Consider the following 114,466-nt stretch of genomic DNA (forward strand, 5'->3'; position numbering starts at 1 on the left):
ATGCTGTCATAGCGGCTACCGCGCAATGATTTGGCCTGTTCTACGTAGTACGGAGAAATCTGTTTGAGCAGCGGCACCCCAAGGCGGTAGGTCATGGCCAGCTCGACCTTGTCCTGGGTTTCGCCCACATTATCCAGTTTGTGTAAGGCTTTGACCGTGACCAACGGGACCGGCGTATAGTTGAGCCCCACCTGCATAGCGCTAGGATCGGTTTGTTTGTTGCCATTGCCTAGCAGATCGACGCTGGCGCCGCGATACTGTTCAAAGCTGAGCGAGGCCCCAAGCTGGTGGTAAAACGGCAGATAACCTTGAGTGGTAATGTCGTAGCCACGCGCCGGACGGCCGAGAAAGACGGCATTATTTGCCTGTGGTGAAAATGATGATAGCGGGTGGTAATAGTTGGCCGATAAGCGTAGATAGTCACCCCAGGCTTCTGCACCGATGCTGCCGCGGTTGCGCTGATTCTGGAAATCACTGTCGAGTACGGAGTTGTAGCCCAGCAGCCAATCCCCCACCACCCAGCGCTGCCCCAGACCAAAATTACCCTGTGAACCGTTAGCCTTTTGCAGATAACCCACCTGGCTGTAGGTCAACAAACCATCCACGTCATAGAGCGGGCTGAACAACTGACCGCTGCTGCCGGTAAAATCCCCTTCAGGTGTGACAGCAAGCGACAATTTAGCGGTGCCAAGTGGCGAAAGCAGCTCCTCGGTCTCCTGCTGTAAGACCGAGCTGGCCTGGTTGGTCAGGTAATCTTTGGTATCGGCGCGCGCCCGCTCGCTGGATATCTGGTTAAGATTCTGCTCTGCCAGCTTTTTCGCCCGCGTAGCCCACTCTTTTTCTTTTTCGGCATCGTTGACGCCAGCGCTGCCCAGATCCGGCAGTTCTTGCGCCGGGGATGCTTGCGCCTTGACCTCACTGACCACAGCCGCAGGCTTTTCTACCGGGGTCACGGCCGCAGGCACTTTAGCCGCGATATCAGCCGCATTTGCCACCGCCGGTGGAGCAATAACCTGGGTTTCTGCTGGAGGCGCTACTGTCTGAGCTTCTGCTACCGCCGCCTTTGGTACTACCGTCTGGGTTTCTACTGTTGCAGTCGGTGGCGCTTTAGCCAGATCGTCAATCACGCTCGTCCCAACCGAGGGTGCTTCCACCGTAACCTCAGCTTCACTTTTTACTGCAGCGGGTGCCTCAGCCTGGGCATCAGCCACGCCAGCCACTGCCGGGGGAGCTTCCGCCTGGGCGTTAAACATTATCACCGGTAGAGCTAATAACCCGAGTAAGCGCGTGCTGGATAACAACTGTGACATCTTTTGCTGAATAACCTTGGTCATAACCACGTTTGCCCTTCGTCTTCCTTGCCGCATGGCAAACTTACCTCGTTGACACTACCGTTCCGGCAGGAAGAAAAAACCTGCCGCACAGCATAATGCAACCTGAAGCCATAGGGTAAGCGATCGGCAAAAAGAAGCCATCGGAAAAAGCTGTAATCGAGGATTTCAACCAGAGGGTATTACCCGCGATAAAAAAGACGTCCGAACAGCACATTCCACCATTGGGGCAAACGTGCTGCACGGACGCCTGTTGAAATTCGTCGCGGATAGTCAACGTTTCCGCGTTAAAGATAAAGCAGCTTGTATGCCACTTTGCCAAGCTACAGATTTTAGAGTGTTATTGCCGTGCGATCTGTAATCCACCCCTCACTATTGCACAGTGATATGGCGCGTTTTGCACCATTCCAGCGCAATACAACTTCAGATCTGATAGTCGATAACCTGTTCCAACTGATCGGAGAACACTTTCTCTTTAATGTCCGTGAGCGACAAGGTGGGATTACATAGCTGGATAAACTGCCAGGTATAGTTACGTTGTAACTGACCGCGTTTCAGGCCCAACCAGACGGTATTAGGCTCAAACAAATGTTCGGCATTGAGGCTCACCAGCCCTCGATCGCGCTCTTTTTCAAACGACATATCCGCCAGAATGCCCACACCCAGCCCCAACTCAACATAGGTTTTGATGACGTCAGAATCCTGGGCACTTAACGCGATATCCGGCGTCAGCCCTGCGGCTTTGAATGCCGCATCCAGCCGTGAGCGCCCGGTGATCCCCTGCCGGTAGGTAATCAACGGTAACGTACTGAGCATTTCTAACGTGACCAGCGGCTGGCGTGTCAACTCGTGGCCTTCCGGAACCAGGATCGCATGGTTCCAGCGGTAATAGGGAAAAGCAGCCAATGACTCTTCGCTCATCAGGCGTTCACTGGCGATGCCGATATCCGCTTCGCCGCAGGCCAGCATAGCGGCAATCTCCTCCGGGCTCCCCTGATTAAGCACCACGCGTACCTGCGGATACAGCGCCCGAAACTCCTTAATCACCCCCGGTAGGCTGTAGCGGGCCTGGGTATGGGTGGTGGCAATATGGAGTTGGCCCGCGTCTTTACTGCTGAACACATCGGCCAGACGGCGGATATTATTGGCATCATTGAGGATGCGTTCCGCGACCACCAACAGCTCTTTGCCCGGTTCGGTCATGCCTAATAACCGTTTGCCACGGCGGATAAATATCTCAATCCCCAGTTCCTCTTCCAGCTCGCGAATATGACGGCTAACCCCAGACTGTGAGGTAAATAACGCATTCGCGACGTCAGTCAGGTTGTAGTTGCAACGCGCTGACTCACGGATAATTTTTAATTGCTGAAAATTCATTCCGTCCTCTTCTCTCCCCAAAACCGTTAACAATATTGATACGGAGTCTGGGCAAACAGAACAAATAAGGAATAGTCTTTACTTATAGCTTTTAATGCTAAGTGCATTTTTTATCATTAAAAATTCACCACCGCTTTTCTTTAGATTTTAAATGGCTTTAAAATTAATGAGATAAATAACCACCTTGATATTGTGGCTAAATGATTTATGCAGCAAAAAGTTATTACCTAGAGGGATAAGATATATCAACGCGAAGGTTGTTGAAGCATTTGGGGGCGCGCAATACCACGCCCCGACGGTAACTGAAGGTTAGGCCGTGGCTTCGCCACCTATTGGCCCCGAGGTGTTCTGTTGCAGCCACTGGCGGACATAGCCGACCAGATCGCCGATGCAGTCATCCTTCATGCCGTGATTTTTCAGCTCGTTGTCCAAGGCAAACAGATACTGCGCATTGGTGCCCAACGGGCCGCTGGCGCTGGCGATCAGCGGAGCGATCACCTGATGGCTGGTATCCGCTTCAAATAGCGGATGCTGCGGGTTCATCACAAACACCAAGGCGGTGACGATGCTGCCGTCTTCCAGCGTCAGGTCACACCAGGTTGGCAGATAGCAACCGGTGATCATCTCACGCTTCCACAGGAGTTCCAGCTCTTCACGTAGCTTATCTTCCGGCAGGCGGAAGGCCAGACCGGTGGTTTGCCCCCCTTCCTGTAGAGCAAGCATGCGCCCTGGCTGATGCAGCGTGCCCCGTCCGGCGGTCAAACGCAGGCAAAATGCCCGATGCCAGCCTTGCAGCGTCGCCGGGCGCACCTCTTCGGATTCAAATACCGGGTTCCACATCAGTGAACCATAGCCGAAAACCCATACTGGGCTATTATCCGGCCGCCTGGAGAGTGTACATGTCAGTGAGGCCGAGCGCTGTTCCGGCGTCAGCAACAGCGACTCTTCGATCGTGCCGAATGCCGTTTTGCAGTCTGCTTTTTGCAGAAAATCTCGAGTTAACACCTAATACAACCTCCTGGGAATAGGATTGCCCTAAACCCTTCGCCACTGTGTATGCAATTTCTTTTTTGGGATTCGGGGCGTATTTATTTCCACCGCCCCGATGCATTAATGACCATATTCTTTTCTGACCTTTCAATCAAGTTTCCAGGCATATTTAATGTGAAAAAGTATTTGTACCCAGAAGCAATAATAATTATAGACGTAAAACTTTACTCTTCCCCTGCGTTTTGTTAACAGAGCTCAGCGTTTTAACCGTAAAAAAATACAATCCGGGCGGATCACGCCGCTTGGCCTGATGTGCCACGCCAATCAGCAAACAATTCTCATTATCAAATGGCATGATATACTGCCTGCAGAATGATAAAGGAGAACCCCGTGACAACCGAAACCCCTCGCAGCCGCGCACCCTATTTGATCGAAGTTGCCCGTTTACGCGACATCACGCCGCACCTGCGCCGTATCACCTTCAGCGCGCCAGACCTGCGTTTTTACCCTGCTGAAGCCGCCGCCGCACATATCAAGGTGTTCTTACCGCTCGTAGGCCAAACCCAGCCAGACCTGCCCACGCTCACCGAGAAGGGCCCGGTGTGGGCCGCCGATGCCGTGCGCCCGCTAATTCGCACCTACTCTATTCGAGCCGTCCGCCCGCAACAGGGTGAAATTGATATTGAGTTTGCCCTGCACGACCATAGCGGGCCAGCGGTGAACTTTGCACGCCAGGCCAAGCCGGGGGATAAAATTGGTATCAGCAACCCTGGCGGCCCCAAACCAATGTTGCCAGCGGCCGACTTCTACTGCCTGGCTGGCGATCCTTCTTCATTACCGGCCATCGCCGCACTGCTGGAAAACTTGCCAGCACATAGCGAAGGCCACGCGTTTATCCGCGTCGATACCCCTGCGGACGTTATCGATCTGCAAAAACCTGCCGGTGTAGAACTAAGCTGGATCATTGGCGGCACGGAGAAAACGGCCGATCTCATCACGCAATTCTGCGCCTTGCCACTGTCGCAAAGCGGCACCCAGTACTGGCTGGCAGGTGAGGACCGCCTGGTGGTCGAACTGCGTCGTTACCTGCGCCGGGAGCGCCAATGTGAGCGTAATCAGCTTTATGCCGTACCTTACTGGCGTGAAGGGCTAAATGAAGAGGGTTACCACCAGAAAAGGCACGATATCATGGATAACATTGACTCCTGAACGCCATTATCTGCCTTATTTACCGTGAAAAATGCCAGTTAAAACCCTTTTATAGGCGTTTAACATAGAACACCTGGATTTTTACGTAAAAGTAAGTAAAAAAAACCGCATCGTATGCGGTTTTTTTGTTACTCTTATCACATAAAGCAAAGTTTTGCTTTCTAAAAACCAAACACAACATCACATTATTACTCGGCGTCATGCGCAGAGTGTATCCTATTATTATTAACAACTTTCTGGATACGCTGACCCTATCTGCAGGTGAACAGCGATGACGGGCCACGCAGTTTGAGAAGGAGATGTACCGTAATGAAGTCGCACAACGATCCTGGCCGATCCAAATCTCGCCACACAGAGTATTCCCTGATTTTCCCTATCGCCGCGTTGGTTGTGCTCAACCTGTGGAGCGGTACCAGCAGTTTCCCACTGATTGTGGCCATCAACATTATTGCCCTGGTCGGTATCCTCAGCAGTGCTTTCAGCGTGGTACGCCATGCAGACGTCCTGGCCCACCGCCTGGGCGAACCCTACGGCTCGCTGATCCTCAGCCTGTCGGTAGTGATCCTGGAAGTGAGCCTGATTTCGGCACTGATGGCAACCGGCGACGCGGCCCCGGCCCTGATGCGTGACACACTGTATTCAATTATCATGATTGTCACTGCCGGATTGGTTGGGGTTGCCCTGCTGCTCGGCGGGCGCAAGTTTGCTACCCAGTACGTTAACCTTGGCGGTATCAAACAATACCTGATGGCGATCCTCCCACTGGCGGTGATCGTGCTGGTGTTGCCAAGCGCCTTGCCTGGTGGCAACTTCAGCGTGGGCCAGTCACTGCTGGTTGCGGCCATCTCGGCGGCAATGTACGGCGTGTTCCTGCTGATCCAGACCAAAACCCACCAGAGCCTGTTTGTTTATGAACACGAAGATGACGATGGCGACCCGCACCACGGTAAACCCTCGTCGCACAGCAGCCTGTGGCATGCCGCCTGGTTGATCGTGCACCTGGTCGCGGTCATTGCCGTAACCAAATTCAACGCCAACCCGCTTGAAGGCTTGCTTACCAAGCTGAACGCACCAACCCAGTTCACCGGTTTCCTGGTTGCGTTGCTGATCCTGTCCCCGGAAGGGCTGGGTGCTCTGCGCGCGGTGTTGAACAATCAGGTGCAGCGCGCCATGAACCTGTTCTTCGGCTCGGTGCTGGCGACCATTTCACTGACGGTGCCAGCGGTAACGATTATTGCCACCCTGACTGGCCAGACGCTAATCTTCGGCCTGCAAGCACCGCATATGGTAGTGATGCTGACGGTGTTGATCTTGTGCCATATCTCGTTCTCTACCGGCAGAACCAACGTGTTAAACGGCACCGCGCACCTGGCACTGTTTGCCGCTTATATGATGACGATATTTGCCTGATAGCGGGTGGTTACAAAACATCAACGGGGCGCATTATTTGCGCCCCGTTCTATTTATAGTGCAAAGAAAATCAGTGCTGCAATCCCGCCAAACAGCAGCCATTTGATAATGTAATAGCCCGTCTTGTTCCAGGCTTTTAATCGCTTGCCAACCTTACGCACGGCATAGATATATTTGAACAGCCGATTGACGCCGCCGGTACGATCGCCCTCTTCATTCGGTGCTGTCGCAGCACTCATCAAATTACGTCCCAACCAGTGATTCACCGCCTGCGCCCAACGGTAACGCATCGGCCGCTCGATGTCGCAAAATAGGATCAGGCGGTTTTCCCCGCTCTGGTTTTCGGCATAGTGCAGATAGGTTTCATCGAACATCACCCCTTCACCATCGCGCCAACTGTAGCGTTCGCCATCCACTTCGATAAAGCAGCGGTCGTCATTCGGGGTGATCAACCCCAGGTGATAACGCAACGAACCGGCATAAGGGTCGCGGTGGCGTGGCAAGCGGCTGCCATGGGGTAATTCGGCAAACATCGCGGCCTTCACCGAAGGCAGGCTACGCAACAGCGCAGTGGTTTGCGGGCATAACGCCATTGCCGAAGGATGGTTATCCTCATACCACTTCAGGTAAAAGCGCTTCCAGCCGGTTTTGAAGAAGGAGTTGAATCCGGCGTCGTTAAATTTATCCGACGCCTTGATTTGCTGGATCTCCATCAGTTGCTGCCCTTCTTCCCGAATGGTCTGCCAGTTGTCACGCAGGATAATGAGATCGGGGAACTGCTCCGGTTGCAGGTAAGGCGTGGTCGGCACCCGTGAGAACAGGTACATAAACACGTTCAGCGGGGCGGTAAAGGTGGAATGGTCGGAAAGCTGACGCCAAAAGGGATAGCGAACACGGCCACGATAATGAATGTAAATAACGCACAAAATCAATAAGATAAGAATGATATATTTCATGATAACTTCAGAGCCCCAAAATACAACCATCAGTATGCAAGCACAGCACACAACCCAACGATTCCTTTAGCTCCGTTAAGATTGGTTTAACGGCCGCAAGACACCAATAATTAACGTTATTGAAACCAAAATTCTATACAAAAAGCCACAAAAACTTACACAAAGCTTAAACGAGAATGGGATTTACGCTAGGGAAAAATGGAGGTCGACGTCTTGCTCTGGTCATCGAGACCGCCCCCACTCACAGGGTTGAGGGATCCCCAGAAAAATTGAGACGAGAAGCTGGCGATTCTTCCCCTTAAATTTCGGTTTATCTATTGTTAGCGCCGTTTTCTCAAACTCAAGCTACCAGATAAACCATCAATAAGACCTCGCCTCATCCCGTTTTCATTGTTTTTTAATCATCCTCCCCTTCATCAGGTAAATAAGGAAGATAATCATAATCAGGCCAGACATGGCATTAACAACCCACCACCCACGTTCATTAATCATAAACATACCAACAGAGAAAGAAGCAACGAGATTACATAAATACGTCATTGATGAATTTAGTCCCTGTACCTTATGCTTTACTTCCGGTAGCGAGCATCTATTAATTAAAAATGTGCCACCGCTGAACATAAAACTCCAGCCAATACCAACGGCAATCAGCGAAATCAAGTAACCCATTGACGCATCAAGACAGAGTGCAACTAAAACACCCACCAGAAATAACAAAGCCCCTAACGCAATTAAATTAAACGTGCTTAACTTACTCAAAATAAACGGCAATAGTAATGCCGGTGCATACATGGCAAAAAAATGCCACTGTAAAACAACAGCACTTTGATTTATATCAAAATGAGCGTGATGCATGGCTAACGGTGCAGAGTTCATTAATAATGTCATTACAGCGAAACCTAACGCACAACTTAGCGTCCCAATGATAAAATCATTAGATCTAATCGTATGACGATAGAGATTACTCCCTGTATCAGAGTCGCTTGAGCTCTTTCCTTTAACAACCATCTCTGATTTTGGCAAAATTATAAACATTTGCGTCAGCAGCGTTAATACAAATACGGAAGCTGATATTAAAAACGTTCCAAGAAAAACATGATTACTAAACTGGTATGCACCTTGAGTTGCAAGAAATGGCCCTAACACGCCCCCAAGTATACCGCCACCAATGATAAACGAAGTGCATCGTTTTTTCATACTTTCACTGTCAAATACTTCAGCAGCCGCAAACCGGTAATATTGATTAAATACTGTCGCGCCGCCAATAATGAATGTAGAAAATACAAACAACGCGAAGGAGTGATAAAAAATAGCCGCTATAGCTAATATACTCCCAGCCAACCCAATTAAACTACCAATAGCAAATGCGGTTCTTCTCCCATACCTGCTCATTAAGAATGACGCATAGTAGACCATTAGCGCAGCCCCCAGAACAGTAGCAGTCACCGGTAGCGTTGTTAAATAGCTTACGGGCGACAGCATATTACCAGCCAATGTAGAGGTTAGCGTCAGCAACGAAATTATAGAACCAGTAAGCCCCTGTCCCAAAAAAAGCGCGGTCAATGTGATATATTCCTTATTCATAACAACCTCCTCCCGTTAGATTACTCATAAAATAACTTTGACCTTAACACAGACAAGTAAACCTCTTTAGTATCATTACTGTAAAAAAAAGGTTGCCCTCTAAACCTTAGCCAATCAAAGGCACTTTCTTGTGATAGGTAAACTTTTTTCACACCAGCTAATTGCAAAATCTCAAACTTTGTCCTGAATGAAATCGTGCCATCTGAAATAACCGCACAAACATGCTAATCCAATCAGTCGATGTGAACTCGATATTTGTGTCTTTTTTTGCTCCGCATTTATTTTCATCGTCATTCCTTATCGGCTCGTTGCAACCTTATTATTAGACCTCTTACCAACAAGAGTTACTGTAAAGCAATAGCTCACATAAAATTAACAATCAGTGCCTATAATTTAACCATTTTTGTGATTTTGATCAATTTTCGACCACCCAATAACAACAGAAAGCTTCGCGGATGCGAAACAACACCATGGGTACAGGTCGCTAAAAAAGAAGAACCCCACCTAAACAGTGGGGTTAGTTAGCAATCTGAAGGCCACCGAAGTGGCCTTTGGAAAACTATCAGACAAATTAATCGTAAGCATTAAGCGTGCGTTGGCACAAGGCAGAGCGCACACAGTCCTGTTTGTCGAAACGAATAATGCCGACCATCTCGTCCTCTTCGAAGCGCTCCAGCGCGTCGCTAAGGCCGGATTTCACACCGCGTGGCAAATCGCACTGGGTAATATCGCCGTTCACGATCACCGTGACGTTCTCACCCAGGCGGGTCAAAAACATCTTCATCTGGCTGGCCGTCACGTTCTGGGCCTCGTCCAGGATGACTACCGCATTTTCGAAGGTACGCCCGCGCATATAGGCGAAAGGCGCGATCTCTACCTTGCCAATTTCCGGGCGCAGGCAGTATTGCAAGAACGACGATCCTAAACGGCGTAGCAGAATGTCATACACCGGCCGGAAATAAGGGGCGAACTTCTCAGAGATATCCCCCGGCAAAAAGCCGAGATCTTCATCCGCCTGCAGAACCGGACGAGTGACGATAATCCGATCCACCTCTTTATGTATCAGGGCTTCAGCTGCCTTGGCAGCACTGATGAAGGTTTTACCGCAACCTGCCTCACCAGTGGCAAATATCAACAGCTTGTTTTCTATGGCTGATAAGTAATGACCTTGAGCTTCGGTTCTAGCCTCGATGGTAGAAGTATCCCGGCTGTCACGTGCCATGCCGATAGATTCCACACCACCCATTTGTACCAGCGAGGTCACGCTTTCTTCTTCACGCTGGCGATGACTACGAGCGTCACGACGAATGACGCGTTTGGCTTCACGACGTGCTTTGATCACTGCTTTCTGTCTTCCCATAGTGGCACCTTACAGTTTGTTTCACCTACCGCAGGGCAGCAAACACCGAGCGATTATGTTACACACGTATTAGGTTGTGGCCCCCTTTAAAGCCATAGAATGACGTAAACACCTAGCCGCCAAAAGGCGCGGCTCTTTTTCACAGAACAACGAGGTTGGTACAAAACAGGAGTGTGTGTCAGCCGGATTAATGCGAAAGGAAAGCCAAGAGTCGGTCAGAAATTGAGAGTCGTAGAGAGAGCCCTCGTTACAACGAGAAATCAGGGAAGGTATGTTATTTGTTGTTTGTAGCCCAACCAAGGACTTTACCATTAGCGATCCCCGCAGTGATATTTACAGCACTAAGCTGTGCACCGTGTGAAAACTACCGCCAGATGATTACAGTATAATGACATTCAACCGCGCCGCGTTGCTAAAATGTAAAAAAATTATTATTTTTTGTTTTAACCCGCTGCAACACCACTATATCAAAGCGAAAACGACTTGGCATTAAATTATTTTATCGTTAAATATCAATGTATTGATTTTAATCCCGGTGAATAACATTTAGGTTTCCGGATTAAAAATTGAGCATATAAAAAAGCGCAACCTTTGCGCTGCGCTTCTCTGTTATGCTGAAAAACTTAGCTGTTCAAGCCTGCAGCAAGCCGCTGGCCAAATAATCGCCACTCGTCTTGACGCCCGGTAGCACAAAGAAATAGCCGCCACCGATAGGTTTAACGTATTCCTCCAGCGCTTCACCGTTCAAGCGTTTCTGCACCGTCAGGAAACCCTGCTCCAAGTCAGCCTGGTAACAGACAAACAGCAGGCCCATCTCCAGTTGCCCCGAATTGGAAACGCCCAACGAATAACTGTAGCCACGGCGCAGCATCAGGCTGCTCTGGGTTTGCGGTGTGCGCGGGTTGGCCAGCCGAATATGGGCATCCATGCGGATCAGCTTACCTTCCGGGTCTTTGGCATAGTCCGGTTCATCATGCTCGTGCTTCATCCCCAACGGCGCACCGCTGTGTTTTTCACGGCCAAAGATGGTTTGCTGCTCCTGCAACGGCGTCCGATCCCAAAATTCGACGTGGAAACGAATAATACGCGCGGCCTGATAGCTACCGCCAACGGCCCAGGCAGGTTCCCCCGCCTTATCACCGACCCACACCACCTGATCCATCAACGGCTTATCGCTGGTTTTTGGGTTGGCGGTGCCGTCTTTGAAGCCCAGCAGGTTAATCGGCGTCTCTTTGCCCCGGCTGCGGGCCGAGTGAGCCGAGATAAAACCTTCCCGCTTCCAGCGCACGCTGAGCAAGTCTGGCGAATGCTTGATGATATCGCGCAGCGCGTGGATCACCGTTTCATTGGTATTGGCACAGATTTGCAGCACCAGGTCACCATGACACAGGGCAGCATCAAGTGAATCGTTGGGGAAACGCGTCATGGTTTGCAGGTGCAGCGGTTTCTGCGCCTGTAAGCCAAAGCGCTCATCAAACAGCGAGGTGCCAACGGAAACGGTGATGGTCAGATTATCGGGGTAGATCTCTGGCCCCATAATGCCCGAATCCAACGGTGGCAGCTTGGGATCGACCTCCGGAGCCTTACCGCCGCTGGTGAGGAAAGCGATACGGCTGGTCAACAGGCGAAATAGCCGTTCAAGATCCTGCTTGTTGGTCGCCAACACGTCGAAAGCCACCAGCATCATGGCCGCTTGCTGCGGCGTCAAAATACCGGCTTGGTGCTGGCCGTAGAACGGTTGTTTTTGCCAGCGTTCGTCCTGCGAGGTAGCCAGTGGCTCTTCTGCTGCCCGCGCCAGGGATGGCCCCGCCAACGCCAGAGCACCGCCCATCATGCCCAAACCCTGCAACAACCGCCTACGCGATGGCGAAGCGGCCTGCTCATCTTGAGGAAACGGCCCGTTATGCGGGCCGGTCTTGTTGTTCATCATGCTCAGCCTTAATCCAGACCCAGCACGCCACGCAGCTGTGACAGGTCTTCTGCCAGCGTAGTGATCGGCCCTTTCATCGCATTACGATCCGCGGTGGTCAGCTTCTCGTAAGACTCGTAACCCTCTGCGGTCTTGTATTTAGCCAGGATGATGTCGACGGTTTTAAAGTTGGCGTCGATCTTGGCCAGCAGTGGCTGGTTGGCCTTTTCCAACAGCGGACGCAACAGGTTGACAATCTTCTGGGCGCCATCAACGTTGGCCTGGAAATCCCACAGGTCGGTACGGCTGTAGCGATCCTCTTCACCGCTGATCTTGCTGGCCGCCACTTCTTCAATCAGGCCAGCAGCGCCACCCACCACTTTACTTGGCGGGAAGGTCAGTTCACCGATGCGTTTTTGCAATTCCAGCGTGTCTTTGTACAGACCATCGGCATACTCATTCATGCCCTTGGTGGTGTTATCGGCAAACAGCGCTTTCTCCAGACGGTGGAAGCCGGTGAATTTCGGATCTTCGGCTTTTTTCTCATAGTCGTCTTCACGGGCGTCGATGCTGCCGTCCAGATCGGAGAACAGCTCGGCAATCGGTTCGATACGCTCGTAGTGCTGACGGGTTGGCGCATAAAGCTTGCGGGCCTGGGCCACATCACCGGCTTTGATCGCATCGGTGAACAGCTTGGTCTGCTTGACCAGCCCTTCAACTTCCTTGGTGACATAGACTTTATATTCGGCAATCGGGCCAACCAGATCCATCACATTCGGTTTGCCATCAGCTACCGCACCCGCAGCCGTGACGACAAGCTTGCCTTTCGGGTTGCTCAACAGCCCACAGGTCATGTCGTATTCACCCGGCTCGAGGTTTGCCGTCATTTTCTGGGTGAAACCTGGCGCGATATTTTCACGCTCTTCCACCACCATCACGCCTTTGAGGATTTCCCACTCCAGGTTCTTCTGGCTGGTGTTATGCACCACAAACTGGGTTTTACCGGCGGGCAGGGTCAACTGCATCGGCTCACACTGTTTGTCGTTTACGGTCACCAAAACTCGAGGGATATCCGCCGCCAGCGCGTTGAGGCTCAGCGCGAAAGCAGGAACGGCCAGTAATGCGGCATGCAATGCCTTGCGGCGAAATAACGGAGTAGACATACGGGATTCCCTAGTAAATTAGTGATGTGTCTTGCGTTGCGCCGGGATCGCAGAGGATTCCGTACGCTGCGGCAGGAAAAAGAAAATCAGAGCAGGGATCAGATACAGGAAATAGACCGCCACTTCGCTGACCGATGGCGCTTCCTGATAGCCGAACACTCCCTCTAACAGGGTGCCCAGCAGTGAATGCGTGGATAGCTGGTTGCTGAGATCGAACGCGATGTCCTGGAAGTGGTTCCACAATCCAGCCTCGTGAAAGGCACGGATCGCCCCGGCGGCCAGGCCCGCAGCCACGAACAGAATAAACAGGCTGGTCCATTTGAAGAACTTGGCCAGGTGCAGTTTGATACCGCCCCAATAGATCAGCATGCCCACCACGATGGCGCACGCCAGCCCGAGCATCGCACCGATGGGCGCGGCAATGCCCACATCCTGCTGAAACGCAGCCAACAGAAAGAACACCGACTCCAGCCCCTCACGGGCAACGGCAAAAAACACCATCGCCACCAACGCCCACCCTTGCCTTTTACTCGAATTGAGGGCGTTATCGATCGCCCCTTCAAGATGCACCTTCACCGAGCGGGAAACCTTGCGCATCCAGAACACCATATAGGTCAGGATGCACACCGCCACCACCGCTACCAGCCCTTCGAACAGCTCTTGCTGTTTTTGCGGAAACTCGCCGGTGGTTTCATTGATGAAGATACCTAGCGCCAGGCACAGAGCAACGGCGACGATTACCCCAATCCATACCACACCAAGCCATTGACCGCGTTGAGTCCGCTTCAGATAGCTGGCGATCAAACTGACGATCAGCGCAGCCTCCAGCCCCTCACGGAACATGATAAGGAAAGGAACAAACATAGAATATTAACCCCTGAAAAGGCGTTTGTAGTCAGCCGCTGGCGCTGAGTAACCAGGCTGCGGCAATGTAAAGAAAAGTAAACCAGAACGATAGTGATTATCATTCTACTGAAAAGAAAAACAAGAGGCGGAAGTGTGATTTTTATTAATCAAATGTCGCTAGTTGTTACAGCTTGATGAGAGTCGTGAGGAGGAAAGCAGATCTCTCCCCGATTGACGGGGAGAGATTAAGGCGGATTTAGACCGTTTTGAACTCGGCTTCTGCCAGATCAAAACGTTTGGTGATAGTTGCCGAAGGCTGGCGGCCCATCAGGCTAACCACCACGATGGCGATACAGCCAAACACAAAGCCTGGAATGATTTCATACAGATCCAGCCAGGCGTACTGCTTCCAGACGATCACGGTGATCGCCCCAACCAGCATACCGGCCAGTGCGCCGTTACGGGTCATACGCGACCACAGTACCGAGATCAGCACCACCGGGCCAAATGCGGCACCAAAACCGGCCCAGGCATAGCTTACCAGACCCAGCACGCGGTTCTCCGGGTTAGCCGCCAGGGCAATCGCCACCAGCGCTACCACCAGCACCATCGCACGCCCTACCCACACCAGCTCACGCTGGCTGGCCCCTTTGCGCAAGAAGGCTTTGTACAGGTCTTCGGTGATCGCACTCGAACAAACCAGCAGCTGACAGCTCAAGGTGCTCATTACCGCCGCCAGAATGGCCGACAGCAGGATCCCGGCAATCCATGGGTTAAACAGCAACATGGCCAGTTCGATAAACACCCGCTCGCCGTTTTGCGTCACATTGCCCGCTTGATCCGGGTTATTGGCAAAGTAAGCAATGCCGAAGAAGCCAACCGCAATGGTCCCCGCCAGGCAGAGGATCATCCAGGTCATACTGATGCGGCGAGCGCTACGGATGGTGCGGTGGGAGTCCGCCGCCATAAAGCGCGCCAGAATATGCGGCTGCCCAAAGTAGCCCAGACCCCAGCCCAGCAACGACAGGATCGCTACCAGATTCAGCCCTTTCATCATATCCAGATTGGCCGGGTTTTTAGCCGCGATCACCAACATCGAACTGTCGATGCCGCCCACGGCGAAGATCACAATCACCGGAGTGAGGATCAGCGCAAAAATCATCAGGCTGGCCTGCACGGTATCGGTCCAACTGACCGCCAGAAACCCGCCAATAAAGGTATACAGGATAGTGGCGGCCGCCCCGGCCCACAGCGCGGTGGCGTAGGTCATACCGAAGGTGCTTTCAAACAGGCGCGCACCGGCCACAATGCCGGAAGCACAATAGATGGTGAAGAACACCAGGATCACGATGGCGGAAATCACCCGCAGCAGTTTGCTGTTATCTTCAAAACGGCTGGTGAAATAATCCGGCAGCGTCAAGGCGTTGTTGTTGGCTTCGGTATGGACGCGTAACCGTCCTGCCACCAGTTTCCAGTTCAGGTAGGCACCGATGGTCAGCCCGATGGCGATCCAGCTCTCAGAAATCCCGGAGAGGAAAATCGCGCCCGGTAAGCCCATCAGCAGCCAGCCGCTCATATCGGATGCCCCGGCAGAGAGCGCGGTTACCACGCTGCCCAGGCTGCGGCCACCCAGAATGTAGTCGTCAAAGTTGTTGGTGGCCCGATAGGCCAGCAGGCCGATCACCACCATCCCAAGGATGTAGACCACGAAGGTCACCAGCATAGGTGTGTTCATTATTTCAAACTCTCCACTTTTTATTCCCTTCTCCCTTTCAAGCCGCCGTATGTTAGCAGCCTCTTGAAAGTTATCGGGTATTTTTATGTCAGTAATTTCACCCGCCACGCGCCGGAACGGGGCGCATTGCGATGGTGGCGGATAAACAGCGTTTATACCCATCATGGTCTGAACGCTGGCTATCCTAGTTGAGGCAGTCAACAACCAACAAGAGATTTAACAAAAAAGTCACACGAAACTCACGCCAGGTCACATTTATTCGCTGTCAAGGTTGCACTCGTCACAGCCGAAACGAGTTGCACCTCTTACTTAACCCTGATTGACACAGGGAAATAAGCTAGTCTCACACCACGCCCCTGACTTATCTGCCCATAATCCGTAGCGCTCAAGATGTTAAAAATCGATGGAAGTCACACTTCGCCACGGCGCATATTTAACAAGGTTGCACAAAGTTGCAACATGCAGGATATTGTCGGCATCAATAACCTCATTACACGATGGTTCGCCCCCTAATCTGGCAGATTGGGAGGGGGTCCAAACACAGGAGTTGTATTGGCATGGGCACTACCACAATGGGCGTGAAGCTCGATGAAGCAACCCGCGATCGCATCAAGAGCGCGGCGCAACGGATTGACCGCACGCCACACTGGTTAATCAAGCAGGCTATTTTCAATTATCTTGAACGTCTGGAGAGTGGTTCCGATCTGCCAGAAATTCCTACGCTGGCCGCTGCCGGCCAGGCAGAAGCGGATGACGTCACGCCGCAGGTGCCTGAAGAGTCTCATCAACCCTTCCTTGAGTTTGCCGAACAGATCCTGCCGCAATCCGTCACTCGCGCAGCTATTACCGCTGCCTACCGCCGCCCGGAAACTGAAGCTGTGCCGATGCTGCTGGAACAGGCGCGTTTACCCGCCGATCTGGCACAGGCCACCCATAAACTGGCCTATGGCATTGCCGAAAAACTGCGTAACCAGAAGAGTGCCAACGGCCGTGCCGGTATGGTGCAAGGGTTGCTGCAGGAGTTCTCACTCTCTTCTCAGGAAGGGGTGGCTCTGATGTGCCTGGCCGAAGCGCTGCTGCGTATTCCAGACAAGCCAACGCGTGATGCGTTAATCCGCGACAAAATCAGCAACGGCAACTGGCACTCCCACCTTGGCCGCAGCCCTTCGCTGTTCGTCAACGCCGCAACCTGGGGCCTGCTGTTTACCGGCAAGCTGGTCTCTACCCATAATGAAGCCAATCTCTCCAGCGCCCTGAACCGCATCATCGGTAAGCGCGGCGAGCCGTTGATCCGCAAAGGGGTCGACATGGCGATGCGCCTGATGGGCGAGCAGTTTGTGACTGGTGAAACCATCGCCGAAGCGCTGGCCAACGCGCGCAAGCTGGAAGACAAAGGTTTCCGTTACTCTTACGACATGCTGGGTGAAGCCGCACTGACCGAAGCCGATGCCCAGGCTTACCTGGTTTCCTATCAGCAAGCCATCCACGCTATCGGCAAAGCCTCCAATGGCCGTGGCATCTATGAAGGCCCAGGCATCTCGATCAAACTTTCAGCGCTGCACCCACGTTACAGCCGCGCCCAGTACGATCGCGTGATGGAAGAGCTGTATCCACGCTTGCTGTCGCTGACGTTGCAGGCACGCCAATACGATATCGGCATCAATATCGACGCCGAAGAGGCCGATCGCCTGGAGATCTCCCTCGATCTGCTGGAAAAGCTGTGCTTTGAGCCACAGTTGGCCGGTTGGAACGGCATCGGCTTTGTTATTCAGGCTTACCAGAAGCGCTGCCCGTTTGCCATTGATGCGGTGATCGACATGGCCAGCCGCAGCCGTCGTCGCCTGATGATCCGCCTGGTTAAAGGCGCTTACTGGGACAGCGAAATCAAGCGCGCCCAGATGGATGGCCTGGAAGGCTACCCGGTGTATACCCGCAAAGTGTATACCGACGTTTCCTATCTGGCCTGCGCCCGCAAGCTGCTGGCGGTGCCGAACCTGATTTATCCGCAGTTTGCTACCCACAACGCCCACACGCTGAGCGCCATCTATCATCTGGCAGGCAATAACTACTATCCGGGCCAGTACGAATTCCAGTGTCTGCACGGCATGGGCGAACCGCTGTACGAACAGGTGGTAGGCAAAGTGGCCGACGGCAAGCTGAACCGCCCTTGCCGTATTTATGCGCCAGTCGGCACGCACGAAACGCTGCTGGCCTATCTGGTACGCCGTCTGTTGGAAAACGGGGCCAATACCTCATTCGTTAACCGTATCGCCGATGCCACCCTGCCGCTCGATGAACTGGTGGCCGATCCGGTCAGCGCGGTCGAGGCCATGGCGGCTAGCGAAGGCCGCATAGGTTTGCCACATCCGCGTATTCCGTTGCCGCGTGAGCTATATGGTGAAAAACGCGTTAACTCCAGCGGTCTGGATCTCGCCAACGAACAGCGGCTGGCTTCGCTGTCCAGCGCCCTGCTCACCAGCGCAAGCCAGCAATGGCGTGCTGAGCCGATGATCGATGCTCCGTTGGATCAAGGAGTTGAACAACCGGTGATCAACCCAGCCGAACCGGGTGATATTGTCGGCTATGTGCGTGAGGCCACCGAAGGTGAAGTCAGCCGTGCATTAGACTCTGCCGTCGCAGCCGGGCCGATCTGGTTTGCCACCCCACCTTCCGAACGTGCCGCCATTTTAGAACGCGCGGCAGAGCTGATGGAAAGCCAACTGCAAAGCCTGCTGGGGATCCTGGTGCGCGAAGCGGGTAAAACCTTCAATAACGCCATCTCAGAAGTCCGTGAGGCGGTAGATTTTCTGCATTACTATGCTGGCCAAGTGCGTGACGACTTCGCCAACGACAGCCATCGTCCGTTAGGCCCGGTAGTCTGCATCAGCCCGTGGAACTTCCCGCTGGCCATCTTCACCGGCCAGGTTGCCGCCGCCCTTGCTGCCGGTAACAGCGTGCTGGCAAAACCGGCGGAACAGACGCCGTTGGTCGCCGCTCAGGCGGTGCGTATCCTGCTTGAGGCTGGCATTCCTCAGGGCGTTCTGCAACTGTTGCCTGGCCAGGGTGAAACCGTAGGTTCCCTATTGGTCAATGATGCCCGCGTACGCGGCGTGATGTTCACCGGCTCTACCGACGTTGCGGGCATTCTGCAACGCAATATCGCAGGCCGTCTGGACCCTCAAGGCCGCCCAACCCCGTTGATTGCCGAAACCGGTGGTTTGAACGCGATGATCGTCGACTCTTCTGCCCTGACCGAACAGGTGGTGACCGACGTTGTGGCCTCTGCCTTCGACAGTGCCGGACAGCGTTGCTCTGCCCTGCGCATCCTGTGTGTGCAGGAAGACGTGGCAGAACACACCCTGAAAATGCTGCGCGGGGCGATGGCAGAATGCCGGATGGGTAATCCAGAACGCCTGTCTACTGACATTGGCCCGGTGATCGACGCCGAAGCCAAAACCGGCATTGAACGCCATATCCAGGCCATGCGGGCCAAAGGCCGCAAGGTTTATCAGGCGGCCAAAAGCCTGGGAGATGATGAGAAAGAGTGGGCTCGCGGCACCTTTGTGAAGCCAACGCTGATCGAACTGGAAAGCTTTGACGAGCTGCAAAAAGAGATCTTTGGCCCGGTGCTGCACGTCGTTCGCTTCCAGCGTGCCAATCTGGGCGCGTTGGTCGATCAGATCAATGCTTCAGGCTATGGTCTGACGCTGGGTATCCATACGCGTATCGATGAAACCATCGCCAGAGTCACCGATCATGCCAAGGTCGGTAACCTGTATGTCAACCGCAATATGGTGGGTGCAGTGGTAGGCGTGCAACCGTTTGGCGGCGAAGGCCTGTCTGGCACCGGGCCGAAAGCCGGTGGCCCGCTCTATCTGTACCGCCTGCTGGCCAGTCGTCCACAGGATGCCGTGCAGCGCACGCTGAATCGCCAGGATAACGAGCGTCCTCTGGAAGCCACCGTACGCCCTACGCTGCTTGTGCCGCATCAGGCCTTGGAACAATGGGCCGTGGCGGAGAACCATCGCGAGTTGGCCGTCCTGGCGCAACAATACGCCGAACTGGGCCAGGGTGGCACCGTACGTCCGCTGCCAGGCCCAACCGGGGAACGCAACACTTACGCCCTGCTGCCACGTGAACGCGTGCTGTGCCTGGCGGACAACAACGCCGATGCGCTGAACCAGTTGGCTGCCGTGCTGGCGGTTGGCAGCCAGGCGCTGTGGCCGGAGGCGGAATTGCAGCGTACGCTGTATCGCAGCTTGCCAGCCGCCGTACAGGCACGGATCGGTTTCACCAAGGATTGGGCGCAGGATAATGTCGAGTTTGATGCGGCCATCTATCACGGCGACGCCGATCAGCTGCGCACGCTGTGTGAGCAGATTGCTCAACGTAGCGGTGCTATTGTCTCGGTGCAGGGCTTTGCCCGCGGTGAAACCAATATCCTGTTGGAACGCCTGTTGATCGAACGTTCATTAAGCGTCAACACCGCCGCCGCCGGGGGTAACGCCAGCTTGATGACGATCGGTTAATCGCCAAATCGAGTAACACCACCAACCCCGCAGCAACGCGGGGTTTTTTTATTGTCTGGAGTATGAGATAGCTAAAACCGACAGGATGTGGAAATCGCTTGCCATTGATCCATAAAGATATCCACCAACCCGGAGAGCTCTTCTCGGGTTGCGCCATTGCGGGCTTGCACAGACATGCCCTGAATGACATTGGCAATGTACTTACCCAGCAGAGCACAGTTGGTGTTTTCCGGCAGTTCTCCCTGGCGGACACGCAGCTCCAGGCACTCGACAATTTTTCTCTCTGCGGAATTTCGTGGCTGGCTAAGCTGGTTAAATAACGCCTCATCCTCAGCAGACATCCCAAAAGTGGCAACAACCATAAAGCAGCCGGCGGGAGTCTCCGAGTCGGTAAACCAATCAACGCAGGTACGCAGCAACTGCTCAATCACCTGTGGCAAAGGGAGATCGTCCTGTTCAAGGATCACATCTCTGGCGTGGCCGTAAGTAGCCAGATACTTATCCACCGCAGCACAAAATAGGCCTTCCTTGTTGCCAAACTCAGCATATAGCGAAGAGGGTTTGGTTCCTGTTTCCTCAATCAGTTGAGCCATCGACGTAGGTTCATAGCCAAAGCGCCAGAACAAGCCCATAGCCTTCTCAAGCACATCATCGCGATCGAGTTTTTTAGGCCTGCCACGTGCAGGCCGCTCCGGTAGGTCCTTTCTCATGTATAGGGCTCCTGGGCCTTGGCGACACCATTTATGTAACGATCACTATAAAATATTGCCCCAGTATATACCATCGCGCCATTTAAAATAACGATCATTACAAAATATGATTGCATCATCGCCACTCTGCGCGTATGGTCATTAAATAACGATCATTACATAATCTGTAAGGGTCGTCCTGCGCAGTACTTTACTAAGGAATGGGATCATGAAATTACAGCGTTTATTGGCGATCGAAACACCGGTTATCCAGGCCTCCATGGTATGGCTGAACTCAGCCGAACTGGCCGCTGCGGTATCCAACGCCGGGGGGCTGGGAGTACTAGGCCCGAATGCCGGACGCCAGGTTGCCAACGGCGGAATAGTGGCGACCGTAGAGGCTTTCCGCCAGGAAATAAGGAAAACCAGAAGCTTAACGGATAAACCCTTTGCCGTTAATTACCTCCTGCCCATCGAAGGAGTCGATATCAGTTATAAATACGCCGAGCCATTACTGGAGGTCATCCTGCAGGAAAAAATTAACATCGTCATAACCAGTGGTAAGGATATTACCCAAGGTGAAGCGTACATCCGCAGGCTGAAAGAGGCCGGAGTTATCGTTATTCACCGCGAAATCTCACCGACGGTCGAAAACTCCATCATGGCGGAAAACATCGGGGTAGATGCGATCATTGTCACCGGTCATGAGGCAGGGGGACACCTGAGTGAACACCGTATCAGCACCCTGGTCCTGCTGCCCCAGGTCACCGATGTGGTCAAAATCCCGGTGATTGCCGCCGGAGGTATCTATAACCTGAAAACCGCAAAGGCCGCCATGGCAATGGGAGCTGCCGGGATCTATGTCGGCACACGCTTTATCACCACATTTGAATCCCCTGCCAGCCTCAATACCAAACAAGCGATTGTCGACGTTCGGTCTGAGGAGTTGCTCGAAATTAATACCCCGGCGGGAGATATTCGCGTCATCGCCACCGAGAGTATCCGCGCCGGACGCGGCGAGAGCGAAGTGGGCATCATCAAGACAGGTATGTTAGACGGAGATCACCAATATGGCGTGATCACGGTGTCTGGTGCCGCAGGCGGCATTAGTGAAATTAGCAGCGTGAAGGAAGTGGTCTGCGAATTCTCTTCCGCCTTTCATTAATAGGTTCTGCTGAGTAGCTGGTAGCACCACGAACATCCAAAGAGGCCCTGCAGAATGAAGATGGCTGCCCCTATTGCGAGCCTCTTCGCAAACCCCGCATTGACGCGGGGTTTTTTATTGCCTGCATAAAAATCAGCCGATAACGTATTCATCTCCTTGCCAATAAATGTGTATGGTGTGTATCATAGGGAGTGAACAGGTGAAAAGTTCAGAACTGATTAAACGACTCGAAAGCCATGGTTGGGTTCTACAACGGATCAAAGGCAGCCACCATCAATTCAAACACCCCAACTCATCGTTGGTGATCACCGTGCCTCATCCCAATAAGGATGTGAAATTGGGAACGCTGCGGCAAATCATGAAGGATGCAGGGTTGCTTAATTCCTAGACCATTTCGCAACGACGAGGTAACACTATGTTTTATCCCGCTTATATACATGCCGAGCCAGATGGCAGCGCCAGCGGCTTTTTTCCCGATGTGCCCGGCTGCTACTTTGCCGGAGTCAGTCTCGATCAAACCTTCCAGGACGCCAAAAGCGCTCTGGATGCCCACTTTGAATTATTGAGTGAAAACAATCAGGTCATTCCACGCCCACAGGCAGTGTCCTTCCATCTGGCTCAGGACAACGACGCTCTCAACGGCGGCCAGTGGTTGCTGGTGGATATTAATATGGACAAGTTTGATGGCCGGGCAGAACGCATCAATATCACGTTGCCCCATAGGCTGCTCAACCGTATTGATGCGCTGGTGCAGCAGCATCCGGGCTATGGCAGCCGCAGCGCATTTCTCGCCGCCGCAGCGCGTAATGAGTTGTTAAAGGCAGGATAACGAGGTTAAGGGGGCATTGCCCCCTGACAAGATCACTGATTGAGAAACTTATCCAGAAACTGCTTGGTGCGCTGATGCTGCGGGTTGGCGAACAACGCCTTCGCGGGCCCCTGCTCGACAATGCGGCCATGATCCATAAAAATGGCGCGATCGGCCACGTCACGGGCAAAGCTCATTTCGTGGGTGACGATCACCATGGTGCGTTTCTCTTCTGCCAAGGCGCGAATGGTATTGAGCACTTCGCCAACCAGTTCAGGATCCAGCGCAGAGGTCGGTTCATCAAACAAAATGACCTCGGGCTGCATCGCTAACGCCCTGGCAATGGCTACGCGCTGCTGCTGACCGCCGGACAAACGTTTAGGGTAGGCCTGCTCTTTACCGCTCAGCCCCACTTTTGCCAACAGGACACGCGCCAGTTTTTCAGCGCTGGCCTTAGCCTCTCCTTTAACAATCACCGGTCCTTCGATGATGTTTTCCAGCACCGAACGGTGGGGAAACAGGTTGAAGCTCTGAAACACAAAGCCCACCTGCTGGCGCAGGGCTCGTACCTGATTTTTTTGTTTGCTCAGCGGGCGAGCGCTGTCGATCAAGATGTCACCGACACGGATAGTGCCAGAATCCGGCACCTCCAGCAGGTTGATGCTGCGTAGCAAGGTCGTCTTACCGGAACCACTCGGCCCGATAATCGCCACCACTTCACCCGCGTTCACCTCAAGATCGATGCCGTGTAATACGGTTTGCCCTTTGAACTTTTTAACCAACTGTCTGACTTCGATGGCGCTCATCGGCTACTCCTGATCCTGACGGTTAACGTGCGCTTCCAGGCGGTTCTGCAACGCGGAAAGCAAGGTGGCCATCACCCAGTAGATCAGCGATGCCGCCAGATACATGGCGAACACTTCCAGCGTACGTGAAGTGATCAACTGCGCCTGACGGAACAGCTCCGGCACCTGAATGGTCGCCGCCAGCGAGGTATCTTTGACCAAACCGATAAAGCTGTTGCCCAGCGGAGGCAGCGCGGTGCGAGCCGCCTGCGGCAGGATCACCCGGCGCAGGGTCTGCCAGGGCGTCATGCCGATACTGGCCGCCGCTTCCCACTGCCCTTTATCGATCGAGGAGATCGCCGCACGCAGCGTTTCCGAGGTATAGGCTGCGGTGTTTAACGAAAGGCCGATTAATGCCGCCGGGAATGGATCCAACTCGATGCCAAACTGCGGTAAGCCGTAATAGATCATAAACAGCTGGGCGATCAGCGGCGTACCGCGAAACAGGGAAACGTAGATGCGTGACAGCCAGGAGATCGGCCATAACGGCGAAAGGCGCATCAGCGCCAACAAAAACCCGAGGATCAAACCGAGCGCCATGCCACCCAGACTGAGCTGGAGGGTCAACAGCGCACCCCGTAATAAAAATGGCGCTGAATCCAGCGCCAGTTGAATACTCTCTTGCATTATTTAGTTACGTCCGCGCCAAACCATTTTTCAGAGATCTTCGCCAACGTCCCGTCTTTCTGCATTTCGGCAATCGCCTGATCGATAGCGGCCAGCAGTTCCGGATTGTTTTTACGCACCGCTACGCCAGCTTCCTGGCGAGAGAATGCCGGGCCAGCGACGGCCAGCGTATCACCGGTTTTCTTCACCAGATCCAACGCCGCCAGACGGTCGACCAAAATGGCATCGATGCGGCCTACGCGCAGATCCTGATACTTGGTTGGGTCATCGTCGTAGGTACGCACATCAACACCCTGCACGTTGTCACGCAGCCACTGTTCGTAGTTGGTGCCCAGACCCACGCCGACCTTCTTGCCCTTCAGATCGTCGGCCTTGGTAATAATGCCTTCGTTGCCTTTCTTCACCAGCGCCTGGATACCGGAAACGGTGTATGGGGTAGAGAAATCGTACTTTTTCTTACGCTCATCGGAGATGGTGACCTGGTTGATCACCACGTCGATACGCTTGGACTCCAACGAGGCCAGCATGCCATCCCATTTGGTTGGATTGAGCTTGGCCTTCACCCCCAGATGTTCCGCCAGTGCATTAGCGAAGTCCACCTCAAAGCCGGTCAGTTTGCCGTCCTCCCCCTGGAAGCTGAACGGCGGATAGGTGCCTTCCAGCCCAACGATCAGCGTACCGCGCTGCTTGACCTGATCGAGCAGGTTATCGGCCGCGTAGGTTTTCACGTTCAAGCCGGTGGTCAGCGCCACGGCCATCACACCCAGCAGCAGTTGACGACGAAATTTTGAAAAGACCATAGACACCCCATCTGTTGTTTATCTTTTTGATTTCATGACTTTAACAGTCATAAATACTTCATAAAGGAATATAACCTAATAACTATAGTTCTAAATGGAATAACAACTTTGCTCGGCATCAGACCTGCGGGTGATAAGCAAACAGCGCCGGTGCCCCACCGGTGTGCACAAACAGGATCGGACCTTCATCGCGAAAACGTTTCTGGCTGATGCCATCAATCAACCCCGCCATCGCCTTACCAGTATAGACCGGGTCCAGCAGCACACCTTCCTGCTGCGCCAACAGCTTCACCGCCGCCGTACCTTCGTCATTCGGCATACCGTACTGCGGGGCAAAATAGTCATCCCACAAGGTTATGGGGGCCAGCTCGTCAATATTCAGCGAACAGGCGACCGCTTTTTGCAACTGTTCAACCTTCGGTAACTGATCGATCACCTTGCGGGAAACGGTCACGCCAATCAGTTCGCTCTCCGGCAGCAGTTGCTGTAGCCCCACCGCCAGACCGGCGTGAGTCCCGGCACTGCCGGATGCCACTACGATCGAACTGAAGTTGATGCCATGGCTTTGTGCTGCAATTTCCAGCGCACACTGCACATAGCCCAATGAGCCGAGCGCGTTGGAACCGCCTACGGGGATGACATAAGGACGGAAACCCTGGGCTTCCAAACGTGTGGCCAGATCGGCCAGTTGCATCTGCGGATCGTGCAAGGCATCGCACATCACCACTTCAACATTGAACAGATCGAGCAGCAGGCGATTACCGTTACTGAGGTAGTTTTCCGCTTTGGTGTCGATGGGGTTTTCCAACAGCGCTACGCATTGCAGGCCGAGCTTGGCCGCCACGGCGGCGGTCTGGCGAACGTGGTTGGATTGAATGGCACCGGCGGTAACCAGGGTATCGGCCCCTTGGCGTACCGCGTCGGCGGCTAAAAACTCCAGCTTTCTCAGCTTGTTGCCACCCATTGCCATCGGAGTGACATCGTCACGTTTGATGTAAATTTCGCGGCCAAGGTAGTCTGAAAGGCGGGATAACTTTTCGAGCGGCGTGGCAGAGCCAACCAAATCCAGGCGCGGGAATTGCGCCAGTTGCTGTTGCAGATCCACAACTTCCCCCAGGGAATAAAATAACGGTGTTTGAGTGATAGATTTATCAGATGTGCTCTGAATAATCACTCTTTATTCGTGGGGATGGCTGCAGGGTAACCCGGCCAACCGACCGGGTCAGGTCAATCAATAACTTTTTTGCCAGGCCAGGTATTGGTCGTATTTGCGCAGCGCAATGCGGTAGTTATCGCTCGCCGCCGGTGGCAGATCGTCAATAATACGCTGATGGTTGAAGGCGCTGGCAAACTGATCGGCAGGATAGTTGTGTGCCACCAGCATTTCATCCAGGCGCCGCAGGCGCACGACATATTCACGGATGGTGCTGTGGTTCATCTCGGTCTGTTCAAACAGATACTGTTTAAACGCCATGATGTCGAAGTAACTGGGGTGACTATTACAGGAGATTTCACTACAAAACCGGCATAGCGCGGTCAACTCGCTTTGCACGTTTTGCCAGACCTGATCGTCAATCGGCTGATCCATCCGGGCGATGGCTTCCTTATTGATGATCTTGCCACGGAACACCAGTGCCATGCGGTCTAGCACCTTCTCGCACTGGGAACAATGGGTTTGGCTGTGTTTATAATCTTTCAGGTAGCGGCTGAGTGGCCGTTTCTTCAACTGTTTTCCTGGCATCTTTTGCAGTCCATTTATTGCGGCAGTAATCAGGTTGGTTAGGGAGGCAGGCTTGGGGGTTCAGTTGTCCTGAGCCAGACGTGCCCGCAGGCGTTTGATTGCCTGGCTATGCAACTGGCTGACTCGCGACTCACCCACATCGAGCACTGCGCCAATTTCCTTCAGATTCAACTCCTCCTGGTAATACAGCGTCAGCACCAGTTTTTCGCGTTCCGGCAGCGCCTCGATGGCATCGATCACCCGCTGGCGCAGATTGCCTTCCAACAGTTGATGCAACGGATTGGCAGCTTCATGACCTTCCAGCACCGGTTCGGCGCTGTCGCCATGCTCTTCCTGCCATTCGTCGTAGGAAAATAGCTGGCTATTATTGGTGTCCAACAGGATCTGGCGATACTCGTCCAGCGAGACATCCAACCCCTGTGCCACCTCCATTTCGCTGGCCGGGCGGCCGAGCCGCTGTTCCAACTGCTGCATCATGCGCGCCACTTCCCGAGCGTTGCGGCGTACGCTGCGCGGCACCCAGTCACGGCTACGCAACTCGTCGAGCATCGCACCGCGAATACGCTGCACGGCATAGGTCGTGAAGGCCGTTCCTTGCAGGGCATCGTAACGCTCAACGGCGTTCAACAGCCCGATTCCCCCTGCTTGCAGCAGATCGTCCAGTTCCACGCTGGCGGGCAGCCTAACCTGCAGGCGTAACGCCTCGTGGCGCACTAGCGGAACGTAGCGCAGCCAGAGAGAATTTTTGTCCATGACGCCTTCGGCGGTATACAGATCGCTCACTATGTCTAACCTGCGGATAACGGAGTCATGGCTATTATCCGTAGCAGGCGCAATACCAATCGTCTGAACAGCCGTACAAAACGGGCTTTATTTGTGCCATGTAAAAACCCTGATGGCAGCAAAAGACAAAAAACCCTGCCGAAGCAGGGTTTGGATGACAGGCTAATCTGAAGGAATCGATTAACGCAGCAGGGTCAGTACGTTCTGGGTAGACTGGTTAGCCTGGGCCAGAACAGAGGTGCCAGCCTGTTGCAGGATGTTGGCACGGCTCATGTTGGACACTTCGGTCGCGTAGTCAGCATCCTGAATACGAGACTGGGAAGCAGACAGGTTGTTCACGGTGCTGTTCAGGTTGTTGATAACAGAATCGAAACGGTTCTGTACCGCACCCAGGGAAGAACGCAGGCCGTCAACTTGTGACAGAGCTTTGTCCAGGGTTGCCAGTGGGTCGACAGTTTTTGGATCGGTAGACTGTTGTGCGCCTTTGGTTACTTTGCCAGCGGCATCTACAGTAGCGGCATAGTAAGCGTCGTTACCGTTGTCATCCTTACCTTTAATCATATAACCCGCTTTACCAGCCGGATCGGTATAGGAATGCAGTTCATCGCTGCCAGTTAAACCAGTAACGGCGGTGGTACCCACTTTAACTTGAGCCTGTTCCTTGATCCCAGCGGTAGACTTAGCAGTCGCAGTGGTAGAATCCCAGGTCACTTTACCGTCAGCTGCAACAGCGGCATCGTAGATAGAGCCATCGGTAGCTTTTACAAAGAAATCAGTGCCATTCGTAGTGTAAAGCTTGCTATCGCTGGTTTTTGGCGTGCCATTCGCATCAGCTTGAATAGCTGGTGGGCCCATTTTATCAACGTTGGTTAATGCTGCTGCGCCCACTTTGGCAGTATCGATTGGGTTTGCTACGCTGAATTTATCCAAGCCCAGAGTCTTGGCATTGATATCTTTCAGATCGATATCGATGGTTTCACCATCGTTAGCACCGACCTGAATGGTCAGTTTCTGGTCGCTGCTCAACACTTTCACGCCGTTGAAATCGGTTTGCTCTGAAATACGGTTGATTTCGTTCAGACGCTGAGAGATTTCATCCTGGATTGACTGCAGGTCGCTAGATGAGTTAGAACCGTTCTGAGACTGCACGGTCAGACGACGGATGTTCTGCAGGTTGTCGTTGACTTCGTTCAGTGCGCCTTCAGTGGTCTGCGCCAGAGAGATACCGTCGTTAGCGTTACGGGAAGCCTGAGTCAGGCCCTTGATGTTAGCTGTGAAACGGTTAGAGATCGCCTGACCCGCAGCGTCATCCTTCGCGCTGTTGATACGCAGACCGGAAGACAGACGCTCGATAGCGGTCCCCAGAGAAGACTGAGATTTGTTCAGGTTGTTCTGCGCCATCAGCGACAGGCTGTTGGTATTAATTACTTGTGCCATAATTTGCTTTCCTTACGAATCAGTTGCGACGTTCGCATTCACAATTAAAGGGTTCGGACCTTGTTGGTCCACGGCGTCAACCACCGTCTCCTCAGGTATCGGCGCTCCCCCCACAACCTTTAGATTTTTTTTCCGTTTTTTTCACTTTTCGCCAATGGCGCGAATAACGCTGTTTTTCCCTCTTCTACTGCGCCATCGTTTTTTCTATTTATCCGTAAACTTTTTACATACTGAGCCGATAACGCATAGAGCGTAAAAGTCATTGACCATAGGAGAATCACGAATGGCATCGATTAGTTCATTAGGCATCGGCTCAGGGCTGGACCTCAACGGCTTGCTGGACAAGCTGACCAAGGCGGAACAACAACGTCTGACACCTTATACAACCCAGCAAACCAGCTATAACGCCAAGCTGACTGCCTACGGCACGTTGAAAAGCTCGCTGGAAAAATTCGATAACCTGAGCAAGGATTTGGCCAAGCCAGAATTCTTTAACAATACTACCGCCACCACTCACGATCAGTTTAACGTGACTACCACCGCCAAATCGGTCCCGGGTAATTACAGCGTCGAGGTGCTGCATCTGGCACAGCCGCAAACCTTGACGACAAAGGCCGATATTAACGATCAAGCGGAGAAACTGGGCACTAGCGGCGCCAGCGATCGTTCAATATCGATCACCGCTGGCAATCCCCCTAAAGAGGTCAAAATCCCGCTAGGTGACGATCAAACCTCACTGCTGGAAATGCGTGATGCGATTAACGGCGCCAAAGCCGGGGTGAACGCCACCATCATGCGCGTGGGCGACAACGACTATCAGTTGGCCATCAGTTCCTCCACCACCGGCGAAAAAAATACGGTTAAGGTGCAGGTTAATAATGACGATAAACTGGGAGCGATCTTAAATTATGATCCTACCAGCACCAGCAACGCGATGAAGGAAACGGTCAAAGGCCAGGATGCCGAGTTGACCATCAACGGCACCACCATCAAGCGCAGCACCAACTCGATCGCCGACGCCCTGCAAGGGGTGACGCTGGATCTGAAAACCATCACCAAACCGGGCGAACCGCAGAACCTGGTGGTCACCGCCGATAAAAGCGGCACTTCGGACAAGGTCAAGGCTTGGGTTGATAGCTATAACTCGCTGTTGGATACCTTTAATTCCCTGACGAAATACACCCCAGTAAAGAGTGGTGAAGCACAGAACAACAAAAATGGGGCGCTGTTGGGTGACAACACGCTGCGCGGCATCCAATCCTCCATTAAGAGCGCGCTAAGCGCCGCACAGGACAACCCAGAGCTGAAGGGCTTGGGCAACCTGGGTATTACTACCAATACCAAAACCGGCAAACTGGAATTGGACAGCGAAAAGTTAAAAAAAGCGATCGATGAAAAACCCGATCAGGTGGCCAATTTCTTCGCTGGTGATGGTAAAGAGAGCGGTATGGCGACGGAAATCCACAATGAGATCCAAAACTATATCAAGGCCGGTGGCGTGATTGAGAACTCGACCAAGAGTATCAATACCAACCTCGACCGTTTGAATACCCAAATCACCCGCGTGACCGAAAGTATTCAAAGCTCCATCGATCGTTACAAACAGCAATTTGTTCAGTTGGATACCATGATGTCGAAACTGAATGGTACCAGTAATTATTTAACCCAACAGTTCACGTCTAAATAGGCGCGTTAACCAGGTAAAATAGCATGTACAACCGCAGCGGAACCCAGGCTTACGCCCAGGTTAGTGTAGAAAGTGGCGTGATGGGTGCCAGCCCGCACCAGCTCATCGTGATGCTATTCGACGGGGCGCTCAGCGCCCTGCTTCGTGCACGCATCCTGATGGATCAGGGGAATATCGCCGGCAAGGGGCTGGCGATCTCAAAAGCCATTAATATCATTGATAACGGGCTAAAAAATGGCCTCAATCATGAACAGGGAGGGGAGATCGCCGATAATCTCGCCGCCTTATATGACTATATGAAACGCCGTCTGATGCAGGCCAACCTGCACAATGATGTCGCGGCCCTTGACGAAGTCAGCGGGCTGCTGGAGAACATTGCCGACGCCTGGCGTCAAATTGGCCCCAATTATCAACCCGTTCAGGACGGCGTATAATGGAACACCACCAACAACTGCTATTGGCCTATCAAAAGATCCATAGCCTGAGCGAGCAAATGATCACACTGGCGCAGGCTGGCCAGTGGGATGCGCTGATTGAAATGGAGATCACCTACGTTCAGGCGGTAGAAAAAACCGCCCAACTGGCGGGTATCCCTGAGCCATCTTCGAGCTTGCAGGATATTTTACGCGGTAAATTGCAGCAAATCCTCAAAAACGAAACCGAAGTGAAGCGACTGATGCAGCGACGCATGGACGAATTAACGGTTTTGATCGGGCAGTCTACCCGCCAGAGCGCGGTCAACAGCACCTACGGTCAATTCCATGACCGCGCTTTGCTGCTTGGTGAGCCGCAATCAAGATAAATCTTATGTTTAACCGCCTATCCTAAGTAATTAATAGGATAAAACACTATTATTATCCCGTTGCACCATAATATAAACGCATGAGATTTGAATAATTCGTATGGCAGGTAATGCATGAAAATGCAAACCGCTGGCACTATTGCCGATTTAATGGATAACACTTATCCCGACACGGACGTTTTCTGTTCAACAGGAAACTGATTCTTGACAAGTAAATTATCGAGTTGTGATCGGCAACAGGCGAAAAAATGTTGCTCCATCCTCCAGCAAAGCGTAAAGATATTCGTAGATAATAACGATGAAATGAATATTGATGGAACGCTTAATTAATTTTTGTCCCGGGATCGGTGCCTCAGCACACATCATTCAGCATACTGAACTGCGACTTCCGTCGCTCTATTTTGAGCAGACGCATCTGTTTTTGATCCAGCAAGGGCAAACACGTATACGGTGGAAGCAACGGGAGGTGGTAGCTCGCGCCGGAGAGCTGTTGATCGTAGAAGGTGGGCTAACCGCCGATGTGATTAATAGTCTTTCAGACAGCGGAGTATACAGCTGCCAACTGCTGATTTGCGATCCCTTGCTGTTTGATACGGTAGCCAATGCGCCTATCGCGCCGCCTACTCCTTTCACTGGCGTCACTACGCTGACGAAGCTGCCCTGCCCGTTCTTGCACAGTTTTGAAACCGCGGCGCTGGCACTGACGCTGCACGATCGTTTTCCCCAGATGATTATCCGCCATAAAATGTGCGAAATCCTACTGTGGCTGGCACACCTGGGGATCCGCTTTACTCACCAGGAAGCCAATAATCTGACCCAGCAGGTGCGCCGCTTGCTGGCAAGCGATCCGCAACGGATTTGGACCGCCGCCGAGGTGGCTGAAAATCTGATGATGAGCGAGGTGGTGCTGCGGCGCAAACTGTCGGCGGAGAATAGCGCCTTGCGCAACCTGATGATCGATGTACGTATGAGCCGCGCGCTGCTGTTATTGCAGGCCACAGACTGGCCGATCTCCGCCATTGCACAATATGTGAGCTATGAAAGTTCTTCTCGTTTTGCCGAACGCTTTCGTAAACGATTCGGCTTCGCGCCTACCGCCATCCGTGGGCACCAGCGAATTATGCAGCCCACCGCCGCGCAGCCTCCGGCATATCCATGGCTAAATACGGTAGAGGAATAGATGCTGGGTTTAACAACGGCAGGCTGAGGATGTGACTAAGGCCACCCTGAGTGGCCCGTACATCAGTTGAATTTAACTAACACATAGGTCAATACGGCCAACACAATTAACATGACAATGCTGAAAAAACGCCATCTTACTTCACTTTTAGTGCTCATCACTTTTCCCGAATAAATACTATTAGCGCGATTATTTCCATAGAAAAAATAACATCCTTGTAAAGCTGTGGATCTTTCATCTTATTCACAAAGCATCAGCCTACTCCAAAGCACGGTCAAAAAAATAATAGCCACCGCACAACAGGAATTAGGTCTTTCAATAAAACAGAGATATTTCTTTAAGTTACACCGCTCACGGTTCTCTGGCATTGCTTGAATGAGACTCAATCTCTTCAGCGTAAGCGATTATTTTTTTGCGTGGTTTACGAGCGACACCGTACGAATCCACTCAAAGATATAAGACAGTTCCTGGGCTCGATGAGGATATATCTACATTACACCCTCGCTAATTGACATTTAGGACAATAACTACAAATATTAGCTTAATTAACCAATTTCAAGGAGGATAAGATAATGGAGTATTTGGTAGCATCGCTGACTGTTTTATGCCTTTTTTCCTTTAAGAAACACGCCAAAGTCATTGATAGTAAAAAGATTGGTGTTGCCCATAAAAAACACCGACGACGCTCAAGACACCGGCTTGCCATGATTTATTGATTAGGCAAACGGGTCGAAAACCACTGAAAATCACATTAGGGAGGCTTACGCCAATACAGAATAGATTATCTGTTTGCGCTATAGCCACCCTTTATTTACCGCTACACCGCCATATTCATGACGTCTTGATAAGCCGCAACCAGTTTATTACGTACCTGCACACCCAGTTGCAAAGACACCGAAGACTTCTGCAGATCGACCATTACGTCGTTCAAACTGATACCCGGCACACCCAATTCAAAATCCTGTGCTTGCTGACGCGCAGTTTGCTGAGTCTCGCTGATCTTACCGAGAGCCGCCTTTAACTCATTGGCAAAACTGGCTCCCTGCACCGGATCGTTTTGTCGCAGCGCTCCGGCCTGAACCGCCGTGGCTTGCAACTGCTGCACCACTCCTTCAATACCCTGAATTGCCATCATGACCTCGTTACTTCATTCATACCCTATGGATTTCAAGCGCTGGCCTGAAAAACGGCGGGAAAACCGCGCCTTCATTCGCCTGCATGATCCCGATGCTGCACACCCTACCACAGTGCTTTCCGGTTAAAGCGGCTAATTAACTGCAAAAACACCGGTTTATCGGGCCATCAAAACTTGCCCCTAGAGCAAATAATGGCATGCCCAAAAATGGGGGCGCTTTTGTTAGGCCGTAAAGAACTGTGTATTCAGGGAGTCTGTTTTGTCATCACACAACAACGCTAGCCATACCTCGAACCCGCCAGAGTGGGTACCAGCATGAATGGTGAAAGCCGTGATAACGGCCTGCTGGCCCTATGGAATCGCTTGCGTGCCAACCCTAAAATTCCACTGCTGATCGCGGCCTCGGCGGCGATCGCCATCGTGGTTGCGCTGATGCTATGGGCCAAAAGCCCGGATTACCGCGTGCTGTACAGCAATCTCAACGATCGTGACGGCGGCGCTATCGTCACGCAACTCACGCAGATGAACATCCCCTATCGCTTTACCGAGAACGGCTCGGCGTTGATGATCCCGGCGGAGAAGGTGCATGAAACCCGCCTGCGTCTGGCGCAGCAGGGGCTGCCCAAGGGAGGTGCCGTCGGCTTTGAACTGCTGGATCAGGAAAAATTCGGCATCAGCCAGTTCAGCGAACAGATCAACTACCAGCGCGCGCTGGAAGGCGAACTGTCACGCACTATCGAATCCCTGGGGCCGGTACAGAATGCCCGTGTGCATCTGGCACTGCCTAAGCCTTCGCTGTTTGTACGCGAACAAAAGAACCCCTCAGCTTCCGTGACGCTCACGCTGCAACCTGGCCGCACTTTGGACGACGGCCAGATCAATGCCGTGGTGTATATGGTATCCAGCAGCGTGGCCGGTTTGCCACCGGGCAACGTCACGGTGGTCGATCAGGCTGGCCGCCTGCTGACCCAATCTGACGGCACCGGACGCGATCTCAATGCCGCACAGTTGAAGTACGCCAATGAGGTTGAGAACCGCTATCAGCGTCGTATTGAAGCTATTCTGGCACCGATTGTCGGCAGCGCGAACGTGCGTGCACAGGTAACGGCACAAATCGATTTCTCCACCCGCGAGCAAACCGACGAACAGTACCAGCCCAACCAACAGCCGGATAAATCTGCAATACGCTCCAGACAGCTCAGCCAGAGTGAACAGAACGGCGGGCAACAGATCGGCGGCGTACCGGGTGCCCTTTCCAACCAGCCAAGTGCAGCGCCGACTGCACCGATAGAAACACCAAAAACTACGGCGGCGGGCAATACAAATACTCCTGCCACGGCAAGCAATGCCAATAACAGCACGCGTACCGGGGCTAGCGGTAACGTAGCGCAAAACAGTCGCCGTGATGAAACCACCAACTACGAGGTGGATCGCACCATTCGTCATACCCAGCACAAGGCTGGAGCGGTGGAACGCCTGTCGGTCGCCGTGGTGCTCAACACCCTGGGTACCGATAAAGACGGTAAACCACAGCCGATGAGCAAAGAACAGTTGGCTCAGGTGGAGTCGCTGGTCCGTGAAGCGATGGGTTACTCCAGCAGCCGTGGCGATACGCTTAACGTGGTCAACACCCAGTTCAATGATGTAGAGCAGACCGGCGGCGAGTTGCCTTTCTGGCAGTCACAGTCGTTTATCGATCAGTTGTTCAACGCAGGCCGCTATTTGCTGGTGCTGCTGGTGGCCTGGATTTTGTGGCGCAAGCTGGTTCGTCCGCAGCTGCAAAGCCGTCAGGTGGCGCAACAAGCTGCAGTGGCCGCTGCCAATACGCCAGCCAGTCGCCCGGCTGAGGTGAACAAGCCAAGTCATGAAGAGCAGGCGCTGCACAAGAAATCACAGCAGCGCGTCAATGCTGAAGTCCAGGGCCAGCGGATCCGCGAACTGGCAGATAAAGATCCACGCGTGGTGGCCCTGGTGATCCGTCAATGGATGAGTAACGAACTATGAGTCTGACAGGTACCGAAAAGAGCGCCATCCTGCTGATGACGCTGGGTGAAGATCGCGCCGCCGAAGTCTTCAAGCACCTCTCGTCACGGGAAGTGCAGCAGTTGAGTGGCACCATGGCCAGTATGCGCCAGGTGTCCCACAAACAGTTGGGGGAGGTCCTCAGAGAGTTTGAAGACGATGCCGAACAGTATGCCGCGCTGAGCGTCAATGCCAGCGACTACCTACGCTCGGTGCTGGTAAAAGCCTTGGGTGAAGAACGTGCCAGCAGCCTGCTGGAGGATATTCTCGAATCACGCGAAGACACCTCCGGCATGGAAACGCTCAACTTTATGGAGCCGCAGAGCGCGGCCGATCTGATCCGCGACGAACACCCGCAGATCATTGCCACCATCCTGGTTCACCTCAAGCGCGGCCAGGCGGCGGATATCCTGGCACAGTTCGAGGAGCGCCTGCGCAACGACGTGATGCTGCGTATCGCCACCTTCGGCGGTGTACAGCCAGACGCCCTGGCAGAGCTGACCGAAGTGCTGAACAATCTGCTGGACGGCCAGAACCTCAAGCGCAGCAAAATGGGGGGTGTCCGTACCGCCGCCGAGATTATCAACCTGATGAAAACCCAGCAGGAAGAGGCGGTTATTGGTGCCATGCGTGACTACGACGGCGAGCTGGCGCAGAAGATCATCGACGAAATGTTCCTGTTCGAAAACCTGGTCGAAGTGGACGATCGCAGCATCCAGCGCCTGTTGCAGGACGTGGAAAGCGAATCCCTGTTGATCGCCTTGAAAGGGGCCGAACAGCCGCTGCGCGAGAAGTTCCTCAAGAACATGTCGCAACGTGCCGCCGATATCCTGCGCGACGATCTGGCCAACCGTGGCCCGGTGCGGATGTCGCAGGTGGAGAACGAACAGAAGGCTATCCTGTTGGTGGTACGCCGCCTGGCAGAAACCGGCGAAATGATCATCGGCGGTGGCGAGGACACCTATGTCTGATCGCCTCAACACCCTGCCCTGGCAGCCCTGGTCGCTTAACGATCTGGCGGATCCCAAACCGGTGCTGGAACCGGAAAGCCCGCCTGAAGTGATCGTCATCCCGCAGGATGACAGCATCAACGAACAGCAACGGCTGGAGATGCTGCGTTTGCAGGCCCAACAGCAAGGTCAGCAACAAGGCTTTGCCGAGGGCCAGCAGAAAGGCTATGACGCCGGTTTCCAGGCCGGGCTGGAGGAAGGCCGTCAGCAAGGCATTCTGGCGGGCCAACAGCAGCAGCAACCGATCACCGAACATTGGCAGCAGTTGGTCACCGAGTTCCAGCACACCCTGGACGCGCTCGACAGCGTGATTGCCTCGCGCCTGATGCAGTTGGCCCTGACGGCGGCCAAACAGGTCATCGGCCAAGCGCCGGTGTGCGATGGCACCGCCCTGCTCGGCCAGATCCAACAGTTGATCCAGCAAGAACCGATGTTCAGCGGCAAACCTCAGTTGCGCGTACACCCGGATGATTACGAACGGGTAGAGCAGCAGCTTGGCATGACACTCAGCCTGCACGGCTGGCGGCTGCTGGCCGACGGACAGTTACATCCAGGCGGCTGCAAGGTCAGTGCAGAAGAAGGCGATCTGGATGCCAGCCTGGCCACCCGCTGGCATGAACTGTGCCGTCTGGCCGCACCGGGAGAGCTGTGATGACCGTTCGTCTCGGCCGTTGGCTGAACTCGCTGGACAGTCTGGAAAAACGCATTGCCCGTGCGCCCGCGGTGCGCCGCTATGGCCGTCTGACGCGAGCTACCGGGCTGGTACTGGAAGCCACCGGTTTGCAGTTACCGCTGGGGGCCACCTGCCTGATCGAACGCCATGACAGCGGTGTGGTACAAGAGGTAGAAAGCGAGGTGGTCGGTTTTAACGGCCAGCGGCTGTTCCTGATGCCGCTGGAAGAAGTCGACGGCATCGTGCCCGGCGCTCGGGTCTATGCTCGCGTCTCCCCCGAAGGACAAAGCGCCAGCAAACAGTTACCCCTTGGCCCGGCACTGCTTGGCCGGGTGCTCGACGGCGGTGCCAAACCGCTCGATGGACTGCCAGCACCAGATACCGGCTACCGCGCGCCGCTGATCACCGCCCCGTTCAACCCGTTGCAGCGCACCCCGATCGAACAGGTACTCGACGTCGGTGTGCGCACCATCAACGGGCTGCTCACCGTGGGCCGCGGCCAGCGCATGGGCCTGTTCGCTGGTTCTGGTGTGGGTAAAAGCGTGCTGCTCGGCATGATGGCGCGTTATACCCAAGCCGACGTGATCGTCGTTGGGCTGATCGGCGAACGTGGCCGCGAAGTGAAAGACTTTATCGAAAACATCCTCGGCACCGAGGGACGCGCCCGTTCGGTGGTAATCGCTGCACCGGCAGACGTTTCGCCGCTGCTACGCATGCAAGGCGCCGCCTATGCCACCCGCATCGCCGAAGATTTCCGCGATCGTGGCCAACACGTGCTGCTGATTATGGATTCCCTGACCCGTTACGCCATGGCGCAACGTGAAATCGCCCTGGCAATCGGCGAACCCCCGGCTACCAAAGGCTATCCGCCTTCGGTATTCGCCAAACTGCCTGCTCTGGTAGAGCGTGCCGGTAACGGCATCAGCGGCGGCGGTTCCATCACTGCGTTTTATACCGTGTTGACCGAAGGTGATGACCAGCAAGACCCGATTGCCGATTCGGCACGCGCCATCCTTGATGGCCATGTGGTGCTCTCCCGGCGCCTGGCGGAAGCGGGCCACTACCCTGCCATCGATATTGAAGCGTCGATCAGCCGTGCCATGACCTCGCTGATCGACGAGGAGCATTACCGGCGGGTACGTAACTTCAAACAGATGTTGGCCAGTTACCAACGTAACCGCGATCTGATCAGTGTAGGAGCCTATGCCGCAGGCAGCGATCCGCTGCTGGACAAGGCCATGACGCTGTATCCGCAGATGGAAGCCTATCTGCAACAGGGCATTTTCGAACGCAGCAGCTACGACGATGCCTGCCAGCAGTTGCAGCAACTGATTGTTTAACCACGGAGCCTGAGCACCATGAAACCACAGTCACCGCTGATTATCCTGCGCGATCTGGCGCAGGATGCCGTAGAACAGGCCGCACAGCACCTCGGCCAGGCACGTCAGGCGCAACAGGCGGCGGAGCAACAGCTTGCCATGCTGCTCAACTACCAGGATGAGTATCGGCAAAAGCTGAACAACACCCTGTCTAGCGGCATGGGTTCCGCCAGTTGGCAAAACTACCAGCAGTTTATCGGCACGCTCGAGCAGGCCATCAGCCAGCATCGCCAGCAGTTGCTCCAGTGGAGCGAGAAAGTAGAACGCGCGGTCAAACAGTGGCAGGACAAACAGCAGCGGCTGAACGCTTTTGAAACGCTCAACACCCGTGCCCTCAGCGCCGAACTGATGCTGGAAAACAAGCGTGACCAAAAACTGATGGATGAGTTCGCTCAACGCAGTTCACAAAGGAATCTAAACCCATGAACCTCAACGTTCTCTCTGGCTTGCCCGCGACAGCTGATGGCACGGAGACTGGCCTTACCGCGCTGTCGTTGGATGATGCCGGACTGTCTGCCAGCTTTGCTCAACTGCTCGGCGAGCGCTTCATGCCTGAAGGTCAACTGAAAGGCAAGCCGAACGTGGCCCAGCTACTGGCCGAAGATCCACAAATCTCAACCCTCAGCCGCCAACAGCTTAACCAATTGCTGACCTCGCTCAGCGATCGTGGCCGTTTGCTGGCCGCTCCGCAGGAACTGGATACGGCAGACGATAGCCAAACCCGGTTAACCCAGCGCGATGACGAACAGCCGCTGCACCCTGTAGATACTTTGGATGCGGCCAGCTTGCAGGCTCTGTTTGCCATGCTGCCTGCCGCCGTAGTGCAACCGTTACCAGGAAATGGGGTCGCAACCGCCGCTGAGCCAAGCGGGGACGAAGCGCCGCTGACGGGAACCGCATCACTGTTAGCCACCCTGAGCGAAAAACCAGCGTTATCCACTGCTGGCCTGCCAGCGTCAAAATCGCAGCCGAACGCAGACGATAAATCCGCCTTGGCCGCCAAAACTGACGCGTCGTCAGTACTGTCTTCTCAGACCGATAACAATAAGGATAGCGGCACCACTCCACTGAAACTGGCGGCTGAATCGGCGCAATCTTCTGCAACGCCACAGCACGCAGCCCCTGCGCCAGTTTCCAGCCCGGTGATCGCCAGCCAACCCGTCAGCGCGACGGTGAGCGCACCGGCAACGCCACAGTTGAACGCTCAACTCGGCAGCCAGGAATGGCAACAGGCACTGAGTCAGCAGGTGCTGATGTTCCACCGCAACGGCCAGCAGAGCGCCGAGTTACGCCTACATCCGCAGGAACTGGGTGCCTTGCAAATCACGCTGAAGCTCGACGATAACCAGGCCCAGTTGCATATCGCCTCGGCACACGGCCAGGTTCGTGCGGCGGTGGAAGCCGCGCTGCCCCATCTACGCCATGCGCTGGCGGAAAGTGGTATCAACCTTGGCCAGAGCAGCGTTGGCGGTGAGTCACTGCCACAGCCGCAACAGTCACAGCAGCAGGCCTCTCACCAAGGCGGGCAGCCTTCTTACCGTGAACAACACGGCAGCGCGGAAACCGGCGTTGAAGCCCTGAGCGCCCCAGCAGCGCTGCAGGCGATGGCACGCTCGGTCGACGGCGTTGATATTTTCGCCTGACGGCGTGCAAACGCTCAAGCTGGCACGCTTTTCCCCGCCTATTCTGGCTATTGCAGCCCAGAATAAGCGGGATAATGGAATTACATGTATTGCGTGCAGCTTGTCAGCACGCAGAGAACAGGATTTGGCTTAGTAATGTCTCAGAACTCCCTTCCAACAGCAGCAACAAAAAAACGCCCAATACTGGTGATCCTGCTGGTACTGATCGCCTTAGGCGCATGTGGTGCCGCAGGCTACAGCTGGTGGTTGATGCAGCAGCATAAGAACGGTCAACCCGCCGCCGAGGAAAAAAAGCAGCCGCCTCCGGCCCCGGTGTTTATGCCATTGGATACCTTTACCGTCAATCTGGTGACGCCGGATAACAACCTGGACCGCGTGTTGTATATCGGCCTGACGCTGCGCCTGCCAGATGAAGAAACACGCCGCCGGTTGAACGATTTTCTGCCGGAAGTGCGTAGCCGTCTGCTAATGCTGCTTTCACGACAGGAAGCAAGCCAACTGGCCAACGAGCAAGGGAAACAGCAACTGGTGGCACAGATTAAAGACGTGCTCAGCCCACCGCTGGTGACGGGACAACCGAAGCAAGTGGTCAGCGATGTGCTGTTCACTGCCTTCATACTGCGGTAATAAACCATGGGCGACAATATTCTTTCACAGGCCGAGATCGACGCACTGCTCAATGGCGACAGCGCGGGGGATGAACCCGCCGCCGTCATCGGTCATGAAAGCGAGGTCAAACCTTACGATCCCACCACCCAACGGCGCGTGGTGCGTGAGCGCCTGCAAGCGCTGGAGATCATTAACGAGCGTTTTGCCCGTCAGTTTCGCATGGGGCTGTTTAACCTGTTGCGCCGTAGCCCGGATATTACCGTCGGGGCGATCAAGATCCAGCCATACCATGAGTTTGCCCGCAACCTGCCGGTGCCGACCAACCTGAACCTGGTCCACCTGAATCCATTGCGCGGCACGGCGCTGTTTGTGTTTGCCCCCAGCCTGGTGTTTATCGCCGTGGATAACCTGTTCGGTGGCGATGGCCGTTTTCCTACCAAGGTCGAGGGCCGGGAATTTACGCCAACCGAACAGCGGGTGATCAAACGCATGCTGCGCTTGGCGCTGGACGCCTATGGCGATGCCTGGAGCGCCATCTACAAGATCGATGTGGAATACGTACGTGCCGAAATGCAGGTCAAGTTCACCAATATCACCACCTCTCCCAACGATATCGTGGTAACCACGCCGTTCCAGGTGGAGATCGGGGCGCTGAGCGGTGAATTTAATATCTGTATTCCATTCGCCATGATCGAGCCACTGCGCGAGTTGCTGACTAACCCACCGGTGGAGAACTCCCGCCAGGAAGACAGCCAGTGGCGAGAAACGCTGGTGAAACAGGTTCAGCACTCCGAACTGGAGCTGATAGCCAACTTTGTCGATATCCCGATGCGCCTGTCGAAAGTGCTGAAACTCCAGCCGGGCGACGTGTTACCGATCGATAAACCGGAGCGCCTGATCGCCCATGTTGACGGCGTCCCGGTCTTGACCAGCCAATACGGCACCTTGAACGGGCAGTACGCCCTGCGTGTTGAACATTTGATTAACCCTATTTTGAATGCCCTGAGTGAGGAACGGCCCAATGAGTGATCCTAAACAACCGTCTGGCGAAGAGAAGGACTCCGTAGACGATCTGTGGGCTGATGCGTTTAACGAGCAACAGGCGACCGAAAAATCCGCCTCTACCGAGGGCGTATTCAAATCGCTGGAAGCTCAGGATGCGTTGGGTAGCCTGCAAGATATCGATCTGATCCTGGATATTCCGGTCAAGCTGACCGTGGAACTGGGCCGCACCAAGATGACCATCAAAGAGCTGCTGCGCCTGTCGCAAGGCTCGGTGGTGGCGTTGGATGGTCTGGCCGGTGAACCCTTGGATATCCTGATTAACGGCTATCTCATCGCCCAGGGCGAAGTGGTGGTGGTCGGCGACAAGTTCGGCGTACGCATCACCGATATCATCACGCCTTCCGAGCGCATGCGCCGCCTGAGCCGCTAATGAACCCCAACGCCAGCGTGCAGACACAAAGCACTCAGCAGCCCGCCGGTACGGCGCTGCCCACCGGCTCGGTATTGATGCAGGTCAGCAGCGCGCTCGGTGCTATTTTGCTGCTGATCCTGCTCGCTGGCTGGCTGTTTCGTCGGTTGGGCTTTGCCCCGCAGGCCCGTGGCAATCAAAAATTGCTCAACCTGCGTGCCAGCTGTCAGGTTGGCCAACGCGAACGGGTGGTGGTGGTTGAAGTGGATAACACCTGGCTGGTGCTGGGCGTTACGGCTCAGCAAATCACCCCGTTGCACACCCTGTCCGCGCCACCGACTCAGGAAGCAACCGATCACAAGTCACCGGCAGATTTCCGCCAACTGATGCAAAACGTCTTAAAACGCCCGGATAAATCGGCATGAATCCATTCTCCTACCGCCGGGCTTTTGGCCCGCTGCTGGCCGCAGGCCTGCTACTGCTCAGCCCTGCCGCTTTGGCACAGTTGCCGGGGCTGATTAGCCAACCTACGGCCAACGGCGGCCAAAGCTGGACGCTGCCGGTGCAGACGCTGGTACTGATCACCTCACTCAGCTTCCTGCCCGCGATGCTGCTGATGATGACCAGCTTTACCCGCATCATCATCGTGCTGGGGCTGCTGCGTAACGCCCTCGGCACCCCATCGGCACCGCCCAATCAGGTAATGCTGGGGCTGGCACTGTTTTTGACCTTCTTTATCATGTCACCGGTGTTCGACAAGGTATATCAGGATGCCTACCTGCCGTTCAGCCAGGACAAGATCAGCATGGAGGTAGCGATCGACAAAGGTTCGCAGCCGCTACGTGAGTTTATGCTGCGCCAGACGCGGGAAAGCGATCTCGCCCTGTACGCCAGGCTAGCTAACCTGCCCGCGTTGGAAGGTCCGGAGGCCGTCCCGATGCGTATTCTGTTGCCCGCCTATGTCACCAGTGAGCTGAAAACTGCCTTCCAGATTGGTTTTACCGTATTTATTCCGTTCCTGATCATCGACCTGGTGGTGGCCAGCGTGCTGATGGCGCTGGGGATGATGATGGTACCGCCCGCGACCATCTCGCTACCGTTCAAACTGATGTTGTTTGTGCTGGTGGATGGTTGGCAGTTGCTGTTGGGATCGCTGGCGCAGAGTTTTTACAGCTAGCAGACCCCCTCCCCTCTATTGGAGCAAAAAGATGACACCTGAATCGGTAATGGCGCTGGGTACGGAAGCGATGAAAGTGGCGCTGGCGCTGGCCGCCCCACTGCTGCTAGCCGCGCTGTTCAGCGGGCTGATCGTCAGCCTGTTGCAGGCCGCCACGCAGATTAACGAAATGACGCTGTCGTTCATTCCCAAAATTCTCTCCGTGGTCGCCACCCTGATCGTTGCCGGGCCGTGGATGCTCAATCTGCTATTGGACTACATGCGCATGCTGTTCAGCAACCTGCCGAACCTGATCGGCTAACCATGCTAACCTTTGACAGCGCCCAACTCAGCGTCTGGCTCAGCCAGTTCTTCTGGCCTCTGCTGCGCGTCCTGGCGCTGATTAGCACCGCCCCGCTGTTCAGCGAAAAGCAGATCTCCAAGCGGGTGAAAATTGGCTTGGGCGGTCTGATCGTATTGCTGATCGCCCCTACGCTGCCCACCAGCAATATCCCGCTGTTTTCTGTCACCGGCCTGTGGCTGGCCGTGCAGCAGATCCTGATCGGCGTGGCGATCGGTTTAACAATGCAGTTCGCCTTTGCAGCTGTGCGCCTGGCGGGTGAGGTGATCGGCATGCAGATGGGGCTGTCCTTTGCCACCTTCTTCGATCCTTCTGGCGGCCCCAATACGCCACTGCTGGCGCGCCTGCTGAACCTGCTGGCGATGTTATTATTCCTCAGCTTCGATGGTCACCTGTGGCTGATCTCGCTGCTGGCAGACAGCTTCCATACCCTGCCGATCCAGGCACGGCCGCTGAACGGCAACGGTTTCCTGGCGCTGACCCAGGCAGGAACGCTGATCTTCATTAACGGTATGATGCTGGCGCTGCCGCTGATCTGCCTGCTGCTGACGCTGAACCTGGCGCTTGGCCTGCTCAACCGCGTTACCCCGCAGCTTTCGGTGTTTGTGATCGGTTTCCCGGTTACGTTAACCATCGGCATGTTGACCCTTGGCATGATGATGCCGATGCTGGCCCCCTTCTGCGAACACCTGTTCGGTGAGTTTTTCGATCGGCTGGCGACGGTGATCGGCGGTATGTCCCCTTAATCCCGAGGTTACCCGCGAGACAAACTAGCAGGGAAAGATATTTTCCGAGATAAAAAGTTGAAAAAGCGAAATTAACCAGATTTAGCGGCGATTATTCTGCCGGGCTTGAATAATAAAATACCCCCCTTAGAATGGCCTCATTAAATAAATCCCACGCCGTATAAAAATACGGACCAAAGCCATTATTTTTGGTTGGCGATTTATTAAAAAATGGATAACCAAGAAAATAAAACAACGGAGCCTTCGGGCTACGGTATTTTATTTTTCTCAACTGACTTATCTCAATACGGCCAGGAGCACGGAATGAAGACGAAAACCAACAGGAAAGCACGCAGAGCCTTGGGTATGGCGCATTGGGTAACCAACCGCGTTCAGATTACGCCGTCAGCCTGCGGCAAGATTTGGACCGTAGCCAAAAAGAAAAAATAATCTGTTTTTAATGCGTAGCGTTAAAAATAGTAAAATCACTTATCCAGCCTGAATATCCTGACGTTTCCCGCCGTTAAATCAGGCTGTGTAAAAACGGTGCTGCGCTCTATATCCACGTTATAGGGCGCAGTGCCCTACAAGCGTGAATAACTATTTCTTATCGGTTTATTTGGAATAATGACATACCCTGCATATCGCTAAAGGTCTTATACGATGCCTGCAAAGCCGCCTGTTGCATGTAGTAAGACGAGATCGCCTCCACCACATCCGCCTCAACCAACGCGGTCAGCTGATTTTTGTTAGCCGTATTGTTTTCGATGCCGATGCTGTCCAGCACCTCCAACTCCTGCAGCTGAGTCCCCAGCACCGCATTGGTGCTCAGCACGTTGTTATAGCTGTTATCCAGGCCACGGGTTGCCTTATCGAGCGCCGCCGTCACCTGCTCACGGGTAGCCTCATCGGCCCCCTGCAGAGGGGTCTTCAACGCTTTCAACGCCATATCGATGCTCTCGAACACGTTCGCTTCGGAAGGGCTGCCGTCCGGTTCCGGTTTGATATTGCTGGTCAGCGACATAAATATCGAGCTGCCGGTGTGGCCCACGGTCATGGTGCGGTTGGCGTCCACTTTCTGCTCAATGGCCGAGCTGCTGCCCTGGTAAACCACCTTGCCACCCTGCTCGACAAACGGGGCTTTATCATTGGCAAAGCCGGCAAAAATAAAACGGCCGTTACCGTCGGTGCTGTTAGCCTGGCTGAGTAGCTGATCTTTCAGCCCCTGCAACTGGGTGGCCAAAGAATCACGGTCATTGTCGCTGATCGTGCCGTCACCGGCATTGACGATCAGCGCTTTCATGTCCTTGATGCCATCGGCGGCGCTACGCAGCACGGTTTCTTCCATCGAGATGTTCTGACGGGCAAAGGTGCGCGCCAGCGCGTACTGGCTGTTTTCTGACATCGACTGCGAGATCATCACCGCCTGTGACGCCGCTAACGGATCGTCCGAAGGGTAAAGCACGCGCTTGCCGCTGGAAAGCTGCTGCCCGGACTGCATCCACAGAGACTGATTATTGGTGACCCCCGACAGATTCTGCTGGTAGATCATGCTGGTGCTCATGCGCATGGGTTAGGTTCCTCACTAAGGGCATCCACAGCCGGCATACCGGCTGAGGTTAACGGTAAAATCAACGAATATTCAGTATGGCGTCAAACAACGAGCTGGCGGTCTGGATCACCTGCGCATTGGCCATGTAATACTGTTGGAAACGCAGCAGTTCGCCATACTCTTCGTCCAGGTTAACCCCGGAAATGGACTGCTGTTGGGTTTGCAATTGGGTCACAATATTGGTTTGTGCGGTGGCGTTGACTTTGGCGGTAGCGGTCTGGTTACCCACGCTGCTGACCAATCCGGCATAGGCGCCGCTCAAGGTTGCTTTACCCTCCACCACTTTGGCGGTTTGCAGATCGAGCAGTTTCTTGACGTTGTCGTTATCGCCCTTACCGCCATCTTCCGTTCCTGCGGCAGCAAACTTGGCCGAGTCGCTGATAGCAACCTTCAGGGTACCAGCCACATCGCTAACCGGTTTCACGGTAAAGCTGTCGTTCTTTTTCGCGTTGCCCGTCACGCCGACCTGCAGGCCATCAAAGCTCAGCGTCGGTTTGCCATCCGCATCGGTGCCTGCGGTGGCAGGTACTTTGACGTTGTCGGACAGGCGCGTAACCTGCCAGTTGGCACCGTCAAACTCCATGCGATAGTCACTGGCCTTGACCTTGCTGGTATCGGTAAAGGAGACCGACAGCGAGGCATTGCCGGTGTTGTTGGTATTGTTAACCGTACGCCCACCTGAGAAGCTGAAGAAATCTTCACCCGGATCGCCGTTGATATCAAAGCCTTCGCGATGCTGCTGGTTAAAGCTATCGGCCAGCGCCAGGGCCAGTTGCCCCAACTGGTTACGTGCGCCATCCAGTGATTCACTGCGGAACTTCAGCACGCCGCTGACGCTGCCGCTGCCAATCTGGCTTTCCGGAATTTCGTTAGCGCCATTGCCGCGATCGTAACCGAGCGTCAGGCGGGACGGGTCTTTGCTGGAAGGCATCGCCGTCACCTGATAGGAGGAGTTGCCCTGCACCAGCGTCAGCCCGTTGGCGAAGGTCACGGTATAGGCATCACCGTCCTGCTGGGTGACCTGAACGCCGACCACCTTGTTAAGCTCCGTCACCAACTGATCGCGCTGATCCAGCAAGGCGTTTGGCTCGCTGCCGCCGCTGCTGGCCCGCACCTGGGTGATTTCGTTATTCAGGCGGGCGATTTGCTGGCTGTAAGTATTGATCTGGTTGGCGCTATCGCTCAATTGCTGGTTGACGCCCGCATCCATATCGCGCAGATACTTGTCCGCATTGTTGAACTGATTCACCAGGCCGTTGGCCTTGCCTAACACGGTCTGACGGGCTGCGTCATCCCCGGCATTGCTGACGACGTTTTGCAGGTTTTTGAAGAAATCTTCCATCCCCGATGCCAGGGTGTTGGTTTTAGACGCCAGCAGGTTATCGATCTGGGAGACTTTTTCGAAGTAGCTGCTCTGAGCCGAAGCTTCGCTTTGCGCTCCGCGCAGCTGGGTCATGATGAACTGGTTATACTCGCGATTGACCGTAGTCACGGTGGCTCCGTTGCCGATAAATCCGTTCATGGTGCCCAGGCCGCCGTTTTGCGCCAGGATCGCGGTCTGGCGGTTATAGCCCGCCACGTTGTAGTTGGAAATGTTATTACTGACGGTGCTAAGCGCAACCTGCGCCGCATTCAGGCCACTCATCGCGGTATTGATTAAGCTGTTGGACATAGAGGTTCCTTATGCTGCGGTGCCAGCGGCCCACAGAGGTCAAAAATTGTGCCGGGCGTTGCCATCCAGCCTGCTTGGGTTATCGGCCACGATGGAGAAAACTTGAGGAAAATAGTAGTGACTCACCTTGGCTAAACAGGCACTCGAGTTTGTTGAGATTATCGATTTACTTCCAAAAGCACTGGGGCTATCAGCTCCCTCTCCCTGTGGGAAAGGAGGCATTCGAGTTTGTTGAAATCACCGATTTACTTCCAAAAGCGCTGGGGCTATCAACTCCCTCTCCCTGTGGGAGAGGGTTGGGGTGAGGAGCCACTAAAACAGATCCTGCAAATCGTGGGTATAGGCTTTGGTTACCTGTTCCCCAGCGCTTTTCATCTGCTGGATCATGCTGACCAGCTTTTTGGCATACAGCGGATCGGTAGCATAACCGGCCTTTTGCAGCGCATGCGCCGCCTGCTCGGGACTGCTGGCACTGGCAACGTTGGCGTAGCGCGGGTTGTTGGTCAGCAATTTGACGTAATCCCCAATCGCTTCCATATAGGAGCCATAGACGCGGAAGCGGGCCTTGACCTTCTTCGCCACCCCTTCCTCGAACTCGGTAGTGGTGATTTCCGTCACCGGGCCGTCCCAACTGCTACCGGCCTTGATACCAAACAGGTTGTAACTGCGTGAACCATCCGCCGCGGGGATCTCGCGTTGCCCCCAGCCAGACTCCAGCGCGGCCTGCGCCATGATCAGCTGGTGCGGAATACCGCTTTGCTGGCTGGCAACCCGTGCTGGAATAGACAGCTGCGCGACAAAGTTGCCATTGCTCAGCGGCAAGGGAGGCGCCGAAGGTATTTTTGGCACCGCCCGGCGTACCATCTGTTCCAATGCCTGACGCGGCAAGGTCTGCAACACTTCGTTGTCCAGCGCCATCGGCACCGTCCCTGCGGTTTCGCTTGGGCGGCTGTTTCCGGCGGAGAGCTGCTTGACCATCATGTCCGCCAGCCCCAAACCTTTCTGCGACATCTGTTGGGCGATCTGCTGATCGTACATCGAGGTATACAGCCGCGTCTGATCGCTGCTCAACACGCCGTCCTGCGGCAACGCCGCACGCATGCTTTTCAGCATCATCTGCACGAACATTCCTTCCACCTGCTGGGCAACCTGTTTGATATTGCCCTGCGGATCGGCGGCAACATCGCGCTTCAAGCCGTTCAGCGACTGGGTGTCATAGGCCGCACCCGACATGGCCATCAGATCGCTGCTCATCAGATAATTTCCAGTTTGGCACGCAGGCAGCCAGCGCTCTGCATTGCCTGCAAGATAGACATCAGGTCGATCGGCGTCGCCCCCAGCGCATTCAACGCGCGAACTACGTTATTGAGGTTGGCGCTAGCGTTCACTTTTTGCAGTGAACCGCCCTGCTGCTGCACGGAAATCTGGGTATTCGGCGTCACCACGGTCTGGCCACCGCCGAATGGCGTATCCGGCTGGCTGACGGTGTTTTGCCGATCGACCACCACAGACAGGTTCCCCTGTGCTACTGCGCAGGAATCCAGCACCACATCGCGGTTCATTACTACCGAGCCGGTACGGGAGTTGATGATCACTTTGGCATCCATTGCCCCAACGTTAATGCTGATATTCTGGATATCCGCCAGGAAGCGCACTTGCGAACTATTGCCGCGTGGCACCAGCACCTGCACGGTACGGGAATCGAGCGGAGAGGCTGTGCCGCCCCCGCGCTGGCGGTTGATAGCATCACTGATCTGTTGTGCCAGGGTGAAATCATCGTCGTTCAGTTGCAGGTTGATCACGCCATCCTGGCCGAAGGTGGTAGGCAATTCACGTTCGATTGAAGCGCCGTTGCTGATACGGCCACCGGCCAACTGATTGACCTGCACGCTGCTGCCCCCGGAGGACGCACCGGCTCCGCCGACCAACACGTTACCCTGTGCCAACGCATAAACCTGATTATCAACGCCTTTGAGCGGCGTCATCAGCAGTGTCCCGCCACGCAGGCTTTTGGCGTTACCCATTGAGGACACCACCACGTCGATGTTCTGCCCCGCACGGGAAAACGGCGGTAGCTTGGCGGTTACCATCACCGCCGCCACGTTTTTCAACTGCATGTTGGTGCCTGGCGGCACGGTGATCCCCAGTTGCGATAGCATGTTGCTCAGGCTCTGGGTGGTAAACGGGGTTTGCATGGTCTGATCGCCAGAGCCGTCCAACCCCACGACCAGGCCGTAGCCAATCAACGCGTTGTCACGTACGCCCTGTACCGTCACCAGATCGCGGATGCGTTCCGCCGTCGCGGGCAGGCAAACCAGCATCATGGACAGTGTGAGAAGTAACTTTTTCAACATCGGTCAATCCTTAGAACGGTGAAACATTTAAGAAGAAGCGCTGTAGCCACCCCATGGTCTGCGCTTCATTGATATAGCCGTTGCCGACGTATTCAATGCGTGCATCCGCCACCTGGGTGGACGTGACCGAGTTATTGCCACTGATGGTGCGGGGGTTAACCACACCGGAGAAACGGATGAATTCGGTGCCCTGATTGATGGCAATTTGCTTTTCGCCCACCACGTGCAGGTTGCCGTTGGCCAAGACCTGATTGACCGTGACGGTAATGGTGCCGTTAAAGGTGTTGTTGGCGTTGGCCCCGCCCTTGCCGCCGAAGGTGCTGTCGCCGGAGATATCCATGTCGGCGCGCGCGTTACCGAGCAGCCCGTCGAGATAACGTGGTGAAGTGGCTACGCCAAATTTGCTGGCCCCGTTGCGGCTGGCGTTGGCGGATGAGCTCTTGCTGGCGCTGACGTTTTCTTGCAGCACAATGGTCAGGGTGTCGCCGATATTACGCGGGCGACGATCCTCAAACAGCGGCTGATAGCCGTAGTTCATCGGCTGCACCGTCTGGAAAATCGAACCGTTCGGCACCGGAGCGCCTGCCGGAGCGGGCTGAGCCGTGGTAGCCCCGTCAACCAGGGGGGTATGCGGAATATAGGCACAGCCGCCGACTGTCAGCATCAGCAGCCCGGCCAGGACGCGTTTGCCTTGCTGCGGCACGCTGGCCGCTAAAAAGGTGGTTACCACGGGTATCGCCTTTGTTGCTCTGGATAAGGATTACGGGCGCAGCAGGCTGCGCCCGTCGATTACAGTTGCGTCAGCTTTTGCAGCATCTGGTCAGACGTTGATACCGCTTTGCTGTTGATCTCATAGGCACGCTGGGTCTGGATCATGTTGACCAACTCTTCCGCCACGTTGACGTTAGAGGTTTCAACATAACCCTGATACAACAGGCCTGCCCCGTTGAGACCGGGGGTACTTTCGTTAGGCGCGCCGGAGCTTTCGGTTTCCTGGTACAGGTTTTCACCCATGCTTTCCAGGCCGCTATCGTTGATAAAGGTGGTCAACGTCAGTTGCCCGACCTGCTGCGCCGCCGTCTGGCCCTGCTGGGTCACGCTGACGATGCCATCACGGCCCACGGTAATGCTCAGGGCGTTGGCCGGAATGGTGATCGCCGGTTGCACCTGAAAACCACTGGCGGTCACCAACTGGCCATTCTGATCGATCTGGAATGAACCATCGCGGGTATAGGCCTGGGTGCCATCCGGCAATACCACCTGGAAGAAGCCCTGCCCCTTGATCGCCACGTCTTTGCTGTTGTTGGTCTGCGACAGGTTGCCCTGGCTGTGGATGCGCTCGGTCGCCACCGGACGTACGCCGGTACCAATCTGCAAACCGGAAGGCAGCGTGGTTTGCTCGGAAGACTGAGCCCCGGGCTGACGCATGGTCTGGTATAGCAGATCTTCAAACACCGCACGTTGGCGTTTAAACCCGTTGGTACTGACGTTCGCCAGGTTGTTGGCGATCACGTCCATATTGGTCTGCTGCGCATCCAGACCGGTTTTGGCAATCCATAAGGATGGGATCATGATTTATTCCTCTGCACTCAGCTCATTGACAGCAATGAGTTGGCGCGCTGTGCGTTTTCATCCACGCTGTGGATGACCTTCATTTGCATTTCGAACCGGCGGGCGTTGGCGATCATATCCACCATCGTCTCCAGCGGTTTGACGTTGCTGCCCTCCAACACTCCCGGCATGATCCGCACATCGGGATCGTTCGGTAGTTGGTTACCACGCTGCTGCTGAGCCTCGGCAGTCAGATGGAACAGGCCGTCGTCCCCGCGCACCACTTCCCGAGCATCGGCCTTCACCAGCTTCAGGCGGCCAATCTGGGAAATGGTGTTAGGGGGATCGCCCGGATTTAACGCCGAGATGGTGCCGTCCGCCGCCAGCGTCAGCTCTGCCTGCGGCGGGGCTTCGATCGGCCCGCCATCGCCCATCAGCGGCACGCCCTGCACCATCAACTGCCCGGTGGAGGAGATCTGGATGCTGCCGTTACGGCTGTAGGCTTCGGTGCCGTCCGGCAGCCTTAGCGCCAGAAACCCGTCCTGCTGCAATGCCACATCCAGTGGCCGCCCGGTGTAGTTCAGCGGCCCTTGGCTCATGTCTGCCCCAGGCGTCGACGCAGCCACCAGCGTGCGCGTCTGCATGCTTGGCCCATCAACCGGCACCGCACGCAGCGCCGAAAGCTGTGCGCGGAACCCAGGTGTGGAGGCGTTGGCCAGGTTGTTGGCCGTGACCGACTGCTGCTCCAGCGTCTGCCGGGCCCCCCCCATCGCGGTATAAATCGCGTGATCCATAAATCAATCCTATTAGCGCAGGCTGACCAGCGTTTGCAGGATCGAATCCTGGGTTTTGATGGTTTGCGCGTTTGACTGGTAGTTACGCTGCGCGACGATCATGTTCACCAGTTCCTGACTCAGATCGACGTTGGAAGACTCCAGCGCGCCGCTGGTCAGTGAACCGAAACCGCCACCGCCCGCCAGGCCCACGCGTGGCTGACCTGAAGCACCGGTCTCCTTCCAGACGTTATCGCCCTGTGCGGCCAGCCCTTCCGGGTTGGAGAAGTTGGTCAACACGATCTGCCCCAGCAGTTGGGTCTGCTGGTTGTTGTATACCCCGACCACGGTGCCATCTTTGTTGATCTGGAAACCTTGGTATTCCCCGGTGGCGTAGCCGTCCTGGGAAATCTTGCTGACAGAGTCACTGCCGACGTTCTGTTGCAGGCTACCGGCAAAGCTCAGGTTAAAGTTTTGCGCCAGCGCGCCGTCTTTAGCCGACATTGGCACGACCAGGTTGAATGGCGTGGCGCTTGGTGTGCCATCTGGCTTCAACGTGCCGGTCAGCGTACCGCTGTTATCAAAGTTCAGGCTGCCCGCTTTGGCAGACGGAGCACCCGGCACGCTGCCGTCCTGAGTGTAAACGTCCCACTTGTTATCAGCCGTTTTTACAAAGTAGGCGTTGATGTTGTGTGCATTGCCTAGGGTGTCGTAGGTGGTAATGGTGTTGACGTAGTTAAACGAGTCGGTCTTATTGGGATCGAACGGCGTCACCGCCGGTGGCTTATGGGTCGATTTCAGGTTGGCCACCATATTGCCGCTGGTGCTGGCTTTGGCGTTCATCATCCCTTCAGGAATGCTCAGCGGTACCGGATCGGCCCCCTGCTGGATGGTGGGCGGTGAGCCAGCCGCCGGGTAGCCGGTCAGGCTCAACCCTTGCATGTTGGTGATGTTGCGGTTGGCATCCATGATGAACTGCCCATTACGCGTATAGAAGATGCCGCCATCGGCGTCTTGCATACGGAAGAAGCCGTTCTGGCTGATGGCGATATCCATTGCCCGGTTGGTGTTGGTGGTAGTACCACCGTTGAAGTTCTGGGTGATCCCCGCCACTTTCACCCCTAGCCCGACCTGCGAGCCGGCAAACATATCGGCAAAGGATACGCTGCCGGATTTGAAGCCGTAGGTGGCGGAGTTGGCGATGTTGTTACCAATCACATCCAGGTTGGTTGCAGCCGCGTTTAAACCGCTGACCGCTTGAGAAAAAGCCATGTCGTTCTCCGAAATAGGTCATTTAAAAAGGTGTCTTCAGGATCGAGGGATCCATAACCGACGTGGAAAATCACTGCGCTTAGTTTGACGAACCCAGTTTGGACAGGATCAGGCGCACGTCATCCAGCGTTGAAGTCCCCGCCACGCCCAGATCCAGTTTTGCCCCGTCCGTTCCGCGCGTGACGCCGTTAACCATGGCGAAACGCAGTGGCTGCGCCACCAACTGCTCACCGCCGTTTTTGGCGTTGATCGCCACGGTGTAAGAACCGTCGGGCGCATTGGTGCCATCTTCCAGCGAACCGTCCCAGGAGAAGGAGTGCACACCGGCGGTTAGCCCGCCCAGATCGATGGTGCGAACCACTTTGCCGGTGGCATCGCTGATGGTCGCCGTCACCGCATCGGCAGTGCGTTCCAGCTCGATGCCAAACGGCGTGGTGCTGACCTTGCCAGCGTCATTACCCACCAGGATCTCCTTGCCAGGCACCATCACACCGTGGCCAATCAGCGAACTGGCCTGGATTGACTGGTTGCCGCTGATCTGGCCGGAGATCGACCCCAGCGTGGTGTTGAGCTTCTCGATCCCACTAACCGTGTTGATTTGAGCCAGTTGGGTTGTCAGTTCGTTGTTTTGCATCGGGTTGGTGGGGTCCTGGTTTTTCAACTGGGCCACCAACAGCGTGAGGAAGTTTTTGTTCAAGTCCTGGCTGGCGCTGTTACCATTCACGCCATTCTTGGCGTTGGCACCGGCGATGCTGTTGTCGAGTGATTCATTGGTGGTGGCGGCAATGGCCATAAATAAAAGCTCCGGTTACTGACCCAGCGTCAGGGTTTTCATCAACATGGATTTGGTGGTATTCAACACTTCGACGTTGGCCTGATAGCTGCGCGAGGCCGAAATGGTGTTGACCATTTCCCCGACAACATCGACGTTGGGCATCCGCACATAGCCTTTGGCATCCGCCAGCGGGTTGCCCGGCTGAAACACCAAACGCTCCGGTGAGGGATCGTCAACCACCTGAGCGACACGCACACCACCGGTCGACTGGCCCGGAGCTGCTGCAACCTCAAACACCACCTGTTTGGCCCGATAAGGCTGGCCGTCCGGGCCGGTGGCGCTGTCGGCGTTGGCCATATTGCTGGCGCTGACGTTCAGACGTTGGGATTGTGCAGACAGGGCCGAGCCGGAAATATCAAAAATATTCAATAACGACATGGGAATTATCCTCCTTGCAGCACGGACATCATGCCTTTGATCTGGCCGTTCAACAGCGTCAGGTCTGTTTGATATTTCAGGCTGTTATCGGCAAAGTTGGTGCGTTCACGGTCCATATCCACCGTGTTGCCGTCCAGGGAAGGCTGATCCGGCACGCGGAACAGGAGATCCAGCGACGGTGGCTGCATATTCTGCGCCGGGATATGGCGTGCCGAGGTCAGATTCAGCGCCACGCCGCTGCCGTTGACGCGCCCCTGCGCCATGACCTTGTTCAGTTGGCTGGCGAAATCGATATCACGAGCCTGATAGCCCGGCGTATCTGCGTTGGCGATGTTGGCCGCCAGGATTTCCTGCCGCTGGGCGCGCAGGTTCAGCGCCTCCTGGCCAAAACGCAGAGCAGCGTCTAATTTGTCGAGCATGCTCCCTCCGCGAGGTTAGAATTTGGAGCCGACAGCATAAACGCCCTATCTGTCAGCCTATCGTGGGAATAAGGGCAAAATGCGTCGCTATTTGTCTGCTTAGCCTGCGCGCGTAACGGTTACACTTGTTCCCCTGTGGTCGCTGCGTCTGTGAGGCAAAATATGAAAAGGATCCTGCTGTTGGTCGGCTTGCTGATCGGCCTGAACGCGCACGCCGAGGGCCTGGACGGACAGGTGGAGAGCTTTATCAAGTCCCAATTTGCCACCAGTGCCAACGTGACCGACGTCAAAGTGTTGGTGCGCACGCCAGCAAGCCGTTGGCCGCAGTGCGAATTGCCGCAGCTTTCGATGCCTCAGAATGCTCGCCGCTGGGGTAACATCAGCATCTCGGCCCGTTGTGGCCAGGAGCGGCGTTTCATTCAGGCACAGGTGCAACTGATGGGGCATTATCTGGTGGCCGCACGGGGGATCAGTGCGGGCAGCAAACTCACTGCAGATGATATCAAGCTGAAAACCGGCCGATTAGACACCCTGCCGCCACGTACCCTGACCGATAACGCCAAGGCGATCGGTGCCGTCAGCCTGCGCAATATCAGCCCTGGGCAGCCGTTGAATACGGTCATGCTAAGACGGGCCTGGGCGGTCAAGGCCGGGCAAACGGTACAGGTGTTGGCGCAGGGTGATGGGTTTAATATCAGCGGTGCTGGGAAAGCGATGACCAACGCCGCCGCCGAAGACAGCGTGCGCGTACGCATGGTCTCCGGGCAAATTGTTAGCGGCATTGCCAATGTTGATGGCACAATTCGTATTACTTTATAAAAAAATAAAGCTTTGCCAATACTTGTCGATAACAAAGTCATAGCAGCACTTATCCGGCCACCAGGGCCACAGATTTGAACTCCCCGTTGCCTAGGCGACGGTGGTACAGATGGAGATTGAACATGAGTATCGATCGTACCCAACGGTTGCAACCCGTGCCCACGGTGCATCCGCGAGAAACACAGACAGACAGCACGTTGCAAGCACGTAAAAAGGTATCGACGGAAACTGCGGTCAGCGGCACCCAGGTTAAGCTGAGTGATGCACAGGCCCGCCTGATGCAGCCGGGCAGCCAAGATATCAATATGGAGCGAGTGGAAAGCATCAAGCAGGCGATCCGCAACGGCGAATTGAAGATGGATACCGGCAAGATTGCCGATGCCTTGTTACAAGACGTGCAAAGCGAATGGCAGTCCGGCGCCGATCGGGGTTAACACCAAGGGTGAGTCATTGATATGGAAAACCTGGCACAATTGCTGGATAAGCTGCTGGACACCTTGCAGGCGTTAGGCACGGTGCAGACGGAAGAGCACGCTTTACTGTGCTCGAAAACTTTGGCTGGCGTGGCTTTGCAGCGCGTGACAGATGCTAAAAGCCAACTGCTGGCGACGGTCAATTATCTGGACCAACAGCGGCTGGAGATGGAACGGCTGCAACACTGCCAAGCACCTTATGAGGGCCAACCGCAGTTGGCGTCCCGCTGGCAGCAAGTGCAACAGCAAAGCCTGCAACTGCGCGAACAGAATCACCATAACGGCATGCTGCTCAATCACCATATTGAGCACAATACGCAGGCGCTGGCGATTTTAAACAAGCAGAATAAATCGCTGTACGGCCCCGATGGTCAGTCCCGTGCGGGGAGCCTGCTGGGCCGTAAGATTGGGGTTTGAACACGATCAACCAACTAACACCGGCAATTTCCCACAGATGTTAGTGGTGAAGTTGTGCCAAATCGTCTGCGGAAAGGCCGGTTAATTTCATCACTACAGCACGGTCAAAGCCATCGGCCAGCATGGCACTCGCTATATTCAAGACGGTTGCCCGTGCCTGCTCCATACCCTTCTCAATACCTTGTTCGATACCTTGCTCCATGCCTTTCTTGAAGCCTTTTTGCTCGAGATATTCTGCAATGGTCATCAATTCCTCCTCGTGCCGTGGCGTACGACGGGCCAACTCACGGATCAGCTTATCCGGTTCGGTCGTGTTCCCCACCTGCAACATGTAGTTCACCAACGAGATCAATTGCTCATTGGTAGTGTACCCAAACGATAATAATGTGACCAGTCGTTCCTTTATTTCGAATAGGTCACGCTGGCGCACGTGTTTTTGCAGCAGTTCCAAGGTAGCCATACGGCGGTGCTGCATGATGTCATCGTCCGGTATGACGGTGACGTCAACCAATGGGAAATGTCCAGCATAAAGCTGCCTGGCCAAATCAGGTTCACTGAATTCTTCCAGCCAGCTCATCGAATAGGGATAAGGCGTCACCTGGCCGTGATAAAACAGGGTTGGGATCACTAGGGGAAGTTGATCGTGACCCGTATCAAGGTGGCGTTGCATTGCAGCGATCGCATAACGTATTAAACGAAATGCCATATGCTTATCAGGGCTGCTTTGGTGTTCGATCAAAACGTATACATACGCGTCTCCCCTCTCAGTACGTAATGAGTAGAGCACGTCAGAGTAACTGGCTCGCAGATTGCTTTCGATAAAACTGCCGGATTCAAGTTTTAGCGTACTCAAATCGCAATATTGCAGCAAGACCGACGGCAGGTGTAACTCCAGAAAGTCTCTGGCCGTGTCTGGGTGAGTGAGGAACTTTTTAAATACCGCGTCATGCGAAACAGAGGTGGTTTTTTTCATGTTGGTCATCCTGGACTTAACATGAAAAAACCTACCACAGGCTTTTATTACTTCACATTACTGCCGCCTTAATGCTGGATCCGACTCGCAACTCATTGGTAATTCACAATCACCTGATTAGAAATCGCCCGCAGCGGAGGGTTTAACGCGCCGCGAGACTTCACGTAATAAATGAAGCGGAACTCGCTGTCTGCGGGAATACCGTTGAAAGCCTCACTGCGGCCACTGCCCGCGCCGAGCGGTAGGCAGCGTGACGAGGTGCAAAGCTGTACCTCTAATCCGGCAGGCGCACCTGCCAGCAACTGATAACGCCAGCTTACACTGGTCACCCGAGCCTCGGCCGCCGGTGGATTAGCTGGCCGCAGGCTGGGGGAGACATCACGCACGCTCCCCGTTTCCAGCGTGACGCCGCTGGCATCGGCAGCCCAAGACCCCGACACCGCTTGCGCAGCCAGCGGAGCGAACAACACCAACAAAGGAAGGAAAGCTTTCATCAGGCGGCTCCTATGGTTGAGGTCATGCGGATCTGACGCTCATCGTTGATTTCCAGGTTCGACAGCACCACCAGCTGCGGCAAGGTACGGCGCAGGAAGCGGGCCAGCAGGGCACGTAACGCATGGTTTACCAGCAGCACCGGGGGTGCACTGAGCATTTCCTGACGTTGCAGCGCCTGCCTGGCTTGATCCAACAAGCGGTCCGCCAGCCCCGGCTCAAGACCTCCGCCCCCTTGCAGGGCCTGCAACAGTAGGCGCTCAAGCGGCGTATCCAGACCAATGACCTGGATCTCACCGTTACCCGGGAACCACTGCTGAGTGATAGCCCGCCCAAGCGCCACCCGCACCACGGAGGTCAGTTCGAAAGGATCGCTTTGCGTTGGCGCATGTTCCGCCAGCGTTTCTATAATGGTACGCATATCGCGAATCGACACCCGCTCAGCCAGCAGATTCTGTAGCACCTTGTGCAGCGTAGTCAGCGAAACTACGCCAGGCACAAAATCTTCCGTCAGCTTCGGCATCTCCTGCGAAACACGATCCAACAGTTGCTGGGTTTCCTGGCGACCAAACAGCTCGCTGGCAAATTGACCAAGCAAATGGTTGAGGTGAGTGGCAACAACGGTGCTGGCTTCCACCACCGTGAACCCCTGGATCTGCGCCTGTTCACGCAGTGCGCTATCGATCCACACCGCCTCCAGCCCGAAGGCCGGATCGACGGTTTTGTCACCGGCCAGCTCACCCACCGCATTGCCCGGATTTATCGCCAGCCAGCGCCCCGGATGTGCCTCACCGCTACCGATCTCCACCCCTTTCATCAGAATGCGGTAACTGGCCGCCGACAGTTCGAGGTTGTCGCGAATATGCACCACCGGTGGCAAATAGCCCGTATCCTGAGCGAATTTTTTACGGATGCCACGAATACGCCCCAGCAGCTCGCCGTTTTGCTGAAAGTCCACCATAGGGATCAGGCGGTAACCGACTTCCATGCCCAACGGATCCTCCAGCTGTACATCAGACCAACTGGCCTCCACCGCCTGCGGATTTTCCTGCGGCAGCGGCGGTTCTTTGACTTTCGGCGCCTGCTGTTCACGCCCGCGCAGCCGCCAGGCCAACGCCAGCAGTGCCGCCGTAAACAGCAGGAACACCAGGTTTGGCATCCCCGGAACCATCCCCAACAGCCCCAACACCGCAGCACTCAACACCATCACGCGCGGATTGTTGAACAACTGGTTGACCATCTGCTCGCCAACGTCCTCATCGGTCGCTACGCGAGTGACGATCACACCGGCCGCCGTCGAGATCACCAACGCAGGGATCTGGGCAACCAGGCCATCACCGATGGTCAGCAAGGTATAGGTTTCAGCCGCGGTACCCAACTCCATGCCGTGCTGGATCACGCCGACCAACAGGCCGCCTACTACGTTAATCACCATGATCATCAAGCCTGCTACCGCGTCACCGCGCACAAACTTGCTGGCCCCGTCCATCGAACCGTAGAAATCCGCTTCCTGCGTCACTTCGGAACGGCGCTTTTTAGCCTCGTCTTCGCCGATCAGCCCGGCGTTCAGATCGGCATCGATCGCCATCTGTTTGCCCGGCATCCCATCAAGGACAAAACGGGCACCCACTTCGGCAATACGCCCGGCCCCTTTGGTGATCACCATAAAGTTGATCAGCACCAGGATGATAAACACCACGATACCGATGGCGAAGTTGCCACCCACCAGGAAGTGACCGAACGCTTCAACCACCCGCCCCGCCGCAGCCGCGCCGGTATGCCCCTCCATCAGGATGATCCTCGTGGAAGCGACGTTCAGCGATAGGCGTAACAGGGTTGAGAACAGCAGGATGGTTGGGAAGGCGGCGAACTCCAGCGTCCGCTGGGTAAACATCGCCACCAACAGCACCATGATCGACAAGGCAATATTGAAGGTAAACAGCAGATCGAGGATAAATGCCGGTAATGGCAGCACCATCATCGACAGGATCATCAGGATCAGTATCGGGCCAGCTAGCACCTGCCACTGCGTATCTTTAAAATTACCCGGCAAACGAAGCAGGGAGGCCAAATTAGCCATCTGAGTTATTCTCTCCAGCAAAATCCAGTGCTTCCGGCACCGGTAAACGTTGAGGTTTTTTCGGGATCAGGCCACCTTCACGCTGCCAACGGCGCAGCTGGTAGACCCAGGCCAGGACCTCGGCCACCGCGGCATACAAGGTCGTGGGAATGTGTTGCCCAATCTCACTGTGACGGTATAGCGCCCGCGCCAGCGGCGGAGCTTCCAGGGTTGGAATACGGTGTTCGTTCGCCAATTCACGGATACGCAAGGCAATCTCCCCTGCCCCTTTGGCAAGGACTTTTGGCGCACTCATGTTCTTGTCGTTGTATTGCAATGCCACGGCGTAATGTGTCGGGTTGGTGACGATCACGTCGGCCTTCGGCACGTCGGACATCATGCGGCGGCGAGAGATGGCCCGCTGTTGCTGGCGAATACGCCCTTTGACATGGGGATCGCCTTCCTGCTGCTTATGTTCGTCGCGGATTTCCTGCTTGGTCATCTTCAATTTCTTGAAGTGGCTCCAGAGCTGATAAAACACGTCGAAGGCCACCATTGGCACCAACCCAAGGACGATCAACATACCGCAGAAAATCACGATCTGTAGCGCATTGCGCAGTGCATCCTGCGGCTGCTGCGTAACCAGATGCAGCATCGCCGCCCAGTTGTGCCACAGGTAAAGCCCTGCCACCCAACCCACCAGCGTCGCTTTGAGAATGGCCTTCAGCAACTCTGCCAGCACCTGGGTCGAGAACATCCGTTTTAATCCGGAGATAGGGTTCATGCGCTTGGCATCAAACTTAAGGCTGAAGCCCACGCCGCCCAGTAGCATCGGGGCCGACAGCGCCACCAGCACCAATCCGGCCAGGATCGGCATCAGCGCCCACACCGCTTGACGCAGCAACATGGCAAACTGGCGCAGCATCTGCTTATCGTTGCTGACCATGTTGTGATCAAAATGCAGTCCTTCCGATAACATCCTCGCCAACTGTTGCGCCATATGGCCACCCGCGACCCACAAGATCGACAACCCCGCAATCAGCATCAGGATCGAGGTCAGCTCGCGCGAACGCGCAATCTGGCCCTCTTCACGCGCCTTTTCCAGCCGGTGGGGTGTGGGGGCCTCAGTTTTTTCCATATCACTGTCTTCGGCCAAGGCGAGGGTTCCCATTGCGTGCGAAGAATAGAATTGCCGCCAGCATGCCAAAAAAATGCGGATTTCATTGCGGGAACAACGGCGCAAAAGGCCGGTTATTTCGGGGATGGGCTAGCGAAAAGATTTAGGGCGCAGTGTGCGCCCTAATAAATGATCAAAAACCCAGGCTGTCGAGCAGATCGTCCACCTGGGCCTGATTGGCAATTACGCCAGCCCCGTTCTGATCCAGCTGCGGGCCATTGAGCAGGCTGTCGTTCGGCCTTTTCTCTTTGGCTGGCTGATCCGGGATGTTTTCCATCAGTACCATCAGCAGTTGCTTTTCAATCTCCTGCACCACGTCCATCATGCGCTTGATCACCTGGCCGGTAAGATCCTGGAAATCCTGCGCCATCATGATCTCCAGCAACTGGGCGTTGGTGAATGCGGTGTGTTCCGGCACCCGATCCAGATACTGACGGGTATCCGTCACCAGTGAACGGGCATCAGCCAGCTCGATGGGATTGGCAAACCACTCGTCCCAGCGCCCTTTTAGCATATTGGCCTGCGACTCCAACTCCGCCTGGCGGGGTTGTGCCGCTTCCACGCAGTTGAGCGCTCGTTCCGCCGCCTGCGCCGTCATGGTGACCACATAATCAAGACGGTCGCGTGCGTCCGGGATCGCTTCGGCAGCCTGAGCGATAGCCTGATCTAGCCCCAGCTCACGCATGCTGTCACGCAGCATGCGGGTCAGTTGACCGATACGGGAGATGATCTCACCCGCTGTCGCTGCATCGCTGGCAGGCATTGGAATATCTCTCATCGCCCTCTCCTTTTTTACATGCCCAGTTTTTCAAAGATCTTGTTGAGCTTCTCTTCCAGCGTCGCCGCCGTGAAGGGTTTCACCACGTAACCGCTGGCACCCGCCTGAGCGGCAGCAATAATGTTCTCTTTCTTGGCTTCCGCCGTCACCATCAATACCGGCATTGACGCCAGCGCGCCGTCAGCACGGATGGTTTGCAGCAGCTCGAGGCCATCCATGTTCGGCATATTCCAGTCTGATACCACGAAATCGAAGCTGCCGGCGCGCAGTTTGTTCAACGCATCCGCCCCGTCTTCCGCCTCTTCGACGTTGTTAAAACCCAGTTCTTTCAGCAAATTTCTGACGATGCGGCGCATGGTGGAAAAATCATCCACCACCAGAAATTTAAGGTTTTTGTCTGCCATTGTTGCTCCTAAGGTTAATCGTTTTTGCCCCGAGGTTCGGGGCATAACATCAAATACGCAGCGCCTGACCACCCGCGATCTGCGCCAACATGCGTTGGCTCATGCGCTCCAATTCCACTACTTCATTGACTCCGCCGGTGGCAATAGCCTCACGTGGCATGCCAAACACCACACAGCTGGCTTCGTTCTGCGCCAGGGTGTACGCCCCGGCACGGTGCATTTCCAGCATGCCTGCCGCACCGTCATTCCCCATGCCGGTGAGGATCACCCCCACCGCATTGCGCCCGGCAAACTGGGCCACCGAGCGGAACAGCACATCGACCGAAGGACGATGCCGGTTCACCGGCGGGCCATCATGCAGCCGAACCTGATAGTTGGCGCCGCTGCGCGTCAGCTCCAGATGACGATCTCCCGGCGCGATATAGGCATGGCCCGGCAAGACGCGCTCGCCGTCTTCGGCTTCTTTCACCGTGATCTGGCACAGCTTGTTGAGCCGCTCGGCAAATGAACGGGTAAAACCGGGCGGCATATGCTGGGTGATCAATAACGCCGGGCTGGTAGCCGGTAACGGCTGCAAGACGTGGCGGATTGCCTCAGTCCCTCCGGTAGACGCCCCGATAGCGATCAGCTTCTCACTGCTCAACAACGGCGTATGGCTGAGGATCTCCGGAGCCGGTGCCGTTGAACGCTGTGGCAGACGCGCCTTGGCCGCCGTGCGGATTTTTTCGGCAATCAACTCGCTATAGGCCAGCATGCCTTCGCGGATCCCGAGTTGCGGCTTGGTGACAAAATCCACCGCGCCCAGTTCCAACGCCCGTAGGGTGATCTCCGATCCCTTTCCGGTCAGCGACGACACCATCACCACCGGCATCGGCCGCAGGCGCATCAGTTTCTCCAGAAAATCCAGCCCGTCCATACGCGGCATTTCGACGTCCAGCGTCAGCACCTGCGGGTTGAATTTCTTGATCAGATCGCGCGCCACCAGCGGATCGGGGGCGGTCGCCACCATCTCCATATCGGGATGGCTATTGACAATCTCGGTCATCAGCTGCCGCATCAGGGCAGAGTCGTCTACGCTTAATACGCTGATTTTATTCATTACCTCTCCTTGGTCAGGCCATACACGGTCTGCCCACGCAAGTAGAAATCCCGGCTGATCTGGCTGAAGTTTTCGGAATGGCCGGCAAACATCAGGCCCCCCGGTTTAAGCAGCGGCACAAAGCGCCGCAAAATGCGCTCTTGTGTTTCCTTGTCAAAATAGATCATCACGTTACGGCAAAATATCGCATCAAACTGCCCCGGCAACGCCCATTCAGGGGCCAGCAGATTGAGCGGCTGAAAATGCACCTGTGCCGCCAGTTCTGGCCGAACCCGTACCAGACCATGGTGAGGCCCGGTCCCTCGCAGGAAATAACGCTGCATCTGCGCCGGTGTCAGGGTGCGCAGATCTTCCTGGCGATACACCCCCGCTTCGGCCTTTTCCAATACCTGAGTATCGATATCGCTGGCCCACACCTGCGTTCCCGTCGCCCTCTGCCCTAGCGCCTCATTCAAGGTAATGGCAATCGAGTAAGGCTCCTCACCGGTCGAGGCGGCGGTACTCCACACGCTGTAGCCGTTGGGTCGCGAACGCGCATGTTCCGCCAGGATCGGGAAATGATGCGCCTCACGGAAAAACGCCGTCAGGTTGGTGGTCAGGGCGTTGATGAATGCCTGCCATTCAGCGCTGTTGCTATCGCTTTCCAACAACACCAGATAGCTACCAAAATCGGGTATTCCCAGCAGCCGCAGACGACGCACCAGACGGTTGTAAACCATCTCGCGTTTGTGCTCTGCCAGCACAATACCGGCACGCTGATAGATCAACTGGCTGATCCGTCGGAAATGCACATCCGACAGGGGCAGCCGTTGCACCATCTGTGTCAGCAAAGACTGAGACTCTTTATTGGTGGGTGAAGAGGAACCACTCATAGCCCTTCACCCAATTGGTTGTTACTTGCCATACAATTCGACACTAGTTGCTTCCTTTGCCACTGATAAAACTCCGTTGTTAAGGCTGTCTGATAAGGTGATGTTGTCGTCCGCAAGGCGGAATACCGCTACCGCATCGGCCAGCGTAATCGCCTGCTCTTCCAATGCCGCCGCCGCCGAGGCCGCTTGTTCCACTAGCGCGGCGTTCTGTTGCGTCACCTGATCCATCTGGGTCACGGCCTGAGTGACCTGCTCGATACCGCGGCTTTGCTCATCGGAAGCCGAGGAGATCTCGCCCATAATGTCGGTAACGCGGGTCACCGAACGCACGATATCCTTCATCGTGGCACCGGAGTCTTCGACCAGCACCGACCCTTGCTTAACACGGCCAACCGACTCATCGATCAGCACTTTGATTTCTTTCGCTGCCTGAGCGCTACGCTGAGCCAGATTGCGCACCTCTGCGGCCACCACGGCAAAACCACGCCCTTGTTCCCCCGCCCGCGCAGCTTCAACCGCCGCGTTCAACGCCAGGATGTTGGTCTGGAAGGCAATACCGTCGATCACGCTGGTAATGGCACCAATTTTCTGCGAGCTGCTGGCAATATCGTGCATGGTGGTGACCACCTCGTCGGCCATTTCCCCGCCCTTGGCAGCGGTGGCTGAGGCATCGCGCGCCAGCTTTGAGGCCTGGCGGGCATTGTCGGCGTTCTGTTTCACCGTGGCGGTTAACTGCTCCATGCTGGCGGCTGATTCTTCCAGCGACGCGGCTTGCTGCTCGGTGCGGGAAGAGAGATCGTTATTGCCTTCCGAAATCTCCTGTAGCCCGATCAGGATCGACTCGGCGCCTTCGCGCACCGCGCCGACTGTGCCAATCAACGAGTTCTGCATGCGGTGCAGGCTGGCAAACAACATGCTGATCTCGTTGCGGCCATACACCTGGATCGGCGTGGCCAGGTTGCCGTCGGCGATACGGTCAAAGTGGCTGCGCATAATATTCAGCGGCTGAACCAACATATTGCGTAACCACCACATGGCGCTGGCGGTCACCAGGATCAGCATCAGCACTGCGCCGCACACCAGCCAACCGGCCAGCGTGAAGGAGCGCTGGTTGGCCGCATTGGCCTGGGCGATATTTTCGTTGACCAGTTGCAGGTACTGGACGAAGTCGGCTTCGAAAAGGTCCTGCATTTTCTGTGTAGGTTGATCCATAAAGCCCTGCAGGTTGCCGCCCTCCAGGAAGACAATCAGTTCGCGCAGCGCACCGCGTAGCCGCTCATAGCTGGCTTGGGTGGTTTCTGTCAGTTGCTGCTCCTGGTCGCTGTTACGCGAGACGGCCAGGAACTGATTAAAATAGAGATCGGCTTTCTGCAACGAACTGCGGGCGTTGCCCATCAGCGCATCGACCTGTTCTTGCGGTACTTTCAGCGCTGCACGGGTGCCGGCCCGGTTCAAGGTGTTACGTGCCTGTAGCAGCGAAACCCAGCTCAGGCTGAGGGCATCACGCTGCTGGCTACCCAGACTAATCAGATTAAGATTGTGGTTATCGGAGCGGGAAGCGGTATACGACAAGCCGGTGCTAATCAGTTGCATCAGACAAAAGGTCAGCAGTAATAAAAACAGACTGGTAGAGATACGGACTCGGTTAAACACGATAAACCTCCAGGTAGCCGCGGGTTAACACGACTTAGGACGGAAAAAAGGGCCACGATCTCGCAGGGAGAACGCAGCCCAATGCCGGTTAGAACGTTTCCCAGTTCTCCTGCGGATCGCTGGCGTTCATTTTTTTATGATTGATTACCGGGGTAACGACTTTACTGTTGGCGGATGACTTGAACTCGTTTTGGCCTTCCGCTTTCAGTCGGAATACCGCAACGGACTGGGTCAAGCGGCTGGCCTGCTCTTCCAGAGCTGCCGCCGCAGAGGCCGATTCTTCGACCAAAGAGGCGTTCTGTTGAGTGACGCGATCCATTTCGGCAACCGCCTGGCCAACCTGATCGATACCACGGCTTTGCTCGTCGGAGGCCGAAGCGATTTCACCCATGATGTCGGTGACGCGGGTGACGGCATTGACGATATCGCCCATGGTTTCACCGGCGCTTTCCACCAGCACCGAGCCCATATCGACGCGGCTAACCGAGTCTTCAATCAGGCCTTTGATCTCTTTGGCTGCCTGCGCGCTACGGCTTGCCAGGTTACGTACCTCCCCGGCAACCACGGCAAAACCACGGCCCTGCTCACCGGCACGGGCAGCTTCAACTGCCGCATTCAACGCCAGGATATTGGTCTGGAAGGCGATGCCGTCGATCACGCTGGTAATGTCGGCAATTTTCTGCGAACTGCCCGCGATGTCGTGCATGGTTTGCACCACGTTGGCGACCACTTTGCCGCCTTTCTGCGCGGTTTCTGAGGCGCTCAACGCCAGTTGGCTGGCCTGACGGGCGTTTTCGGCGTTCTGTTTCACCGTCGCGGTCAACTGCTCCATGCTGGCGGCGGTTTCTTCCAGCGAGGCGGCCTGCTGTTCGGTACGGGAAGAGAGATCGTTGTTACCTGCGGCAATCTCGGAAGCACCGCTGTAGATGGCATCGGCCCCCTGACGCACGCCGCTGACGGTGTCAATCAGTTCGCCTTGCATGTGCCTAAGGCTGGCTGCCAGCACGCCCATTTCGTTGCGGCTGTTGACGTCGATTTGGTGAGTCAAATCGCCTGCGGCGATCAGTTTGATGTGCTCAATCATACGGTTGAGTGGGCGCACCAGAATATGGTGGATGCCGAACCAAACCATGGCGATCACCGCAACCACCAGTACCAGCACAACGACCAACGTCCAAACGGCGAATTCGAAAGAGCTGTCGCCATCTTCGACCGCGATCTGGTATAGCTTGTCGTTCTGAGTCAGGTAGCGGTTATAGAGCTGTTCAAATTCAGTCTGATAACGTTGAGTGGGCTGTTCAAAGAAGGCGTCCAGCTTGCCGTCACCCAACAGTGTGACCAGTTCCGACAACGCAGTGTGCAGAGTGGTATAGCGTTGCTTGAGTTCGTCTGCCGCTGCGGCATCCTGGCGAGCATCCAGAGGGATTTTTTCATAGGCAGTGTAGTGCTGTTCCGCCATGCTCAAGGTGTTTTTCGCCGAAACCAGCAGTTCATCAACGGTGGCACCGGTGCCCGCTTTATTGAGGTCCATCATGTAGCGGATCCCGGCACGATTGAGGGTATTGCGGGTTTGCAGCAGGTTTACCCAGCTTTCATTCAGTTCTGACTGCTGCTGTCGGATAGTTTGCAGTACGGTAAAATTCTCTTTGTTATCTTTCAGCGAAGTGAAAAACAGCCCACCGGAAACCAGCTGCAAGGCACCGAATAACACCAGCACCAGCAATAAGCTGGTGACCACCTTCATACGATTAAACATTTTTACCCTTCTTGGAAGCCCGCACAGACAAGTGCTGTGTACGTTAACTGTCTGGGTTATCGGCGTGGCAGAAGAGAACTTTAAGAAAAATCTGTAACTATTTTTTTGTATTGTGCGGAGGGTAAGATTTTAGCTCGGCGAAGGGATGGCCCCTCACCCTAGCCCTCTCCCACAGGGAGAGGGGATGGAACGTGCTACTGATTAACTACTGCGCCAGTCCTCGATATCGCCCGTGTTACAGATTAGTCTCTACACCTGAACACAGCGCCATTCCAGCTCCCTCTCCCTGTGGGAGAGGGTTGGGGTGAGGGGACCGTTGAGCGCAGGGATGCGCGATACGAGCCCCCAGGGACGGGTTTACGGCGTGTCGGCGTTCTGCATTATCCCCACCTGTTGAGCCGTGACAAACAGCTACTCAGCAATCAGGCGCTTTTCGCTACGTTGTCCACCAGCGACATCTCTTCACTGCTCAGCAGCTTTTCGATATCCACCAGGATCAGCATACGTTCACCGAGCGACCCCAGACCGGTGAGATATTCCGTCGCCAGCGTAACCGCGAACTCAGGGGCTGGGCGGATCTGATCCGTCGTTAACGACAGCACATCAGACACGCCATCCACCACGATACCCACCACCCGCTGGCCAAAGTTCAGCACGATCACCACGGTGTTTTCATCATAAGAGACGTCCTGCTGGGCAAACTTCACGCGCAGATCGATAATCGGCACGATCACCCCACGCAGATTGGTCACGCCCTTGATAAACGCCGGGGTGTTGGCGATGCGCGTTACCTGATCGTAACCGCGGATCTCCTGAACCTTGAGGATATCAATGCCATACTCTTCGTTACCCAAGGTAAAAATCAGGAACTCCTGACCTACCGTTTCGCCCGCCAGTTTGCTGACGGCTGCCAGTCCTGCCATTTCGATCACCTTTAAATCAGTCGGTTAATAATTATGCGGCAGCGTCCGTCAGACGCTTTTCCCGGTTCAGCGTTTGCAGCGCCGAAACATCTACAATCAGCGCCACGCTGCCATCCCCCAGAATGGTGGCAGCCGAAATGCCCGGCACCTTGCGGTAATTGCTTTCCAGATTTTTCACCACCACCTGGTGCTGACCGATCAACTGATCGACCAGCAGCGCATAGCGGCGGCCTGCACTTTGCAAAATCACCACGATGCCCTGAGTGGCTTCGGTTTTGGCACCGTCAACCTCAAACACCCGATACAGCTCGACCAGAGGCAGATATTCGCCGCGTACCTGAAGCACACGCTCCCCACCGGCCAGCGGATGCAAATCCTCGGCCTGCGGTTGCAATGACTCCATCACGGCATTCAATGGCAGAATGAACACTTCCTCATTCACCTTGACCGACATGCCGTCAAGAATGGCCAGCGTCAGCGGCAGTAAAATGCGGATTGAGGTGCCCTTCCCAGCCTGGAAATGGATTTCGACATGGCCCCCCATCTCCTGAATATTTCGCTTCACCACGTCCATGCCCACTCCGCGCCCGGAGACGTCTGTCACCTGCTCGGCGGTGGAGAAACCCGGGGCAAAGATCAGCATGCCGACCTCTTCATCGCTCATGTTGTCACTCACCGCTAGCCCCTGCGAAGCAGCCTTGGCGAGAATTTTCTGGCGATTGAGACCGGCACCGTCATCGGTGACCTCAATGCAGATATTGCCGCCCTGATGTTCGGCGGACAGGATCAGACTACCGACTTCGGCCTTACCGGCGGCCAGGCGCGCAGCAGGTTCTTCAATACCGTGATCCAGGCTGTTACGCACCAGGTGCGTCAACGGATCGATAATGCGTTCAATCAGGCTCTTGTCCAGTTCGGTAGAGCTGCCGCGTAGCGTCAACTCCACCTGCTTGTCCAGCTTGCTGGCCAGATCGCGCACCAGACGCGGGAAGCGGCTGAAAACGTACTCCATCGGCATCATGCGGATCGACATCACCGACTCTTGCAGGTCGCGAGCGTTACGCTCCAACTGGCTCATGCTGTTAAGCAGATCGCCGTGGTTGACCGGATCCAGGGAGCCGGAACGCTGGGCCAGCATCGACTGAGTGATCACCAATTCCCCCACCAGGTTGATCAGTTGATCGACCTTTTCTACCGCCACGCGAATACTGGTGGACTCGCTAGCCTTGGCTTTGGGCTTCGGCGCTTCAGCCACCGTGGCGGGCGCGGTAGGTGGGACAACGGCCACGGGTTCCGGCGTGCTGATCTTCTCCACGGCCTTCGGCGGCGTGGAAAAGGCAATCTGCTCCGGCTCCAGCACAAAGCACAGCACCGCGCTGATATCCTCCTCACTGGCAGAGGTCAGTAAAGTGACCTCCAGGCTGGTCTCGGTCTGCTGCGGGTTTTCCACCTCGCCGAGATTGCCCAACTCTTCCAGCATCAGCGGAATTTCATTCGGCTTCAGACCGCTCAGGCTGATCCGCATCCCGCCTTCAATTGCAGCCGGAGCAGCGGCATGAACCACCGGTGAGGTTACCGTTACCGCCGCCGCAGGAGCATCCTGCTGTTGCGCTTCCAAAGCCAACTGCCGCAACGCCTGACAAATATACTCAAAGCTCTCGCTATCAGGCTGTTGCGACGTTTTATAGGCGTCCAGTTGCTCCTGCATAATGTCTTTGGTTTCCAGAAACAGGTTGATAATTTCGGTGCTCAGGCTCATTTCCTGACGCCGGGCACCGTCCAGCAAATTCTCCAGCAGGTGGGTAGTTTCCTGCAGCACGCTAAAGCCGAAGGTAGCTGCCCCGCCCTTGATCGAATGGGCAGCGCGGAAAATCGCGTTCAGTGGTTCAATATCCGGGGCCAGCGGGTCCAGCTCCAACAGATGTTGCTCCATATCGGCCAGCAGCTCGTCTGCCTCATCAAAAAAGGTCTGATAAAAAGCGCTAATGTCCATGCTCACGGGGTCACCTCTGCTGTGAGTCGCTGTTAGTCGGTGAAGTGGCGGAAGGTGCCGCCGGAATAGCCGCTGTCGGCCCGGTGTCTGCGGCTTTCACCGCTGCCGGAGGTTGCTCTGGCGTGCCCTGCGTTGCTGGCAGTTCGGCGGTTGGAGCAGGCGGCGACGGCGGTAATTCCGGTGTCGCTATAGCCGGTGCCGTCGCCTGCGGAGCCAACTGCTTCAGGCCTTCTGGCTGATCGATTTCCGTAGCGCTGCTCTCCGCATTCTCGTGTTCTATCCCCTGCTGGGTTGCTTTGTTCAGCACCAGAATGGTGATCCGCCGGTTAACCGCATCATCACCGCCGTGCTGTTTCAGGTTCATGGTCGAGGCCATCCCAACCACCCGCAATACTTTGCCTTCGGCCAAACCACCGGCGATCAGTTCACGCCGCGAGGCATTGGCACGATCGGCGGACAGCTCCCAGTTGCTGTAATAGCGCTCACCGGTAGCATAAGGCAGATCGTCGGTATGGCCCGACAGGCTGATTTTGTTCGATAATCCATTGAGGATCGGCGCTATCCCGCGCAGGATATCGCGCATATAGCTTTCCACCTGTGCACTGCCGGTCTTGAACATCGGCCGGTTCTGGCTATCGATAATTTGAATGCGCAATCCTTCGTCCATCATGTTGATCAGCAAATGCGGTCGCAGCGCTTTCAGGCGCGGGTCCGACTCAATCAGCTCATCGAGTTTCTCGCGCAGCTTGTTCAGGCGCAGCTCTTCTGCTCGCTTTTCCGGTGAATCCATCTGCTTTTTGACCAACCCTTGCTGCTGGGTTGGATCGTCCCCACCGCCCGGGATTGGGCTACTTTCCGAGCTGCTCTTGTCGCCGCTGGTCAGCGCCACCTTCAGTGGGGTACGAAAATATTCGGCTATCTGCGTCAACTCCTGCGGGCTGGCAATCGCCAGCAGCCACATCACCAGAAAAAACGCCATCATCGCCGTCATAAAATCGGCATAGGCAATTTTCCAGGAGCCGCCGTGATGACCGGCATGATGGGCTTTGCGTTTTCTGACCAGAATAACCGGGTGATTCTGTTTCATGCGTCCTGCTCTTCCGTCGCCTGCTGTGCCGGGGCTTTCACCTTACGCACATGCTCTTCCAACTCAATGAAGGAAGGGCGCTCCGTGGTGTACAACGTTTTACGGCCAAACTCGACCGCGATCTGTGGGGCATAACCATTCAAACTCGACAGCAAGGTGACCTTGATGCACTGCATCATCTTGGTGGTTTCGGCACTCTTCTGGCGCAGTAAAGTAGCCAGCGGGGAGATGAACCCATAGGCCAACAGAATGCCGAGGAAAGTGCCCACCATCGCATTGGCGATCAGTGCCCCCAATTCCGCCGCTGGCCGGTCAGCCGAAGCAAGTGCGTGCACTACCCCCATCACGGCAGCCACGATGCCGAAAGCCGGCAACGAATCGCCGACCATCGCCAGGCTCCCTGCGGGTACCTCGCTTTCCTGTTCGAAGGTTTCAATCTCTTCATCCATCAACGCTTCGATCTCAAAGGCGTTCATATTGCCGCTCACCATGAGTCGCAAATAGTCGGTAATAAATTCCACCAAGTGGTTATCGGCAAGAATGCGCGGATAATTAGAGAAAATTTCGCTTTCCTGCGGATTATCGATATCAAACTCAAGCGACAACATGCCTTGCTGGCGGGATTTAGCCATCAGCCGATACAGCAGCGCCATCAGATCCATATACAGTTCTTTGTTGTATTTTGAGCGGCGCATCAGCTTGGGAAGAGCGCGTAGCGTGGACTTGATCGCTTTACCGTTGTTGCCGACGATAAAGGCTCCCACACCAGCCCCCCCGATGATCAAAAATTCGGCAGGCTGATAGAGTGCGCCGAGGTGCCCCCCGACAATCATATAGCCGCCAAACACGGTTCCCAGAACCACGAGATAACCCAAAATAACTAGCACACGTATTCCTTAAATTCACAATATGGGTGGAAGGTGAGTCAGCGCGGGTGAAATTAGGCAACAGCGCGTGTCGCCCAGAGAGCCCGGAGAGTACCGAGCCCTTGAGTTTCACCAGTCTGTGTTGCTGTATAAGCCTGCAAGCAGGCTCAGACTGCGCGTTTAACCTGCTCTTCCAGCAGTTGTGGAATAATATCGGCCAGTTGCGGCGAAAGTTTACGTCTTTTTACTGCGCGGGATGGGGGTTGGCATAAACTGCAGACAAAACTGTTAAGCGGCTGGTGCGCATGGGTGATAAAAGCCCCACCACAGCAGCTGCAGGCGGATAGCTGCAACATACCGCTGTCGACAAAACGCACCAGCGTCCAGGCTCGTGTCAGCGCCAGCAACGGGGGTTCGCCTGGCTGCTGCGGACACTGTTCCAAATACAGTCGATAGGCTTTGACCACGGCTTCAACCCCGTGGCACTGACCGCATTTGAGCAGGAACTGATAAGCATTGAAAAACATCGACGAGTGGATGTTTTGCTCCCAGGTCATGAACCAGTCGGTCGAGAATGGCAGCATCCCTTTGGGCGGCGGACTGCCGCGTAATTCTTTATACAGTTTGATCAATCGCCCACGGCTAAGCTGCGTTTCGCTCTCCAACATCTGCAAGCGCGCGCCCAGCGTGATCAGTTCCATGGCGAGTTGAATGTCCTTGGCTTCCTGAACAATACTTTTCTCACTCATCATCAGGCTCTTTTCTTCGTCACACAACCGCCTTTACCCGATAGTTCTTGGAGTAAATGGCTCGATAGCAAAATGCCGGTGTGGATCTGTTGCAGATCGTCCACGCGGGATTCTTTCGTCAGGCGCTCGATAGTATTGTGATCGTTGAAACGGAAGTGGCAAACCAACTGATTAGTTTCTGCCAGTTTCACCATTTGTGGCAACGTGAGTTGCGACAGCGCATCCGCCATCGAGTTATCAATACCCAGACGGAACATTGCTGACGCTTTTTCATCGTTAATCAGACGCTGTGCCAGAAGCAAATATGACAAATTAATGTCATAAATATGTTTAAGTAGTTCAGACGTACCCATATTCCCATCCCGACAGACTATGTTTAAAAACATATGCTGGGTGATAAATTATCGCCCATGACCTGGGTTCATTCCCAAAGTTGGCAAACAAATCCCTGTACGCCAGCCGCGATAACTGCGCGACTATACACATTTCGGGTTGTTACTCAGTATTGGATATACATGTAAATACATGTATGGATATACAGCATCCTGCTTCAAAAGTGTGTTTTTCGTAAGACTATTTTTACAAAAATAATAAGATTAATCTTAATAACAGCGCAACTCTACCCCCGATCACTTAGCCCACACAACGTAAGCGACACGCTATTTTAAAAACAATGTGACACAGCTCACAAAAATAAAAAATATCAAGCTTGAAAAGGCCAAAATCCGACCAATTATTAGCCACCAAGCTGTGCAATAAACACGCTAAAGTAAGAAAAGGTCTTAAAAACCAGCTTTTATAGCCTAAAAATACGCTTTTTTAGATCAATTCGAACAAAAGCTTAACTAAAGCCAAATCACAGAGAAAAAATCTGCCACCCCGCCACTAGCGTAGTTTAAAATTCTGATTGTCATTTAAAAGCAGTTCCTTACGAATAACATCACCCGCTAAAACCACCCCCGACTGAAAAGTAAGATTTAACTTGTGTCGCTGTTTCAATTTTCGACAGGGCGACTCCTGCGGTTAAAGGGGCAGTATTATGGGTTGAACACGTTAGCAGAAGTAACAATGTGTTTCGTCGCGATAGGGGCAACCAGGGGTAAGTCAGAAAAGATAATGTCAACTAGCATTGGTCGATCAGGAAAGTAGCAAATTGATTTTTACTTAGCATTTTAATTATTACTCAAGCCTCTCCCCGAACGATGATATGGAAAATTCCTAACGCTGCCTAACGTCAACCTGAACAAGCATTAAATCAAGCTTGCTTTATTGTCCAGCCACTTTTCAGCACCAACTGAATTATGTTTTGGCCTTACGCTTCTTCACAAAAATTTTTGCACTCGCCCAATGATAATACATCGGGTATCCACCAGCCAAAACCACTGCCGTTATCATTTTCTTTGCCATGGGCAAAGAAACGCAGCGCTTTGCTGACAAACTCCCCCAGAGCCAATAAGGTAAGATTCCCCCTAATTGACAGTTTATCTGTCAAGATACATTGCCCAGATGCTCGGCACATATTATCATTCGATGGTGCCTCTCCCCCCTAACCGGGGTATTTTGGCTAAGCGTGTTCCATTTACTCACTTTTCTTTTATTTTGCCTGGCGACATCTCTTCATCTTGTGGCGATTTCTGCGAATATGTGAGATTTTTCTTTCCGCTTTAATACTATTAATAGGCTATGTTTTAACTATGACAAGTACCATCGATTACCTGATGACGTTTCGCAAATGTTCCAGCCTGGACAGTCTGGAAAAAGTCTACGACAAGCTGAATTACTCACTGACGGATGACAATGAAATGAGCAACATGTACCGTGCTGCGGATCATCGCCGTGCGGAACTGGTCTCTGGCAAACTGTTCGACCTGGGCAAAGTGCCAAAGTCACTCTGGGCACAGGTGCTTTAATCACCCAGACAGTGATGCGCGCACCTTTTTATCTTTTATGGCGGAATTTTTTCCTTGCCCTGGGGTTTGGCGTTGCGCGTGATACATACCACATTTCTTGCGCAGGCATTGCTCTACCCTTTAAGCACACATTCAGGCAGCGGGAGTAGAACATGGGATATCACAACGTTCTGGTTACGGTGGCCGTCGCAGCGGACAGCCACCGGCTGGTAGAGAAAGCCGTCTCGATCGTGCGTCCCTGCGATGGGAAAATCACGCTAGTCAGCATCATTGCCAATGCCGAGATTTTCCCCGCCCCCATGCTGGGTGACCTGCGTGCGCTGATGGAGGAAGAGACGCTGCTGTTTATGGAAGAACTGTGCCTACGGGCAAACTATCCCAATATCGCTACGCGGATCATCCACGGCGAGTTGGGCGACTGTCTGACCTACGCCAACCAGAAGCAACCCTTTGATCTGGTCATCTGTGGCAACCATAGCGATAGCATGATGAATAAAGTGGCCTGCTCCGCCGCGCGCTTTATCAATACCAGCAGCATTGACGTGCTGATCGTTCCGCTATAACGCACAGTTATCACCTCCCGTTGGCTATTCAGGTGGGCCTCTTTTTTCTTCTAACAAATTAAGTAAGTCGTAAGCAATACTGGCTCGCCAATGAAGCATCGTTTATTCTACAAATCGCCCTTAATATCATCATCAGTATCAATATATGAGATCGGAATTATCGCACTTCTATCAATATACCCAATATCAAATATCACTGTTACCTATGGTTGACAATCAGATTTCGACTGTTATTTTTCATCACGATATAAGAAAGTGGTCAACGAACATTCCGCCACCGCAGCTATTACGCAATATTTTTCAACAAGGTTCCCGCTACGCTTTTTACGTTATCGCATAAGTGCGCACATAACGCTATTTTCCACTGCGACAGATTCACTAGACTAGCCACTACCTGAACGCCTTTCGTTCAACACCGTCGCCAAGGAGTCATCGATGTCTCAGCAAGCGCATAACCGCCGTTTTGTTTTAGCTTCACGCCCACACGGGGAACCGCAGGCAGACAATTTCCGCCTGGAAACCAGCCCCATCCCACAGCCCGCCGCCGGGCAGTTGTTGCTGCGCACGGTTTACCTTTCATTAGATCCCTATATGCGTGGCCGTATGAGCGATGCGCCCTCTTATGCCCCCCCGGTACAGATAGGCGAAGTGATGGTCGGCGGCACCGTATCCCGCGTGCAGGCTTCACAACATCCAGACTTTAACGTTGGGGATTGGGTGCTAGGTTACGACGGATGGCAAAGCCATGCGCTGTCGGACGGCAGCGGCCTGCGTAATCTGGGGGCCAAACTGGATCACCCTTCCCGGTTGCTTGGCGTATTAGGTATGCCTGGTTTTACCGCCTATATGGGGCTGTTGGATATCGGCCAGCCACAGGCGGGCGAAACCTTGGTGGTCGCAGCAGCCAGCGGAGCCGTAGGTTCCGTGGTAGGTCAGATTGGCAAGCTGAAAGGATGCCGCGTGGTGGGTGTGGCGGGTGGCGCAGAGAAATGCCGCTATGTGGTGGAAGAACTGGGATTTGATGCCTGTATCGATCACCGCTCGGCCGACTTTGCGGCCCAACTGGCAGCAGCCTGCCCCCAGGGCATCGATATCTACTATGAAAACGTCGGCGGCGCAGTATTCGATGCGGTTATTCCTTTGCTCAATACCAAGGCACGTATCCCCGTCTGTGGCATTATCGCCCACTACAGCGCGACCGAGTTACCGCCAGGCCCAGATCGCTTGCCGTTGTTACAAGGCCTGATCCTGCGCAAGCGCATCAAGATGCAGGGTTTTATCATCTTCGATGATTACGCAGAAAGCTTCGGCGAGTTTCTACAACAGATGGGGGAATGGGTCAGCCAGGGCAAGATCAAATTCCGCGAGGACGTAGTCGACGGGTTAGAAAATGCCCCTCAGGCCTTTTTCGGTCTGCTAAAAGGGAAAAACTTCGGCAAACTGATCATCCGCGTCGCCGAGGAGTGATCCTCTGTTCAGGGCGCTATGCGCCCTGATACTGCTTCAAACCTAGACAAAGCAGTCAAGCGCCAATCTCGGTGCGTACGTCTAACAGTTCCGGGAAAAAGGTCAACTCTAACGCCTTCTTCAAGAAGCTGACGCCGCTGGAGCCGCCGGTTCCCGATTTAAAACCAATGATCCGCTCGACCGTTTTCATATGGCGAAAACGCCATAGATGGAAGCTTTCCTCAATATCCACCAGCTTCTCGGCCATTTCGTAGGCCGCCCAGTAGGTTTGCGGATTATCGTAAATCAGTTTAAACACCGGTAACAGCTCTGGATTGCGCTGGTAAGGCTGGGTCCAGTCTCGTTCAATGCACGCCTTAGGTACCGCAAGACCGTGGCGGGAAAGATAGCGCAGGAATTCGTCATACAGGCTCGGGGCTTCGAGGATCGCTTTCAACGCGGCATGCTTTGGCACATCGTCGCTGAAGACGGCCAGCATGGCAGCATTTTTGTTACCCAACAAAAACTCGATCGAACGATATTGATGAGATTGGAAACCTGAAGAGTTACCCAGCACACCACGGAACTCCACATATTCCGACGGAGTCAGCGTTTCCAGCACCGCCCATTGCTCAAACAGCAAACGCTGGATCTGTTTTACTCTGGCCAGGATCTTGAAGCAGTGGCTGAGCTTATCCTGCTGCACCAGAGTCCTCGCCGCCTGCAGTTCATGCAGCATCAGTTTCATCCACAGTTCCGAGGTTTGATGTTGCACCACAAACAGCATCTCATCATGATGTTGCGGGTTGGAAAGTGGCTGCTGGCAATCCAGTAGTCGATCCAGGCACAGGTAATCACCATAGCTCATGCGCTTGGAAAAATCGGTAACGATGGCGCTTTCTAGTTCCCGCTGATTCATATTCTCTCTCCGTGTCGCTCACGCTTTTGGCAAACGTGACGCGCGTTGCTGGTTCGCAAGTAAAGAGAAGACAATAGTCCATTACGGCAACATTAACGTAACAATTAACGAGAGCTGCCTCGCAGATCCGGTGCTGACATCGGATTTAACGGGCGCTGCAGCGCCCCTACTCCGGATACTCAAAGCACATCCAGCAGCCATTTTTGCGCCGGGGTCAGTCGGCTGGCCGTTTCTTCCTTCAGCCAGCGGCGCTGGTCCTGCTGGGCGGTATCTGCACGGTCGATATAGAGTGCGTGTAATACCCGCCGCCGGGTGCCGATCCTGTTCTGAGTCCCTCCATGCCAGGTGTGCGCGTTATAGATCATCACGCTCCCGGCCGGGGCCGCAAAAACAACTTCATCAGGATGTGCTAAATCAGGATCGGCCAACACCTCTTCCGGCAGTTCCGGCCGCAGATGCGTTCCGGCGATGATCCGCGGCGCGCCATTTTCCGCACTAAGGTCGTCAATCGCCCATATCGCATTGACCAGGTGTACTTTGGGAAAATCAGGGCGCGGCTTTTTCCAGTCGGCATGCAAAGGCTGATGGCCGCCGCCGTGCAAGGCTTCGCGGGCATTGAGGCTAGAGACCTTGAACTCACCCTTGAAAATATAGCGGCAGGCAGACAGGATCAGCGGGTGCGACCACACCTTTTCCCACACCACACCTTTATTCACCATGTTGGCAATGCGCGTTGCCGTCGCTTCCTGATGGTGTTCAATGGCCAGGTTATCCCCTTCTTTCTCCACCAGCTCATCAATCAGATTGCGCATCGCCACCAGCCAGTCAGGATCGGCCACGTTGTGCACCACGGTATACCCTAACGTATCAAGCTCCTGCTTCATCTGTGCCGTTAACTCGATGCTGGCTCCTAAAGCCTCCAGGTATATCTCGGATTGACGTTGCATCATGATTTCTCCATTTACTTTTTGATAACATAACGGCAAATTTACTGGAAGCCTGGGCCAAAAACAGGGGGCTTTTACTACGAAATACTGGACACAGATGTACGCCAGCCCAAAATGTGACCTGGGTCATAAATGTGCAAAAGTCCCTTAAATGCCGGGAAATAGCATCTTAATTGCGCTGCCCACCTGGGTTTACCATCATTCTTAAATGCATCGTTAACCGCCGAAGCGCACTGGAGATCGCGATGTCTGAAACGCTAGTTACCCTGCTTGAACAGCTGATTGCCCATCAGAATGCGATCCAGGTCAGGTTTCCTGAACCCACTTTTCCCGCTCCGCCCTTGGCATTCTGCGTGCCTTTTCCGCGGCTTGAGATAGTGCTAGATGGGGAAGTTGAAGATCAGTGTCTACCTTTGGCCAATAACACGCTCTCCAGCTATCAGGTGCTTTATGTCCCCGCGGGCAAATGGAGTTTTCCGCAATGGACCCAGCCAGCCACCACGCTGAGTATCTTGTTCAGTAAGCAAAAGCTGGGTTTCAGCCTGCAAAGATGGGACGGGCAAGCGCTGTGTGAAACGCAAAAACAGCACGTTGCGCGGCGTGGGCCCAGAGTCGGCTCATACCTGCTACTGGCGATGAATGAGGTGTTGCTGCAACCTGATGCATTGACCTCGCAGCTGATCTTTACCGGATTGGTCAGCCACTGCCTGGAACAGCTCGCAGGCCAGGGGCAAACCGTCAGTAAAAGCCAGGAGCTGCTGCTGGCCATACAGGACTACCTCGATGACCACGCCGGGTTGCCGCTAACACGGGAAGGCGTTGCCAAACGATTTCATATTACCCCTAACTACCTGTCCCACCTGTTTCAAAAGTCTGGTCCAGTCGGTTTCAATGAGTACATCACCGGGGTGCGCCTCGAGCGGGCGAAAAATCTATTGCGTGGCTATGATCTGAAGATCAAAGAGATCGCGCATAGCTGTGGGTTCGACGACAGTAACTATTTTTGCCGGATATTCAAAAAGCATACCGATCGCTCCCCCTCTGAATATCGCAGACATTGCCGCAGCCTGTAGCAATATTGCTGATTGGCGTAGGGGGACGCATGATGCGCCCCCCTTTAAGAAACAGGCCGATTGAGGTTTATCACTAGGCATTACGCCCAGCGAAAATGTAGATTAGAACCACTTGCCAAAGCGGCGGATGTAGAAACGCTTCATCAATTGCGCCACTACACAGTAGCTGACCAGCGTGGCCACCAGCCAAGGGAAATACTCCCACGGCAGCGGTTGCAACCCGACCCATGCCCCGAGCGGCGAGAACGGAATATAGATACCGAGTGCCATAATAATCCCGGTAGTCAACAACACCGGCAGCGCCGCCGTACTCTGAATAAACGGGATCTTCTGGGTACGCAACATATGCACTACCAGTGTCTGAGACAGCAACCCTTCAATAAACCAGCCGGACTGGAACAGCGCCTGATGTTCTACACTATTGGCGGCAAACACAAACCACATCAACGCATAGGTCGTGATGTCGAAAATCGACGACGTCGGCCCAATCCACAGCATAAAGCGACCAATATTCTTGGCGTCCCACTTGCGGGGTTTACGCAGGAATTCTTTGTCCATCTTGTCCCACGGCAGGGAAAGCTGGGAGATATCGTACATCAGGTTCTGTAACAGCAGGTGGATCGCCAGCATCGGCAGGAACGGGATAAACGCACTGGCCACCAGCACCGAGAACACGTTGCCGAAGTTGGAGCTGGCGGTCATGTTCAGATACTTGATGATATTGCCGAAGGTTTCACGCCCTTTGATCACCCCCTCTTCCAGCACCATCAAGTTCTTTTCCAACAGGATGATATCGGCGGATTCCTTGGCGATGTCGGTACCGGTATCGACAGAAATGCCCACGTCGGCATCGCGTAACGCCGGGGCGTCGTTAATACCATCCCCCAGGAAGCCCACGGTGTGGCCATTAGCCTGCAACATTTTCAGCACGCGTGATTTTTGCAGCGGCGTCAGCTTGGTGAATACCGTACGCTGCTCAACCTCACGCATCAGATGGGCATCGTCCATCTGTTCAATCTCCAGGCCGGAGAGTGGCGTTCCCGGTTCCAGCCCAACGTCACGGCAGATTTTACAGGTGATTACCGGGTTGTCGCCGGTCAGCACTTTCACCGCCACGCCATTTTCCTGCAGGGCAGCAATCGCTTCACGAGCGCTCTCTTTTGGCGGATCGAGGAAGGTCAGCAGGCCTTCGATCACCAAGTCACGTTCATCCACAATGCTCAGTGGCAGAGTGCAACCTTCCAGACCCAGATCTCGGGTTGCCAACACCAACACACGGAAACCATCTTCATTGTACTGGCAGGCCAACGCCTGCAAATCGGCACGGCGAGCCTCGTCAAGCGCCAACACCTGCTGCCCGACACGGACGTGAGTGGCAATCTCCAGCATCTCTTCAACGGCACCTTTGCAAATCAGCAGTTGGCGCTGTTGTTCATCCTGTACCACTATCGACAAGCGACGACGTATAAAATCAAACGGCAGCTCATCAACCTTGCTGTAGCGCCCCAACGCCTCAACGCCTGGCTGGCCTTGGCCAAAACGGATCACTGCCTGATCCATCAGGTTTTTCATACCGCTCTGATGGAAGCTGTTCAACCAGGCTAAATGCAGCACGTGGTTATCCTTGCTGCCATTCACATCCAGATGGTGTTCCAGAATGATGCGATCCTGCGTCAGGGTGCCGGTTTTATCGGTACAGAGCACGTCCATCGCGCCAAAGTTCTGGATCGCATTCAGCCGTTTGACCACCACCTTGCGGCGCGCCATGGCAATTGCGCCTTTCGCCAGGTTGGAGCTGACGATCATCGGCAGCATTTCCGGCGTCAGCCCCACGGCGACCGCCAAGGCAAACAGGGCCGCTTCCGTCCAGTCTCCTTTGGTAAAACCGTTAATCAGCAAGACGATCGGCACCATCACCAACATAAAGCGGATCAACAGCCAGCTAACGCTGTTGACTCCACGGTCAAAGGCCGTTTGCGAACGGGTACCGACGATCGACTTCGCCAGGGAGCCAAAGTAGGTGCGGCCACCGGTCGCGACCACCACCGCCGTCGCCGTTCCGCTGGCCACGTTGGTGCCCATCAGGCAGATATTGGCCAACTCCAGCAGTTCGCTTTCGCTGGAGGCATCGATCTCGCTGGACTTTTGGCTCACTCCAGCCAAGGCATCGTATTTTTCGATCGGAATAGCTTCGCCGGTCAAAATGGCCTGACTGATAAACAGATCGCGTGAGCTGAGCAAGCGGAGGTCCGCGGGTACCATGTCCCCGGCAGAGAGCTGAATAATATCGCCCGGAACCAACTCACGAATGGGAATTTCCACCGCTAATGCCTGGGTGCTAAAATTACTACGGCGTAACACCGTTGCCGTGGTACGTACCATCGATTTGAGTGATTCGGCCGCTTTATTGGTGCGGTATTCCTGCCAGAAGCGCAGCAACCCACTCAACGTAACCATAATCAGGATAATGATGACGCCGGTAAGATCGGTTTCTTCACCGTTTTGCATGGGCAACCAGTAATCGGTAAAGAAACTGATCCCTGCCAACACCATCAACACAAAGATAAACGGGTTGTTAAACGCGCTGACTAACTGCACCAGCGCATGCGGTGCCTTCTCATGGGCAACCTGATTGCTACCAAAATACTGCAAACGCTCCTGGGCATCTTCCTGAGTTAATCCAATGCGGTTACAGTTTAAATTAGCCAACGTTTGATCGAGGCTGTTCTTTGCCTCGAGAGCAATGGCATACGGCTCGCACTGTTTATCACGGCGGCGGCTATTTTCTTTAATATGGGTCATGATGCTATTCTCTTTTTTTACTTTGCACACAGGGTTACCCCGCCCGTAATAACGGGTGAACATGCACAAAGTGGAATTTACTTTGTTGGCGTTGCTAAAGTAACGCTAATTTCCTTAACTACGCAGTAGTAATAAAGTATCTGGGGTGAGTTTGCATAACACCTCCTTATCACCCTATTGGTGAAGGTTATTTATCGTTAAACGGGTAATTCTGACGCCACGCGCCAATGCACGGCACTCACGCTGCGTTCTAAACTAATACGGCAGACAATGCCCTCAATCTCTTTTTGCGCGGCCGGATTAGCCACAATTTCCGCACAGACTTCCAACTGACCAGGAATGGCAATATCGGCGCTACGCAGCGATTGCAAACGTAATGCCACGCCGTTCAATGCCTGTAGGATCAGGGTACGAACCAGGATTTCATCCTGCTCCCCACAGGTGACCTGGACGCGATAACGCAGCTCCAGATCCACCGCCTGTTGCTGGGGTTGCAGATTAATACGCTGCGCTGCTTCACGCAGCAGGATATTGGCACACAGGATCACCAGGGTGGCGCAGACGGCTTCCCAATGCTGCCCCAGGCCACATAACACGCCGATGGCAGCAGAGCACCACAAGGTGGCCGCCGTGTTCAGGCCGCGGATATTCAGCCCTTCCCGCATAATTACACCGGCACCGAGAAAACCGATACCGGAAACGATCTGCGCCGCAATACGCCCCGCGCTGGAAGGTTCGGTGTCAAAAGAGCTCAGGATAAACACTGCGGCTCCGGTCGCAACCAAAGAATTGGTACGCAAACCCGCCATACGCTGACGCCATTGACGCTCGGCACCAATAACGGCACCCAGGCCCATTGCCAGGAATAAATTCAGGATAAAAGGAGTCATAGCCATGATCTTCCCCTTAATTAATCATTGAGGTTGAATCATGTGCTGTTAAGCACACGCGAAATCGCGCCGATAATTAATCAGCGGGTCAGCGTTTGAGTGCCTGGAGGGAAAAGGCCGTGGTGATGGTTAAATACCATAATCATATCCGAATCAATACGCCCAATGCGCAAGCGCCTCGGGGACAACAATCATGTTCGGGTTTGCACAGCTCGGAATAACTAGAGAGGGGTGCTGCCCGCCGTGTTCGGCAAGCAACAAATCACAGGAGATTGGTCAACTTGCCTTTATTATTTCGCTACTACTGCAACTGTCCAATTGGTTTTCTCCACGGTAATTTTGGCTGGAGTATAGTGACATGAGGTTGTGAAGTAAAGGTTATATTATTAAACGAAGACTAAACCGAATATTCCCCTTATTTAATGACTGTTATAGGAACAATAATATAAGAAAGCTAATCGGGCGCCGCAATGCGGCCCCCTACGCTACGAGGCGCTGTTGTAACCAGTTCAGTAACGCTGCCACCTCAGGCGTTAAACCAGCGGCTTGTGGCCACACCAGATAGACATCGCTATCGTTCAAATGCAGCGCAGCCGACAATGGCACCAAGCGCCCTGCTGCAATCGCATCCTTCGCCAACACGGCCTTCACCAGCGCAATACCAAACCCCTGCTCGGCTGCGCGCAGCAGTAACCCTGCATCGTTGAACAGCGCCAACTGTTGTCCACCGCCAATTCTCCCTACGGCGCTAAACCAGCTATGCCAGGGAGTGACGTCATGCTCAAGCAAGGGGGTGTGTGGATCTCCAGCATCAAATGCCTCCTGCCATTGCCTGGCCAGCTCCGGGGCCGCTACCGGCAGCACTACTCCTGAGGCGATACGCTGAGCCTGAACGCCTGGCCATTGGCCATCACCAATGCGGATCGCGGCATCGAATCCTTTACGGCCGAGATCCTGAATCGCCAGCGAGGCGTCAATATCCAATCGGATCCCAGGGCAATCACGATGAAACTCCGCCAATCTGGGCAACAACCAGTAATGCGCAAAGGAAGGCAGTACGCTGATGCGCAACATCTGGCTTTCCGCTATCCGCCTGGCCCGGTCAACGCCCTGTTGCAAAGCGAGTAAGGCAGGCTCAGCTGCTGCCAGCAGTTCGCGCCCCGCAGCATTTAGCCGTACCCCACGCCCGGAGCGGTCAAAGAGTGGATAGCCAATAGCCTGTTCAAGCTGCTGAATTTGTTGGCTAACGGCTCCATGAGTCAGGCTGACGCGTTGCGCCGTGGCACGCAAATTCTCCAACCGGGCAGCGATCACAAAGGTTGGCAAAATATGCAGAGGAAGACGCTCAATCATTACTGGTTAGCCTTACTATCCAAAAGGGTCATTTTTTATCGATATTAGCACTAATCAGGATCGCCTATAGTGCAAACATATTCACCCCGAACCCAAGGCATGACCATGCACCCACGTTTGCAGCAGGATCTCGACGATTTACCCCGCATACTTGACCATACCAACCAATTGGCGCAGGGCTTCCTTGCCAGTTTAAACCAGCGCCCGGTATGCCCGCCGTTGGCCGAACAACAGTTGCAAACCGGTGACGATCGGCTGGCCGAAGAGGGTTGCGGGGCGCTAGTGGCATTAGAAGAGTTTTGGCAGCGCTATGAGGCTGGCCTTTCCGGCAGTGCCGGGCCGCGTTACTTTGGCTTTGTCACTGGCGGTAGCACGCCTGCGGCGCTGGCTGCCGACTGGTTGGTTAGCACTGCCGACCAGAATAGCCAACTGAGCCATGATACCGTGGCGGCCGCGATCGAGCTGGCAACGATTGAGCAATTGAAAACCCTGCTGCAACTGCCCGCCGACTTCAGCGGCAGCTTTGTCAGCGGTGCCACCATGGCCAACTTCACCGGGATTGCCATCGGCCGCCAGTGGCTAGGGCAGCAGCGTGGGATCGATGTGGCACAGTTTGGCTTGGCCGCCTTGGGGCCGATTCAGGTCCTTTCTGCCAATGCGCATGCCAGCAGCGTGAAAGCGCTCAGCATGCTCGGTATTGGGCGTGATGCTTTAAAGTCTATTGCCAGCCAGGCTGATTGCGAAGCTATTGATATCGACGCGCTGGAGCGTCATCTTGCCGCCACGCCAGATATCCCAACGATAGTGCTCGCCAGCGCAGGTACGGTAAACACCGGCGTTTTCGACGATCTGCCCCACCTGCTGGCACTGCGTGCACGCTATCCCTTCTGGCTGCATGTTGATGCCGCCTTTGGTGGGATCGCGGCCTGTTATCCCCGCTTGGCCCATCTGCTGAACGGTTGGCACCAGGCGGACTCAATCACCGTAGATGCCCATAAATGGCTGAATGTCCCTTATGACAGCGCCATTCAATTTACCCGTCATCTGGCATTGCAGATGCAGGTTTTCCAGAATCACTCGTCCTATCTGGAGGCCCCCACGTTGCGCCCAGACAACTATTTGCACCTGACGCCCGAGAACTCGCGGCGTTTTCGCGCCCTGCCCTTGTGGATGGCATTGAAAGCTTACGGCAGCAGCGGTATGCGGGAGATCGTCGAGCGTAACGTGACGTTGGCGCGACGTTTAGGTGACGGATTGGCGACCAGTGAAGGCTTCCGCCTGCTGGCCCCAGTGGAACTGAATATCGTATGTTTTGCGCTGAAGGGCGTTACAGGCGATGCCACTGCCGCACGCAACAGATTCATCGATCGCCTGGATCGGCACGGCGTGGTGCGCTGCACGCCCACCAGCTATGCGGGCCAACCGGGTATTAGGGCAGCTCTGGTGAATTGGATGACTGAAGAGCAGGATATTACTTTGGCGCTGGCATCAATGCAGGCTTGTCGGCCTGAGGTCTGAAAGTGGCGAGGCTTTGCTTCTGCTGGCCGTCGGTTGTGATATTCAACGGCGATAGCCAGGCGGTAAACGCCTCGCGCAATACCGGCCATTCACCATCAATGATGGATAGCCAGTCCGTGTCGCGGTTGCGCCCTTTTCTGGTCATCGCCTGGCGAAAAGTCCCCTCAAAGGTGAAGCCCATACGCAGTGCAGCCTCGCGAGAGGGGGCATTCAGACGATCGCATTTCCATTCGCAACGGCGAAAGCCCAAGTCGTCAAAAGCGTGCTTGAGCATCAGAAAGATGGCTTCACTCCCCATCGCTCGCCGCTTCATCAAGGGTGACCAGTTGATCATCCCCAGCTCAACCACCCCGTTGGGTTGGTCGATGTTCAAGAAAGCACAGGTGCCGACCGCTTTACCGGTAGTCGCATCTATCACCGCCAAGGTGTTTCTTCCCTGGGTTGCCAGCTGTTGCTGCAAGTACTGCTGGAAAACAGATGGCTCCGTGGGACGTTCACTAGACAGATAGGTCCAGTCGCGCCCGTCTTCCGCCAGTTGGTAGGCATGAAACAACTCATCGGCACGGCGCGCGATATCCATCGGCTGCAAGCAGCAGAAACGCCCTTGGAGATTCTGTTTTCCCGGTTCACCCGCAGGTTGCCAGCCCTCAAGCGCTGTACCTATGGGTTGCCCAAACTGATTGTGGTCCACCCGTCCTCCTGGTTGTGAGTTGAAATCGCCTCTAGCAGCATTTCGTTGCCTCTGCGCAGTAAGATACGTCAGGAAAATCGATATGTCGCGGATAAGTTATTCACTGATGAATAATTAACAAATGAAATAATTTACAATTGTTATTTAATTAGCGACCCCCATGGTTAGCAGAACTACTTATTTTGACTTGATTCCGATCATAAGCTCCTTCCTCAAGCGTATAAAAGTAACTAAGAATCGTTACCATTTAAGCCAATACATTGATACAATCAATTGAATAAGAATACTTAATGGCGTCAGGTGATGAAACAGAAGCAATACTATCAGTCAAAAAACCGCCAACGCTGGCGTCATTACGAGCGATAAGAGAACCTTAAGAATCATCTGATTAACGGAAAATAGTACCACGATGAAAATAGCTAACCTTAGCAACAAATTTAAGGCTGACTACCCGGCGCCTACTGATATTTCCAGCCGCAAAATCGCCACAGCATAATAAGTCGACTTAAGCTAAACTGATGCTTTTGGTAGATTTAAAAATATAATTCGAAAAGACGTTGAGTCATGCCGGTTTTATTGATAGAAAGTTGCATTCATAAGATGTGATTTTTTTATAACTTTTAGCCTTTTATCTTCAGGCTTTTCTTTTTATAACCGCGTGGAAACGGACTTAAGTGGGAGGCTCTATGCCAATAATCATTATGGATTCATGCAGTTACACTAGATTAGGATTAACCGACTACCTGACGTCGCACGGGATGAAAAAGCGTCATATTAGCGCCGTCAATCATATCGACGGCCTGCATGAGAAGTGCGCCAAACTTAAGCCTAATATGGTATTCCTGAATGAAGACTGCTTCATTCATGAAGCGGATGCGACAGAAAGAATAAAACGCGTGATATCTCTTAATCCCGATACTTTATTCTTTATTTTCATGGCCATCACCAACGTACATTTCGACGATTATTTATACGTCCGCAAGAACGTGATCATCTCGTCAAAATCGATTAAACCGCAAACCATGAGTCAGTTGCTTAACCACTACCTCGAAAGAAAGCTGGTTCGCCCGGAAAAAAACTCGCTGGATCAGACACCTGTCACACTAAGCCAAACCGAGTCAAACATGCTGCGCATGTGGATGTCCGGCCAAGGCACCATCCAGATCTCCGATCAAATGCAGATCAAGGTGAAAACCGTCTCTTCCCATAAGGGAAACATCAAAAGAAAGATCAAAACCCACAACAAGCAGATCATCTACCATGTTGTCCGCCTGACCGACACGCTTACCAGCGGCATTTTCGTCAACAGCCGTTGATAGCCATTACGACCAAATAAAGCGACAGCGGAACGCAGTGGTGTAGAGTTCGACAGAAAAACGCCCGTTTTCAGCGGCAATGCTGCCGCTACGGGTATTTGGACAGACTTTCAACACCGCATGACAGTGTGGCCAGGTTTAAGCCCGCCAGCCAGACCAGCGGCAAGCAGGTAAATGCAGGCAAAGATTTAATCCTGTTCAGCGCTGCGCAATTCTACAAAGGTGCCATCGCGACTATCGATCTCATTGAAGAACCACACGCCCGCCGGATAATCTTCCAGTGACACCAGATACATCGTGCCTTCATTAAACACTTCAACTTCCAGCACTACCCCTTCACGACGAGGGCCACCGTCGGTCTTTACCGTCACCAGATCGTTAACTTTCATGCTCTACCTCGTTATTTATCCCGGATATCAGTCTATTACAGTTGACGAAAAGAACCCACCGTTGCGTAATGCACTCCGCCTCTGAGCCATCATGCTACGCCCCCCCATTAAGCTTAGCAGAACTGAGACAGGGTCTTTCAGACCTCTGGAATAGCGCGTTAAACGTCTCTGCGCCCCACCGTGCTCATATCACAGACACAAAAAAACCCGCCTTGGCGGGTTTTTGTTAATCAGCGAGAGGCCGATTAGATAGCGGTAACGTTAGCCGCTGACGGACCTTTAGCACCGTTCTCGATAGAGAACTGTACGTTCTGGCCTTCAGCCAGGGTCTTGAAGCCTTGATCCTGAATTGCAGAGAAGTGTACGAACACGTCTTTGCTGCCGTCTGCAGGAGTGATGAAACCAAAACCTTTAGACTCGTTGAACCACTTCACTTGACCTTTGATCATGTTAGACATGTTGAATTCCTTCAATAAAAAATTTAAGCCACCATGGGCATGAAATAGCCGGTCATCAGTTACTTATGGAGGCACTAGAAAGGAAATTCGTCAGTGAAGAGCTATCAAGGATAACGCTTTAAATTTGAACTACTTTACTCAAAATGTCGTGCATAAATAGGTCTGTACCACAGGCCGAGAATCATTAACTCATGTCGGGCGTATAATAGCAACTCTTTTTAGCTCGTGAGGCTGGAAAGGGAGACCAAACGCACAGAATTTGCTCCCACCTGGCGAAATTATCGGCGTTATCTTGCGGATTTCACTGACAATGGTGGTAACGCAGCGCCACAAAATTTACAAAACTTCGCCTCGGCTTCATGCCCACCGCGGTCGCATTGTGCACAATGGCGCTGTTCCCGATAGCGCTGCATCTCCTGCGACATGTAGGCGGTCAGGATCCCCGTAGGCACCGCAATAATCGAATACCCTACCAGGATCAGCACCGAAGCCAGCATCCGCCCTAATGGCGTGTGGGGCACAATATCACCGTAGCCCACGGTGGTTAACGTGACTACCGCCCAATACATCGATGCGCCAAGGCTGGTAAATCCACCACTGCCTCCCTCCACCGCGTACATCAAGCCACCAAATACGCACAGCATCACGCCGACAAAACCAAAGAACAGGGTCAGCTTATGGCGCGCCAGCTTGATACTGCGCCAGACAATGCTCATCTCACTCATGTAGCGCAACAGTTTCAACACCCGCAACACGCGCAGGATCCGCAATACACGCAGCAGAGCAATATACTCCACCGCCATATGCGGGAATATCCAGATGATATACATCGGCAACATCGTCAGCAGATCGACGATACCGAAAAAGCTGATGGCATAGCGCTCTTTACTCGGCGTGCACCAAAGCCGCAACAGATACTCCACCGTAAAAAGGGTGGTGAAAAAGACCTCCGCCAAAAACAGCTGATACAACACTTGGGCATTAGGAGTATACAGCGAGCTGCCGCCGGGTTCGATAAACAGCAACAGCACGCTGAGCAGCGCCGTGCTCACCCAAAATAGCTGCATCCTGCGCCCAGTGCGGGTTTGGTTGCTGAACAACAGCTGATAGCTACGCTGGCGCAGGGTCTGCTTTCGCACTTTGTTGGTCATAATCCATTGTCTGCTCAAAAGGTTTGCGCTCATACTAAATCTGAACCTCCTTGCCACCAAATTTAACCCATGACAGGATCATGAGAAAACGGGCGCCAAGCCGCAAAACGGCCCAGCGTCATATTTCCATCACAAAAATGTCACAATCCAGCCATATGATGGCTAGCGATTATCCGCTCCGGGTTAACACCAAGGATTTCGCCTATGAACACCGTAAAAGCCATTAATCACCAGCAGGCAGAGACGCTGATCCGTTCAGGATCGGCGAAAAAGATTGAGCTGGCCTATGACATTGACAGCGACGATTTTTTCCAGCTCGCCAGCCTGTGGTGCGATCAGGGTGCCAAGATTTCCAAAGGCAAAAAGCACTTTATCGTCTCGCTGAAAGGTTTTCGTATCCCACCAAACGACTGATCCTCTGCCCCTCTGCGGCGGTATTTCTGCTTGTCTAGACAAAACCGCCCTTTCGCACACATGCCAACTCTGTTATCCCTATAAGATAATCCAGCCGGGAATACCCCGAATACGCAGATTGATCAAGGAGAACGGCATGTCAGCCAACGCACAACTACCTGAAAAAATGAAGGTCATCGAAATCAGCCAGCCGGGCGAACCAGAGGTTCTGGTGAGTGCGGAGCGCCCGTTACCGGTATTGGGCCAGGGTGAAATACTGGTGAAAGTCGCTGCCGCCGGCGTCAACCGCCCGGATGTTCTGCAGCGTCGTGGGCAATATGCGCCACCTCCGGGCGCCTCGGACATTCCAGGGTTGGAAATTGCTGGCACGGTGGTAGCCGTTGGCGTTGGGGTACAACGCTATGCCCCTGGTGATGCAGTATGTGCTCTGATCGCCGGTGGAGGCTATGCCGAATACTGCAAGGTGCATGAAAGCAATGCGCTGCCGGTCCCGAAAGGCCTCAGCATGATTGAAGCGGCCGCCATGCCGGAAACCTTCTTCACCGTTTGGGTCAACGTATTTCAACGTGGTCATCTTCGGGCCGGGGAAACCGTGCTGATCCACGGTGGCACGTCTGGCATTGGCACGGTTGCCACCCTGTTGGCCAAAGCGTTCTGCGCCTATGTCATCACTACCGTTGGTTCTGAAGAAAAGCGTGAGGCCAGCCTGGCATTGGGTGCCGACGTCGCCATCAACTACCGCACTGAAGATTTTGTCGAGCTGACCAAAACCGCCACCAACGGCAAAGGAGCCGATGTCATCGTCGATCTGATCGCGGGGGATTACGTGGAGAAGAACTACCGTGCCGCCGCAATGGACGGGCGTATCGTACAAATCGGCACGCAAAACGGCATAGTGAAGGAACTGAACCTGATGCCACTGCTGCTTAAGCGCCTGACCCATACCGGCTCAACGCTGCGGCAGCGCAGTGTGGAAGATAAAGCCCAGATCGCTGCCGAACTGGAGCTGAAAGTGTGGCCGTTGCTGGAACGCGGGGAGTTAAAGCCGCAGATTTTCCAGACTTTCCCGTTAGAGCAAGCCGCACAGGCCCATGCCCTGATGGAGTCTAGTGCGCATATCGGTAAAATTATGCTGACGCTGTAATGGCAACCCTCCGGCCATAAACCGGAGGGCTAGGCTGTGTCCCTCAATTGACCGTGGTGCCGTCGCAGTCCCATATCAGCCGAACAGTTTACCTTTCAGCAAATCCATCCCGGCGCTCATCAGATCGCCGCCCTGTGGCTCCTGGCCATTGGGTGACAGTTTATCGGTGATCATCGGCAAATACTGGGCAATCAGAGCAGAAGCCTGTGCCGGATCGATCCCCAATTTGCCTGCCAGTTGTGCAATGGCATCGGTACTTAACGCCTGCTCAACGTGTTCACCGCTGATTGGCTGATTTTCACCCGTGCCGATCCAGGAGGCGACCACGTCCGCCAAATTTCCCTGGCGGAATTTGTCCAGGATAGCCGGCAGGCCACCTTGCTGTTCAACCCACTGCAAGATGGCGCTGTAATCCATTCCTTTGCCACCGCTCAATGCTCCGACTAACCCATCCAGTAATCCCATCGCTATCCCCTTCTCAAACGCTGTACGTTCATCGTATTTAAAAGAAAAAGGGCCGCCGCAGCGACCCCAGTTGATCGAACCCGGCTTAGCTTCTGATCTTTCTGTAGACAAAAAGCACCACCAGGGCACCGATAACAGCAACCACAAAGCTGCCCAGGTTAAAGCCATCAACCCGGCCCATACCGAAGAAGGTACTGATATAGCCGCCGACAACCGCACCCACCACACCCAGGATCACGGTCATGATGAAGCCGCCGCCGTCTTTACCCGGCATGATCCACTTGGCCAAAATACCGGCGATTAACCCAAAAACGATCCAGGAAATGATACCCATTTTTACTCTCCCTCATTAACCCGTTGCCCGAACTTGCTGGCAATGCCATTATCAAGACGTTGTCCGCCAGCGACCACCCGCTGACAGTATTTACGTCTCTGTACCTTACTACTATAGTCAAAAATCAGCGAGTTACCTACCTCTTGCAGTCTGAAAATCACTGCGTGTAATTTGTGCAATTTTCATCCAGCTGTCATATTGAGTGGCGATAATCAGCTATACTCAATGATGCTCAACCGAACTTCGACCGAGGATAGCGCCATGAGCAACCCCCCTTTCATGCTGTTTTTGGTTTTGGTTTATACCTTGGCCGCCGTGTGGGATGGTTCCGCTGCGCTGTTGTTTATGTGAAAGAAACAGGAGGAGCCATGCTGATTCAACCCTATCTGTTTTTTGCCGGTGACTGTGAGCAAGCGGTGAATTTTTATGCCCAGCAGCTAAACGGCAATATAGAAATCATGATGCGTTACAAAGATATCCCGGCAGAGGAGCAGCAAAATGGGCCGTCCAATGCCGACCCTGACTCGATTATGCATGCCAGGCTGGTGATCGGGGATAACGTCATTATGGCATCGGATGGATGCCCGGCCGACTCAAGCGGGCAGACACATAGAGGGTATTCACTGTCGATCCGCAGTGAGAGCGTCGAGCAAGGTGGCGAGGTATTTAACCGGCTAGCCCAAGGTGGCACCATCACCATGCCTTTCCAACCGACCTTCTGGGCCAAGGGCTTTGGCATGCTGACCGATAAGTTCGGTGTCAACTGGATGGTCAACGTCGAGTAATCGCACGGTGCAGTGCCTGGCTGTGAGGATAGGCACTGCCCAACGCCAACGATGCCAGCTAGCAGCCACCAGTGAGAACAAGACAAACAACACCAGCAACAATACCAGAGCCAACCGCCAGAAAGGTGCTTTGCGCCGCTGGTAGGCGATAATCATCAATCCGGCCAGCGCCAGAAGCGTAAACGGGTAATATACCGCCAGTATCAGTAAAACCTGCATCATAGCGTCAGATAATGCTGCCATGCGCCCCCCCCGATACCAATTTATGCTGAACATATCCCGGAAATATAACGGAACATGCAAGATGGAAATAGAAGGGTTAAGATTGTTCGCAATCCCCGTACCTAACTGATTCCATGACAGGAATGCTATGCTAGCACCCCAGCTCCCGCCCCAAAAACAGCCATTATCCGGGAAAAACAAAAACTCGCCGTTACTCTACCAGGCTGGTGTGTTCGTTATTATCGTCGTGCTCACCTTAATCATGTTCAATGCCTGGCAAATCTGGAACGCTCATCAACGCAATCTGCAGATTGCCGAAAATGACTCGCAGAATCTGGCCAGATCGCTGGCGCAACATGCCGAAGATACTTTTGCGCAGATAGACAATAACCTGATCGATCTCAGCGAACGCATTGAAACCGATGGCTTAGGCCAACCCCAGCGTTTACGCCTGCAAAAAATCATGCAGACTCAGGCCAGTAACTTTCCGCAACTGCATGGCAGTTTTATCTATGATGCTCAGGGCAACTGGATCCTGACGTCCAACGGTAAACCCCTCAGCCATGCCAATAATGCTGACCGGGCCTACTTTAAATACCACCTCACCCACAACAATAATATGATTTATATCGGCGAGGTGATCCGCAGCCGCTCGACCGGCGATTTGGTTATCCCGGTATCGCGCCGCCTGAACCTTGCGGACGGCAGCTTTGCCGGCGTGGTCATTTCGACGCTGTATGTCGATTATTTCCGCCAGTTTTACAACACCTTTGCCCTTAACAACGATGCCTCACTCAGCCTGATACTGGCTGACGGCTCCGTTTTGTACCGCCGCCCTTACAATGAGAATGCCATCGGGAAAAACATCTCCCACAGCATTTTCTTCCGCGAAGTTCTGCCGCATTCGTCCTTTGGCAACGTCACCATGCTCTCACAATTCGACAATGTTGAACGGATATATGGTTATTCGCGGGTGGAACGCTATCCACTGGTGATCACCGCCGGGCTGTCGAAAAAAGACGTTCTGGCCGACTGGCGCAACGATGCGTCACTTTTTGCACTAGGTGGAGGAGTCCTGCTGTCCATACTGTTGGCCCTGGGGTTGGTGCTGATACGTCAGATTAACCAGAGCGTACAGACCGAAGTCGAGCTGGTGCGCACCCGTGATCAACTGACGCTGATGAACCACACGCTGGAAGAACTGGCCTTGTTAGATGGCTTGACTGGCCTTGCCAACCGCCGCCAGTTTGATATCGCACTAAAAAACGAAATGACGCGGGCGGCGCGTAACGATCGCAGCGTAGCCCTGTTGATGCTGGATATTGATTATTTTAAACAGTTTAACGATATCTACGGCCACGTGGCTGGGGATCAGTGTTTGCAACAGTTGGGGCGCATGCTGAAAAGCATGGTCAACCGCCCTGGCGATCTGATGGCGCGTTACGGTGGAGAGGAGCTGGCGATTATTCTGCCGGATACCGATCTTCAAGGCGCAATCGCCTTTGCCGAACGGGTTCTGGAGGGCATCCGGCAGTTAAAGATCGCCCACACAGGCAGCCCCCTGGGGATGATCACCGCCAGCATCGGTGCCAGTGCTAAAGTCCCGCATCCGTATAACGATACGCCGCTGAGCTTGGTCAACCTGGCGGATAACGCCCTGTATACGGCGAAGAAAAGCGGTAAGAACCGGGTTTGCAGCCTCTAGGCTCAGGCTTGCTGCGCAACGATGGTTTCCCCCTGCTGTTGAGTGAGCTGGTAATGCGTTACGGCACAATGCTCGGCAATCAAATCCGCCAGTAACGGAGAATGGCTGGTCACCCACAGCTGACTGTAACGGCTGGCTTCAGCAATCAGTTGTGCCAACGCGGGCAACAGATCTGGGTGTAAACTGTTCTCCGGCTCGTTCAATGCCATAAAGGCCGGAGGTCTTGGGCTGAGCATAGCCACCGCCAGACACAGAAAGCGCAGCGTACCGTCGGAGAGTTCTGCCGCTTCAAGCGGCCGCAGGATCCCCTCTCGATGCATCAACAGTTCAAAACGCCCCTGCGGTGCCTGCACCTCAAACTCAGAATCAGGGAAAGCCCGCCGCAGAATGCCGCACAATAAATTACCATTGCCAATCTCGATGATGGTTCTGAATGCCGCCGCCAGATTACTACCATCGTGCGCCAGCACCGGGGCACGAATACCAACCTGTGGGACACGCAGCGGTGAACCCGGCCAAACCGCAAACTCATGGTAAAAACGCCATTGCCGCAGAATTTCCCTGGCCTGCGATAACTCGGGGTAGAGATGCGGATCGGACAACTGACCAAATACCGATTCTTCCGCATATAACACTCCGGCGTAAGCCGCCCTTTCCCCCTGAATATTGGTGAGAAATGCGGTTTGATTAACGCGTTCCAACAGACGCATCGAATTACGGCGCCGATGCCCACTCAGCCACAGCGACTCCTGCTTGACCAGTGGATCCAGCGTAAACAGGCTTGGCTCAGAACTATTATCGGGAGGGGGAAAGCCAAGCTGAATTTCATAATCAAAATCCTCCAGGGTGGCCGACAGGATCATCCGTTTGGGATCGCCGCGTTTATCGCCCAAGCGTGCTCCACCTGCCCACATCGCATTTTGAATGCCACCCTCTTCTGCCAAGGCGAGCGAAAGCCGCCCACTGGCTGCTTCATGGATTAATCGCACGGCTTTATACAGGTTGGATTTACCACATCCGTTTGGGCCACTGATCACATTTACACGGCCAAGAGTAAGCTGCACATTACGGATGGAACGAAAACCATTGAGGGTAAGCTGTTGAATAGTCATGTGTAGATCATTTCAGCAAATTATGGGGCATCTTAACATGATGCCCCCGACGATCCAGCCTTAGTGTTCCGTGTTGAAATCCCCTTCCTGGCGCGCCACCAGCGTCAGAATGCTATACAGCGCGACGGCCTGCTGATGCTGGTTGAGCACCTGTACATCCCAGACCACCACGCCATGCGGACGATCCTCGGCGGTTTTTTGCGGCTTGCGGATTTTCTTTTTACAGGTCAACCGCACCTGAATGGTGTCGCCAATCTTCACCGGTTCGATAAAACGCAGGTTTTCCATGCCGTAGTTGGCAATCACCGGCCCGACGCCCGGATCGACAAACAGCCCGGCGGCGGCAGACACCACAAAGTAACCGTGGGCCACTCGCTCACCAAACAGTGATTCCGCCGCACCGATCTTGTCCATATGCGCGTAGAAATGATCGCCGCTCAGGCAGGCAAAGTTGACAAGATCGGCTTCGGTAATGGTACGGCGGGCAGTCAGCAAGCTTTCGCCAATCTGCAACTGCTCAAAGTATTTGCGGAACGGGTGTACCTGCTCCTCCACCACGTCGGCACCCCGAACCCATTCACGGCTGATGGCCGCCAGCATCGACGGGCTGCCCTGGATTGCCGTGCGCTGCATATAGTGTTTTACCGCCCGCAGCCCACCAAGCTCTTCCCCACCGCCTGCTCGCCCAGGCCCGCCGTGCACCAGCAAAGGCAATGGTGAGCCGTGGCCGGTCGATTCAGTAGCCGCGTGGCGATCCAGCACCAACATACGGCCGTGTGCGCAGGCGGTTGCTCGAATAAACTGTGACGCCAGCTCCGCATCAGCCGTCACCAACGATCCGGCCAGGCTACCTTGCCCCAGCAACGCCAACTCAATGGCCTGTTCGGTAGTTTGATAAGGCATCAGCGTCGCCACCGGGCCAAACGCCTCGGTGCCATGTACGGCCTGATGGCGGAACGGATCGGCGCAGTACAGCAGGGTGATCGGATAAAACGCGCCTGATTGCGCGCCATCGCCCACCACCTCCAATTTATCCAGCGTAGCGCCACAGAGTGGCTCACAGCCATTGCGCATCAGGAATTCCACCTTTTGCTGCACGTCGTCGCGCTGTTCCTGATTGACCAACGCCCCCATCCGCACTTGCTCCAACACTGGGTCGCCAATTTTTACGCCCGCCAGCCGCTGCAACAGCGCTTGCTGTACCTCGGCAATGCGGGCCGCCGGAACGATAATGCGCCGGATAGCAGTACACTTTTGCCCCGCCTTGCTGGTCATTTCGCGGCTGACCTCTTTGATAAACAGCGCAAACTCCGGCATCTCTGGCGTCACGTCCTCCCCTAACACGCAGCAGTTTAACGAGTCGGCTTCCATGGTAAAGGCGATGGATTTTTCCAGCAGGCGCGGGTGGGAACGTAGCTTCTGCCCGGTTTGCGCCGAGCCGGTAAAGGTCACCGCATCCTGATAATCGAGGTGATCAAACATATCGCCCACGCCGCCGCAGATCAGTTGCAAAGCTCCTTCCGGCACCAGCCCGCTGTCGATAATCAGCTTCACCATCGCCTGTGTTAGCTGTGCCGAAGCGGTGGCGGGTTTGATGATGGCCGGCATCCCCGCCAGCCAGGTAGGTGCCAGCTTCTCCAACATTCCCCAGCAAGGGAAGTTGAAGGCGTTGATATGCAGCGCAACGCCAGGGCGAGAGGTCAGCACATGGCGTGCGGCAAACTGCAATTGCTTGGAAAGTGGGATCAGTTCATCTTCCGGCCACAGCGTATCGTCCGGCAATTCGCGCCCTGCCAATCCCGCATAGGAGAACAGCGTGGCGATACCACCTTCGATATCAACCCAGCTGTCATTGCGCGTGGCGCCGGTTTGATAGGAGATCTGATACAGCGCTTCTTTATTAGCCAGCAGGTGTTTAGCCACCGCTTTCATCATCTGGGCGCGCTGCTGAAACGTCATCTTTGCCAGCGCCGTGCCGCCCAGCTTGCGGGCATAGCTCAGGCTGGCGGCCAACGGCAGCCCGTCGGAGCAGACCTGATACAAAGGCTCGCCGGTCACGGCATGCTGGATCTGGCGGGATTGCCCCTGGCCGTACACCCAAGCGCCAGAAAGGTAACTGGTTAACTGCTGCATTTGCTCCTCCGGAATTCATAAATAGACACCATCAAGATTAATGATGTATCACATATTTTCCACTCTGCGCCAGGTTAAAATTTAACAAAAGCAAAACAAAATCATCAAACCGGTGCGTTAACGCCAACTTGATCGATAACCCAGAAAAACAAATAATCATTAAAATCAACAAAATAACAAAATACATTGTGATAGCCATCTCAAAATCACAGTATTTGCATTTGATCTTGCTGTTATCAACTTGTAACTTTACGGTTAGTTAAAGTGATTCACATTTTTGGTTTTAATGTGAAAAACATGAATCACCAAGAGGCAAGTATGACAACTGACGCACAATTTCAGCAGCACTTTGACGACAAGATCGCCGCCGATATCTCCATCGAAGCCAAAGACTGGATGCCGGATGCCTATCGCCGCAACCTGATCCGGCAAATCGGCCAACATGCGCATTCCGAAGTGGTCGGCATGTTGCCTGAAGCCAATTGGCTGACCCGCGCCCCTTCCCTACGGCGCAAAGCGGTGTTACTGGCGAAAGTCCAGGATGAGGCCGGGCACGGTCTTTATCTGTACAGCGCGGCGGAAACCCTCGGCTGCACCCGCCAGGATATCTACCAAAAGATGCTCGCCGGTCAGATGAAGTACTCCTCGATCTTCAACTATCCAACGCTGAACTGGGCTGACATTGGCGTGATCGGCTGGCTGGTCGACGGTGCCGCCATCGTCAATCAGGTAGCTCTGTGCCGTGCCTCTTACGGCCCCTATGCCAGGGCGATGGTGAAAATCTGTAAAGAAGAGAGCTTCCACCAGCGTCAAGGCTATGAAGCCGTGATGGTGATGGCCCAGGGCAGCGAAGCGCAAAAGGCTATGTTACAGGACGCCATCAACCGCTTCTGGTGGCCAGCGCTGATGATGTTTGGCCCCAACGATAGCGATTCCCCCCACAGCGCACAGAGCATGGCCTGGAAAATCAAACGCCACAGCAATGACGAGCTGCGGCAGAAGTTTATCGACAACACCGTACCGCAACTGGAAGCCCTGGGCATGACCGCCCCCGATGCCGATTTGGCATGGGATGAAGCCAGCGGACATTACCGCTTTGGCGAGATCGACTGGGCAGAGCTGCACGACGTGATCCAGGGGCGTGGGCAGTGCAACCACGAACGCCTGCAAGCCAAGCGTAAAGCCTGGGACGAAGGCAGTTGGGTACGGGATGGTGCCATGGCACATGCCAGCAAACGCGCGGCAAATGCAGCTTAATCGAGGAGAGAAAAATGACTCACGCCGAATGGCCGTTGTATGAAGTGTTTATCCGCAGCAAGCAGGGTTTGGCCCATCGCCACGTGGGCAGCCTGCATGCTGCAGACGATCAGATGGCGCTGGAAAACGCCCGCGATGCCTACACCCGACGCAGTGAGGGCTGTTCGATCTGGGTGGTGCAATCCTGCCATCTGATCGCCTCTCAAGCGGAGGATCGGGCGGCATTCTTCGATCCTTCCGACGACAAAATCTACCGTCATCCCACGTTCTACACCATCCCCGACGGCATCAAGAACATGTAGAGGCAGGCCATGACGATGAGTAACGCAGCAACAATCAGCTATGCCCTGCGCTTGGGCGATACACCGCTCATTCTGGCACAGCGCCTGTGCGCTTGGTGTGGTCATGCTCCTGAGCTGGAGATCGACCTGGCACTGGCCAATATTGGCCTCGATCTGCTGGGCCAGGCGCGCAATTTTCTGGCCTATGCCGCCGAGCTTTCCGGCCCGCAGCACAGCGAAGACAGCCTGGCCTTCGGCCGCGACGAACGTGAATTCCACAACCTGCTGTTGGCAGAACAACCCAACGGCGGCTTTAACGACACGCTGGTACGCCAGTTCTTGCTCGATACCTACCACGTGCTGCTGCACCGGGAATTGAGCCGCTGCAAAGACGGCCAACTGGCCGCCATCGCCGCCAAATCGCTGAAGGAAGCGGATTATCACCTGCGCTTCAGCCACGGCTGGATGATCCGCCTGGGTGACGGCAGTGAAATCAGCCACCAGAAGATCCAGCAGTCATTAAACGATCTGTGGCGCTTCACCGCCGAGCTGTTCCACGCCGACGAGATTGAGCTGCAATTGGCCGAACGGGGTATTGCCGTCGATCCACGCCAATTGCAGGCACCGTGGCAGGCGATGGTGAACGATACGCTGCAACAGGCCACGCTCGCGCTGCCCACCGAGCAGGCATTTCGCCACGGCGGCAAGCAAGGGCGGCACACTGAACACCTCGGCCCAATGTTGGCAGAGATGCAGTTTCTGCCACGCGCTTACCCGAACTGTAGCTGGTAGAAGCAATGATGAATATCACCCGACTGCAACCGGCCGAGATCCCGCAGATCTGGCACTGCTTACAGCAGATCAGCGATCCCGAACTGCCGGTACTGTCCATTACCGATCTGGGCATGGTACGTGACGTAGAGCGCGATGGTGCAGGCTGGCACATCACCTTTACCCCAACCTATTCCGGCTGCCCGGCGACCGAGTTCCTGCTCAACGCCATTGAACAGACGCTGAACGAGGCGGGTTTCAGCCCGGTGAAGATCACCATCAGCCTCAGCCCGGCCTGGACCACCGACTGGATGAATGCGGATGCTCGCCAGCGCCTGCGTGAATACGGCGTGGCACCACCGCAGGGGCAAACCTGTGAGAAGCCTTTAGCCAACGGCCCGGTGCAGTGCCCCCGTTGCGGCAGCGAGCACACGGAAAAGATCAGCGAGTTCGGTTCCACCGCCTGCAAAGCGCTTTACCGCTGCTGCGAATGTCGGGAACCGTTCGACTATTTCAAATGTATTTAGGAGTACTGAAAACCATGACGGTCTTTCATCGCCTGAATGTCGCAGCCATCGAGCGCGAAACCCCGGACGCCGTAGCCATCACGCTGCGCGTCCCGGACGAACTGAAATCCCATTACGGCTATACCCCCGGCCAGCACCTCACGCTCAAAGCGCGGGTCAATGGCGAAGAGCTGCGCCGCTGCTACTCCATCTGTAGCGCACCGCAGGATGGCGTATTGCAAATCGGCATCAAGGCGATCCATCAGGGGCGCTTCTCTTCGTTTATCAACCAAAGTTTGCAGGTGGGCGATGAGTTGGAAGTGATGCTGCCGCAGGGCCGTTTTGGTTACCAGCCGCAGGCACAAACCCAGGGCAACTATCTGGCGATCGCCGCCGGTTCTGGCATCACACCGATGCTGTCGATCATCAAGGCGACGTTGCAATTGGAACCCAACAGCCAGTTCACGCTGATCTACGGCAACCGCACCAGCCGCTCGGTGATGTTTAAAGAAGCCCTCTCGGATCTGAAAAACCGTTATCCACAGCGCTTCCAGCCGCTGTATCTCTTTAGCCAGGAAAATCTCGACAGCCCACTGCTCAGTGGCCGCATCGACCGTGACCATCTGACCGCGCTGGGTAACACGTTGGTGGACTTCAACGAGTTCGACCACGCCTTTATCTGCGGCCCGGAAGCGATGATGGACGACGCGCACACCGTGCTGGAGCTGGCCGGTATGCCTGTCGAGCGTATTCACAGCGAGCGTTTCAACACCAGCGGCATCGTCGCCCGGCCTGCCAATGCAGGTAGCCGCAACGCTACTCAAGTCGAGATCCGTCTTGACGGCCGCAGCCTCAAAATCGACGTCGGCAGCGAGGATGACAGCATTCTGGATGCCGCATTGCGCCAAGGAGCCGATTTGCCCTATGCCTGTAAAGGCGGCGTCTGCGCCACCTGCAAATGCAAGCTGAAGGCCGGTGAGGTGGATATGGCGATCAACTACAGCCTGGAGCCGGATCAGTTGGCGGCAGGTTATGTCTTGAGCTGCCAGTCCTGGCCACGCGGTGAAGGCGTGGTGCTGGACTTTGACGTTTAGGAGCCGACGATGGAAACCCCTTGGATCCTGCGCGAACAGCAGCAACGCGTGGTCACACTGACGCTGCACCGCCCCGATGCCCGCAACGCCTTGAGCACCGCCTGCCTGGAGCAGTTGGTTTATCAACTGGAACAGGCCGATAGCGATACCGACGTCGGTGCCGTAGTGATCGCCGGTGCCGCCCGGTTCTTCGCCGCCGGTGCCGATCTGCGCGAATTGCAGCAACAGGATGTCGCCGCCACCCAGCTCGATCACCGCCCTTTGCTATGGCAGCGCTTGGCCCAGTTCAGCAAACCCTTGCTGGCGGCGGTCAACGGTTACGCGCTCGGTGCTGGCTGTGAGCTGGCTCTGTCCTGCGACATTACGATTTGCGGCGAAAGCGCTCGCTTCGGCCTGCCGGAAATCACTTTAGGCCTGATACCCGGAGCCGGTGGTACTCAACGCCTGATCCGCAGCGTGGGCAAGTCCCGCGCCTATCAAATGGTGCTGACCGGTGAAGCCATAGACGCCCGCTGCGCACTGCAAGCCGGGCTGGTGAGCGAGGTTTGCGTCGACGCATTAACGCTGGAGCGTACTCAACAACTGGCCCAACGCATCAGCCAACAGGCGCCGCTGGCGCTGCGCGCGGCCAAACAGGCGCTAAAACAGGCGCAGGAAACTGGCCTCAGCCAAGGCTTGCAGATGGAACGCCAGCAGTTTGTCACCCTGGCCGCCACCGAAGATCGCCGGGAAGGCATTGCCGCCTTCTTCGAAAAACGTACACCGAACTATCAAGGGCGCTGATTTATGGAAAACGCATTCATTCTTAGCCACATCGAAGCCGGGGTGTTGACCATTACCCTGAACCGCCCCGACCGGCTCAACAGCTTTAACGATGAAATGCACCACCAGCTCAGCGAGGCGCTGACCGTAGCCGAACGCGATGACAGCGTGCGTTGCGTGCTGATCACCGGTGCCGGGCGTGGCTTCTGCGCCGGGCAGGATCTGAACGATCGTAACGTCAGTGTGGATCAGGCTCCTCCGGATCTTGGGCTGTCCGTAGAACGTTTTTACAACCCGCTGATCCGCCGCCTGAGCGCGCTACCCAAGCCGATCGTCTGCGCGGTTAACGGCGTTGCTGCCGGAGCGGGTGCCGCGCTGGCAATGGCCTGCGACATCGTGGTGGCCGCCGACAACGCCAGCTTCATCCAATCCTTCTGCAAACTGGGCCTGGTGCCAGACTCCGGCGGCAGTTGGTATCTACCCCGCCTGGCCGGGCATGCGCGAGCCATGGGTATGGCGCTGCTGGGGGACAAAATCAGCGCTCAGCAGGCGCTGGAGTGGGGAATGATCTGGCAGGTCGTGGCTGCCGCCGAGCTGGCCGACCACACCCAGAGCATGGCCAAACAGCTTGCTACCCAACCTACCTACGGCCTGGGGCTGATTAAAAAAGCCATGTACAGCTCGGCCAGCAATACGCTCGACCAGCAGCTCGATTTAGAGCGCGATTTACAGCGCCTGGGTGGCCGTAGTGAAGACTATCGCGAAGGCGTCAGCGCCTTCTTCGCCAAACGTTCACCGAACTTCAGCGGGAAATAGCCATGAGAGAGAAAATGGCGATAAATACCCTAGCCACCTCCGCAACGGTGGCCGTGATTGGTGCTGGAACCATGGGGATCGGGATTGCCCAGGTAGCCGCTGCGGCAGGGCATCAGGTCAAGCTGTTCGATATCGCCCTGCCCGCCGCCTCCCGCGCGCTGGAACAGCTCGAGCAACGCCTACGCAAACGGGTCGAGGCAGGTAAAGCCGATGCCCACAGCACCGCAACCCTGCTGGGACATATTCAGTTGACTGGCTCGTTGAGCGATCTGGCCGACTGCAGCCTGGTGATCGAAGCGGTGGCGGAAAAGCTGGCGATCAAACAGAGCCTTTTTCGCGATCTGGAGGCGATATGCTCCACCAATACGCTGTTTGCCAGCAATACCTCTTCACTCTCTATTACCGCCATCGCTAGCGCGCTTCAGCACCCGCAGCGCATGGCGGGCCTGCACTTCTTCAACCCGGCTCCGCTAATGAAACTGGTGGAGATCGTCGGAGGGCTGGAAACCAGCCCGGAAACGCTGAGCTGCCTGCAAGTCTTGGCTCAGCATTGGGGTAAGCACAGCGTCGTGTGCCGTTCTACGCCAGGCTTTATCGTCAACCGCGTAGCCCGACCTTTCTACGGCGAAACCCTGCGCGCGCTGGAAGAACAGATTGCCGATCCGGCCACCCTTGACGCCGTACTGCGTGATGCCGGTGGTTTCGCCATGGGACCATTGCAACTAACCGACCTGATCGGTCAAGACGTCAACTATGCCGTCACCGAGTCGGTCTATCACGCTTTCTATCAGGACAGCCGTTTTACTCCTTCGCTGGTGCAACAGGAACTGGTGGCTGCCGGGCATTTGGGCCGCAAGATTGGCCGGGGTTTCTACCGCTATGGCAGTGAGCAGGCCGTACCGTCAGCAACTTTTGCTTCGGCGGTAACGGCTGACTTGCCTCATTCCGTCACGTTGCACGGCGACTGGTCGGCCATCGGTGAGTTTGCACAGTTGCTGACGGGAAATGCGGCGGCGATCAAACATTCTGGCCAGACCAGTCCGTTTGCCCGGGTCGATGAAGTTACATTTATGTTAACAAATGGTAAAACGGCAAGCCAAGTCGCCGAAGAAATCGGATCGCCCGTGGTTCTGTTCGACCTGTCCGTCAACTATCAGCACGCCCCCGTTATCGCCATCAGCAGCGCCGAGCAGAACGCGGTGCCGCACACGGCCAAGGTCATCCGCCTGCTGCAATCGCTGGGTAAACAGGTGATCCACCTGCCTGATTATCCGGGCCTGCTGGTGATGCGCACCGTCGCCATGCTGGCTAATGAAGCCCTGGACGTGGTGAATAAAGGCGTGGCCAATGCCGCCGATACCGACGATGCCATGCGGTTTGGCGTCAACTACCCGCAAGGTCCGTTGGCTTGGGGCAGCAAGCTCGGTTGGCAACAAATTCTCACCACGCTGGAAAACCTGCAACGTTATTACGCGGAACCCCGCTATCGCCCAATGCCGCTGCTGCGCCGTTATGCCTCCCATTATTCAGGAGCCAAATGCTGATGAATGCCAACACTCCCCGCGCGCTGGCCCAGCGTTGCGCCGAACAGATGTTTAGCCAAGATACCTGCGCACAGGCAATGGATATGCGCATCGATGCCGTGGATGCCGGCATGGCCAAAGTCAGCATGACCGTCGGCCCACAGATGCTCAATGGCCACCAGACCTGTCACGGTGGCCAACTGTTCAGCCTGGCAGATACCGCCTTTGCTTATGCCTGCAACAGTCAGGGGCTGGCGGCGGTCGCTTCTGGCTGCACCATCGATTTTATCCGCCCTGCACTGGCAGGCGACCGCCTAACCGCATGCGCGGAAGTGCGTCATCAGGGTAAAACCACCGGATTATACGACGTTGAGATCGTTAACCAACTGGGGAAAACCGTCGCCTGGTTCCGTGGCCGTGCCCATCGGTTGGGCCACAGCATTTTGGGAGAGCAGCCATGAACCAGGCCTTTATTTGCGACGGCGTCCGCACGCCGATTGGCCGTTACGGCGGCGCACTGGCAAACGTGCGGGCTGACGATTTAGCTGCCCTACCGCTGCGTGCTCTGCTAGAGCGCCACCCTAATGTGGATTGGTCGCGGGTGGATGACGTGATCCTCGGCTGCGCCAATCAGGCCGGGGAAGACAACCGCAATCTGGCCCGTATGGCGGCGCTGCTGGCCGGGCTGCCGCAAAACGTTTCCGGTACCACCATCAACCGGCTATGCGGCTCAGGGTTGGATGCGTTGGCAATGGCGGCCCGCAGCATCAAGGCCGGAGAGGCCAACCTGGTCCTGGCCGGAGGAGCCGAATCCATGACCCGTGCCCCGCTGGTAATGGGTAAGGCAGACAGCGCGTTCAGCCGCCAGGCACAGCTGTTTGACACCACTATCGGCTGGCGGTTTGTTAACCCACTGATGCATGAAGCTTTCGGTACCGACTCCATGCCGGAAACCGCCGAAAACGTCGCGGCACAGTTTGGCATCAGCCGTGCCGATCAGGATGCCTTTGCCCTGCGCAGCCAGCAGCGCACCGCTCTGGCACAACAGCGGGGGATCCTGGCACAGGAAATTATCCCGATGAGCCTCAGCGGCAAAAAAGGGGCCATTACTCAGTTCAGCGAAGACGAACATCCGCGTGCAGAAACCACGTTGGAGCAGTTACAGAAACTGAAAACGCCGTTCCGTCAGCCGGGCTGTATCACGGCTGGCAATGCCTCTGGCGTCAACGACGGTGCGGCGGCGCTGATTGTCGCTTCCGAAGCCATGGCCTTGCAGCAAGGTCTGACGCCACGGGCACGCATTGTCGCCACCGCCACCTGCGGCGTGGAGCCACGATTGATGGGGATCGGCCCGCTGCCCGCGACCCGCAAAGTCCTGGAAATTGCCGGATTAAGCCTGGCTCAGATGGACGTCATTGAACTTAACGAAGCATTCGCCGCACAGGCGTTGGCGGTATTGCGCCAGCTTGGTCTGCCGGATGATGCCGAACGGGTCAATCCCAACGGGGGGGCCATCGCGCTTGGCCATCCATTGGGCATGAGCGGTGCTCGCCTGGCGCTGGCCGCCCTGTTTGAGCTGGAACGTCGCGCTGGCCGCTACGCACTGTGCACCATGTGCATTGGCGTCGGTCAGGGCATTGCCATGATTATTGAGCGTGTCTAACACCTGCGAGGCTAAAAAGATGACTACAAATCCACGGCCCATCGACGCGATTGAATTTGCTTCACGCGACGAAATCGAAGCATTACAACTGGAACGCCTGCAATGGACCCTGCACCATGCCTACAACAACGTACCTATGTATCAGCGCAAGTTCAATCAGGCCGGCGTTCACCCGAGCGATCTGAAGCAACTGAGCGATCTGGCGTTGTTCCCCTACACCACCAAGCAGGATCTGCGTGACAACTATCCTTTCGACACCTTTGCCGTGCCGATGGAACAGGTGGTACGCATTCATGCTTCATCTGGTACCACAGGCCGCCCGACGGTAGTCGGTTATACCCAGCGGGATATCGATAACTGGGCCGATATTGTCGCCCGCTGCCTGCGCTCTGCCGGAGCCACGGCCAAAGACAAAATCCACGTTGCCTACGGTTACGGCCTGTTTACCGGCGGGCTGGGTGCGCACTATGGCGCAGAACGCCTGGGTGCGACGGTGATCCCGATGTCCGGCGGCCAGACGGAGAAGCAGGTGCAGCTGATCCTGGATTTCAAACCCGACGTGATCATGGTGACTCCGTCCTACTGCCTGACGCTGATCGACGAGTTGGAACGCAAAATGGGCGGCGATGCACGCAACTGCTCCCTGCGTTTGGGCGTGTTTGGTGCAGAACCCTGGACAGAATCTCTACGCCATGAGATCGAGTCACGCATGGGGATCAAGGCGCTGGATATCTACGGCCTTTCCGAAGTGATGGGGCCAGGCGTGGCGATGGAGTGTGCCGAAAGCGGCGGCGGCCCGACCATCTGGGAAGACCACTTCCTGCCAGAGATCATCAACCCGGAGACGGGTGCGATACAGACTGACGGCGAGCATGGCGAACTGGTTTTCACCACGCTGACCAAAGAGGCGCTACCGGTGATCCGCTATCGTACGCGCGACCTCACCCACCTAATGCCAGGGGATGCCCGCAACATGCGCCGGATGGGCAAAATCACCGGCCGTTCCGACGATATGCTGATCATTCGCGGCGTGAACGTGTTCCCTTCACAGGTCGAAGAACAGATTATGCAGTTCGAGCATCTGTCGCCGCATTATCAACTGCAGGTGAGCCGTGCCGGGCATCTGGATACCTTGGCGGTACGGGTGGAACTGAAAGAGTCGGCGCTTACGCTCAGCCACCAGCAGCGTTGCGATATCTGCCACCAACTGCGTCACCATATCAAATCGATAGTCGGGGTCAGCACCGACGTCAGCATTGCCAACTGTGGCGATATTCCTCGCTCGGAAGGCAAGGCCCAGCGGGTGATCGATCTGCGACCAAGGTGATTTTTCCCCTCACCCTAACCCTCTCCCAAAGGAGAGGGGACCGATCGAGTGCGCTTGAAATTAGAGTGACTCACCTTAGATAGGGGACCGATCGAGTGTGTTTGAAATTAGAGTGATTCACCTTGGATGAGATGAAGAGAAGCCCTAGTTTGCTGAGATTATCGTTTTACTTCCAAACGAGCAGGAGCTATCAGCTCCCTCTCCCTGTGTGGGAGGGACCGAACGAGTTTGCTGAGATTATCACTTTACTTCCAAACGAGCAGGGGCTATCAGCTCCCTCTCCCTGTGTGGGAGGGACCGAACGAGTTTGCTGAGATTATCACTTTACTTCCAAACGAGCAGGGGCTATCAGCTCCCTCTCCCTGTGTGGGAGGGACCGAACGAGTTTGCTGAGATTATCACTTTACTTCCAAACGAGCAGGGGCTATCAGCTCCCTCTCCCTGTGGGAGAGGGTTGGGGTGAGGGGCAAGCCTTTGTCGTTTATGCTAATGTCGTGTCTCAGCAAAGGCTTACCCAGGGAAAAATATGGAACATAAACTGGACGACTTTATCCGCCATGCGTTAAGTGCCCAACCGATCAGCGGCACCTCGCTGATCATCTCACTCTACGGTGATGCGCTGAGCCATCGCGGTGGTGAGGTGTGGCTGGGCAGCTTGAGCGCACTGCTGGAAGCCCTGGGCTTCGGCGATCGTTTCGTGCGTACCTCGGTATTTCGTTTGCAAAAAGAGGGTTGGCTGGACGTAGAGAAGATCGGGCGGCGCAGCTATTACCGCGTTACCGAACAGGGTATGCGCCAGTTTCGCCATGCCGAATCCAAAATCTACCTCAGCGAACAGCCACAGTGGGACGGCAAGTGGGAGCTACTGCTGTTGGAAAGTGCGGGAAAAACCGAGCGTGCACGGCTGAAAAAAGAGCTGGGCTGGCTGGGCTTTGGCCAGATCGCCAATAACCTGATGGCCGCCCCCACTCATGCGCAAACCGACGTCGCCGCCCTGCTCGGCGAGCTCAACGCCAGTGAACAGGTGATCTACTTCCGTGCCGACTATCCCTATAACCGTTCCGAACAGACGCTGCGCCAAATGGTCGCCAACTGCTGGTCGTTGAGCGAGGTAGCCGGTTACTACCATGAGTTTATCGTCTCCTTCCGCCCGTTGATGGCCCTGCTGCGCGAAGCCGATGAGCAGGTACTGACGCCCCTGCGATGCTTTCAGATTAAGCTATTATTAATCCACTTTTTCCGCCGCGTGGTGTTGAAAGATCCTCTGCTGCCAGATGCCCTGTTACCCGCTCAATGGGAGGGCCAAATCGCCCGCAACCTGTGCATCAATATCTATCAGCGAGTGGATCGCGCCGCGACGGAATATGTCAGCGCTTTGGCAGAAACCTCCATCGGCACCTTACCTGCACCCAGTGCCGGTTACTATCGCCGCTTTGGCGGACTGCCGCGCGATCCCACTACATTTTGAGGAGTTTGCGCTATGCCCGTGTATCAGATTGACGGCTTGACGCCGGTGGTCGATCCCAGCAGCTATGTTCACCCCACTGCGGTCCTGATTGGCGACGTGATTATCGGCAAAGGCGTCTACATCGGCCCCAATGCCAGCCTGCGCGGCGACTTTGGGCGCATTGTGGTCGAAGACGGTGCCAACGTGCAGGATAACTGCGTGATGCACGGCTTCCCGCTGCAGGACACGGTAGTGGAACAAGATGGGCATATCGGCCACAGCGCCATATTGCACGGCTGCCGCGTGCGCCGTAACGCGATGATTGGCATGAATGCCGTCATCATGGACGGTGCGGTCATTGGTGAGAACTCCATCGTCGGCGCGGGTTCCTTCGTCAAGGCCGCCGCGGAGATTGGCGCCAACCAACTGGTGATTGGCAGCCCGGCAAGGGTGATCCGCGAACTGACCGAACAGGAATTAGCCTGGAAACGCACTGGCACACTCCAGTATCAGGAGTTAGTCTTACGCTGCAAAAACAGCCTGAAAGAAGTGGCCCCTCTCTCTGAACCAGAGCCAGGCCGCCAACGTCTGAACTTCGGCGACCACATCATCCCCAAAAGCCAGCTTTAGTGCTTGGCCGGGCCGCAGCCCGGTCAACATTACTCCAAACTCTGTACCGGTGCTTCAGCTGCAACCGATGCCTGCCCTCGTCGACTGTAAAAATAGATGGCGACTAGCAGCGCGGTGAAGGGAATGCCAAACCACAGCGTCATTCTAAAGAAGTCCGTGAACAACGTGGTTATCATCAAGCCAGCCATCAGGAGCGCCCCCGCCAAGGTAAAGTAAGGATAACCCCACATGCGGAACTTGAGGTGCGTCTGCGTATGCTGGCGGCGGAAGAACAGGTGGGTAACAAAGATCATCAGCCAGGTGAAACAGGCACCGTACACCGAGATCGACATCATCACCGCGAACGATTGCTCTGGGGCGGCAATACTCAGCACGATAGAGACAATAATCCCCACGCAGGAGAGCGCCAACGCATTGACCGGAATCCCCCGTTTGCTAAGCCGCCCCAGCGCCGCCGGAGCCTGCCCGGCACGGGACAGTGAAAACATCATGCGGGTGGTGATATACAGCTGGCTGTTCATGGCAGACAGTGCAGCAATCAGTACCACAAAGTTAAAGATCCCGGCGGCGGCAGGCAGATGGATCACGTTCATCGCCACCAGGAACGGGCTTTCACCAGTGCCAGACTGCCGCCACGGTACGATGGCCAGCATCAGCGCTATCGACATCATATAGAAGATAAACAGCCGCAGAATGGTGCCTTTAAACGCGCTTTTCACGGCAACCACCGGGTTTTTCGCTTCCCCTGCGGCAACCGCGATCATCTCAATACTCAGATAGCTGAATATCGATACGATCACCGCAAACCACATGCCTTTCACCCCGAACGGGAAGAAGCCACCGTTGTCGGTGAAGTTACGGATGCCGAAGGTCGGGTTGGCGGAAAACGCCAGGATGCCGATGCCAATCATGATAAACGCTGAAATGGCCACCACCTTGACGGTAGAGAGGGCGTACTCCACCTGGCCAAAAGACTTGACCCCAACCACGTTGACGACGATCACCGCCGCCGAGAACAACAGCACCCACGGCCAGATCGGCGTACCTGGGAACCAGAACTGCATATACATGCCGATGGCGGTCACCTCGGTGCCCACCGCCAACACCACGCAAGACCAATAGGAATAGCGCACCAGAAAGCCAAACAGCGGGCTGAGATAGAACTCTGCATAATCGCCGAACGATCCTGGGGTTGGGTGCTCGGAGGTCATTTCCGCCAGGCATCCCATCAGCAGCAGCGCAATCACCCCGCCGATGAAATAGCTCAGCAATACGCTTGGCCCAGCCATCTGGATCGCGTAAGCACTCCCCAGAAACAGGCCGGTACCAATGGCCCCACCGATCGCCAGCATCGACATCTGCCCGGCGGTCAGGTGCTTTTTCAGCCCATCCTGCCGCTGGGCGATAGCGTCAAAACGTTTCGCATCTTTCATGGTTGCTCACCTTTTCTATGCGGTACGGGTAACGTCAAGGATGGCGGCGGTCACATAGTCCAGGTTTTGCTGGTTCAGGCCAGGCAGACACATCCTGCCGGGCGCCACCAGATAAATGGAATATTGCTGCCGCAGTTGACCGAGCTGGCGTTCATTCAACCCGGTGTAGCTGAACATGCCCTTTTGATCGCGAATGCGGGTGTAGTCCAGCGTGGTACCGCCCTGCTCCAGGCCAGCAGCCAGGCCAACGCGCATCTGTTTGATGCGTTGGCGCATGGTGGTCAACTCACTGGCCCACTGTTGGTATAGCTGCGGGTCTGCCAGCAGGGTTTCCACAATCTGGCTACCGTGAGTCGGTGGGCAGGAATAACTGCGGCGGATCAGCGTCTTCAATGCACCTTTTACGTTCGCCGTAGCCTCGGCCGTAGCGCAGCGCACCGATAGCCCCCCTAAACGCTGGCCATACAGCGCCACGTTCTTGGAAAAGGAGTTGCTGACCAGAAAATCCACGTCGGTTTTCAACATCGCCCGCAGCGCGAAGCAGTCTTCGTCCAGCCCATCGCCAAAACCTTGATACGCGATGTCAAAGAAAGGCAGTAGCCGACGCTGTTGCACCACATCGATCACCCTTTGCCATTGCGCCGGGCTGAGATCGGTGCCGGTGGGGTTA

112 protein-coding genes (2 of these 112 running past the window's edge) are annotated in these 114,466 nt (G+C 54.9%); 50 read left to right on the forward strand and 62 right to left on the reverse strand.

Annotated elements, in window-relative coordinates; genetic code table 11:
* The 3 genes from KGP21_RS17670 to KGP21_RS17680 all read right to left on the reverse strand — a co-directional run.
* Positions 1-1,334 carry the 5' portion of a YchO/YchP family invasin gene (locus KGP21_RS17670; protein ID WP_223535909.1) on the reverse strand. 448 nt of this gene lie to the left of the window's left edge, so the window shows 1,334 of its 1,782 coding nt (coding positions 1-1,334); the start codon lies at positions 1,332-1,334; the stop codon falls past the left edge of the window.
* A gap of 420 nt (positions 1,335-1,754) precedes the next feature.
* Entirely contained in the window at positions 1,755-2,708 is a 954-nt protein-coding gene (gene cbl, locus KGP21_RS17675) for an HTH-type transcriptional regulator Cbl (RefSeq protein WP_223535911.1), read from the reverse strand.
* Positions 2,709-3,017: 309 nt separating this feature from the next.
* Positions 3,018-3,713 (reverse strand): gamma-glutamylcyclotransferase, encoded by a 696-nt coding sequence (locus tag KGP21_RS17680; protein ID WP_021805682.1) that lies wholly within the window; start codon positions 3,711-3,713, stop codon positions 3,018-3,020.
* A 375-nt stretch (positions 3,714-4,088) separates the two neighbouring features.
* Between KGP21_RS17680 and KGP21_RS17685 the strand changes: the two genes are divergently transcribed.
* Together KGP21_RS17685 and chaA are read left to right on the forward strand one after the other, a co-directional pair.
* Positions 4,089-4,907 (forward strand): siderophore-interacting protein, encoded by an 819-nt coding sequence (locus tag KGP21_RS17685; RefSeq protein WP_021805684.1) that lies wholly within the window; start codon positions 4,089-4,091, stop codon positions 4,905-4,907.
* A 309-nt stretch (positions 4,908-5,216) separates the two neighbouring features.
* On the forward strand, positions 5,217-6,317 hold the full coding sequence (chaA, locus tag KGP21_RS17690) for a sodium-potassium/proton antiporter ChaA (RefSeq protein WP_021180982.1): 1,101 nt from the start codon (positions 5,217-5,219) through the stop codon (positions 6,315-6,317).
* Between the two features lie 53 nt (positions 6,318-6,370).
* Here the strand turns inward: chaA and lpxO are convergent, their stop codons facing one another.
* The 7 genes from lpxO to putP all read right to left on the reverse strand — a co-directional run bounded on the left by lpxO (position 6,371) and on the right by putP (position 15,870).
* Positions 6,371-7,273: a lipid A hydroxylase LpxO gene (gene lpxO / locus KGP21_RS17695; RefSeq protein WP_021180981.1), complete on the reverse strand. Its 903-nt coding sequence runs from the start codon at positions 7,271-7,273 to the stop codon at positions 6,371-6,373.
* 387 nt (positions 7,274-7,660) lie between these two features.
* Positions 7,661-8,857 (reverse strand): MFS transporter, encoded by a 1,197-nt coding sequence (locus tag KGP21_RS17700; RefSeq protein ID WP_094983050.1) that lies wholly within the window; start codon positions 8,855-8,857, stop codon positions 7,661-7,663.
* A 571-nt stretch (positions 8,858-9,428) separates the two neighbouring features.
* On the reverse strand, positions 9,429-10,217 hold the full coding sequence (gene phoH / locus KGP21_RS17705; RefSeq protein WP_021180979.1) for a phosphate starvation-inducible protein PhoH: 789 nt from the start codon (positions 10,215-10,217) through the stop codon (positions 9,429-9,431).
* Between the two features lie 631 nt (positions 10,218-10,848).
* Complete coding sequence (gene efeB, locus KGP21_RS17710) at positions 10,849-12,144, reverse strand: iron uptake transporter deferrochelatase/peroxidase subunit (protein WP_209555255.1); 1,296 nt, start codon at positions 12,142-12,144, stop codon at positions 10,849-10,851.
* An 11-nt stretch (positions 12,145-12,155) separates the two neighbouring features.
* A complete protein-coding gene (efeO, locus tag KGP21_RS17715) occupies positions 12,156-13,289 on the reverse strand; it encodes an iron uptake system protein EfeO (protein ID WP_223535915.1) in 1,134 nt (377 codons plus the stop codon).
* Between the two features lie 18 nt (positions 13,290-13,307).
* On the reverse strand, positions 13,308-14,153 hold the full coding sequence (gene efeU, locus KGP21_RS17720) for an iron uptake transporter permease EfeU (RefSeq protein WP_037375394.1): 846 nt from the start codon (positions 14,151-14,153) through the stop codon (positions 13,308-13,310).
* A gap of 238 nt (positions 14,154-14,391) precedes the next feature.
* A complete protein-coding gene (putP, locus tag KGP21_RS17725) occupies positions 14,392-15,870 on the reverse strand; it encodes a sodium/proline symporter PutP (protein ID WP_094983052.1) in 1,479 nt (492 codons plus the stop codon).
* 557 nt (positions 15,871-16,427) lie between these two features.
* On the opposite strand from putP, the gene putA reads away from it, so the two are divergent.
* Complete coding sequence (gene putA / locus KGP21_RS17730; RefSeq protein WP_094983053.1) at positions 16,428-20,399, forward strand: trifunctional transcriptional regulator/proline dehydrogenase/L-glutamate gamma-semialdehyde dehydrogenase; 3,972 nt, start codon at positions 16,428-16,430, stop codon at positions 20,397-20,399.
* 71 nt (positions 20,400-20,470) lie between these two features.
* Here the strand turns inward: putA and KGP21_RS17735 are convergent, their stop codons facing one another.
* Complete coding sequence (locus KGP21_RS17735) at positions 20,471-21,109, reverse strand: TetR/AcrR family transcriptional regulator (protein WP_021805692.1); 639 nt, start codon at positions 21,107-21,109, stop codon at positions 20,471-20,473.
* A gap of 208 nt (positions 21,110-21,317) precedes the next feature.
* On the opposite strand from KGP21_RS17735, the gene KGP21_RS17740 reads away from it, so the two are divergent.
* The 3 genes from KGP21_RS17740 to KGP21_RS17750 all read left to right on the forward strand — a co-directional run bounded on the left by KGP21_RS17740 (position 21,318) and on the right by KGP21_RS17750 (position 23,082).
* The gene (locus tag KGP21_RS17740; protein ID WP_021805693.1) at positions 21,318-22,253 is read left to right on the forward strand and encodes a nitronate monooxygenase family protein; all 936 of its coding nucleotides are present in this window, start codon (positions 21,318-21,320) and stop codon (positions 22,251-22,253) included.
* A 199-nt stretch (positions 22,254-22,452) separates the two neighbouring features.
* Positions 22,453-22,641, forward strand: a complete 189-nt coding sequence (locus KGP21_RS17745) for a type II toxin-antitoxin system HicA family toxin (protein WP_021805694.1) — start codon at positions 22,453-22,455, stop codon at positions 22,639-22,641.
* A 27-nt stretch (positions 22,642-22,668) separates the two neighbouring features.
* Positions 22,669-23,082 carry a type II toxin-antitoxin system HicB family antitoxin gene (locus tag KGP21_RS17750; RefSeq protein WP_021805695.1) on the forward strand — a complete coding sequence of 138 codons (414 nt, stop codon included), beginning with the start codon at positions 22,669-22,671 and terminating at the stop codon, positions 23,080-23,082.
* A gap of 32 nt (positions 23,083-23,114) precedes the next feature.
* On the opposite strand, the gene tcyN is transcribed toward KGP21_RS17750, so the two are convergent.
* The 7 genes from tcyN to KGP21_RS17785 all read right to left on the reverse strand — a co-directional run bounded on the left by tcyN (position 23,115) and on the right by KGP21_RS17785 (position 29,294).
* Positions 23,115-23,867, reverse strand: coding sequence for an L-cystine ABC transporter ATP-binding protein TcyN (tcyN, locus tag KGP21_RS17755; protein WP_021805696.1), 753 nt, complete (start codon positions 23,865-23,867; stop codon positions 23,115-23,117).
* 3 nt (positions 23,868-23,870) lie between these two features.
* Positions 23,871-24,533, reverse strand: coding sequence for a cystine ABC transporter permease (gene tcyL, locus KGP21_RS17760; RefSeq protein WP_021180972.1), 663 nt, complete (start codon positions 24,531-24,533; stop codon positions 23,871-23,873).
* Entirely contained in the window at positions 24,533-25,333 is an 801-nt protein-coding gene (gene tcyJ / locus KGP21_RS17765) for a cystine ABC transporter substrate-binding protein (RefSeq protein ID WP_021180971.1), read from the reverse strand. The genes tcyL and tcyJ overlap by 1 nt, the downstream gene beginning before the upstream one ends.
* A gap of 118 nt (positions 25,334-25,451) precedes the next feature.
* The gene (locus KGP21_RS17770; RefSeq protein WP_021805697.1) at positions 25,452-26,438 is read right to left on the reverse strand and encodes a D-cysteine desulfhydrase; all 987 of its coding nucleotides are present in this window, start codon (positions 26,436-26,438) and stop codon (positions 25,452-25,454) included.
* 126 nt (positions 26,439-26,564) lie between these two features.
* Positions 26,565-27,074 (reverse strand): flagella biosynthesis regulatory protein FliZ, encoded by a 510-nt coding sequence (gene fliZ / locus KGP21_RS17775; RefSeq protein ID WP_021805698.1) that lies wholly within the window; start codon positions 27,072-27,074, stop codon positions 26,565-26,567.
* Between the two features lie 60 nt (positions 27,075-27,134).
* The gene (locus KGP21_RS17780; RefSeq protein WP_021180968.1) at positions 27,135-27,857 is read right to left on the reverse strand and encodes an RNA polymerase sigma factor FliA; all 723 of its coding nucleotides are present in this window, start codon (positions 27,855-27,857) and stop codon (positions 27,135-27,137) included.
* A 180-nt stretch (positions 27,858-28,037) separates the two neighbouring features.
* Positions 28,038-29,294, reverse strand: coding sequence for a FliC/FljB family flagellin (locus KGP21_RS17785; protein WP_218519196.1), 1,257 nt, complete (start codon positions 29,292-29,294; stop codon positions 28,038-28,040).
* Between the two features lie 283 nt (positions 29,295-29,577).
* On the opposite strand from KGP21_RS17785, the gene fliD reads away from it, so the two are divergent.
* The 4 genes from fliD to KGP21_RS17805 all read left to right on the forward strand — a co-directional run bounded on the left by fliD (position 29,578) and on the right by KGP21_RS17805 (position 32,963).
* The gene (fliD, locus tag KGP21_RS17790) at positions 29,578-30,981 is read left to right on the forward strand and encodes a flagellar filament capping protein FliD (RefSeq protein WP_094983056.1); all 1,404 of its coding nucleotides are present in this window, start codon (positions 29,578-29,580) and stop codon (positions 30,979-30,981) included.
* Positions 30,982-31,004: 23 nt separating this feature from the next.
* The gene (gene fliS, locus KGP21_RS17795; protein ID WP_021180965.1) at positions 31,005-31,415 is read left to right on the forward strand and encodes a flagellar export chaperone FliS; all 411 of its coding nucleotides are present in this window, start codon (positions 31,005-31,007) and stop codon (positions 31,413-31,415) included.
* Positions 31,415-31,783: a flagella biosynthesis regulatory protein FliT gene (fliT, locus tag KGP21_RS17800; RefSeq protein ID WP_021805702.1), complete on the forward strand. Its 369-nt coding sequence runs from the start codon at positions 31,415-31,417 to the stop codon at positions 31,781-31,783. Before fliS ends, fliT begins: the two co-directional genes overlap by 1 nt.
* 313 nt (positions 31,784-32,096) lie before the next feature.
* On the forward strand, positions 32,097-32,963 hold the full coding sequence (locus KGP21_RS17805; RefSeq protein ID WP_021805703.1) for a helix-turn-helix transcriptional regulator: 867 nt from the start codon (positions 32,097-32,099) through the stop codon (positions 32,961-32,963).
* A gap of 817 nt (positions 32,964-33,780) precedes the next feature.
* Here KGP21_RS17805 and fliE read toward each other — a convergent pair.
* Positions 33,781-34,095 carry a flagellar hook-basal body complex protein FliE gene (gene fliE / locus KGP21_RS17810; protein ID WP_024528887.1) on the reverse strand — a complete coding sequence of 105 codons (315 nt, stop codon included), beginning with the start codon at positions 34,093-34,095 and terminating at the stop codon, positions 33,781-33,783.
* A gap of 318 nt (positions 34,096-34,413) precedes the next feature.
* On the opposite strand from fliE, the gene fliF reads away from it, so the two are divergent.
* From fliF to sra, 14 genes are all read left to right on the forward strand, one after another.
* On the forward strand, positions 34,414-36,102 hold the full coding sequence (gene fliF / locus KGP21_RS17815; protein ID WP_223535918.1) for a flagellar basal-body MS-ring/collar protein FliF: 1,689 nt from the start codon (positions 34,414-34,416) through the stop codon (positions 36,100-36,102).
* A complete protein-coding gene (fliG, locus tag KGP21_RS17820; protein ID WP_021180960.1) occupies positions 36,099-37,091 on the forward strand; it encodes a flagellar motor switch protein FliG in 993 nt (330 codons plus the stop codon). Before fliF ends, fliG begins: the two co-directional genes overlap by 4 nt.
* Positions 37,084-37,782, forward strand: a complete 699-nt coding sequence (gene fliH / locus KGP21_RS17825; RefSeq protein ID WP_021805705.1) for a flagellar assembly protein FliH — start codon at positions 37,084-37,086, stop codon at positions 37,780-37,782. Before fliG ends, fliH begins: the two co-directional genes overlap by 8 nt.
* Entirely contained in the window at positions 37,782-39,143 is a 1,362-nt protein-coding gene (gene fliI / locus KGP21_RS17830; RefSeq protein ID WP_223535920.1) for a flagellar protein export ATPase FliI, read from the forward strand. Before fliH ends, fliI begins: the two co-directional genes overlap by 1 nt.
* An 18-nt stretch (positions 39,144-39,161) precedes the next feature.
* Complete coding sequence (gene fliJ, locus KGP21_RS17835; RefSeq protein ID WP_021180957.1) at positions 39,162-39,608, forward strand: flagellar export protein FliJ; 447 nt, start codon at positions 39,162-39,164, stop codon at positions 39,606-39,608.
* A complete protein-coding gene (locus tag KGP21_RS17840) occupies positions 39,605-40,825 on the forward strand; it encodes a flagellar hook-length control protein FliK (protein ID WP_223535922.1) in 1,221 nt (406 codons plus the stop codon). Before fliJ ends, KGP21_RS17840 begins: the two co-directional genes overlap by 4 nt.
* A 135-nt stretch (positions 40,826-40,960) precedes the next feature.
* Positions 40,961-41,452: a flagellar basal body-associated protein FliL gene (gene fliL, locus KGP21_RS17845; protein WP_021180955.1), complete on the forward strand. Its 492-nt coding sequence runs from the start codon at positions 40,961-40,963 to the stop codon at positions 41,450-41,452.
* 6 nt (positions 41,453-41,458) lie between these two features.
* Complete coding sequence (gene fliM, locus KGP21_RS17850; protein ID WP_021180954.1) at positions 41,459-42,463, forward strand: flagellar motor switch protein FliM; 1,005 nt, start codon at positions 41,459-41,461, stop codon at positions 42,461-42,463.
* The gene (fliN, locus tag KGP21_RS17855) at positions 42,456-42,869 is read left to right on the forward strand and encodes a flagellar motor switch protein FliN (protein ID WP_021180953.1); all 414 of its coding nucleotides are present in this window, start codon (positions 42,456-42,458) and stop codon (positions 42,867-42,869) included. The genes fliM and fliN overlap by 8 nt, the downstream gene beginning before the upstream one ends.
* Entirely contained in the window at positions 42,869-43,273 is a 405-nt protein-coding gene (fliO, locus tag KGP21_RS17860; RefSeq protein WP_059201112.1) for a flagellar biosynthetic protein FliO, read from the forward strand. Before fliN ends, fliO begins: the two co-directional genes overlap by 1 nt.
* Entirely contained in the window at positions 43,270-44,025 is a 756-nt protein-coding gene (gene fliP, locus KGP21_RS17865) for a flagellar type III secretion system pore protein FliP (RefSeq protein ID WP_059201113.1), read from the forward strand. Before fliO ends, fliP begins: the two co-directional genes overlap by 4 nt.
* Positions 44,026-44,056: 31 nt before the next feature.
* Positions 44,057-44,326, forward strand: coding sequence for a flagellar biosynthesis protein FliQ (fliQ, locus tag KGP21_RS17870; protein ID WP_021180950.1), 270 nt, complete (start codon positions 44,057-44,059; stop codon positions 44,324-44,326).
* Positions 44,327-44,328: 2 nt separating this feature from the next.
* A complete protein-coding gene (gene fliR, locus KGP21_RS17875) occupies positions 44,329-45,111 on the forward strand; it encodes a flagellar biosynthetic protein FliR (RefSeq protein ID WP_021805709.1) in 783 nt (260 codons plus the stop codon).
* 210 nt (positions 45,112-45,321) lie between these two features.
* Positions 45,322-45,540, forward strand: a complete 219-nt coding sequence (sra, locus tag KGP21_RS17880) for a stationary-phase-induced ribosome-associated protein (protein ID WP_141234381.1) — start codon at positions 45,322-45,324, stop codon at positions 45,538-45,540.
* A gap of 157 nt (positions 45,541-45,697) precedes the next feature.
* Here the strand turns inward: sra and flgL are convergent, their stop codons facing one another.
* From flgL to flgB, 11 genes are all read right to left on the reverse strand, one after another.
* Complete coding sequence (gene flgL, locus KGP21_RS17885) at positions 45,698-46,660, reverse strand: flagellar hook-associated protein FlgL (RefSeq protein ID WP_021805710.1); 963 nt, start codon at positions 46,658-46,660, stop codon at positions 45,698-45,700.
* Between the two features lie 61 nt (positions 46,661-46,721).
* Positions 46,722-48,374 carry a flagellar hook-associated protein FlgK gene (gene flgK, locus KGP21_RS17890; RefSeq protein WP_209523994.1) on the reverse strand — a complete coding sequence of 551 codons (1,653 nt, stop codon included), beginning with the start codon at positions 48,372-48,374 and terminating at the stop codon, positions 46,722-46,724.
* Positions 48,375-48,686: 312 nt separating this feature from the next.
* Positions 48,687-49,628 (reverse strand): flagellar assembly peptidoglycan hydrolase FlgJ, encoded by a 942-nt coding sequence (gene flgJ, locus KGP21_RS17895; protein WP_021805712.1) that lies wholly within the window; start codon positions 49,626-49,628, stop codon positions 48,687-48,689.
* A complete protein-coding gene (locus tag KGP21_RS17900; protein ID WP_021180945.1) occupies positions 49,628-50,728 on the reverse strand; it encodes a flagellar basal body P-ring protein FlgI in 1,101 nt (366 codons plus the stop codon). Before KGP21_RS17900 ends, flgJ begins: the two co-directional genes overlap by 1 nt.
* Positions 50,729-50,738: 10 nt before the next feature.
* The gene (locus tag KGP21_RS17905; RefSeq protein WP_051363709.1) at positions 50,739-51,392 is read right to left on the reverse strand and encodes a flagellar basal body L-ring protein FlgH; all 654 of its coding nucleotides are present in this window, start codon (positions 51,390-51,392) and stop codon (positions 50,739-50,741) included.
* A gap of 125 nt (positions 51,393-51,517) precedes the next feature.
* Positions 51,518-52,300, reverse strand: coding sequence for a flagellar basal-body rod protein FlgG (flgG, locus tag KGP21_RS17910; protein ID WP_021180943.1), 783 nt, complete (start codon positions 52,298-52,300; stop codon positions 51,518-51,520).
* Positions 52,301-52,317: 17 nt separating this feature from the next.
* The gene (locus KGP21_RS17915; protein WP_021180942.1) at positions 52,318-53,073 is read right to left on the reverse strand and encodes a flagellar basal body rod protein FlgF; all 756 of its coding nucleotides are present in this window, start codon (positions 53,071-53,073) and stop codon (positions 52,318-52,320) included.
* Positions 53,074-53,085: 12 nt separating this feature from the next.
* Positions 53,086-54,324 carry a flagellar hook protein FlgE gene (gene flgE / locus KGP21_RS17920; RefSeq protein WP_021805714.1) on the reverse strand — a complete coding sequence of 413 codons (1,239 nt, stop codon included), beginning with the start codon at positions 54,322-54,324 and terminating at the stop codon, positions 53,086-53,088.
* Positions 54,325-54,403: 79 nt separating this feature from the next.
* The gene (gene flgD, locus KGP21_RS17925) at positions 54,404-55,117 is read right to left on the reverse strand and encodes a flagellar hook assembly protein FlgD (RefSeq protein ID WP_021805715.1); all 714 of its coding nucleotides are present in this window, start codon (positions 55,115-55,117) and stop codon (positions 54,404-54,406) included.
* Positions 55,118-55,132: 15 nt separating this feature from the next.
* Positions 55,133-55,537, reverse strand: a complete 405-nt coding sequence (gene flgC, locus KGP21_RS17930; RefSeq protein WP_021180939.1) for a flagellar basal body rod protein FlgC — start codon at positions 55,535-55,537, stop codon at positions 55,133-55,135.
* Positions 55,538-55,542: 5 nt separating this feature from the next.
* Entirely contained in the window at positions 55,543-55,956 is a 414-nt protein-coding gene (gene flgB, locus KGP21_RS17935; RefSeq protein WP_021180938.1) for a flagellar basal body rod protein FlgB, read from the reverse strand.
* 162 nt (positions 55,957-56,118) lie between these two features.
* On the opposite strand from flgB, the gene flgA reads away from it, so the two are divergent.
* The 3 genes from flgA (at position 56,119) to KGP21_RS17950 (ending at position 57,665) form a co-directional block, all read left to right on the forward strand.
* Entirely contained in the window at positions 56,119-56,775 is a 657-nt protein-coding gene (gene flgA, locus KGP21_RS17940) for a flagellar basal body P-ring formation chaperone FlgA (RefSeq protein WP_021805716.1), read from the forward strand.
* A 122-nt stretch (positions 56,776-56,897) separates the two neighbouring features.
* Complete coding sequence (flgM, locus tag KGP21_RS17945; protein WP_024528905.1) at positions 56,898-57,209, forward strand: flagellar biosynthesis anti-sigma factor FlgM; 312 nt, start codon at positions 56,898-56,900, stop codon at positions 57,207-57,209.
* Between the two features lie 21 nt (positions 57,210-57,230).
* The gene (locus KGP21_RS17950) at positions 57,231-57,665 is read left to right on the forward strand and encodes a flagella synthesis protein FlgN (RefSeq protein ID WP_021805718.1); all 435 of its coding nucleotides are present in this window, start codon (positions 57,231-57,233) and stop codon (positions 57,663-57,665) included.
* 40 nt (positions 57,666-57,705) lie between these two features.
* On the opposite strand, the gene KGP21_RS17955 is transcribed toward KGP21_RS17950, so the two are convergent.
* The 17 genes from KGP21_RS17955 to KGP21_RS18035 form a co-directional block, all read right to left on the reverse strand.
* A complete protein-coding gene (locus KGP21_RS17955) occupies positions 57,706-58,647 on the reverse strand; it encodes an Rpn family recombination-promoting nuclease/putative transposase (protein WP_371822640.1) in 942 nt (313 codons plus the stop codon).
* A gap of 83 nt (positions 58,648-58,730) precedes the next feature.
* The gene (locus KGP21_RS17960; protein ID WP_021180933.1) at positions 58,731-59,132 is read right to left on the reverse strand and encodes a flagellar protein FlhE; all 402 of its coding nucleotides are present in this window, start codon (positions 59,130-59,132) and stop codon (positions 58,731-58,733) included.
* A complete protein-coding gene (gene flhA, locus KGP21_RS17965) occupies positions 59,132-61,210 on the reverse strand; it encodes a flagellar biosynthesis protein FlhA (RefSeq protein WP_021180932.1) in 2,079 nt (692 codons plus the stop codon). Before flhA ends, KGP21_RS17960 begins: the two co-directional genes overlap by 1 nt.
* Complete coding sequence (flhB, locus tag KGP21_RS17970) at positions 61,203-62,345, reverse strand: flagellar biosynthesis protein FlhB (protein ID WP_024485790.1); 1,143 nt, start codon at positions 62,343-62,345, stop codon at positions 61,203-61,205. The genes flhA and flhB overlap by 8 nt, the downstream gene beginning before the upstream one ends.
* Before the next feature lie 154 nt (positions 62,346-62,499).
* Positions 62,500-63,144 (reverse strand): protein phosphatase CheZ, encoded by a 645-nt coding sequence (gene cheZ / locus KGP21_RS17975; RefSeq protein WP_021180930.1) that lies wholly within the window; start codon positions 63,142-63,144, stop codon positions 62,500-62,502.
* A gap of 14 nt (positions 63,145-63,158) precedes the next feature.
* A complete protein-coding gene (cheY, locus tag KGP21_RS17980; protein ID WP_021180929.1) occupies positions 63,159-63,548 on the reverse strand; it encodes a chemotaxis response regulator CheY in 390 nt (129 codons plus the stop codon).
* A gap of 49 nt (positions 63,549-63,597) precedes the next feature.
* Positions 63,598-64,647, reverse strand: coding sequence for a chemotaxis response regulator protein-glutamate methylesterase (locus KGP21_RS17985; RefSeq protein WP_021180928.1), 1,050 nt, complete (start codon positions 64,645-64,647; stop codon positions 63,598-63,600).
* Positions 64,647-65,519 carry a protein-glutamate O-methyltransferase CheR gene (gene cheR / locus KGP21_RS17990; protein ID WP_115158090.1) on the reverse strand — a complete coding sequence of 291 codons (873 nt, stop codon included), beginning with the start codon at positions 65,517-65,519 and terminating at the stop codon, positions 64,647-64,649. Before cheR ends, KGP21_RS17985 begins: the two co-directional genes overlap by 1 nt.
* A gap of 21 nt (positions 65,520-65,540) precedes the next feature.
* The gene (locus KGP21_RS17995; protein ID WP_021180926.1) at positions 65,541-67,172 is read right to left on the reverse strand and encodes a methyl-accepting chemotaxis protein; all 1,632 of its coding nucleotides are present in this window, start codon (positions 67,170-67,172) and stop codon (positions 65,541-65,543) included.
* Between the two features lie 88 nt (positions 67,173-67,260).
* Positions 67,261-68,928, reverse strand: a complete 1,668-nt coding sequence (locus tag KGP21_RS18000; RefSeq protein WP_021805721.1) for a methyl-accepting chemotaxis protein — start codon at positions 68,926-68,928, stop codon at positions 67,261-67,263.
* A gap of 422 nt (positions 68,929-69,350) precedes the next feature.
* A complete protein-coding gene (cheW, locus tag KGP21_RS18005; RefSeq protein WP_021180924.1) occupies positions 69,351-69,851 on the reverse strand; it encodes a chemotaxis protein CheW in 501 nt (166 codons plus the stop codon).
* Positions 69,852-69,882: 31 nt separating this feature from the next.
* Positions 69,883-71,850, reverse strand: a complete 1,968-nt coding sequence (cheA, locus tag KGP21_RS18010) for a chemotaxis protein CheA (RefSeq protein WP_179248868.1) — start codon at positions 71,848-71,850, stop codon at positions 69,883-69,885.
* 4 nt (positions 71,851-71,854) lie between these two features.
* A complete protein-coding gene (motB, locus tag KGP21_RS18015; protein ID WP_021805723.1) occupies positions 71,855-72,931 on the reverse strand; it encodes a flagellar motor protein MotB in 1,077 nt (358 codons plus the stop codon).
* A complete protein-coding gene (gene motA, locus KGP21_RS18020) occupies positions 72,928-73,818 on the reverse strand; it encodes a flagellar motor stator protein MotA (protein WP_021180921.1) in 891 nt (296 codons plus the stop codon). Before motA ends, motB begins: the two co-directional genes overlap by 4 nt.
* Positions 73,819-73,964: 146 nt before the next feature.
* Complete coding sequence (gene flhC / locus KGP21_RS18025; protein WP_021180920.1) at positions 73,965-74,549, reverse strand: flagellar transcriptional regulator FlhC; 585 nt, start codon at positions 74,547-74,549, stop codon at positions 73,965-73,967.
* Positions 74,549-74,899 carry a flagellar transcriptional regulator FlhD gene (gene flhD, locus KGP21_RS18030; RefSeq protein ID WP_021805724.1) on the reverse strand — a complete coding sequence of 117 codons (351 nt, stop codon included), beginning with the start codon at positions 74,897-74,899 and terminating at the stop codon, positions 74,549-74,551. The genes flhC and flhD overlap by 1 nt, the downstream gene beginning before the upstream one ends.
* Before the next feature lie 959 nt (positions 74,900-75,858).
* A complete protein-coding gene (locus KGP21_RS18035; RefSeq protein WP_141234382.1) occupies positions 75,859-76,038 on the reverse strand; it encodes a hypothetical protein in 180 nt (59 codons plus the stop codon).
* A 202-nt stretch (positions 76,039-76,240) separates the two neighbouring features.
* On the opposite strand from KGP21_RS18035, the gene ydgT reads away from it, so the two are divergent.
* From ydgT to KGP21_RS18050, 3 genes are all read left to right on the forward strand, one after another.
* Entirely contained in the window at positions 76,241-76,456 is a 216-nt protein-coding gene (gene ydgT / locus KGP21_RS18040; protein ID WP_021180917.1) for a transcription modulator YdgT, read from the forward strand.
* A 152-nt stretch (positions 76,457-76,608) separates the two neighbouring features.
* Positions 76,609-77,019 (forward strand): universal stress protein UspC, encoded by a 411-nt coding sequence (gene uspC, locus KGP21_RS18045; protein WP_021805726.1) that lies wholly within the window; start codon positions 76,609-76,611, stop codon positions 77,017-77,019.
* Positions 77,020-77,454: 435 nt separating this feature from the next.
* Positions 77,455-78,486 carry an NADP-dependent oxidoreductase gene (locus KGP21_RS18050; RefSeq protein ID WP_021805727.1) on the forward strand — a complete coding sequence of 344 codons (1,032 nt, stop codon included), beginning with the start codon at positions 77,455-77,457 and terminating at the stop codon, positions 78,484-78,486.
* Between the two features lie 55 nt (positions 78,487-78,541).
* Here KGP21_RS18050 and kynA read toward each other — a convergent pair whose 3' ends face one another.
* Both kynA and KGP21_RS18060 read right to left on the reverse strand, forming a co-directional pair.
* Positions 78,542-79,384, reverse strand: a complete 843-nt coding sequence (gene kynA, locus KGP21_RS18055) for a tryptophan 2,3-dioxygenase (RefSeq protein WP_094983069.1) — start codon at positions 79,382-79,384, stop codon at positions 78,542-78,544.
* Between the two features lie 179 nt (positions 79,385-79,563).
* Complete coding sequence (locus KGP21_RS18060; protein ID WP_071681126.1) at positions 79,564-80,331, reverse strand: phytanoyl-CoA dioxygenase family protein; 768 nt, start codon at positions 80,329-80,331, stop codon at positions 79,564-79,566.
* 245 nt (positions 80,332-80,576) lie between these two features.
* Here KGP21_RS18060 and KGP21_RS18065 point away from each other — a divergent pair, with 245 nt between their 5' ends.
* Positions 80,577-81,404, forward strand: coding sequence for a helix-turn-helix domain-containing protein (locus KGP21_RS18065; protein WP_021805730.1), 828 nt, complete (start codon positions 80,577-80,579; stop codon positions 81,402-81,404).
* 102 nt (positions 81,405-81,506) lie between these two features.
* Here KGP21_RS18065 and mgtA read toward each other — a convergent pair whose 3' ends face one another.
* The 3 genes from mgtA to KGP21_RS18080 form a co-directional block, all read right to left on the reverse strand.
* Positions 81,507-84,206 (reverse strand): magnesium-translocating P-type ATPase, encoded by a 2,700-nt coding sequence (gene mgtA / locus KGP21_RS18070; protein ID WP_223535924.1) that lies wholly within the window; start codon positions 84,204-84,206, stop codon positions 81,507-81,509.
* Positions 84,207-84,403: 197 nt separating this feature from the next.
* Positions 84,404-85,102 carry an MgtC family protein gene (locus tag KGP21_RS18075; RefSeq protein WP_021180910.1) on the reverse strand — a complete coding sequence of 233 codons (699 nt, stop codon included), beginning with the start codon at positions 85,100-85,102 and terminating at the stop codon, positions 84,404-84,406.
* A gap of 474 nt (positions 85,103-85,576) precedes the next feature.
* A complete protein-coding gene (locus KGP21_RS18080; protein WP_179248870.1) occupies positions 85,577-86,449 on the reverse strand; it encodes a LysR substrate-binding domain-containing protein in 873 nt (290 codons plus the stop codon).
* Between the two features lie 105 nt (positions 86,450-86,554).
* Here KGP21_RS18080 and KGP21_RS18085 point away from each other — a divergent pair, with 105 nt between their 5' ends.
* The gene (locus KGP21_RS18085) at positions 86,555-87,967 is read left to right on the forward strand and encodes a pyridoxal-dependent decarboxylase (protein WP_223538536.1); all 1,413 of its coding nucleotides are present in this window, start codon (positions 86,555-86,557) and stop codon (positions 87,965-87,967) included.
* Here the strand turns inward: KGP21_RS18085 and KGP21_RS18090 are convergent.
* Complete coding sequence (locus KGP21_RS18090) at positions 87,921-88,658, reverse strand: GNAT family N-acetyltransferase (RefSeq protein WP_223535925.1); 738 nt, start codon at positions 88,656-88,658, stop codon at positions 87,921-87,923. The genes KGP21_RS18085 and KGP21_RS18090 overlap by 47 nt on opposite strands.
* 686 nt (positions 88,659-89,344) lie before the next feature.
* Here KGP21_RS18090 and rcsA point away from each other — a divergent pair.
* Positions 89,345-89,974 carry a transcriptional regulator RcsA gene (gene rcsA, locus KGP21_RS18095; RefSeq protein WP_021805736.1) on the forward strand — a complete coding sequence of 210 codons (630 nt, stop codon included), beginning with the start codon at positions 89,345-89,347 and terminating at the stop codon, positions 89,972-89,974.
* Between the two features lie 188 nt (positions 89,975-90,162).
* On the opposite strand, the gene dsrB is transcribed toward rcsA, so the two are convergent.
* The 3 genes from dsrB to KGP21_RS18110 all read right to left on the reverse strand — a co-directional run bounded on the left by dsrB (position 90,163) and on the right by KGP21_RS18110 (position 91,972).
* Positions 90,163-90,363 carry a protein DsrB gene (gene dsrB / locus KGP21_RS18100; protein ID WP_021180904.1) on the reverse strand — a complete coding sequence of 67 codons (201 nt, stop codon included), beginning with the start codon at positions 90,361-90,363 and terminating at the stop codon, positions 90,163-90,165.
* Between the two features lie 245 nt (positions 90,364-90,608).
* A complete protein-coding gene (cspE, locus tag KGP21_RS18105) occupies positions 90,609-90,821 on the reverse strand; it encodes a transcription antiterminator/RNA stability regulator CspE (RefSeq protein WP_004946278.1) in 213 nt (70 codons plus the stop codon).
* A 287-nt stretch (positions 90,822-91,108) separates the two neighbouring features.
* Positions 91,109-91,972 (reverse strand): ion transporter, encoded by an 864-nt coding sequence (locus KGP21_RS18110; protein ID WP_021805737.1) that lies wholly within the window; start codon positions 91,970-91,972, stop codon positions 91,109-91,111.
* Between the two features lie 204 nt (positions 91,973-92,176).
* On the opposite strand from KGP21_RS18110, the gene KGP21_RS18115 reads away from it, so the two are divergent.
* Together KGP21_RS18115 and KGP21_RS18120 are read left to right on the forward strand one after the other, a co-directional pair.
* Positions 92,177-92,386: a hypothetical protein gene (locus tag KGP21_RS18115; protein WP_021805739.1), complete on the forward strand. Its 210-nt coding sequence runs from the start codon at positions 92,177-92,179 to the stop codon at positions 92,384-92,386.
* A gap of 136 nt (positions 92,387-92,522) precedes the next feature.
* Positions 92,523-93,530: an NAD(P)H-quinone oxidoreductase gene (locus KGP21_RS18120; protein WP_179252785.1), complete on the forward strand. Its 1,008-nt coding sequence runs from the start codon at positions 92,523-92,525 to the stop codon at positions 93,528-93,530.
* Positions 93,531-93,605: 75 nt separating this feature from the next.
* Here KGP21_RS18120 and KGP21_RS18125 read toward each other — a convergent pair whose 3' ends face one another.
* A complete protein-coding gene (locus tag KGP21_RS18125) occupies positions 93,606-93,995 on the reverse strand; it encodes a YidB family protein (protein ID WP_021180899.1) in 390 nt (129 codons plus the stop codon).
* A gap of 85 nt (positions 93,996-94,080) precedes the next feature.
* Positions 94,081-94,329: a GlsB/YeaQ/YmgE family stress response membrane protein gene (locus tag KGP21_RS18130; RefSeq protein ID WP_021805741.1), complete on the reverse strand. Its 249-nt coding sequence runs from the start codon at positions 94,327-94,329 to the stop codon at positions 94,081-94,083.
* 368 nt (positions 94,330-94,697) lie between these two features.
* Between KGP21_RS18130 and KGP21_RS18135 the strand changes: the two genes are divergently transcribed.
* Positions 94,698-95,114 (forward strand): VOC family protein, encoded by a 417-nt coding sequence (locus KGP21_RS18135; protein WP_094983075.1) that lies wholly within the window; start codon positions 94,698-94,700, stop codon positions 95,112-95,114.
* A 370-nt stretch (positions 95,115-95,484) separates the two neighbouring features.
* A complete protein-coding gene (locus tag KGP21_RS18140; protein ID WP_059201128.1) occupies positions 95,485-97,041 on the forward strand; it encodes a GGDEF domain-containing protein in 1,557 nt (518 codons plus the stop codon).
* Between the two features lie 2 nt (positions 97,042-97,043).
* Here the strand turns inward: KGP21_RS18140 and KGP21_RS18145 are convergent, their stop codons facing one another.
* Together KGP21_RS18145 and paaZ are read right to left on the reverse strand one after the other, a co-directional pair.
* Complete coding sequence (locus KGP21_RS18145; RefSeq protein ID WP_179252787.1) at positions 97,044-98,153, reverse strand: AAA family ATPase; 1,110 nt, start codon at positions 98,151-98,153, stop codon at positions 97,044-97,046.
* Between the two features lie 60 nt (positions 98,154-98,213).
* A complete protein-coding gene (gene paaZ / locus KGP21_RS18150) occupies positions 98,214-100,286 on the reverse strand; it encodes a phenylacetic acid degradation bifunctional protein PaaZ (RefSeq protein WP_223535926.1) in 2,073 nt (690 codons plus the stop codon).
* 318 nt (positions 100,287-100,604) lie between these two features.
* Here paaZ and paaA point away from each other — a divergent pair, with 318 nt between their 5' ends.
* The 13 genes from paaA to paaY all read left to right on the forward strand — a co-directional run bounded on the left by paaA (position 100,605) and on the right by paaY (position 112,363).
* Positions 100,605-101,543 (forward strand): 1,2-phenylacetyl-CoA epoxidase subunit PaaA, encoded by a 939-nt coding sequence (gene paaA / locus KGP21_RS18155; protein WP_021180892.1) that lies wholly within the window; start codon positions 100,605-100,607, stop codon positions 101,541-101,543.
* A 14-nt stretch (positions 101,544-101,557) separates the two neighbouring features.
* Complete coding sequence (gene paaB / locus KGP21_RS18160) at positions 101,558-101,845, forward strand: 1,2-phenylacetyl-CoA epoxidase subunit PaaB (RefSeq protein WP_021180891.1); 288 nt, start codon at positions 101,558-101,560, stop codon at positions 101,843-101,845.
* A gap of 9 nt (positions 101,846-101,854) precedes the next feature.
* Positions 101,855-102,616: a 1,2-phenylacetyl-CoA epoxidase subunit PaaC gene (paaC, locus tag KGP21_RS18165; protein WP_223535927.1), complete on the forward strand. Its 762-nt coding sequence runs from the start codon at positions 101,855-101,857 to the stop codon at positions 102,614-102,616.
* An 8-nt stretch (positions 102,617-102,624) separates the two neighbouring features.
* Positions 102,625-103,122: a 1,2-phenylacetyl-CoA epoxidase subunit PaaD gene (gene paaD, locus KGP21_RS18170; protein ID WP_094983088.1), complete on the forward strand. Its 498-nt coding sequence runs from the start codon at positions 102,625-102,627 to the stop codon at positions 103,120-103,122.
* Positions 103,123-103,136: 14 nt separating this feature from the next.
* Complete coding sequence (gene paaE, locus KGP21_RS18175; RefSeq protein WP_223535928.1) at positions 103,137-104,195, forward strand: 1,2-phenylacetyl-CoA epoxidase subunit PaaE; 1,059 nt, start codon at positions 103,137-103,139, stop codon at positions 104,193-104,195.
* Between the two features lie 9 nt (positions 104,196-104,204).
* Complete coding sequence (gene paaF / locus KGP21_RS18180; protein WP_059201133.1) at positions 104,205-104,978, forward strand: 2,3-dehydroadipyl-CoA hydratase PaaF; 774 nt, start codon at positions 104,205-104,207, stop codon at positions 104,976-104,978.
* A 3-nt stretch (positions 104,979-104,981) separates the two neighbouring features.
* Positions 104,982-105,773, forward strand: coding sequence for a 2-(1,2-epoxy-1,2-dihydrophenyl)acetyl-CoA isomerase PaaG (gene paaG, locus KGP21_RS18185; protein ID WP_021805752.1), 792 nt, complete (start codon positions 104,982-104,984; stop codon positions 105,771-105,773).
* Positions 105,774-105,787: 14 nt separating this feature from the next.
* Positions 105,788-107,317, forward strand: coding sequence for a 3-hydroxyacyl-CoA dehydrogenase (locus tag KGP21_RS18190; protein ID WP_223535929.1), 1,530 nt, complete (start codon positions 105,788-105,790; stop codon positions 107,315-107,317).
* Complete coding sequence (gene paaI / locus KGP21_RS18195) at positions 107,317-107,757, forward strand: hydroxyphenylacetyl-CoA thioesterase PaaI (protein WP_024485592.1); 441 nt, start codon at positions 107,317-107,319, stop codon at positions 107,755-107,757. The genes KGP21_RS18190 and paaI overlap by 1 nt, the downstream gene beginning before the upstream one ends.
* Positions 107,754-108,959, forward strand: coding sequence for a 3-oxoadipyl-CoA thiolase (gene pcaF, locus KGP21_RS18200; protein WP_223498005.1), 1,206 nt, complete (start codon positions 107,754-107,756; stop codon positions 108,957-108,959). The genes paaI and pcaF overlap by 4 nt, the downstream gene beginning before the upstream one ends.
* Positions 108,960-108,978: 19 nt before the next feature.
* Positions 108,979-110,286: a phenylacetate--CoA ligase PaaK gene (gene paaK, locus KGP21_RS18205; protein WP_021180882.1), complete on the forward strand. Its 1,308-nt coding sequence runs from the start codon at positions 108,979-108,981 to the stop codon at positions 110,284-110,286.
* Positions 110,287-110,812: 526 nt separating this feature from the next.
* The gene (gene paaX / locus KGP21_RS18210; RefSeq protein ID WP_021805757.1) at positions 110,813-111,754 is read left to right on the forward strand and encodes a phenylacetic acid degradation operon negative regulatory protein PaaX; all 942 of its coding nucleotides are present in this window, start codon (positions 110,813-110,815) and stop codon (positions 111,752-111,754) included.
* A gap of 12 nt (positions 111,755-111,766) precedes the next feature.
* Positions 111,767-112,363: a phenylacetic acid degradation protein PaaY gene (gene paaY / locus KGP21_RS18215; RefSeq protein ID WP_021805758.1), complete on the forward strand. Its 597-nt coding sequence runs from the start codon at positions 111,767-111,769 to the stop codon at positions 112,361-112,363.
* A gap of 29 nt (positions 112,364-112,392) precedes the next feature.
* On the opposite strand, the gene KGP21_RS18220 is transcribed toward paaY, so the two are convergent.
* Both KGP21_RS18220 and KGP21_RS18225 read right to left on the reverse strand, forming a co-directional pair.
* Positions 112,393-113,796 (reverse strand): amino acid permease, encoded by a 1,404-nt coding sequence (locus tag KGP21_RS18220; RefSeq protein WP_021180879.1) that lies wholly within the window; start codon positions 113,794-113,796, stop codon positions 112,393-112,395.
* Positions 113,797-113,811: 15 nt separating this feature from the next.
* On the reverse strand, positions 113,812-114,466 hold the 3' portion of the coding sequence (locus KGP21_RS18225) for an amino acid aminotransferase (RefSeq protein WP_223535930.1). Its footprint extends 530 nt past the window's final position; 655 of the gene's 1,185 nt are visible here — the last part of the coding sequence; the start codon falls outside the window, past its right edge; the stop codon is at positions 113,812-113,814.

Source organism: Serratia sp. JSRIV004, from assembly GCF_019968705.1.
In the GTDB taxonomy this organism is placed as follows: Bacteria; Pseudomonadota; Gammaproteobacteria; order Enterobacterales; family Enterobacteriaceae; genus Chania; species Chania fonticola_B.

What these genes read in the sequence shown, in the direction of transcription:
- flgG (WP_021180943.1), bottom strand. Translation starts at nt 52,300, where the DNA reads ATGATCCCATCCTTATGGATTGCCAAAACCGGTCTGGATGCGCAGCAG.
- fliN (WP_021180953.1), top strand. Translation starts at nt 42,456, where the DNA reads ATGAGTGATCCTAAACAACCGTCTGGCGAAGAGAAGGACTCCGTAGAC.
- KGP21_RS18220 (WP_021180879.1), bottom strand. Translation starts at nt 113,796, where the DNA reads ATGAAAGATGCGAAACGTTTTGACGCTATCGCCCAGCGGCAGGATGGG.
- motB (WP_021805723.1), bottom strand. Translation starts at nt 72,931, where the DNA reads ATGAAACAGAATCACCCGGTTATTCTGGTCAGAAAACGCAAAGCCCAT.
- flgC (WP_021180939.1), bottom strand. Translation starts at nt 55,537, where the DNA reads ATGTCGTTATTGAATATTTTTGATATTTCCGGCTCGGCCCTGTCTGCA.
- fliF (WP_223535918.1), top strand. Translation starts at nt 34,414, where the DNA reads ATGAATGGTGAAAGCCGTGATAACGGCCTGCTGGCCCTATGGAATCGC.
- fliQ (WP_021180950.1), top strand. Translation starts at nt 44,057, where the DNA reads ATGACACCTGAATCGGTAATGGCGCTGGGTACGGAAGCGATGAAAGTG.
- KGP21_RS17900 (WP_021180945.1), bottom strand. Translation starts at nt 50,728, where the DNA reads ATGTTGAAAAAGTTACTTCTCACACTGTCCATGATGCTGGTTTGCCTG.
- fliO (WP_059201112.1), top strand. Translation starts at nt 42,869, where the DNA reads ATGAACCCCAACGCCAGCGTGCAGACACAAAGCACTCAGCAGCCCGCC.
- paaA (WP_021180892.1), top strand. Translation starts at nt 100,605, where the DNA reads ATGACAACTGACGCACAATTTCAGCAGCACTTTGACGACAAGATCGCC.
- cheW (WP_021180924.1), bottom strand. Translation starts at nt 69,851, where the DNA reads ATGGCAGGACTGGCAGCCGTCAGCAAACTGGCGGGCGAAACGGTAGGT.
- flgK (WP_209523994.1), bottom strand. Translation starts at nt 48,374, where the DNA reads ATGTCCAACAGCTTAATCAATACCGCGATGAGTGGCCTGAATGCGGCG.
- KGP21_RS17985 (WP_021180928.1), bottom strand. Translation starts at nt 64,647, where the DNA reads ATGAATAAAATCAGCGTATTAAGCGTAGACGACTCTGCCCTGATGCGG.
- KGP21_RS18125 (WP_021180899.1), bottom strand. Translation starts at nt 93,995, where the DNA reads ATGGGATTACTGGATGGGTTAGTCGGAGCATTGAGCGGTGGCAAAGGA.
- flgJ (WP_021805712.1), bottom strand. Translation starts at nt 49,628, where the DNA reads ATGAGCAGCGATCTGATGGCCATGTCGGGTGCGGCCTATGACACCCAG.
- KGP21_RS17740 (WP_021805693.1), top strand. Translation starts at nt 21,318, where the DNA reads ATGAAATTACAGCGTTTATTGGCGATCGAAACACCGGTTATCCAGGCC.
- fliD (WP_094983056.1), top strand. Translation starts at nt 29,578, where the DNA reads ATGGCATCGATTAGTTCATTAGGCATCGGCTCAGGGCTGGACCTCAAC.
- rcsA (WP_021805736.1), top strand. Translation starts at nt 89,345, where the DNA reads ATGCCAATAATCATTATGGATTCATGCAGTTACACTAGATTAGGATTA.
- KGP21_RS18110 (WP_021805737.1), bottom strand. Translation starts at nt 91,972, where the DNA reads ATGACCAACAAAGTGCGAAAGCAGACCCTGCGCCAGCGTAGCTATCAG.
- fliH (WP_021805705.1), top strand. Translation starts at nt 37,084, where the DNA reads ATGTCTGATCGCCTCAACACCCTGCCCTGGCAGCCCTGGTCGCTTAAC.
- KGP21_RS18000 (WP_021805721.1), bottom strand. Translation starts at nt 68,928, where the DNA reads ATGTTTAATCGTATGAAGGTGGTCACCAGCTTATTGCTGGTGCTGGTG.
- KGP21_RS18115 (WP_021805739.1), top strand. Translation starts at nt 92,177, where the DNA reads ATGAACACCGTAAAAGCCATTAATCACCAGCAGGCAGAGACGCTGATC.
- KGP21_RS18080 (WP_179248870.1), bottom strand. Translation starts at nt 86,449, where the DNA reads ATGATTGAGCGTCTTCCTCTGCATATTTTGCCAACCTTTGTGATCGCT.
- lpxO (WP_021180981.1), bottom strand. Translation starts at nt 7,273, where the DNA reads ATGAAATATATCATTCTTATCTTATTGATTTTGTGCGTTATTTACATT.
- fliJ (WP_021180957.1), top strand. Translation starts at nt 39,162, where the DNA reads ATGAAACCACAGTCACCGCTGATTATCCTGCGCGATCTGGCGCAGGAT.
- fliR (WP_021805709.1), top strand. Translation starts at nt 44,329, where the DNA reads ATGCTAACCTTTGACAGCGCCCAACTCAGCGTCTGGCTCAGCCAGTTC.
- KGP21_RS18140 (WP_059201128.1), top strand. Translation starts at nt 95,485, where the DNA reads ATGCTAGCACCCCAGCTCCCGCCCCAAAAACAGCCATTATCCGGGAAA.
- paaC (WP_223535927.1), top strand. Translation starts at nt 101,855, where the DNA reads ATGACGATGAGTAACGCAGCAACAATCAGCTATGCCCTGCGCTTGGGC.
- KGP21_RS17700 (WP_094983050.1), bottom strand. Translation starts at nt 8,857, where the DNA reads ATGAATAAGGAATATATCACATTGACCGCGCTTTTTTTGGGACAGGGG.
- KGP21_RS18190 (WP_223535929.1), top strand. Translation starts at nt 105,788, where the DNA reads ATGGCGATAAATACCCTAGCCACCTCCGCAACGGTGGCCGTGATTGGT.
- efeO (WP_223535915.1), bottom strand. Translation starts at nt 13,289, where the DNA reads ATGTCTACTCCGTTATTTCGCCGCAAGGCATTGCATGCCGCATTACTG.
- fliZ (WP_021805698.1), bottom strand. Translation starts at nt 27,074, where the DNA reads ATGCCAGGAAAACAGTTGAAGAAACGGCCACTCAGCCGCTACCTGAAA.
- ydgT (WP_021180917.1), top strand. Translation starts at nt 76,241, where the DNA reads ATGACAAGTACCATCGATTACCTGATGACGTTTCGCAAATGTTCCAGC.
- paaE (WP_223535928.1), top strand. Translation starts at nt 103,137, where the DNA reads ATGACGGTCTTTCATCGCCTGAATGTCGCAGCCATCGAGCGCGAAACC.
- chaA (WP_021180982.1), top strand. Translation starts at nt 5,217, where the DNA reads ATGAAGTCGCACAACGATCCTGGCCGATCCAAATCTCGCCACACAGAG.
- cheZ (WP_021180930.1), bottom strand. Translation starts at nt 63,144, where the DNA reads ATGAGAGATATTCCAATGCCTGCCAGCGATGCAGCGACAGCGGGTGAG.
- efeB (WP_209555255.1), bottom strand. Translation starts at nt 12,144, where the DNA reads ATGAACAACAAGACCGGCCCGCATAACGGGCCGTTTCCTCAAGATGAG.
- tcyL (WP_021180972.1), bottom strand. Translation starts at nt 24,533, where the DNA reads ATGCAAGAGAGTATTCAACTGGCGCTGGATTCAGCGCCATTTTTATTA.
- phoH (WP_021180979.1), bottom strand. Translation starts at nt 10,217, where the DNA reads ATGGGAAGACAGAAAGCAGTGATCAAAGCACGTCGTGAAGCCAAACGC.
- KGP21_RS17750 (WP_021805695.1), top strand. Translation starts at nt 22,669, where the DNA reads ATGTTTTATCCCGCTTATATACATGCCGAGCCAGATGGCAGCGCCAGC.
- cbl (WP_223535911.1), bottom strand. Translation starts at nt 2,708, where the DNA reads ATGAATTTTCAGCAATTAAAAATTATCCGTGAGTCAGCGCGTTGCAAC.
- fliE (WP_024528887.1), bottom strand. Translation starts at nt 34,095, where the DNA reads ATGGCAATTCAGGGTATTGAAGGAGTGGTGCAGCAGTTGCAAGCCACG.
- tcyN (WP_021805696.1), bottom strand. Translation starts at nt 23,867, where the DNA reads ATGAGCGCCATCGAAGTCAGACAGTTGGTTAAAAAGTTCAAAGGGCAA.
- flgM (WP_024528905.1), top strand. Translation starts at nt 56,898, where the DNA reads ATGAGTATCGATCGTACCCAACGGTTGCAACCCGTGCCCACGGTGCAT.
- KGP21_RS17915 (WP_021180942.1), bottom strand. Translation starts at nt 53,073, where the DNA reads ATGGATCACGCGATTTATACCGCGATGGGGGGGGCCCGGCAGACGCTG.
- KGP21_RS18085 (WP_223538536.1), top strand. Translation starts at nt 86,555, where the DNA reads ATGCACCCACGTTTGCAGCAGGATCTCGACGATTTACCCCGCATACTT.
- fliG (WP_021180960.1), top strand. Translation starts at nt 36,099, where the DNA reads ATGAGTCTGACAGGTACCGAAAAGAGCGCCATCCTGCTGATGACGCTG.
- cheY (WP_021180929.1), bottom strand. Translation starts at nt 63,548, where the DNA reads ATGGCAGACAAAAACCTTAAATTTCTGGTGGTGGATGATTTTTCCACC.
- pcaF (WP_223498005.1), top strand. Translation starts at nt 107,754, where the DNA reads ATGAACCAGGCCTTTATTTGCGACGGCGTCCGCACGCCGATTGGCCGT.
- paaB (WP_021180891.1), top strand. Translation starts at nt 101,558, where the DNA reads ATGACTCACGCCGAATGGCCGTTGTATGAAGTGTTTATCCGCAGCAAG.
- KGP21_RS17960 (WP_021180933.1), bottom strand. Translation starts at nt 59,132, where the DNA reads ATGAAAGCTTTCCTTCCTTTGTTGGTGTTGTTCGCTCCGCTGGCTGCG.
- paaD (WP_094983088.1), top strand. Translation starts at nt 102,625, where the DNA reads ATGAATATCACCCGACTGCAACCGGCCGAGATCCCGCAGATCTGGCAC.
- fliL (WP_021180955.1), top strand. Translation starts at nt 40,961, where the DNA reads ATGTCTCAGAACTCCCTTCCAACAGCAGCAACAAAAAAACGCCCAATA.
- KGP21_RS17905 (WP_051363709.1), bottom strand. Translation starts at nt 51,392, where the DNA reads ATGCTGACAGTCGGCGGCTGTGCCTATATTCCGCATACCCCCCTGGTT.
- flhC (WP_021180920.1), bottom strand. Translation starts at nt 74,549, where the DNA reads ATGATGAGTGAGAAAAGTATTGTTCAGGAAGCCAAGGACATTCAACTC.
- paaK (WP_021180882.1), top strand. Translation starts at nt 108,979, where the DNA reads ATGACTACAAATCCACGGCCCATCGACGCGATTGAATTTGCTTCACGC.
- KGP21_RS18050 (WP_021805727.1), top strand. Translation starts at nt 77,455, where the DNA reads ATGTCTCAGCAAGCGCATAACCGCCGTTTTGTTTTAGCTTCACGCCCA.
- kynA (WP_094983069.1), bottom strand. Translation starts at nt 79,384, where the DNA reads ATGAATCAGCGGGAACTAGAAAGCGCCATCGTTACCGATTTTTCCAAG.
- uspC (WP_021805726.1), top strand. Translation starts at nt 76,609, where the DNA reads ATGGGATATCACAACGTTCTGGTTACGGTGGCCGTCGCAGCGGACAGC.
- flgD (WP_021805715.1), bottom strand. Translation starts at nt 55,117, where the DNA reads ATGGCCATTGCCGCCACCACCAATGAATCACTCGACAACAGCATCGCC.
- KGP21_RS18130 (WP_021805741.1), bottom strand. Translation starts at nt 94,329, where the DNA reads ATGGGTATCATTTCCTGGATCGTTTTTGGGTTAATCGCCGGTATTTTG.
- paaY (WP_021805758.1), top strand. Translation starts at nt 111,767, where the DNA reads ATGCCCGTGTATCAGATTGACGGCTTGACGCCGGTGGTCGATCCCAGC.
- fliS (WP_021180965.1), top strand. Translation starts at nt 31,005, where the DNA reads ATGTACAACCGCAGCGGAACCCAGGCTTACGCCCAGGTTAGTGTAGAA.
- paaI (WP_024485592.1), top strand. Translation starts at nt 107,317, where the DNA reads ATGAATGCCAACACTCCCCGCGCGCTGGCCCAGCGTTGCGCCGAACAG.
- cheR (WP_115158090.1), bottom strand. Translation starts at nt 65,519, where the DNA reads ATGAGTGGTTCCTCTTCACCCACCAATAAAGAGTCTCAGTCTTTGCTG.
- KGP21_RS17955 (WP_371822640.1), bottom strand. Translation starts at nt 58,647, where the DNA reads ATGACCAACATGAAAAAAACCACCTCTGTTTCGCATGACGCGGTATTT.
- KGP21_RS18075 (WP_021180910.1), bottom strand. Translation starts at nt 85,102, where the DNA reads ATGGCTATGACTCCTTTTATCCTGAATTTATTCCTGGCAATGGGCCTG.
- KGP21_RS17950 (WP_021805718.1), top strand. Translation starts at nt 57,231, where the DNA reads ATGGAAAACCTGGCACAATTGCTGGATAAGCTGCTGGACACCTTGCAG.
- flgL (WP_021805710.1), bottom strand. Translation starts at nt 46,660, where the DNA reads ATGCGCATGAGCACCAGCATGATCTACCAGCAGAATCTGTCGGGGGTC.
- KGP21_RS17785 (WP_218519196.1), bottom strand. Translation starts at nt 29,294, where the DNA reads ATGGCACAAGTAATTAATACCAACAGCCTGTCGCTGATGGCGCAGAAC.
- flgE (WP_021805714.1), bottom strand. Translation starts at nt 54,324, where the DNA reads ATGGCTTTTTCTCAAGCGGTCAGCGGTTTAAACGCGGCTGCAACCAAC.
- efeU (WP_037375394.1), bottom strand. Translation starts at nt 14,153, where the DNA reads ATGTTTGTTCCTTTCCTTATCATGTTCCGTGAGGGGCTGGAGGCTGCG.
- cspE (WP_004946278.1), bottom strand. Translation starts at nt 90,821, where the DNA reads ATGTCTAACATGATCAAAGGTCAAGTGAAGTGGTTCAACGAGTCTAAA.
- paaG (WP_021805752.1), top strand. Translation starts at nt 104,982, where the DNA reads ATGGAAAACGCATTCATTCTTAGCCACATCGAAGCCGGGGTGTTGACC.
- KGP21_RS17840 (WP_223535922.1), top strand. Translation starts at nt 39,605, where the DNA reads ATGAACCTCAACGTTCTCTCTGGCTTGCCCGCGACAGCTGATGGCACG.
- tcyJ (WP_021180971.1), bottom strand. Translation starts at nt 25,333, where the DNA reads ATGGTCTTTTCAAAATTTCGTCGTCAACTGCTGCTGGGTGTGATGGCC.
- mgtA (WP_223535924.1), bottom strand. Translation starts at nt 84,206, where the DNA reads ATGACCCATATTAAAGAAAATAGCCGCCGCCGTGATAAACAGTGCGAG.
- flhD (WP_021805724.1), bottom strand. Translation starts at nt 74,899, where the DNA reads ATGGGTACGTCTGAACTACTTAAACATATTTATGACATTAATTTGTCA.
- KGP21_RS18120 (WP_179252785.1), top strand. Translation starts at nt 92,523, where the DNA reads ATGTCAGCCAACGCACAACTACCTGAAAAAATGAAGGTCATCGAAATC.
- fliM (WP_021180954.1), top strand. Translation starts at nt 41,459, where the DNA reads ATGGGCGACAATATTCTTTCACAGGCCGAGATCGACGCACTGCTCAAT.
- fliT (WP_021805702.1), top strand. Translation starts at nt 31,415, where the DNA reads ATGGAACACCACCAACAACTGCTATTGGCCTATCAAAAGATCCATAGC.
- KGP21_RS17735 (WP_021805692.1), bottom strand. Translation starts at nt 21,109, where the DNA reads ATGAGAAAGGACCTACCGGAGCGGCCTGCACGTGGCAGGCCTAAAAAA.
- flgA (WP_021805716.1), top strand. Translation starts at nt 56,119, where the DNA reads ATGAAAAGGATCCTGCTGTTGGTCGGCTTGCTGATCGGCCTGAACGCG.
- putA (WP_094983053.1), top strand. Translation starts at nt 16,428, where the DNA reads ATGGGCACTACCACAATGGGCGTGAAGCTCGATGAAGCAACCCGCGAT.
- KGP21_RS17805 (WP_021805703.1), top strand. Translation starts at nt 32,097, where the DNA reads ATGGAACGCTTAATTAATTTTTGTCCCGGGATCGGTGCCTCAGCACAC.
- KGP21_RS18145 (WP_179252787.1), bottom strand. Translation starts at nt 98,153, where the DNA reads ATGACTATTCAACAGCTTACCCTCAATGGTTTTCGTTCCATCCGTAAT.
- fliP (WP_059201113.1), top strand. Translation starts at nt 43,270, where the DNA reads ATGAATCCATTCTCCTACCGCCGGGCTTTTGGCCCGCTGCTGGCCGCA.
- fliI (WP_223535920.1), top strand. Translation starts at nt 37,782, where the DNA reads ATGACCGTTCGTCTCGGCCGTTGGCTGAACTCGCTGGACAGTCTGGAA.
- putP (WP_094983052.1), bottom strand. Translation starts at nt 15,870, where the DNA reads ATGAACACACCTATGCTGGTGACCTTCGTGGTCTACATCCTTGGGATG.
- flgB (WP_021180938.1), bottom strand. Translation starts at nt 55,956, where the DNA reads ATGCTCGACAAATTAGACGCTGCTCTGCGTTTTGGCCAGGAGGCGCTG.
- KGP21_RS18065 (WP_021805730.1), top strand. Translation starts at nt 80,577, where the DNA reads ATGTCTGAAACGCTAGTTACCCTGCTTGAACAGCTGATTGCCCATCAG.
- KGP21_RS18135 (WP_094983075.1), top strand. Translation starts at nt 94,698, where the DNA reads ATGCTGATTCAACCCTATCTGTTTTTTGCCGGTGACTGTGAGCAAGCG.
- sra (WP_141234381.1), top strand. Translation starts at nt 45,322, where the DNA reads ATGGATAACCAAGAAAATAAAACAACGGAGCCTTCGGGCTACGGTATT.
- flhA (WP_021180932.1), bottom strand. Translation starts at nt 61,210, where the DNA reads ATGGCTAATTTGGCCTCCCTGCTTCGTTTGCCGGGTAATTTTAAAGAT.
- paaF (WP_059201133.1), top strand. Translation starts at nt 104,205, where the DNA reads ATGGAAACCCCTTGGATCCTGCGCGAACAGCAGCAACGCGTGGTCACA.
- dsrB (WP_021180904.1), bottom strand. Translation starts at nt 90,363, where the DNA reads ATGAAAGTTAACGATCTGGTGACGGTAAAGACCGACGGTGGCCCTCGT.
- paaZ (WP_223535926.1), bottom strand. Translation starts at nt 100,286, where the DNA reads ATGCAGCAGTTAACCAGTTACCTTTCTGGCGCTTGGGTGTACGGCCAG.
- paaX (WP_021805757.1), top strand. Translation starts at nt 110,813, where the DNA reads ATGGAACATAAACTGGACGACTTTATCCGCCATGCGTTAAGTGCCCAA.
- KGP21_RS18060 (WP_071681126.1), bottom strand. Translation starts at nt 80,331, where the DNA reads ATGCAACGTCAATCCGAGATATACCTGGAGGCTTTAGGAGCCAGCATC.